A 115,343-nucleotide genomic window follows, 5' to 3' on the forward strand; every position below is an offset into this window, starting at 1 on the left:
CCGGCAGGTACGCCTGCAGCACGATGCCGGCCTCGAGCTTCTCGAACTCGGACTGGCCGAGGATCTGCGTGAAGACGGCCATCGTGAGGTCGAGGTCGCGGTACTCCTCCATGTCCAGGTTGATGAACTTGGGGGTCGGCGACGACGCCGCGAGGCGGAACAGCGGGGTCAGGCGCTCGACGATCGCCTCGACGGCCTCGTCGAAGCCCCACGCCGAGTGCGGGCCCACCATGGCCGACACCTTGACCGAGACGTAGTCGACGTCGTCCCGTCCGAGCAGCCGTGCGGTGCCCTCGAGCCGGCGCTGGGCCTCGCCCGCGCCGAGCACGGCCTCGCCCAGCAGGTTGATGTTCAGGCGCACGCCGTCGCGCTTGAGGGCGTGGATCGCCTTGCCGAGCTTCTCGTCGCGCGCGTCGGCGATGAGGTGGCCCACCATGCGGCGCAGAACGGTGCGGGCGATCGGCACGACGACGCCCGGCGCGACGGGAGCCATGACACCACCCAGGCGGACGGCTCCGCGCAGCGGGGCGGGCAGGAACCCGGGGACGAGAGGCGCGACGCGGTTCAGCGCACCCGCGGCGACACGCGTGTCCTCGGGGCGGACGACGCCGTCCACGAATCCCGTCGTGAACTCGAGGCCCGCAGGGTCGCTCAGGACCCCCGCGAGGCGCTGCGCTGCGACGCTCGCGGGGATGGTCGACGCCTCCTCGAGCCACCGATGGACGAGCGCGATCGTCTCGTCGGCGAGGTGCGGAGCGCTCTCGGGCGCGATGTCGGGAAGGACGGGCGTCGTCACAGGTCTCCTCCGGAAAAGGTCACACAGGTGTGCTTCCAGTGTCCGCTCGACATCCGTGAAAGAAAAGCGACGCTTTCTTCCGTATTCTCTTCACAATCACTTAATGATCGGCGGTTCCGGATGCTGGACCTCAAGAAGCTGCGCCTCCTGCGCGAGCTGCACCTGCGCGGGACGATCGCCGCCGTCGCGGAGGCGGCGTCGTACAGCCCGTCCGCCGTGTCGCAGCACCTCGCGCAGCTCGAGCGCGAGGCGGGCGTCGAGCTGCTGCGCAAGTCGGGGCGCGGCCTTCGCCTGACCCCAGCCGCAGAGCGCCTCGCCGCCCGCACCGCCGACCTCCTCGACGTCATGGAGCTCGCCGAGACCGAGCTGCGGACGTCGGGCGAGGACGTCGTGGGAACGGTGCGCGCGGCGGTCTTCCAATCCGCGATGCTCGCGCTCATGCCGGCGGCCCTCGAGGCGATGCGGACCGTCGCACCGGAGGTCCGCGTCGAGCTCGTCCAGCGCGAGCCCGAGACGGCGCTGCACGAGACGTGGCTGCGCGACTTCGACCTCGTCGTCGCGGAGCACTACCCCGCCCACGATGCGCCGCACCACCCCGGGCTGGACCGGCAGTCGCTCACGACCGACGCCATCCGCCTCGCCGTCTCGGCGCGGGAGCACGGCGCGATCACCTCCGTCGCCGGTGCCCGAGACCTCCCCTGGGTCATGGAGCCGAGGGGAGCGGCATCCCGCCACTACGCCGAACAGCAGTGCCGTGTCGCGGGGTTCGAGCCCGATGTGCGCTTCGAGACGGCCGACCTGCAGGCGCACGTGCGGCTCGTCGAGACGGGCAACGCCGTCGCGTTCCTTCCGGACCTCATCTGGTGGGGCGCCGAGCCGACGGGATGCCGCCTCATCGATCTGCCGGCAAGCCCCCGCCGCACGGTCTTCACATCGGCGCGGGAGGCCGGGAGCGAGTTCCCCGCCGTCGCGGTGTTCCGCCGGGTCCTTTCCCAGGTCGCCGCCGAGCTCACCGCCCGCTGAGGCCCGGCCGCCGCTGTCGCTGCCGCTCTCGCGCGTCTCGGTGAACCCCGTGCCGGGGCATCCCGTTCTTCGTGTTCGTCTCCGTCGAACGTCGGGTCTGGCGCGCGGAAGGGCGCGTTGCACGGAGACGAACCGCAGGCACAGGCCTCGACGGGCCCGAGCCTCTCGTCTCGCTTCGCTCCCTCAACGCCCGGGGATGGAGCCCAGCCCGACCCGGCCAGGTCGTTGAGCGAGGAGCGAAGCGACCGAGACGAAACGCCCGAGCGGCCCGACGACCGAGGGTCAGTCCGTGACGCGGGCCGCGATGTCGGTGCGGTACTGGCCGCCCTCGAGGCCGATCTCGGCGAGGGCGCGGTAGGCGCGGTCGCGCGCCTCCGTGAAGGTCGTGCCGAGCCCGACCACATTGAGCACGCGCCCGCCCGTTGCGACCAGCCCGTCACCCGCGACAGCCGTGGCCGCGTGCGCGAGGTGCACGCCGTCGACGGCGGACGCGGCATCCAGTCCCGAGAGCGGGCGCCCAGTGACGGGAGCCTCCGGATACCCCTCGGACGCAAGGACCACCGTCACCGCAGCGGCACCTGCGAAGGCGGGGCGGGCGTGGTCCTCGAGGTGACCGGACGCCGCTGCCAGCAGCAGCTCCGACAGCGGGTCGATGAGCCGCGGGAGCACGACCTGCGTCTCGGGGTCGCCGAACCGGGCGTTGAACTCGATGACCTTGACGCCCTGCGGCGTGAGGATCAGGCCCGCGTAGAGGAGGCCGATGAAGGGGGTTCCCTCGGAGTCGAGCTGATGGATGACGGGCTCCGCGATCTCGCGCGTCACGAGGTCGACGAACGCGTCCTCGGGATCGGCCGACTCGCCCTCGACCGCCTGCGCCGGCACGTGCTCGCCGAGCCAGGGGAGAGGGGAGTACGCGCCCATGCCGCCCGTATTGGGCCCCGCGTCGCCGTCGCGGAGGCGCTTGAAGTCCTGCGCGGGGCTGAGCGGCAGCACGTGGTCGCCGTCGCTCAGGAAGAAGAGCGACACCTCGGGGCCGGAGAGGAACTCCTCCACGAGCACGGGGCCTGCGGGCAGGTACGCGTCGGCGTGGGCGAGGGCCGCCTCGCGGTCCTCCGTCACGATGACGCCCTTGCCCGCAGCGAGCCCGTCGGCCTTCACGACGTGCGGGGCTCCGAACTCGTCGATCGCGGCCTCGACCTCGGCGCGCGTGTACGCGTGGACGGCGCGACCGGTCGGAACGCCCGCCGCCTCCATGATCCGCTTCGCGAAGGCCTTGGACCCCTCGAGCTGCGCCGCCGCCTTGCCGGGGCCGAAGACGGGGATGCCGCGCTCGCGCAGGGCGTCCGCGACGCCCGCGACGAGCGGAGCCTCTGGGCCGATCACGACGAGGTCGATCGCGTGCTCGTTGGCGTGGTCGGTGACGGCGCCCGGGCTGTTCGCGTCGAGGTCGACGATGGTCGCGTCGCGCGCGATGCCGGCGTTGCCGGGGGCCGCGAAGATCTCGTGGCCGGCCTCCTCCGACTGCAGAGCGAGGATGATGGCGTGCTCGCGAGCACCGGAGCCGAGGACCAGGATTCGCACCCGCCCAGCCTACCGACGCCTCGATCCCCGACCTTCGTCCGGAATTCAGGCTGGATGCGGGCAACGCCCCCGCAGGGCCCCGCGATTCCGGCGATCGGCGGCTCGCGCGACGCAACGAGCCTGAGTTGCGAACGGACCTGCGGCCGAGACGGACGTACCGTGGAGGCGTGGCCAAGAAGATCGACGTCGCCGAGGGCCGCGCGGCGCTGGACGCGGTGCGCGCGGCGGGAGCAGCATCCGCCCGCCCATCCCGCACGGATCACGCGACGGCCGTCCGCTACCTGCTCCAGCTGCTCGCCGAGAAGGCACCCGGCAACTCCGTCGAGATGCGGGTGCCGCCGTTCGGCGCGGTCCAGGTCGTCGAGGGCCCCCGGCACACGCGCGGCACACCCCCCAACGTCGTCGAGACCGACGCCGACACGTGGATCGCGCTCGCGACGGGAGCCGAGCACTGGGCGGATGCTGCCGCCGCCGGCCGCATCCGCGCTTCGGGCGTCCGGTCCGACCTGTCGGCGCTCCTTCCGCTGCGCCCCTGACCGGAGCCATTCGAGCCCGACGGGCGGACAATGGGTGCATGGGACGTGAGCCCATCACCGCCTACGACGACGACCTGCCGGAGAACGAGCATGTCGTCAACGAGGAGTGGGAGACCGGCGCGGTGCGGCGCGCCCCTCGCTATGGGCGCATCCTCTTCCTGAGCGTCGTGGCGGGGCTCGTCGCGGCTGCGGTCCACACCGCGGCGTCGACCGTCGTCGCAACGACCGACGATCCGTTCTCGTCCCAGCTCTCGGGAGTCGTCTGGATCTTCGGAGTCCTCGCGGTCGTATGGGTCGCGATCACGCTCCTGCTGGCCGCGACGGCCATCATCGTGATGGATCGCCTGCTGTCGCGCCGCAGCCGCCCCGTCATCACAGAGCATTCGACGGTCATCGTCGACGACCTGGTCTCACCGATGACGGACGAGATCCCGACCTGGGTGCGGCAGGCGGACGCCGAACGCGGCGACGCTCGCGACGAACCGCCCGAGCGACAGCCTGAGGGATGATGGAGAGATGTCCGACGCAGCCACCCCTCCGACGCCCGAGGCCGGCACCCGCACCGAGCGGGTCCGCGTGCGCCGAGCGCCGAAGTTCTCGGTCTTCCTCATCCTGGGGGCAGCCCTCGGCCTGCTCGTCGCCATGATCCTGACGTTCGCCTACGACGGCACGGCGAACCAGAGTCCCAACACCGGCCTCGTCTACTCGACGGGTCAGGTGTTCGGCTTCCTCTCGCTGATCTGCGTCGCGATCGGGCTCGCCGTGTTCGGCACCGTCGCGCTTCTCCTCGACCGTGCGAGCCGTCGGAAGGCGCGCGAGGTGACGGTGGACCGCGAAACGATCCAGGGTCCCCCCGAAGCCTGAAGCGCGGCCGGTCAGGCCAGCTCGGCGATGATCGGGTGGATCGCGGCGTCGAAGGCCGCGACATCCCCCCGCAGTCCGTCCGTGACGGCGATCGTGAGCGATCCGATCCACCACACACCGCGCTGCGACAGCGGCAGCACCTGCACGTTCAGCTCGAACGAGTGCGCGCGCCTGCCCACCTGCCGCTCGTGCTCGGCGATCGCGCTCGCGTAGGCGCGATACGAGACCCCGGGCTTGGCGGCAGCGTCCTTGCGGTAGCGCTCCTTCGCCGACTGCGAGTACGCGAGCGCTTCGGCGGCCCACGGCGTGATCGCCTCGCGCAGGTCGTCGCAGCCCTCGAGCGGAAGCGCGACGAGCGTGTCGAACCCGTCGACGAGATCCAGCGGGACCGGCGACGGGTGCGCCTGCGGCTCGACCGTCATCGCCCAGTACTCGCGCCACTGCCGTTCCAGTCGCGCCTGGGCGTCATCGTCCCGCTGGTTCTCGCGGGGCGGGATGCCGCGCAGCTGCGGCAGCTCATCGGGGGAGCGGATGCCGAGCACTTGGCGCAGATAGAGCGCGAGCAGCACAGGCTGGCTCGCGTCCTCGCGAATCACCCATTCAGGCGTGGCGCCGCTGCTCATGCGGATCATTCTAAATCTCGACTCCCCCTCCGGCGCGTGTCGCGACAACGCCGTTGTGTCCTCATCCGGCCCCCTTCGGAGGACATACGGGCGCTCTCGCGGAAGGACCGCGGGGGAAGGGGCGGGGAACGGGGGCCCCGTCATCCGGCATCCGCCCAGCGAACCCGCCGGTACTCTTGACAGGTGGCCTCTCCCACCGACGACGCGCCCGTGACGGGCGCCCCCGCCGCCCCTTCCAACCCCTACGCCGCAGCCGGTGTCGACACCGCTGCCGGCGACCTCGCCGTCGAGCTGATGAAGTCGGCCGTCCGGCGCACGCACGGTCCCGAGGTCCTCGGCGGCGTCGGCGGCTTCGCCGGCCTGTACGACGCCTCGTTCCTGCACTCGTACCGCCGGCCGCTCCTGGCGACCAGCACCGACGGCGTCGGCACGAAGGTCGCGATCGCGCAGGCGATCGACAAGCACGACACGATCGGGCTCGACCTGGTCGGCATGGTCGTCGACGACATCGTCGTGGTCGGGGCCAAGCCCCTCTTCATGACCGACTACATCGCGTGCGGCAAGGTCTTCCCGCAGCGCATCGCCGACATCGTCCGCGGCATCGCCGAGGGCTGCGCCGCGACCGGAACGGCCCTCGTCGGCGGCGAGACGGCCGAGCACCCCGGCCTCCTCGGACCGGGCGACTACGACGTCGCGGGCGCCGCGACCGGCGTCGTCGAGGCGGATCGGATGCTGGGCGCCGATCGCGTGCGCGACGGCGACGTCGTCCTGGCCCTCGCCTCCAGCGGCCTGCACTCCAACGGCTACTCGCTCGTCCGCCACATCGTCGCGCGCGCCGGCATCCAGTACGGCGACAACGCCGCCGACTTCGGCACGACGTGGGGCGAGGCCCTGCTCGAGCCCACTCGGCTCTACACCTCGCCGCTCCTGCGCCTCGTCGAGGCGACGGGCGACGGCGTCCACGCGCTCAGCCACGTCACGGGCGGAGGCATCGCGGCGAACCTCGCCCGCGTCCTCCCGCAGGGCACGTGGGTGGAGGTCGACCGCTCGACGTGGTCGCCTTCCCCCGTCTTCCGGGTTCTGGCGGACCTCGGCGACCTGTCGCTCGAGCAGACCGAAGGCACGTGGAACCTCGGCATCGGGTTCCTCGCCGTCGTGGCGCCCGAGACGGCCGATGCCGCGGCATCCGCCCTCACCGCGGCGGGGATCGCGACCTGGCGCGCAGGGCTCGTCCAGTCGGGCGCGCATCCCGAGGGCGAATTCGAGCAGGGCGCGAAGGGCGTCGACGGCGGGGCCGTCCGCCTCGTCGGCACGTACGGCGACCACGACGTCGCAACCCACTGACAAACGGAGCGAAGCAACAACACATGTGCGGAATCGTCGGGATGGTCGGGCGCGGGCCCGTCAACCAGGAGATCTACGACTCCCTGCTCCTCCTGCAGCACCGCGGTCAGGACTCGACCGGCATCGCGACCGCCGAGCACAACGGCGTCGTGCACATGGCCAAGGCCAAGGGCCAGGTGCGCGAGGCGTTCCGCACGCGCGACATGCGCGCGCTCCTCGGCGACCTCGGACTCGGCCACGTGCGCTACGCGACCAAGGGCACGGCCTCCAGCGAGGAGGAGGCGCAGCCGTTCTACGTCAACGCCCCGTACGGCATCGTGCTCGTGCACAACGGCAACCTCACCAACACCCGCGAGCTGACCGACGAGCTCTTCCACAAGGACCGCCGGCACCTCAACACGTCCAGCGACACCGAGCTGCTCGTCAACGTGCTCGCCAACGAGCTGCAGGGCTCGATCAAGGGGCTCCAGCTCGACCCCGAGCAGGTCTTCGAGGCGGTCACGCGGGTCCACGAGCGGGTCGAGGGCTCGTACGCGACGATCGCCCTCATCGCCGGATACGGACTGCTCGCGTTCCGCGATCCGTTCGGCATCCGCCCCCTCATCCTCGGCACGCGCAAGCACGAGGACGGCCACTACGAGTGGGTCGTCACGAGCGAGTCGCTCGTGCTCGAGAACGGCGAGTTCGAGGTCGTCCGCGATGTCGACCCGGGTGAGGCCGTGTTCATCGACCTCGAGGGGCGCCTGCACACCAAGCAGTGCGCCGCGCAGACGCAGCTCGCGCCGTGCTCGTTCGAGTACGTGTACCTCGCGCGTCCCGACTCGATCATGAACGGCATCTCGGTCTACGAGGCGCGGCTGCGCATGGGCGACCGCCTCGCCGACACGATCGCCAAGTACACGCCCAAGGGTGCGATCGACGTCGTCATGCCCATCCCGGACTCGTCGCGCCCCGCCGCGATGCAGGTCGCCCGCAAGCTCGGCATCGAGTACCGCGAGGGGTTCTACAAGAACCGCTACGTCGGCCGGACCTTCATCATGCCGGGGCAGGCGGTGCGCAAGAAGAGCGTGCGACAGAAGCTCAACGCGATGTCGAGCGAGTTCAAGGGCAAGAACGTCCTGCTCATCGACGACTCGATCGTGCGCGGGACCACCTCGAAAGAGATCATCCAGATGGCGCGGGATGCCGGCGCCAAGAGCGTCACGTTCGCCTCGGCCGCCCCGCCCGTCCGCTACCCGCACGTCTACGGCATCAACATGCCTTCGCGGCACGAGCTCGTCGCCCACGGTCGCACGATCCCCGAGATCGCCGAGGAGCTCGGCGCGGACTACATCGTGTACCAGGAGGTCGAGGACCTCAAGGCGGCGATCCTCGAGGGCTCCGACCTGGACGACCTCGACATGAGCTGCTTCGACGGCCGGTACGTCACGGGCACCGTCTCGGACGAGTACCTCGCGTGGGTCGAGGGCTCCCAGGAGTCCTGACGCCGTCCGCACGCGCCGCACAGGTCAACCACGGATCTGCAGGACGAATCCGTGATTTCCCCCCTCCGGATGCGTGGTTGACCTGTCGATCCGGTGGCGAAGGAACGGTCGGGTACTGCGTAGGCTCGAACGGTGAGCCACCACTCCCGTCCGCTGTGGCGTGGGCGGGCCCTCGCCCTGATCGGGATCGTCCTGCTGGCGTTCTCGCTCCGCTCGGGCGTCGCGTCGCTCTCGCCGATCCTCGATCACATCGCGGCGGACTTTCCGCTCCCGGAATGGGTCGTGGGGCTCATCGGGACGGCGCCGCCCGTGTGCTTCGCCGTGCTCGGCATCCTGACCCCGCAGTTCGAGCGCCGGGTCGGCCTCGAGCGGCTCGTCGTCGTCGCCCTCACCGTCGCGACGCTCGCGATGGCCGGCCGGGCGTTCGCCGTCGACTCGATCACGCTCCTCATCGGCACGACGGTCCTGTTCGCCGCCGTGGGCGTCGGCAACGTGCTGCTGCCGCCGCTCGTGAAGAAGTACTTCCCCGACCGCATCGGGCTGCTCACGGCCGTGTTCTCGACGACGATGGCGGTCGCGACGTTCCTGCCGCCGCTCGTCGCCGTGCCGGTCGCGGATGCCGCGGGCTGGCGTGTCTCGCTCGGGATGTGGGCGGTGTTCGCGGTGGCGGCGCTCGTGCCGTGGCTCGCGCTGCTCGTCCGCACGCGGCGAGATCCGGACGACGACTTCGAGGTCTCGCGTCACGGCGTGTTCGCTCGCCTGTGGCGATTGCCGGTCGCGTGGGGGCTCACCGTGAGCTTCGCGAGCTCCGCGGTCCTGGCCTACACGGCCTTCGCATGGCTGCCGACGCTCCTCGTCGACGTCGCCGGCGTCACGCCCGCAGTCCGCCGGAGCGATGCTGTCGCTCTTCGCCGCGATGGGCCTGCCCGCATCGCTGCTCGTGCCGCTGCTCGTCGCCCGCTTCCGGATCGTGCGGTCGCTCTACGCCGTCGCGGTCGTGACGGGGCTCCTCGCGGTCGCCGGACTCCTCGTGGCGCCGGCGGCGGCGCCGTGGCTGTGGGTCGCGCTCCTCGGCATCGCGCCGCTGCTCTTCCCGGTCGTCCTCGTGCTGCTCGGATTGCGCGCGCGCACGCACGAAGGGTCGGTCGCGCTCAGCGGGTTCGTGCAGAGCGTCGGCTACGGGATCGCGGCCGGCTTCCCTCTCGCGTTCGGTGTCATCTACGAGCGGACCGGATCCTGGGTCGGCTCGCTGTGGCTCCTCGCCGTCGTCATCGCCGCCGCGATCCCGGCCGGTGTCCTCGCCGCCCGCCCGCACACCGTCGAGGACGAGTGGGAGCATCGCCACGGTGCCTGGTCGGAGCCCGATCAGGACGAGTGAGTGCGCCTCTCAGAGACCCGGGCGGACGTCCGCCGAACCGCTTTCAGGCACGACGAACCCACGTCGGGCACGCACCACGATGCGAACCGCGGCATCCGTGTCCTGACGATTCAGCGATCGAGTCGCGTCAGGCCCGCTCGTCCTCGTACTCGTCGGAGTACTGGTCGGCCCACTTGTCCACGTACTCGCCTTCGTGGTGACCGAGTTCGCGTTCGAGTGCCGCGTAGTTGACGGTCGGGCTGAAGGACTTGAGTTCACGGGCGATCTTGGTGTTCTTCGCCTTCTGACGGCCACGCCCCATATGCGAGACCCCCTCATTTCCGAGTCGCGGGCTTCAAAGCGGGCGTCCCGCTGTCCGTAGCCCGGGCAATCACATCCGGCTGCTCAGGCCGGTAAGAGTAGCATTCAGAATAACACGGAGCGTCGGGGCACCGGCGGCGCACGCGCATGCGGAAGGGGCGATGTACCAATGGCGGACGAGGCATCCGAGCTCGCGAACGACGAGGCGGCCCACACAGAACTCCACGGAGCCGTCATCGCGGGGATCGTCCCCGGTGAGCCCGCCCGAGTCGTGAAAGAGGCGGCTCGCTACGCGAAGGTGCTCGGCGCACCGCTCCTGGTCGTCCACGTCGACGTCACGCGGTTCGTGACGTACGAGGACCCGGACGGCTACGTCCACTCGGCGCCCATCGACATGAACATCGGCGGTGGCGAAGGCGATCTCGAGATCGTGAAGGCCGAGACCACGAAGGCGCTGGAAAGCCACGACGTGTCGTGGACGGCCCGGCAGCTCGTCGGGGACCCGGCGATCGCCATCAAGCATCTCGCCGACGAGGTGGACGCCCGTCTCATCGTGGTCGGCACGCGCAAGCACGGCATCGGCGAGTCCATCCGCGAGTTCTTCACGGGCTCCGTCGCGGCGCGACTCGCGCACCGCCAGCATCGGCCGATCCTCGTCGTCCCGCTGGGCGAGCCCGTCGCGGACGACGAGGAGATCTGGCCGGCCTAGGTCAGGCGCTCGCGGCCTCGGCGTGCGCCGGGGCCTTCGCCCAGTTCGTCGAGCCGTACCAGTCGACGACGATGACGGGCTCGTCGCCGACGACCCACGCGTCGTGGCCCTGGGGCAGGCTCGTGACGTCACCCGGTCCGGCGACGAACTCCGTGCCGTCGTCCATCCGGACGCCGAGCCTGCCCTGCACGTGGTACTGGAAGTGGGGGGCGAGGCACGACTCGGTGCCGGCGATCGGCCCGACGTCGTTCGACCAGCGCCATCCCGGCTCGAGGATGAGCCGTCCGATCGTGCTGTCGCCGACCTCGAGGATCTCGGCCTTGCCGTGCGGGAAGGTCCGGACCTCGGAGGGGCTCGAGAAGGTCTCGTGCTCTGTGGTCTGCATCTCGTCCTCCTTGACGCAGTGTCTACCTACTAGTAGACAGATTGTCTCCCTACCAGAAGGTAGGCGCAAGAGCGGGATCGGATTACGATGAGCGACATGTCGAGCACCACGACCGCGACGACGGCCGACCGCATCCTGGACATCGCCGAGGAGCTCGTCCAGACGCGAGGTGTCAACGGCATGTCGTACGCCGACATCGCGGCCCGTCTCGGCATCCGGAAGGCGTCGCTGCATTACCACTTCCCGTCGAAAGCGGATCTCGTCCACGCGCTCATCGAGCGGTACGCGCGCCGCTTCTTCGCGCAGCTCGATCGGATCGACGACGGCGAGACGGATGCCGCAGCCCGCCTGCGCGGGTACGCCGAGGTCTACGGGGGAGTGCTCGCGCGAGGGCGCATGTGCCTGTGCGGCATGCTCGCGTCGGACTATGCGACGCTGTCGCCCGACGCGCAGACCGAGGTCGCGCGGTTCTTCGACAAGAACACCGAGTGGCTGTCGCGCGTCATCGCGGACGGCGTGCGCGACGGTCAGCTGACCGGGGCCGCCGAGCCTCGCGACGCGGCCGAGACGCTGCTGGCCGGCCTCGAAGGCGCGATGCTCGTCTCCCGCCCCTACCAAGGCTCTCAGCGGTTCGACGCGATCGCCGCCTCGCTGCTCGCGGCGCTCGGCGCAGCACCCCGCGCGGGCGCCTGACGCGGAACGGCCCCGGACTCTCGCGAACCCGGGGCCGTCGAACAGTCGGATCAGCCGCGCAGCGATCGGGTGACTGAGCGGGCGGCCTCCTCGAGAGCGGACTCGAGGTCGTCGATGGTCCACTCCGCGATGGCACCGCCGCGCGCGACGTGCGTGCGCAGGTCGCTGCGGACTCGTGCCCGGAACTCGGCCACGAGCGCCTCGGCACGGTGCAGCTGCTCGCGGCTCGCGGTGCGCACGTCGTCGACGGGGGACGGGGCGTAGGTCGTCGTTCCTCCGCCGCCCCGGTCGTCCTGCGCCGCGGCGGCGAGGTCGGCGCGCAGGCTCTTCATGGCCTCGCGCACGCTGCCGCGCACTTCGTCGGCGATGAGCCGGACCGAGTCGGCGAGACCCGCCTCGATCCCCTCGAGCTCGCCGGCGCGCGCCTGGACCTCTGCGTGCCCCGCCTCGGTGATCTGGTACACCGTCTTGCGGCCGTCGACCGTCTTGGTGACCAGGCCCTCCTCCTCGAGCTTCGCCAGGCGCGGATAGATCGTGCCGGCGCTCGGCGTGTACGTCCCGCCGGTGCGGTCGGAGAGCGCCTGCATGATGTCGTAGCCGTGCCGCGGCCCCTCGTCGAGGAGGTTCAGGAGGTACAGCCGAAGGTCGCCGTGCGAGAAGACGGGGGCCATCACCACTCCTCTCCTGATTCGTGGGGCTCGGATGCCGGCACGCTCGCGCGGCGCAGCACCGTCACGTCCCCCGACACGGTGTTCGCGCGCACGTCGGCGAAGCTGCCGCTGAGCTCGCCGATCGAGCCGGTGTAGTTCGTCGTGATGCCGCCCTGGCCCGAGCGGACGACGCCGTCGACCTGGACGCGGCCGCCGACGCTGCGGATCGCGTAGTTGGCGGGCAGGTCCTGGTCGAGGCGGATCGTCGCGTTGCCGCTCACGCCGTTGATCGTGACGGAGTGGACATCGCCCGTCGAGTCGACGAGCACGCCGCCCGAGACCGTGTCGACGGTCGTCTTGCGGAGCGAACCGGTTGCGGCGATGTCGCCCGACACCGTGTTGGCGTTGAGCGTGCCCGTCAGGTCGCGGATGTTGACGTCGCCCGACACGGCGTTGACCGAGACGTCGCCCTGGATCGAGTCGGCCATGATGTCGCCCGACACGGTGTTGAGCTTGGCGTCGTTGCGCACACCCGAGATGAGGGCGCTCGCCGACACGACACCGAGGTTGAGCGCGATCGAGCGGGGGACGGCGACGCTGATCTCGGCCTTGGGGCCGCTGGAGCCGAAGTTGCGGAACACCTCGAGGAAGTTGTCCCAGCGCAGCTGCGGGTGGTCGATCTCGACGACGTCGCCGGTCGCCTCGATGCGGAGGTCCTTGATGGTGACCGCGTGGACTTCGATGCGGACGCCCGGGTCGTCGTGGGCGACGACGTCGACCTGGCCTCCGATGAGGCCGATCTTGAGCTTGCGGACGTCCTCGATGTCGATGACGCGCGTCTCGCCCGGGTGGATGATCCACTTCTCGAGGGTCATGGTGTGTCTCCTGTGGTCTGAGTGACTCGCGATATATCGCGTGCGATCACGATAACACGATATATCGCGTTCACGCCAGGCGACAGCATCCATCCGCCGGAAGATGCGGCTTGACCTTGACGCAGCGTCAACCTCTAGCGTGGAACGCGAAGAGAGGAGGGCGCCATGGAATGGTCGATCCAGCAGATCGCCAAGCTCGCCGGCACCACCAGCCGGACGCTGCGGCACTACGACGACATCGGGCTGCTGAGACCGTCGAGCATCGCGCACAACGGTTACCGGCACTACGACCAGGCCGCGCTCGTGCGCCTGCAGCGGATCCTGCTGCTGCGCGAGCTCGGACTCGGGCTCCCGCAGATCGCGGACGTGCTGACGCGCGAGACCTCGGAGGAGAGCGCCCTCGAGAGCCACCTCGCGTGGCTCCGCCAGGAGCAGGACCGGCTCGGCCGTCAGGTCGCGTCGGTCGAGGAGACCATCAGAGCACTGAGAGGAGGTGAACGACTCATGGCAGAGAACATGTTCGACGGCTTCGACCACACGCAGTACAAGGACGAGGTCGAGGAGCGCTGGGGCAAGGAGGCGTACGCGCGCTCCGACGCCTGGTGGCGCGGAATGGATGCCGACGCCAAGGCGGCATGGAAGGCTCGGAGCGAGGCGCTCGGCGCCGACTGGATCGCGGCGGCCGAAGCGGGCATCGCGCCCGACAGCGCCGAGGCGCAGGATCTCGCCCGCCGTCACGTGGAGTGGCTCACGGGCATCCCGGGCACGCCGGCTGCGGCCCCGGGAGGGGACGTCAAGGGCTACGTCATCGGCCTGGGCGAGATGTACGTCGCCGACCCGCGGTTCGCGAAGAACTACGGCGGACAGGACGGGGCGGCCTTCGTGCGGGACACGCTGCGCGTCTACGCCGACGCCAACCTGTAGCCGCCCGCGGATGAATAAGAGCGGATGCCTCGGAATCGAGGCATCCGCTCTCTCGTTCTGCGCGGGACCGGCCCCCCGGGGGTCCGGCGCAGAAAGGACGAGTCCCGCACGCCCGATGTGCGGGACTCATCGTCCGGAGTCGTCAGACGCGGTTGCGGCCGCTGATCAGTCGGAACAGGAACACGATCAGGGCGATGATGCCGACGATGATCGCGACCCACAGCAGCCAGTTGAGGGCGGAATTCAAGCCACCGACGATCGCGAGGATGATCGCGACGACGACGATGATGATGAGGGCGAGGTTCATGGGGTGCTCCTTCTCGCATGATGGACCGCTGGGTGAGCGGATGCCCGGTGGGGCATACGCAAACCTCCCATCGGCCCCCGCCACCTGGGAGGGGCTTGACGGCCCTCGATGGGCGGTGCTACTCGCGGGGGCAGCGCCGCACCACGCCGCACAGGGTCTCTCGATCCGGGCGTAGGCCCGAGCCCGGATGCTGTCAATCCCCCCGATGCAGGCCCGCCGCGCCGGTAGTGTCGCGCCCACCGAGAGGAGGCAGTGCCATGCCGAAGGGAAGGGGCTCGAACAGCCTGAAGGACCCCGAGCTCTACGAGGAGCTGCGCGACGAGGGCAACTCGAAGGAGAAGGCGGCGCGCATCTCGAACGCCGCGGCGCGGGACGGCCGCTCGAACGTCGGCCGGCGCGGCGGCAAGTCCGGCGACTACGACGACTGGACCGTCGAGCGCCTCCGCAAGCGCGCGAAGGAGCTGGGTCTTTCGGGCTACTCGGGCAAGCGGAAGGCAGAGCTCATCGGCATGCTGCGCGGCCACTGACGTGGCGCGACTGGTCCGGGTGAGGCCGGGAGAGGATGCCGGCATCCGGCGCGTCCGCGCGGGCTCGGGCTTCCGCTATCTGACGGGGGACGGGGCGGCCGCCGCGGAGGCCGATCGCGAGCGGATCCACCGCCTCGTCATCCCGCCGGCATGGGAGGACGTCTGGATCTCGGCCGACCCGCTCGGCCACATCCAGGCCGTCGGCACGGATGACGCGGGCCGGCGTCAGTACCTGTACCACCCGCGCTGGCGCGAGCGCCGCGATCGCGGCAAGTTCGCCCGCGCGCTCCTGCTCGCCGAGGCCCTGCCGGGCGCGCGCCGGCGCGTCACATCGTCGCTGCGCGGCGAGGGGCTGGGCCGGGAGCGCGTGCTGGCCGCCTCGTTCCGGCTGCTCGACGAGGGGGCGCCCCGCATCGGATCCGCGCGGTACCTCGAGCGGCACGGCAGTCGCGGCCTCACGACGCTGCACCGCCGGGACGCCTCGGTGGAGGCATCCGTCGTCACGCTCTCGTTCCCAGCCAAGAGCGGGCAGAGAGCGTACATCGAGCTCGACGACGCCGAGCTCGCCGAGGTCGTCGCCGAACTCGTCGCGGGCAGCCCGCGGGCTCCGCTGCTCGCGTACCGGCGCGGGAGGCGGCGCGTCGCACTGACCCCCTCCGAGGTCAACGACTACATCCGCGAGATCGCCGGCAGCCGCTTCACGGCGAAGGACTTCCGGACGCTGCGCGGAACGACGCTCGCCGCACAGGCGCTCGCTCGCATCGGCACGGTCGACACCGAGCGCGACCGCAAGCGCGCGGAGCTGCTCGCCGTGCGCGCGACGGCGGAGGCGCTCGGCAACACGCCGGCGGTGGCGCGGTCGAGCTACATCGACCCGCGGGTGTTCGCGGCGTACGGCCGGGGCCGCGTCCTGGACCTCGGTCGCTCTCCCGAGGCGGCGATCAGGGACCTCCTGCGACCCTGACACGGCCGCTCGCGGCGCGCGCGCCGTGGTGCCGGCGTGTGCCGCTTCTACAGTGTGGCTATGGTGCGGCGCCGTGCGTTCACGCCGGCCGCGTTCGTGGCGGTCGTGCTCGGCGGCGCGCTCGGCGTCGCCGGCCGTGCCGCCATCACGCTGCCGTTCCAGGACGCGCAGGATTCGCTCGTCGTCCCTGCCGTGACGCTCGCCGTGAATCTCGTGGGGTCGTTCCTGCTCGGCGTGCTCGTCGGCTGGGTGGACGACCGCCGCCCCCTGCTGCGCGCCTTCGTCGGCACGGGCATCCTCGGCGGCTTCACGACCTACAGCGCGTTCGCCGTCCAGGTCGCCGAGACGGGCGGGACGGCTCCCGTCGTGAGCCTGATCCTCGCGGCCATGTCGATCTTCACCGGCGTGCTCGCCGCGGCGCTCGGCCTGCGCGTGGGACACGCGGGCGCGCACGTGCCGGCGAGCAGGGTCGAGCCTCCGGAGGCGGCCGAATGACCCCGTGGAGCGGATGGATGCTGTTCCTCGTCGTCGCGGGAGCAGGCGGACTCGGCGCGGGTCTGCGCTATGCGATCGATGCGATCGTCATGCGGGGCCGCCGCGGCGTCTTCCCGCTCGGCATCCTGATCGTCAACGTCACGGGCTCCCTCGCGCTCGGCGTGCTCACGGGGCTCGGCTCGGCGATCGAGGACGGCTGGGCGACGGCCATCGGCGTGGGACTCCTCGGCGGGTACACGACCTTCAGCACCGTGTCGGTCGAGACGGTCCTCCTCGGCCGCGGCGGCCGGCGGGACTGGGCCTGGGTGAACCTCCTGGGAACACTCGGGCTCGCGGTCGCGGCCGCAGCTCTGGGCATCGGCGCCGGACGGCTGATCGCGGGCTGGCTCCCGGCCTGAGCGGCATCCGCCGCCGGACCTGAACGCGGCGGAGCGCTCCCGGCGGCGTGCGATACTGAATTTCGATACATCCGCGTATCGGCCGCGTCCCTCGGCTTCCGAGCGGCGCGGGGCCGCAGCATCCGGCGATCCCACTCTCTTTGCGAAGGCACCCGTGTCGAACCTCGCCATCCTGAGCCTGAAGAACCGCGCGCTCATCGCGCTCGTCACGATCGTCGCCGCGATCTTCGGCGGCATCGCCCTGACGAGCCTCAAGCAGGAGCTCATCCCGTCGATCGAGTTCCCGCAGCTGTCGATCGTGACGACGTATCCGGGCGCGTCGCCCGAGGTCGTCAGCAACGACGTCTCCGCGCCCATCGAGGCGGCGATCCAGGGCATTCCCGGCCTCGAATCGACGACGGCGACCAGCTCGACGAACGCGTCGATCATCCAGGCCGCGTTCACCTACGGCACGGACCTCGCGACGGCCGAGCAGAAGATCACGCAGGCGATCAACCGCATCAAGAGCGACCTGCCCGAGAACGTCGAGCCGAACGTCGTGTCGTTCTCGTTCGACGACCTGCCGGTCATCCAGCTCGCCGTGACGGGGTACGACGACGAGGCGACGATCCAGTCGCAGCTCGAGTCATCGGTCATCCCGGATCTCGAGGACATCGATGGCGTGAGCGCCGCAGGCATCGTCGGCGGCCGGGGCGAGCGCGTCACGATCACCCCGGATGCCGAGGAGCTCGCGCAAGCGGGCTACACGCAGCAGGCGATCACCGACGCCCTGCAGCAGAACGGCGTCCTGTTCCCCGGCGGGACGGTCGACGAAGGGGATCAGACCCTCACGGTCCAGACGGGCGCCAAGCTCACCTCCGCCGACGAGATCGCCGCGCTGCCGCTCGTGCCGTCGACGCCCGCGCAGGCTCAGGCGGGCGAGGTCACGATCGAGGACGTCGCCTCCGTCTCGCAGGAGCAGGACCCCGTGACGTCGATCTCGCGCGTCAACGGCGAGCCCGCCCTGACCATCGCGGTCACGAAGCTGCCCGCCGCGAACACCGTCGACGTCTCGAAGGCCGTCACCGCGGCGATCCCCGCGATGCAGGACGCGATCGGAGAGGATGCCGAGTTCACGGTCGTCTTCGATCAGGCCCCGTACATCCAGCAATCGATCGACTCGCTCGCGCAGGAGGGCCTCCTCGGCCTCGTCTTCGCGGTGCTCGTCATCCTCGTCTTCCTGCTCTCGGTCCGCGCGACGCTCGTGACGGCGATCTCGATCCCCACGAGCGTGCTGCTGACCTTCATCGGCATCCAGGCGTTCGGGTACTCGCTCAACATCCTGACCCTCGGCGCCCTCACGATCGCGATCGGCCGCGTCGTCGACGACGCCATCGTCGTCATCGAGAACATCAAGCGCCACTACGTCGGCGACGCCGAGAAGCTGCCGTCGATCATCCGCGCCGTGCGCGAGGTGGCGACGGCCATCACGGCATCGACGATCACGACCGTCGCGGTGTTCCTGCCGATCGCGTTCGTCGGCGACGTGACGGGCGAGCTCTTCCGCCCGTTCGCGCTCACCGTGACGCTCGCGATGGCGGCGTCGCTGCTCGTCGCGCTCACGATCGTGCCGGTGCTCGCGTACTGGTTCCTCAAGCCCGGCAAGCCGATCCTCGACGAGTCCGGCCGCCAGATCGATCCGGAGGCCCCGGACGCCCCGCCCACGCGCCTGCAGAAGTCGTACCTGCCGGTCCTCCGCTGGACGCTGCGGCACTCGTGGGTGACTCTGGGCCTCGCCGTGCTCGTCCTCGTCGGCACGATCGCCGCAGCCCCGCTCATGAAGACGAACTTCCTCGGCGACTCCGGGCAGAACACCTTCACGGTCACGCAGGAGGTGGGTCCTGCCGCGAGCCTCGAGGCCGAGGACGAGGCTGCGCAGAAGGTCGAGGACGCGATCCTCGAAGTCGACGGAATCGAGACCGTCCAGACCTCGATCGGCTCGAGCGGCTCCGCGCTCCGCGACGCGTTCACGGGCGGTGGCGGCGGCATCACGTACTCCATCACGACCGATCCCGACGCCGACCAGGTGCAGGTGCGCGAGGACGTCCAGGAGGCGGTCGCCGACCTCGACGACGTCGGCACCGTGACCGTCTCCAGCGGCGGCGGAGGCTTCGGGTCGAGCGACATCGAGATCGACGTCACGGCGCCCGACCAGGGGACGCTGCAGGAGGCGACCGACGACGTCGTCGCCGCGATGGAGGACGCCGACGGGATCGGCCAGGTCACGAGCAACCTCGCGGCATCCCTTCCCTACGTCGCCGTCACGGTCGACCGTGACGCGGCTGCCGAGCTCGGGCTGTCTGAGGTCGCCGTCGGCGCGCTCGTCTCGAACACGATGCAGCCGCGCTCGATCGGCTCGGTCGAGATCGACGAGACGGCGCTCACGGTCTACCTCGCCGTCCCCGAGCCGCCGACGACGATCGAGGAGCTCCGCGAGCTCGAGGTGCCGAGCGCCGCCGGGCTCATCCCGCTCGAGGACATCGCGACGGTCGAGGAGACGGAGGGACCGACGTCCATCACGACGCAGCGCGGTCAGCGCACCTCGACCGTGACGGTCACGCCGTCGACCGACGACCTCAATGCCGCGTCCGCCGCGGTCAATGAGGCTCTCGCCGACACCGACCTGCCGACGGGGGCGGATGCCGAGCTCGGCGGTGTCGTGACGCAGCAGCAGGACGCCTTCTCGCAGCTGGGCCTCGCGCTCCTCGCGGCGATCCTGATCGTCTACATCGTCATGGTCGCGACGTTCAAGTCGCTGCGCCAGCCGCTGCTGCTGCTCGTGTCGGTGCCGTTCGCGGCGACAGGCGCGATCCTGCTTCAGATCATCACAGGCGTGCCGCTCGGCGTCGCGTCGCTCATCGGCGTCCTCATGCTCATCGGCATCGTTGTCACGAACGCGATCGTCCTCGTCGACCTCGTGAACCAGTACCGCGAGAAGGGGCTCTCGGCGCACGAGGCGACGATCGCCGGGGGCTCACGTCGTCTGCGCCCGATCCTCATGACGGCGCTCGCGACCATCTTCGCCCTCACGCCCATGGCGCTCGGCATCACGGGCCACGGCGGCTTCATCTCGCAGCCGCTCGCGATCGTCGTGATCGGCGGCCTCATCTCCTCGACAGTGCTGACGCTGCTCGTGCTGCCGACCCTCTACAACCTCGTGGAAGGGGCGCGCGAGCGCCGAGCGGCGCGGAAGTCGGGCGGGACGGATGCCGCGACACCTCGAGGCGACGGAGGCGACGGGTCGCCGGCGCCGGCCGCCGCTGCAGCAGAGCCGGGCCTGATCGCCTCGGGACTGACCCCTGCCGCACCCGTGAAGCAGACACTCCGTTCGCGGCGGGACCACTCGCACGAGTGATCGCGAGGCGCCGGATGCGTCCGGCGCCTCGCAGACGCCGTCCTCGCGGGACGACGTGCCGGCGCGACCGGAGGGTGACGGCATCCCGCCCCTGCGGCCGAGCCGCAGGACGCTGCGCCTGCGGCTGGGCGGCGCGGCGCAGGGCAGAGCTGAACGCCACGAGCCACACGAAGATCAGCGAGAAGCCCACCACCTCGAGCCCGGCCAGGCTGATGGCGCCGATGACGAACAGGACGATCGACGGCACCAGGATCGCGGCGATCCCCGCCGAGATGAGCCGCAGGCGCCGAGGGGTCCAGGGGCTCGCGAGCATGATGACGAGGATGCCGAGGAAGGACAGCATCGTCCCGGACGCGCCGCGCTCGTGCAGCGGTGTGTTGATGTCGAGCGGGACGAGCCCGACGAGGGCGAGGTGGAATCCGAACGAGGCGATGAGCCCGACGAGGATCCGCGAGACGTGGTGGCGCGCGTGCACGACGTCCTCGAGCCGGACGCGCACGTCGCGGAACTCGCGCCGCACGCGGGCGGCGAAGGCGAGCATCATGGTTCCCGCCGACATCGCGCCCAGGTTGAACGCCGTCCCGGAGAAGTCGCGGTGCGTGCCGAGTTCGCTGAAGTGCAGGCGCCACCAGCCGTAGTCGGTCGTCGTGGCTGCCGCGAGGGCGGTTCCGAACACGAGCAGCGCGACGGACATGATCGCGAGCCGTCGCGCATCCAGTCTTGCAGCGGCCTCAGCGACGCGACCCCCCGGTCGCGTCAAAAGGATCGTCGTGGACACTCCCACCCCATAGCGTCAAGGCGATCCAACCTCCGGCAATCGCCCCACTCGACGGGCAGCCCGGATCGCCTCGGGCAGCCCACGTGATCCTGGGGAGACGGCACGCCGTCCGGACTACCGTAACCCGCAGGCCCCTGCGGATTTACCGGGTGGGCGTCACGGAAGACCGCACAGGGATGCTCTCCATCCGGTCCTGCGAGTTCCTCAGGCGGGCGCGGCCTGCTGCGCCGCGAGCCCCAGGAACCGGATGAAGACGGCGATCCAGGCGAACACGAGCGCGAAGACGATGATCTCGAAGGCCGTCAGCAGGAAGTACTGCGTGACGAACAGGATGATCGACACGACGAGCGCCGCAAGGAATCCCCACGTCACGACGAAGAAGGTGCGCGGCATCCCGGCCAGCACGCGGGGCGCCGACACGAGGAGTCCCATGAAGACGATGGCCATTCCCGTCGCCGAGAGATTGTGGACGACGAGATTGACATCGACGGGGACGAGCCCGACGCCGGCGAGCATGATGCCCATCACGACGAAGACGACCGACACGATGCGCGGGCTGTTCGCACGCTTCAGGATGCCGCGGTCGGCGAGGGCGTGCATGTCATGCGCGACGTACACCGCGAACGTCGTGACGAGCAGACCGCCCGCGATGAGCGTGCCGTTGAAGATCCAGCTCGAGACGGAGCTCTCGAAGGTGCCGAGGTGCGAGAAGTGCAGGTGCCACCATTCCGGGTCGGGCGTCGTCACCATCGCGGTGAGCGCGCCGACCAGGATGAAGGCCATCAGGAGCGACGACATGCGCTGCGTCGTCATGCGCGACGCCGACACGTACGTGAAGTGCGCGACGAACCCGAGGTTGATCGCCATGAGCACGGCTGCCCAGAAGGGCACCATCGTCAGGCCGAGGAACGCCTCGCTCAGGATGAAGTAGCCGGCGATCGTCGCGAGCATCGCGATGATCGTGTGGACGATGACGACGGAGACCGCGTTGACCGCGAACTTCCACGGCGCCAGCGACAGCCGCCATTCCTGACCCGCGGAGTGCCGGGAGCGCCAGTACCCCGTGCTCGTCGAGGCGATGGCGACGGCGCCCGCGAGGATCGACGAGATGTCACCGAAGGAGCCGGTGCCGGAGAGCGGGAGATCGGGCCAGAGCCACGTGACGAGCAGGCCCAGGATCGCGCCGAGGACACCGGCCGAGACGCCGGCGCTGAGGCCTTCGTTGACGACGCGCAGACTGGGTGCCGGAGCGGCCGTGTGCGGCTGCGATGCCGTACCGGCGGGGGCGACGATGTCGGGCATAGCGCACAGTGTAGGCGCGCCGGGAACCGCCGGACTCATCCGCCGAGGGTGGTGGCGCAATCGTTGCGATCGGCCCTCGCTGTCCGGTTCAGGATGCCTCGGCGGCCCGGTCCGAGAAGCTCGCCGTCGCGGTTCAGGGCGTCTGGTAGACGACTCCCCAGCGCAGCACCCATGTCTCGCCCGGCGCGAGCCAGCGCAGACCCTGCCCCGAGTTGAGGGTGTCCGGCGGGGCGGTCATGGGCTCGATGGCGACCGCGACGGGCTGGCCCGGATAGCGGTCGGTCGTGAAGATCTGCACGTAGTCGAACCCTTCGCCCTGCCACATCGTCAGGGTCCGGCCGTCCGGTGCCGCGAGGGTCGTCCGCACAGTGCCGTCGGCGTCACGCGCGAGCGTGCCGTATCCGGTGTCGAGGCTCAGCTCGCCGAGCGCGCGTCCGTCGCGGAGGTCGGTCGCAGCATCCACCCGCTCCTCGGCGATGGGAAGCTTGCGGTCGTCGAGCACGAACCGCGTCGCCCCGGGAGAGGTGAGGACGAGATCGACGGTGTCGACGTCGCCGATGCAGAAATACGGATGCGCGCCGAGGGCCACGGGAGCGTCGTCGGGGCCGACGTTGGTGAGCGAGTGGGTGACATCCAGGCCCATGCCGTTGAGGGCATAGGTGACGCTCGTCTCGAGATGGAAGGGATACCCCGTCTGCGGGACGACGGGCGCAGAGAGCGTCACGGATGACTCGGCCTCGGCCTCGGCCTGGTACGAGGCGAAGCGCAGCAGGCCGTGCGACGCGCTGCCCGTCGGGCGATCCGTGATCGCGAGCTCACGCGTCTGGCCGCGCTGCGTCCATCGTCCGTCGCGCACGCGGCCGGCCCACGGCACGAGGACCGTGCCCGATCCGGCCGGAGCGGCTGATTCGAGGGGATAGCGCGGCACGAGGTCGACGCCGTCGACCGCGAACGCGCGGAGCGAGGCGCCCACCTGGGCGATCTCGGCCGTCACGCGCCCGTCGGCCGAGCGGAGGACGTGCTGCGTGCCGGTGGGGTACCGGGTCTGGGGCATGGTCAGCCTTTCTGGAGCCAGGGTCGCAGGGTGCGGGTCACCCACGGGAGGACGAGGTACGTCATGACGGGGGTCAGCAGGACCGTCGCGAGGAGGACGCGCGCGACGAGCGGCCACTCGGTGAAGCCCGGAATGAAGCCCAGGAGCCAGGACGCGAGGAGGTTGGTCGGGAAGAAGCCGAGCCAGATCGTGACGGCCTGCTTCCACCGGGGCGGCGCTGGGGGGATCGGCTGCTGGATCGGACCGGTCGCCGACCGCTCCGTCGGATGCCGCGTCTCGACGTGCGTCGCGAACGGGGCGTCGAACCAGCCCTCGATGCCCGTCCGCCGCTCGACGCGGACCTCGCTCGCGAAGGCCCTTCCCGAATCGAGCCACCACGAGCGCTGCGTCGAACGCTCCCACGCGTCGAGCGTCGGCCTGTCGCGGAACCGGTAGAGCATGTACCAGAGGTCGCTGCTCTCGCCGGCGCGCACCCACCCCGATCCGAGGAAGCCGTCGAATCCGGTCGCGAGATCAGTGCCGGCCTGCATCCAGCTCGTCGCCTCGATCGTCCGCGCCGGGTCGATGCGGCGCTCGATCGCGACCGTGATGGGGTGGGGCTCGGGCTCGACCATGCCACCATTCTCTGTGCGCGGCGTGCCGGGCGCATCGATGACCGAGCGGAGGTCAGGGAGCGCGGGTCGGGCGAGCCCGGGTCGGAGGAGCACGGGTCAGGGGAGCGCGGGCGTGAACTCCAGGTCGACGGCGACGCCGTGCTCTTCGATGAGATCGTCCGGGTAGGTCGCCTCGGCGACATAGGTCTCGCCGTCGAGCTCGAGCACGACGCGGTACTCGAAGGGGAAATCGCCGAGCTCCGCCGCGGCCTTTGCTTCGGCATCCGGTTCGTCGAAGTACAGGGCTCCCTCGCCTGCGCAGTGCTCGGCCGGCTGGGCGTCGAAGGTCAGCGACCGGGCGTTGGACGCCGTCGTGCTGATCGTCGCCGAGTACTCCTCGGGCGTGGCCGAGAGGTTCGCGACGGAGAGCTCGAGCCCGTACGAGTCGGGTTCGCCGTCGTGGTCGACGACGAGGGCGAGGGATGCTGTCGGCTCGGGCAGGGGTCGGTCCTCGGTCGTGGTCCAGCGGAACGAGGCCGCCATGTCGCCGTCCCCGGAGGCGAAGAGGTCGATGAGGTAGTCGTCGGCGGGACCCCGGGGCTCGATCGACCACCAGCCGCCGCCGAGGTCCTCGACGACGGCCTCGAGCAGGCGGCTGTCGCAGGCCCAGCGCTCGCCGCTGGTCTGCGAGACAGAGAGCTCATCGAAGCTCGTCACGGGGACGAAGACGAGCACCTCTGAGGGCGAGCCGATCGATGGCGGGTTCTCGTCCATGCCGTCGGCGCAGCCATTCCCGTAGCACCAGCTCGTCGCGGCGAGCTGCAGCTCGGTCTGGTCGTAGCGGACGACGAACGGAGGCGGCCCGCCTTCCGCCGAGCCGTGCACGAGCGTCTCGGTCGGTGCGGGTGCTCCGCCGGGGGAGCCGCCTGGGCCGCGAGGGGTCGCGCACGCGCTCGGAATCGATGCCAGCGCGATGATCGCGGCGGCAGTGAGGGCGATGCGACGGCGCATGCGGCATCCTTCCGTCCTTGTATGCCCAGTGTCGCGGACGGCGTGATCGTCTCGCACGCAGGCGTTCTCCCAGGTGCGTCCGCTACCCTGAAGGGTCGGCTCTGGACACCGCGCTTCGTCGCGGATGGGTTTGTGAGTCCAAGGGGCCGATGGTGGGAGCAAATCTGCTCCGACGACCATCACTGTGAATGGCCCCCGGCCGGCGATAGTCCGGGTTACTCCACGCCGCTGTGCGGCAGCGCCTGCGTGCGCCTCGAGGAGTGCTGTTCTCGTGCGAGAGAACCCAGAAGGACACGACCATGCCCAAGAACAAGAAGGCCGCCGGCGGCCGACCCGCCAAGAACTTCGAGCCCCGCTACGGCGCCAAGACGAGCTACCAGGACCGCAAGCGCCGGCCGGATGCCGGAGCCCCGGCCCGCTCCGCCGACTCGCGCCCCGGCAGCAAGAGCCCGAACCACCGCGGGTACCGCCCCGATCAGGTCGAGGCTCCCGCGAAGCGGCGCTGGACCGCGCAGGAGAAGGCGGGCCGCGACGAGGCCCGCGACATCCGCACCCGCAACGGCGCCTCTGCCAAGGGTCACGGGGACCGCCGCTACGACCGTGACGACCGTCCGGCTCGCTCGTACGACGACCGCCCCCGCCGCGACTACGGCGACCGTCCGGCTCGCTCGTACGACGACCGCCCCCGCCGCGACTACGGCGACCGTCCGGCTCGCTCGTACGACGACCGTCCGCGTCGCGACGACGACCGCCGCTCGCGTCCCGCGCACCTCGACCGCGTCGATCGGGATGACCGCCGCAGCTTCGGCGACGGCCGCCCGTCCTATCGCAGCGACGACCGTCCGCGCCGCGACGACAACGACCGTCCGGCTCGCTCGTACGACGACCGCCCCCGCCGCGACTACGCCGACCGTGCGCCTCGCACGGGCGATGCGTCGCGCCGCGACGATCGTCCGGCTCGTTCGTACGACGACCGTCCGCGTCGCGACTTCGGCGACCGCCCGGCTCGTTCGTACGACGACCGTCCGCGTCGCGACTATGGCGACCGTGCGCCTCGCTCGTACGACGACCGCCCGCGTCGCGACTATGGCGACCGTCCGGCTCGTTCGTACGACGACCGTCCGCGTCGCGACTTCGGCGACCGCCCCCGCCGCAACGACGGACCCGGCCGCTCGGACTGGAACGCGAAGCCGGTCCGCGACAAGGCTCACGAGGAGCACGTCGACGTCGTCCACGAGCGCCTCCAGGCCGAGGCGATCCAGGCCGAGAACGTCGCGGACACGGGCTTCGGCGACCTCGGTCTCGGCCAGAACATCGTGAAGTCGCTCGCCGAGCTCGGCGCGGCTTCGCCGTTCCCCATCCAGGCCGCGACGATCCCGCCGATCCTCGAGGGCAAGGACGTGCTGGCCCGCGGTCGCACCGGATCGGGCAAGACGATCGCATTCGGCGCTCCGCTCGTCGAGAGCGTGCTGCGTGCGCAGGCCGGCCAGCGCCGCGAGTTCGGGCGCTCCCCGAAGGCGCTCATCCTCGCGCCGACGCGCGAGCTCGCGCTGCAGATCGACCGGACGATCCAGCCGATCGCCCGCTCGGTCGGACTCTTCACGACGCAGATCTACGGCGGCGTGCCGCAGGCCCGCCAGGTCGGCGCGCTCAAGAAGGGCGTCGACATCATCATCGGCACGCCCGGTCGCATCGAGGACCTCGTGGAGCAGGGCAAGCTCGACCTCTCGGAGATCGCCATCGCAGTGCTCGACGAGGCCGACCACATGTGCGAGCTCGGCTTCTTCGAGCCGGTGCAGCGCATCCTCCGCCTCACCGCCGACGGCTCGCAGAAGCTGCTGTTCTCGGCGACGCTCGACCGCGAGGTCGCAGGTCTCGTCGACGAGTTCCTCGTCGAGCCCGCCGTCTACGAGGTCGCCGGGGAGGACCAGGACTCGGGCACGATCGACCACCGCGTCCTCGTCATCGACCACCGCGACAAGGCCGAGATCCTCGGATCGCTCGTCGACCGCGAGGGCAAGACGCTCGTCTTCGCCCGCACCCGCGCCTACGCCGAGATGCTCGCCGAGCAGTTCGACGACGCCGGCATCCACGCCGTGGCGCTCCACGGCGACCTCAACCAGGCCAAGCGCACGCGCAATCTGGAGCGCCTCACGTCGGGCCGGGTCAACGTGCTCGTGGCGACCGACGTCGCCGCGCGCGGCATCCACGTCGACGACATCGATCTCGTCATCCAGGCCGACGCGCCCGACGAGTACAAGACGTACCTGCACCGCTCGGGCCGCACGGGCCGCGCGGGCCGCTCGGGCACGGTCGTGACGCTCGTGACGCGCCAGCGCCGCCGTCGCATGACGGAGCTCCTGGACCGCGCCGAGATCGAGGCCCCCTTCGAAGAGGTTCGCCTCGGCGACGACCTCCTCGAGGAGCTCGCCGGCCGCCAGGCGGCGGTCTGAGTAGGCGGCGACGCCGTCGTATCGAAGCCTCGACCCGGTCGGCTGAGTCGTCCCGGGGTTCATGGCCCAACCTGAATACAGGTCAACCACGCGATCACAGGTCCGGTTCTGCGGAATCGGCCTGCGGCCGCGTGGTTGACCTGTTCCACGTCACCGTCGGCGCCGTCCTGACCGGGAGCCGAATCGCCCGATTTCGCGCCCGGAGAGAAGTCCGGATCGCCTGACTTCGTCACGGGGCAGACCGCGGGGTACAGGATGCCTCGGGCTGCGTCGGCTGAGCTGGATGCAGTCGCGCCGAGGTGGTCAGCCGTGCGCGGCCGCGCACGCCCCGATCAGAAGAGCATGGCCGGCGCCGCCGCGGCCGCCCGCCCGCGCGAGGTCGTGACGACCTGGCTGCGCGCCGCGAGGCCCGGGACGGGACCTCGGGGAGGGGAGTCGTCCTCCGCCTGCCCGCCCAGCCCGTGCACGCGCAGGAGCGGACGGACGCGCTTGGCGAGCCACGACCGATAGCCCTTCGGGGCGTACGCGGATGCGCCGGGATACAGGCCGAGGTACGACGAGACGAGTTCGGGATGCTCGCGCTCGAGCCATCGCATGAACCACGGCTTCACACCCGGTCTCAGGTGGAGCGCGCCGTACACGACCCGTGCCGCGCCCGCTTCCTTGATCCGCCGGAGGGCGTCATCGATGGCCGGGATCGAGTCGGTCAGGTGCGGGAGGATCGGCATGAGGAACACCGTGACGCGGAAGCCCGCCTCGGTCGCCGCGCGCACCGTCTCGAGACGGGCTGCCGTCGTCGGCGTGCCGGGTTCGACGAGCTTCTGCAGCGTCTCGTCGAAGACGGCGATCGACATCGCGATCGTGACGGGGACGGATGCCGAGGCCTCCTGCAGCAGCGGGAGATCGCGGCGCAGCAGCGTCCCCTTCGTGAGGATCGAGAGCGGCGTCCCCGAGTCCGCCAGGGCCGACACGATCCCGGGCATGAGCCGATAGCGTCCCTCCGCGCGCTGGTAGGGGTCGGTGTTGGTGCCCAGGGCGACGGGCTGGCGCTCCCACGATCCCCGCGCCAGCTCCTTGCGCAGCACCTCGGCGACGTTGATCTTGACGACGATCTGCGAATCGAAGTCGCGCCCCGTGTCGAACTCCAGGTACTCGTGCGTTCCCCGGGCGAAGCAGTTGTGGCTGATGACGCCGTTCGCGATGAAGTCCTGCGTGCCGGTCGTGATGTCGACCATGTCGATCTCGACGCCGAGGTCTTCGACCGATACGACCCGGAGATCGGCGACGGTCTTCACCGCCGTTCCCTCGATCGAGAGCTTGCGGGTGATCGCCGGCTCGGTGAGGCCGAAGAAGCGCTGGCGCTCGGGGAGACCGCCCGTGACTCGCACCGAGCGCACTCCGTTCGCGTGAGGCGGCTCGGTCACGTGCGGGATGCCGTGAACGGTGAGGGCCTCTTCGACGAGCTGCAGGACCTCCGGGTCCTTGTTGCTGATCCGGAGGATGCCACGCGAGCACGACCCCTCGGCGTCGAAGATGCCGGCGAGGAACCCTGTGTGCCACGACCGTGTGCGAAGCGAAGGGACGGTGATCAGCCGTTCGATCGTCTCGATATCCGTACGGCGGTCGGAATGGATCGCGGTCATCGCGCGGCGCGCGTCGGTCGCAGGTGTGAACGGACGCGTGCGGGTGGAGATGCCCTCGTCGGCGAGGAGTGCTCGCGTACGGTCCAGTGCCTCGGAATCCGCGAGAGCGAGGCGGAAGCGGTGTATCGCCCGGCGACGCGACCCATCGTCGTAGGTCCCGTGGAACAGCATCCCATCGCCCCGGATCATCCCGGCGAGGTATCCGCGTCGGTACTCACCTGTGCGGCTGGAGCTCAGAGCGGGCCGTCCGCCGAGGCCGAAGCCCTGCAGCCGGTTGTTCGTCGTGAGGAAGGGCCTTTGCCCAAGGCCGCTCATCGTGCCGCTGACGTGCTTCCAGCCACGATCTGTGAGGAACCGGTGGTCGCCGCTGGCCGTCAGTTCGGTGCCGTCCGCGAGCGTGATCCGGAAGGCCCGCTTTCGCGTCGACCACTTCGCGAGCACTCGGGTGCGGACGTAACGCCGATAGTCGCCTTTCTGCTGCGTCCCGATGATCTCCTGCCCGATGCTCAGCTCGTCGATGCGCCGCTGTCGCCCGTCGGCACAAAGTACAAGAGTGTCCGGACTCACGCAGTAGACACATGCATGCTGGCATCCCCGGTAGGGGTTCACGGTCCAGTCGAACGGCATGGCCGACGCGCTCGGAACGTGGTTCAGCGCGCTCTTGGCCATGACCTCGTGGAAGGTCACACCGGCGAACTCGGGCGTCGTCACGGAGCGGACCAGACCGTTGAGATGCTCGAGACCTGGGAGGGCCGCGGCATCCGGAACTCCGAGTTCTTGTCCCTGCCAGCGCATACGATCATTCGAACAGAAATACGAGACTGCGTCAAGGTGGGTCGAACACATGAGCGATGGCGTGCATCTGAGATTCTCCTCGGGTTCCGCATGGATGCCTCCGAGAGCGGGACAATGGCGGTGTGACGCCCCCGGCGACGCGCCGCGAAGCCCGCGCGGCCCACCTCCTCGCAACCGCCCCCGTGCCGGTGCGACACGCTCGCGCGCGCCGTGCCGCCCGCATCCGGGTCGGTTTCGCGGCTGTCGCGGCCGCGGCGCTGGGCATCGGCGGCGCCGCGGCGATCACGGCCGCGGTCATCGCACCGGAGCTCTCGGCATCCGCGGGTCTCGTGGCGGAGGCGACGCCGACGGCATCGCCCGTGCCGCTTCCCCAGGCCGTGTCGGAGCTCCCCGCCCCGAAGGTCGAGGCGGCGGCGGCGATCGCCGATCTGTGTGCGGACCCGGCCTTCGTCGCGGCACTCGAGTCCGGCGACGACGAGGCCACCTTGGCGGCCGCGGGCGGCGCGGAGCCCTTCCGCGCGGCGGTGGCCTCCGGCACGGCGGAGTGCGTCTCGCTCGCGGACCCCGCGCGCCTGTGGGTCGTCGTCAACAAGGCGCGCGCGTCCGATCCCATCGACTACCGGCCGGGCGGGCTTGCGGCTCCGGCCGGCGTGCGCGACATCGCGGGCGGCTCGCTCCGCGGTGAGGCCGCCGGTGCGCTCGCCGACATGATCGCGGCGGCGCGGGCCGCGGGCGCAGGCGAGATCGCGCTCGAGAGCGGATTCCGGTCGTACGCGACGCAGCAGTCGACCTACGGACGTCAGGTGTCGTCGCGGGGCGCCGCGGGGGCCGATCTCGTCAGTGCGCGCCCGGGCTACAGCGAGCACCAGACGGGGCTCGCCGCAGACGTCACGGCATGCACCTATGGCTGCGACGACATGGGGACGTTCGGCGGCACCGCGCAGCAGGAATGGGTCGCGGCGCACTCGTGGGAGTTCGGCTGGATCGTGAGGTACGTCGAGGGTCGCACCGAGATCACGGGCTATTCGCCCGAGCCGTGGCACCTCCGCTACATCGGGCCCGAGCTCGCGAGCGTCTATCACGAGGGCGGATGGCAGAGTCTCGAGGAGTTCTTCGGCCTGCCCGCGGCTCCCGATTACGGCGACTGATCAGGCCCTCCGCGCTTCACGCAGGCCGGGTGGAGGCATCCCACAACTCCGGTACTGAGTCCCATCACTCCTGACATGCGATCTCACAGCGACGGGCCGAACGCACCCTCGTTGACATAGAATCGGGCCCGGCGGCGCGGCCGATCGACACCCCGACGGAGGGGTCGGCCGGCGCCCAGGGACCGTGAGAAAGGGGCTCGCTCACATGGAGCGCGACATCTACGACGAAGACCACGAGGCGTTCCGCGACGTCGTCAAGGAGTTCTGCAAGCGCTACGTGACCAACGAGGCGCGCGAACGATGGGATGCCGCCGGCGAGGTCGACCGCGAGACGATGCTCGCCGCAGGACAGGCCGGCATCATCGGACTCTCGGTCCCCGAGGAGTTCGGCGGCGCCGGGATGCTGCAGGACTACCGCTTCCGCGCGATCGTCAACGAGGAGGTGATCGGCGCGGGCTCGGGCTCGCTCGCCGGCGCCTTCGGCATCCAGGACGACCTCGCCGTGCCCTACATCGTGCACATGGGCACGCAGGAGCAGAAGGAGAAGTGGCTCCCCGGCATGGCGACGGGTGAGATCATCGGCGCCCTCGCGATGACCGAGCCGGGTGCCGGCTCGGACCTCCGCGGCATCAAGACGACTGCGAAGAAGGTCGACGGCGGGTATATCGTCAACGGCGCGAAGACCTTCATCTCCAGCGGCAAGACCGCCGACATGGTCGTGACGTTCGTCAAGACGGGTGAGGGCAACCGGCCCGACGCCTTCAGCCTGCTCATCATCGAGAACGGCATGGAGGGCTTCGACCACGGCAAGAAGCTGCACAAGATGGGCTTTCACGGCCACGACACCGCCGAGCTCTCGTTCAGCGACGTCTTCGTCCCCGAAGCGAACCTCATCAGCGGCAACGAGGGCATGGGCTTCGTGCAGCTCATGATGAACCTGCCGCTCGAGCGCCTCTCGATCGCCGTCGCCGGCGCGGCGGCGGCCGAAGCCGCGCTGAAGTGGACCGTCGACTACACGAAGAGCCGCGAGGCGTTCGGCGAGCGGATCATCGACCTCCAGAACACGCGCTTCAAGCTCGCGGATGTCGCGACCACGGTCGACGCGCTGTGGGCGTACATCGACCGGGCGCTCCTGGCGTACAAGGACGGCAAGCTCAGCGCGGAGGAGGCCGCCAAGATCAAGTTCTGGGCGACCGAGCGCGAGTGGGACGTCCTCGACGTGTGCGTCCAGCTGCACGGAGGCTACGGCTACATCACGGAGTACCCCATCGCCCGCGCGTTCCTCGACGCCCGCGTCCACCGCATCTACGGCGGCACGAACGAGATCATGCGCGAGATCGTCGGACGCCAGATCGCCGGCAAGCGCTAGGCGCACGCAGCGCTGCGATCCGGGATGCCGCGGTCCTCCCTGGGGTGAGAATCGCGGCATCCGTCGTTCCTGGCGAGGGCGCGCTGCGTTCGACGGAGGGGTGCGCCGCGCGGGGCGCTACCGGACGTTGCCGGCGCTGCAGGTCTCCTGCGCGGCCGTGGATCCCGTGATGCTGCGAGGCAGCTCCGCGACGTCCGTCGGAGAGGCGGCCGGCGTGGGCGACGCGCTGGGCGTCGGCCCTGGCGTGGGCTCGTCGGTCGGCGCCTCGACCACACCGCCGTTGGCGCCCACGTCGCCCGTCAGGACGAGGGGCTTGTTGCTCGCGAGGGCGGCCCACAGCTGATCGGCCGCCTCCTCGTTCGGGACGACCCGGTTGGCATCCGTCGGCGATTCGAGAGTCGGGTACTGCACGAACACGATCTCGTCGAAGGGCACGTCCTTCGCGGCGAGCGCGATCTGGACGACCGTGAACGGGTTCGCGAGCGCCCGGGTCGGCGTGACGTTGTCGAGCGCCACCGCGGCCAGCCGGTAGAGGCGCGCGGGGTCGGACAGCACGTCCTCGCTCACGAGCTTCCGAGCGAGCCGCGACATGTACTGCTGCTGGTTCGAGATCCGGCTGAGATCGCTGCCGTCGCCGACGCCGTAGCGCGTACGGAGGAACTGCAGCGCCGTGACGCCCGAGACGGTGTGGGTTCCGGCGCTCAGATCGAGCCCCGTATTGCGATCCCGGATGCCGCGGGCCAGGCACACCTCGACCCCGCCGATCGCGTCGGTCACCTTGATGACCCCGCCGAAGGTGACGACCGCGCCGAACGGGATGTTGAGCCCGCTCAACGCGGACACCGTGTTCACGACGCAGCCCAGCCCGCCGTACATGTACGCCGTGTTGATCTGGTCGACGCCGCCGCCGAACGAGCTGCCGTCGGCTCTCGTGCACGGCGGGAGGGTCACGATCAGGTCGCGCGGGAACGATACGACCGTGACGCGGCGCGGGTTGGACGAGATGTGCACGAGCAGGTTGACGTCGTTGAGCCGGCTCGAGCGGTCCGCGCCCGTGCACCGCGCGCCGAAGAGGTGCGCGAACTCCTTCTCGCACTCGTCGATGCCCGTGACGAGGATGTTCACGCCGCCCTCGATCGCCCCGATGTCGGGCGGGACGGAACCCTGCTCGGGCACATCGACGACCTCGTCCGTGAAGCTCGCCGCGAGGTCGTACGTCGCGTAGGTGGCGACTCCGCCCGAGCTCACCAGGACGACGGCGACCGCCACGGCGAGGATCTTGGCGAACTGCGCAAGCGGATGCGGCGACCGAAGTCGCGCATGCCGTGCCACCGTGCGTCGTCGCCGAGCCACTCCGTTTGCCCCCATGCCGTCGGAATGGCTGGATTCTAGCGGGGCGGGGGCGACAGCATCCGTCTCCTGGCGGGATGCTGTCCGCCGAGCCGTCAGGCGGCCGTGCCGGAGGTCGCCTTCGCCGGCGTCCGCGGCCGGCGGCGCGCGAGTCGCGCGACGCCCGCCCGCTGGAGCCGGTCCGCGACGAGGATGCCGAGCGCCGTGCCCGCAAGCGCGCTCGCCGTGACGACCGCGAAGAAGCCGATCTGCGCCGGCAGCGCCATCGTGCCGAGGTCGAACGACGCCCACGCGAGCACGGGGTAGACGACGCCCACGACGAGAGCGCCCGCGTAGTGCTGCCACGTCCGCCAGAAGCGGTAGAGCACGATCAGGAAGGGCAGCTCCGCGAAGAACGCCCACCACAGGTTCGTCCCGATGCTCGCGAAGCCGTACCCCGAGAACGGGACGATGACCAGGCCCGAGATGAGGCCGACGAGGAGGCCCGCGAGCGGGCGCTGCAGCAGGCGCAGGGCGACGACCGCGGGCAGCAGCCAGAGCCCCGCGATCGCGACCGAGAAGAACGGCACGGCGGCGAACAGTGCCGTCGAGACCCAGTTCGCGAAGACGAGGAGCGCGCCGCCCGCGACACCGATCGCGGCGCAGGTCAGCAGGGAGGCGGTCGTGACGCGGCTCATGCGGCGGCCTCCGTCGCGTGCTGCTGGGCCTTCGGGGTCGGGGAGGCCGCTCCGACGCGCCAGTAGCCGCAGAAGCTCACACGGTCCTTGTCGACGCCGCGCTCGTTCACGAGATGGCGGCGGGCGCCGGTCGGCAGCGCCTGCTCGCCCACGATGTACGCGTGGAACGGGCCGGCGGGAAGCTCGGCATCCGAGAGGTCCGTGAGCGATTCGAGCGCGGGCACGCCCGGCTGCACCTCGTGCTCCCGCACGATCCACCGGACCTCGATCCCGGCGGGGCGCGCGAACTCCAGCGCGTCCGCCGCATCGGGCACCTCGATGATCGCGAGGCCCGTCGCGTGCGCGGGCAGGCTCGCGCAGATCCCCGCGACGGCGGGAAGGCCCGTCTCATCGGCGACGAGCACGACGCGCTCGGTGCCCCGCTCGGGGTTGAAGGCGAGGCCCTCGTCGATCAGCACGACGCTCTCACCGGCGACGCACGTCTCGGCCCATCGCGACGCGGGACCGGCCGTGCCGTCGGCGGCCGAGCCGTGCAGGACGAAGTCGACGTCGAGCTCGGCGCCACGATCCGCCGTCGCGGGACGGAAAGCCCGCACGGAGTAGTTGCGCATGACGGGCCGCACGCCGTCCGGGATCCGCAGGTAGCGGAGGTAGCCGAACAGCTTGTTCGCCTTCGCGGGCAGGCGGTCCAGGCCCTCGTCGCCGCCGAGCGGGAGGAACAGGCGGAACCACTGGTCGAAACCCATGGGCCGGAAGCGCTCGATCTCGCCTCCGCCCAGCGTCACGCGCATCCAGTGCGCCGAGAGGCGCTCCGTCCTGAGCACCTCGAGGTGCACGAGCTCCTGCGTCTCAGGCTTGACGAGTCGGCTGCTGATTGCCATGGGGCCTCCGGTCAGGTGCGCGAGACTTCACGAATGTGCGCGCTGCGCGGCGTGTCGCGGCACATTCGTGAAGTCTCGCGAGGGGTGGGCGGGGTCATGAGAGGCCCCAGGGGAAGAGGAGCCAGAAGAGGGCGGTCGAGGCGGCGAGGAAGAGGATGACGAACACCGTGTCGCGGGGGCGCCAGGGGACGAGGTGGCGCTCGGTGCGGTCGGGGTGGGCGCCGAAGGCGCGCGCGTCCATCGCGAGCGCGACGCGCTCGGCGTGCCGGATGGCGCCCGCCAGCAGCGGCACGAGGTACCCGGACCACCGCGCGATCGCGGATAAGGGACCGCGTCCGCCGTGCGCGCCGCGCACGCGGTGGGCCTGGCGGATGACGTCGAGCTCGTGCCCGAAGCGCGGCACGAAGCGGAATGCGGCCAGCGCCGTGTAGCCGATCCGGTACGGCACGCGCAGCTGCTGCACCATCGACCGCGCGAGGTCGGGCCCCGTCGTCGAGAGCCCCGGGATGAGCGACAGCGCCACGATCGCGCCGAGCCGCAGCGCGGTCGCGAAGCCGATCTGCAGCATCCCGCTGTAGAGCGTCCACGAGCCGACCTGCACCACGACCGCTCCCGGCTCGATTCGCGTGGGGTCGGTCCACACCGAGAAGCCGACGCCGATCGCGGCGACGGCGACGGGGAGCGCGACGAAGAGCACGAGCGCGAGCCGCTTCGTCATGCGCACACCGACCAGGAGGATCGCGTACGCGAGAGCGAGGAAGGCCAGCGGAGTCACAGCATCCCGGACGAACACGAGCAGCACCATCGCCGGCGCGGGGCCCGCGAGCTTGGCGAGCGGGTTGAGCCGGTACAGGAAGCGGACGGCCGACGCCGAGGGCGCCTCCGCATAGGGATCGAAGGATGCTGCGCTCCGCGCGTCGCGGAGTTCGGTCATTCGGCACCTCCGCCGGGGAGGTCCGCGAGCCGGGCGATGCGGGAGAGCTCGGGATGCCGGGTCAGGCCCTGCAGTGCGCGGCTGAGCGGTGGCAGCCGCAGTCCCGCGCGCTCGATGAGGGAGGCGTCGGTGAAGACCTCGGGCGTCGGTCCCTGAGCTGCGACACGTCCGGCTTCCAGCACGATCGTGCGGTCGGCATGCTCCGTCACGAGCTGCATGTCGTGCGTCACGACGAGGATCGTCGTGCCATCGCGGTTGAGCTCGCGCAGGAGGCGGAGGAGCTCGTCGGCGCGCGCCCGGTCCTGCCCGAACGTCGGCTCATCGAGGGCGAGGACGGGCGCGCCGGCGACGAGCGCGGTGCCCACGGAGAGGCGGCGCTTCTGCCCGCCGGACAGGAGGAAGGGGTGCGTCGAGGCCTTCGCGGTGAGCCCGAACCGCTCGAGCATGTGCTCGGTGCGCTCGCGGACCTCGGCGTCGGGGAGGTGCCGGAGCCGGAGGCCGTGGGCGAGCTCGTCGTACACGGTGTGCGCGATGAACTGGTGCTCGGGGTTCTGGAAGACGAAGCCGATGCGCGAGGACAGCGTCCGCGAGTCGCTGCGCCCGACGTCGAGTGAGCCGACCCGCACACTGCCGCGCGGAGGCGGGATGACGCCCGCGATGGCCTGGATGAGGCTCGTCTTGCCTGCGCCGTTCGCACCGACGATCGCGACGAACTCGCCCTCGCGCACATCGAGGTCGACACCATCGAGCACGCGCGTGCGGCCGCGGTGGAGCGTGAGGTTCCGGACCGTGATGAGGGGTGCGGAACCGCGTCCGGGGCGTTTCGTCTCGTCGCTCCGCTCCTGGCTCAACGACCGATCACTCCCGGTCGTTGAGCGCCCTTCGACAGGCTCAGGAACCGCGATCCAGCGAGACGAAACGCCCGAGCCTACGGGCAGCGCCGGGGCCGGCTCGGCCTCAAGCGCGTCGTGCAGCTCGGCGGGCGTGAGGGGGAGGGGATCGAGCCGGTACCCGGCCGAGCGCAGGCGCAGGGCAGCGAGCGCCGAGGTCGGCAGCCACACGCCGAGGCCGTGCAGCTCTTCGGCGCGATGGCGCAGCACCTCGTCGGTCGGCCCGTCGGCGACGAGGCGGCCGTCGTGGTCGAGCACGACGACGCGGTCGACGAACCCGACGGCGGCGTCGAGGTTGTGCTCGACGAGCAGGATCGCGCGGTCGCCCGCCGCGACGAGGTCGGCCAGCGCCGCGTACACCTCGTCGATCCCCTGCGGGTCGAGGTTCGCGGTGGGCTCGTCGAGGACGAGGAGCGGGGATCCCATCGCGAGGGCGCATGCGATGGCCAGCCGCTGACGCCCTCCGCCGGAGAGCCGGTCGGGATTCTCGCGCCGGCGTTCCCACAGTCCCACGCGGCGCAGGGCGGCCTCGGCGCGCTCGAGCACCTCGGGCACCGGAATCCTGAGGTTCTCGGGGCCGAAGGCGACTTCGTCGAGAACGGTTCCGGTGACGAGCTGCGCGTCGGGATCCTGGAAGACCATCCCGACGCGGGTGGAGAGCGTCGCGACGGTCGCCTCGGCCGTGTCGATGCCGTCGACGAGCACGCGGCCGTCGAGGGTCGCCGGCACGGCGTGGGGGATCAGGCCGTCGAGGGCGAGGGCGAGCGTCGACTTGCCCGAGCCGCTCGGCCCGAGGACGAGCACCACCTCGCCGGCGCGCACGTCGAACGTCACCGAGGCCGGGGTGGCGGCATCCGCACCCTCGTGCGTGATCCCGAGACCCTGGACCGACAGCAGCGGTCGGGATGCCGTGTCCGTCGACAGCGCGACGGAAGCGTCGCGGCGCGGAACGGTCACGGGACTTCCCAGGGGTAGGCGTATTAGTCCTACCTAACTTAGCCTGCCCTAACCTGGTCGACGAAAGCGGTCAGCGGCGCGAGCCGCGCGCGACGCCCGCGCGACGCAGCGAGGTCCCGATGCCGAGGCCCACGGCCGTCCAGGCGACGGGGCCGAGGACGGCGACGGCGAGGTAGGTGATCTGCGCCCACAGCGCGAGCGTCGACAGGTGCGCGGCGAAGGCGACGACGACGGCGACGAGGATGCCGATCACGATCGCCGACATGAAGAACCTCCACGCACTCCACACGCGATAGCGGGTGAGCGCCGCGACGATCTCCTGGATGCCGCCGAACAGGATCGCCGTCCCGAGGAACCGGAACGCCCACTGCGGAGCCATCGCGCTGGCCACGAGGGCCGCCACGACGTGCGAGATGAGCGCGACCCACGGCAGCCGGATGAGCTCCTGCGCGATGATGCCCGGCAGCACGTGGGCGCCGAGGATGACGCCGTACAGGATCGGCACGGTCGCGAGGACGACGGGGGTCAGCCAGCCGGCGATGCCGCCGAGCACGCCCGTCGCGACGCCGATCGCCGCGCACGTGAGCAGGACGCTCGTCGAGAGTCGGGTCGTGGGGGGCACCCGCCCAGCGTAACGGCCAGCCTCATGCGTTTCTCATCTGAGGCGATTCCCCCGGCCCGATGCCGCGCGCTATGGTGAACCCGTTGCGCGCCAACGATGCCGCGCAACGTCCTAACGTCCGGCCCCGAGGCGGGCGCATCAGACCCGTCTTCTCCGGCGCGTCAGCCGCACAGCGGGCAGCGGCGGTGCCGGAACCCTCTCGTCGCCGTGATCGACGACGTGTCCGAAGCGCTCGGTCCCCGCCTCCCAGGCGTCGCGTGCCTCGACGATCTCCTCGTGCGAGCGCCCCACGAAGTTCCACCACATGACGATGTCGTCCTCGAACGGCTCGCCGCCCAGGAGGAACAGCGTCGCCCCGTCCGGTGCCGACACCTCCACGGATTCGCGATGGATGCCGAGATAGAGGAGGTGCCGGCGGTCGAGATCGACGGCGGTCTCCGTGTGCGCCGTCGCGACGCCCTCGACCCCGACGAGCGCGTGCTCCCAGGCGGGGTCGAGCGGGATGCGGACGCGCGAGCCGGCCGGGATGCGCAGCTCGGCGCCCACGATCGGCGTGTACGCCGTCGCGGGGGACGTGACGTCGCCGAGCGAGCCCATGACGACGATCGCCTCGCCCGCCTCGCCCGCGGCGGCGGGCAGCTCGAGGCGGGGAAGCGGCTCGTGGCGCTCGAAGGCGGGGCGGCCGTGGCGACGGGACTCCGGGAGCGCGACCCACAGCTGCAGCGCGTCGAGAGGGATGTCGGCCTCGCCGACGGAGTACTCGGAGTGCGAGATGCCGGCACCGCTCGTCATGAGGTTGAGCGCGCCCCGCGTCACGACGACGTCGCTGCCGACCGAGTCGCGGTGCCGCACATCGCCGACGAGGGGCCACGTGACGGTCTGCAGGCCGATGTGCGGATGCGGCTCGACGCGCATGGTCGTGACCTGGGGTCCGAAGCGGTCGAGGAAGCACCAGGCCCCGACGAGCGGGAGGTCGCGCTGGGGGAGCGTCCGGTGGACCTCCATCGCGCGGATCCCGCCGAGGGGCACCTCGCGCGACTCGAGGAGGAGCGCACGCGGCCCGTCGCACGCGGCCGGGGCCTGCGCCTCTTCCGCCGCCTCGAGATCGAGCCTCGTCATCCGCCGACCCTCACTCCGGGTGCGGCACGTCGGGCCACTCGATCGTGAGCCCCGGGACCTCGTGCTTGCGCAGGTATCCCGCCACGACGGGGCAGTGCGGCACGACCGTCTCGCCCCGGCGCGCGACATCCGCCATCGCCTCGGCCACGACCGCCTGCGCGAGCCCCCGACCGCGGAAGGCGGGGTCGACCTCGGTGTGCGGGAAGTGCAGGCGACCCTGCGGATCGATGCGGAACATCGTGAAGCCGGCGAGCACATCCCCGACGCGCAGCTCATAGCGATGCGTGACGTCGTTGCGGGTCACGGTGAGTTGATCGAGGTCGCTCACGGGTGTCCTTCCGTCGTGGGTCGTCTCCTTCAACGTAGGCGGGATGCTGTCGATTCCGCCACGGCGACACCTCTGGAAAGCGCGTCCGGTCGGGTCTATCGTCGGCCTCAACCCGCGTGCCGTGCTCTGCCCGACGCGCATCGCGTGGTCGCGGGCCGCAACCTGGGGAGCGGACCGCGGGTCCGCGCGATTCAAAGGGGAATCATGAAACGACGCATCCTGGCCGCGCTCGCGGCCCTCGCACTGGGGATCGGGGTGGTCGCCGCAGGGCCGGCGAACCCGGCCTCGGCCTCGCCGCTGTCCGTGGCGAAATACGTCGCGCTCGGCGACTCCATCGCGGCAGGGCAGGGCGGCGGACCTGCTCTGGACGCCTGTCAGCGCACGGACGGGGGCTACGCGGCGCAGCTCGACGACGCGCCCAAGATCAACCTCCTCCGCAACGCCGCGTGCACGGGTGCGACGATCGCCGGGACGCACCCGCAGCTGTCGCAGGTGAACCGCGGCACCACCGTCGTGACGCTCACCGTCGGCGCGAACGACCTCGGTCTGGATGGGATCTATGCCGCCTGCGCGAGCGTCGCCGCAGGGGCTGACCCGGTCGCGTGCTTCGCCGCGATCCAGGCCGCGATCGGCGCGGCGCCGGGGACCGTCGGACCGCTCACCTCGCTCATCGGCGCGATCGCGCAGCGCTCGCCGAACGCGACGATCGTCGTGACCGGCTACGCGCACCTGTTCGAATCGCCGCCGCCGCTGCCGGAGTTCGCCGGGCTCGCCGCGCTCGTCGCCGGCGTGAACGGCGCGATCGACGCGCTCAACGGAGCCATCCAGGCCGCCGTGGGCGCTGCCGCCGCCGGCGGAGCGAACGTGCACTACGCGGACGTCGTCGACGCGTTCGCGGGCCACGGCGTGCAGCTCGCGCCGGGCGTGCCCAGCGATCCGTGGTTCGGAATCGACCCGGTCGGCGACCCGGCCGGCTTCCTGCACCCGACATACGCGGGCTACACCGCGTACACGAACGTCATCCGCCAGACTCTGGGGCGCTGAGCACCGCGCTCCTCGCCGCGCGCTGAGTCGCGGCATCCCGTGATCTTCGTGGTCTGCCGGGGTCGGACCGGTCCTCCGGCCCTGGCAGACTCGGATGATGCCGCTCACCCTGCTCGACGTCGTGCCGACCGGTGCGGATCCGGACTCCGCGTACGCGGGCTTCGTCGACTGGGCGGCCGACCGCGGGTTCGCCCTGTACCCCGCGCAGGACGAGGCGGTCATCGAGATCGTGTCGGGCGCGAACGTCATCCTGTCGACGCCGACCGGCACCGGGAAGTCTCTCGTGGCGATCGCGGCCCACGCCTTCGCGCTGTCGCAGGGCGGCCGCACGTACTACACCGCGCCCATCAAGGCCCTCGTGAGCGAGAAGTTCTTCGCGCTCGTCGACATCTTCGGCGCCGCGAACGTCGGCATGGTGACGGGCGACTCCTCGGTGAATCCCGATGCGCCCATCGTGTGCTGCACCGCCGAGATCCTCGCGAACCTCGCGCTGCGCCAGGGCCCGGATGCCGCCGTGGACCAGGTCGTGATGGACGAGTTCCACTACTACGGCGATCCCGACCGCGGGTGGGCGTGGCAGGTGCCCCTGCTCCTGCTCCCGCGGGCGCAGTTCATCCTCATGTCGGCGACGCTCGGCGATGTGACGTCGATCGCCGAGGATCTCGAGCGGCGCACCGGCCGGCCGGTCGCGCGGATCACGGGCGTCGAGCGCCCCGTGCCGCTGCACTTCTCGTACGAGCGCCGTCCCGTCCAGGACGTCCTCACGAGGCTCCTCGACGAGCGCGAGGCTCCCGTGTACATCGTGCACTTCTCGCAGGCGGCTGCGATGGAGCGGGCTCAGGCGCTCGCGTCGGTGCGGGTGGCCTCGCGCGAGCAGCGCGACGCGATCGCCGAGGCCATCGGCGGGTTCCGGTTCACGACGGGGTTCGGCAAGACGCTGTCGCGCCTCGTCCGCGCGGGCATCGGCGTGCACCACGCCGGGATGCTGCCGCGCTACCGCCGTCTCGTCGAGACGCTCGCGCAGAAGGGCCTGCTCAAGGTCATCTGCGGCACCGACACGCTCGGGGTCGGCATCAACGTGCCCATCCGCACCGTCGTCATCACGGCGCTGTCGAAATACGACGGGACCCGGATGCGGCAGCTCAGCGCCCGCGAGTTCCACCAGGTCTCCGGCCGCGCAGGACGTGCGGGCTTCGACACGTACGGCAACGTCGTCGTGATGGCGCCCGAGTGGGAGATCGAGAACGCCGTCGCCCTCGCGAAGGCGGGCGACGACCCCGCCAAGCGCAAGAAGATCGTGCGCAAGAAGGCGCCGACGGGTGTCGTCAACTGGGGTGAGGGGTCGTACGAGCGGCTCATCGCGGCGGAGCCCGAGGCGCTCGCGCCGCACCTCCAGCTGACGGCCGCGATGCTCATCAATGTCATCGCGCGCGGCGGGGACGTCTTCGGCAACGTGCGCTCGCTCGTCTTCGACAACCACGAGTCGCGGGGCCGCCGGTACGAGCTGGCGCGGCGGGCGATCGCGATCTTCCGCACCCTCGTGACCGCCGGGATCGTCGAAGCGGATGGCGACCGGATCCGTCTCACCGTCGACCTGCAGCCGAACTTCGCCCTGAACCAGCCGCTGTCGCCCTTCGCACTCGCGGCCATCGGCCTGCTCGACCCCGAGGAGGCGCCGGGGGCGGCGGGCACCGGGCACTACGCCCTCGACGTCGTGAGCGTCATCGAGTCGACGCTCGACGACCCGCGCGCGATCCTCTCCCAGCAGGAGTTCAAGGCTCGCGGAGAAGCCGTCGCCGCCATGAAGCGCGACGGCATCGAGTACGACGAGCGGATGGAGCTGCTCGAGGCGATCACCTACCCCAAGCCGCTCGAGGAGCTGCTGGCGCAGGCTTACGAGGTGTTCGCGTCGAGCCAGCCGTGGATCCGCGACTTCGAGCTGTCGCCCAAGTCGGTCGTCCGCGACATGTTCGAGCGCGCGTTGTCGTTCTCGGAGCTCGTGTCGCTCTATCAGCTCGGCCGCAGCGAGGGCCTCGTCCTTCGCTACCTGAGCGACGCCTATCGTGCGATCCGGCAGACCGTGCCGGCCGAGGCGCAGACAGAGTCGCTCCACGACCTCGTCGCGTGGCTCGGCGAGCTCGTCCGGCAGGTCGACTCGAGCCTCGTCGACGAGTGGGAGGCGCTCGTGAATCCGGCGCTCGACCCGGAGGCGCCGGTCGTCCCGCCTGCGCCGCCGTCGGTGCTCGCGAACCGCCGCGCGTTCCTCGTCCTCGTGCGCAACGAGCTGTTCCGCCGCGTGCAGCTCGCAGCTCTGCAGAAGGACGACGAGCTGGAGGTCCTCGACCCGGATGTCGACTGGCCCGCCGCCCTCGACGCCTACTTCGAGGACCACGACGAGATCCTGACGGGTGGGGCGGCCCGGTCGCCGCGGCTCGTCGCGATCGACGAGGCGGATTCGACAGCATCCGGAGTCTGGAAGGTCGAGCAGACGATCGACGACCCCGCGGGCGACCACGACTGGCGCATCCGCGGCGAGGTGGACCTCGAGGCGTCGGAGGAGGCCGGCACGGCCGTCGTGCGGATCACCGAGGTCGTCCGGCTGTAGCCCGCTCCGAGACGCCGCGGTCGCCGAGCTCGTCGAGGCGTCCTCTCGTTGCGCGAAGCCGGGCTCGAGTTCGACCCCCGACAAGCTCGGGGACCGAGCTCCGGTGCCGGCTCCTCCCCAGGGGTGGGCCGCCCGGCGGGGTCGGACGGCGCGGCTACCCTGGGACGGGTGACCAACCCGCAGGGCGACCCGTACGCCGATCTCGCGTGGGATCCCGACGCGTACGCGCCCGACGACGCGTGGGCTCCGCCGGAGGACGGATGGATGCCGCCTCCCGACCCGCAGCTCGAGCGCACCGCGTTCGCCGCGGACCCTGCCCCGCGCGGTCGCGACTTCACCGGCGCCGCGCCGCACACGATCCTCCGCGAGGTCTTCGGGTACGACGACTTCCGCGGCGACCAGGGCCGGATCGTCGAGCACGTGATCGGCGGCGGGGATGCTGTCGTGCTCATGCCGACCGGCGGCGGCAAGAGCATCACGTACCAGGTGCCGGCCCTCGCGCGGCCGGGCACAGGGCTCGTCGTGAGCCCGCTCATCGCCCTCATGCACGACCAGGTCGACGCGCTCGTCGCCAACGGCGTGCGCGCCGCGTATCTCAACTCCACGCAGGCGCCGGCCGAGCGTCAGGCGGTCGAGCAGGCCTACCTCGCAGGCGAGCTCGACCTGCTCTACGTCGCCCCTGAGCGCCTCTCGGCACCGTCGACGACGGCGCTCCTGCAGCGCGGCCGGCTCAGCGTCATCGCGATCGACGAGGCGCACTGCGTGTCGCAGTGGGGCCACGACTTCCGTCCCGACTACCTCGCACTCGGCGATCTTGGGACGCGCTTCCCGGGCGTTCCGCGTATGGCGCTCACCGCGACGGCGACGCGCGAGACGCACCGCGAGCTCACGCAGCGGCTCGACCTGCCCCGCGCGGAGCACTTCGTCGCGAGCTTCGACCGCCCGAACATCCAGTACCGCATCGAGCCCAAGAACGAGCCGCGCCGCCAGCTCGTCGCGTTCATCCGCAGCGTCGGCGTCGACACGGGTGCCGGCATCGTCTACGCGCTGAGCCGCAAGTCCGTCGAGCAGACGGCCGAGTACCTCCGCATGCAGGGCATCGACGCGCTGCCGTACCACGCGGGGCTCGACGCCTCGGTCCGCGCCGCCAACCAGTCCCGCTTCCTGCGCGAGGACGGCGTCGTCATGGTCGCGACGATCGCCTTCGGCATGGGGATCGACAAGCCCGACGTCCGGTTCGTCGCCCACATCGACCTGCCCAAGTCGGTCGAGGGGTACTACCAGGAGACGGGTCGCGCCGGCCGCGACGGCGAGCCCGCGATCGCGTGGATGGCGTACGGACTCGGCGACGTCGTGCAGCAGCGCAGGCTCATCGAGCAGAGCCCCGGCGATCGGGGATTCAAGACACGCCTCGGGCAGCACCTCGACGCGATGCTCGCCCTGTGCGAGACGGTGGGATGCCGCCGCCAGAACCTGCTCGGCTACTTCGGGCAGCCGTCCGAGGCGTGCGGCAACTGCGACACGTGCCTCCAGCCGCCCGAGACCTTCGACGGCACCGTCGCGGCGCAGAAGCTCATGTCGACGATCGTCCGGCTGCAGCGCGAGCGCGGACAGGCGTTCGGCGCCGGTCAGCTCATCGACATCCTCCGCGGCAACACGACCGACCGCGTCCGCCAGCAGCGGCATGACGAGCTTGCGACGTTCGGGATCGGTGCCGAGCTGTCCGAGCAGGACTGGCGGGGCGTCGTGCGGCAGCTGCTCGCGACGGGACTGCTGGTGTCGCGCGGCGAGTACGGGACGCTGGCACTCGGCGAGACGGCCGGCGACGTGCTGCGCGGCGAGCGGCAGGTGCTCCTGCGCCGCGATGTCATGGGACGTCGCGGCTCGACGTCCGTCCGCCGCACGACCGTGTCCGAGACGATCGAGCCCGAGGACCGCGGGCTCTTCGAGGCGCTGCGCGCCTGGCGGTCCGACGTCGCGCGCGAGCAGGGCGTGCCTGCGTACGTCGTCTTCAACGACGCGACGCTGCGGGCGCTCGCGGCGGCCAGGCCCGGCTCTTCCGCCGAGCTCGACGGCATCTCGGGCATCGGCGCGAAGAAACGCGACACCTACGGCGAGGCGGTGCTCGCGGTCATCGCCGCGGCCTGACCCCGGCTCGCTCGACCTCACACTCCGGTCCCGACCCAGCGAGCCTCGGGGGATCGGGGGCGGCGCGGGGTCGCGGCATCCGCCGACCACAATGCCGCAGATCGCCGCAATGTCGCACGGTGCGGGGTGGATGCGTGCGACGGTGTGGTTTTCTGCGACGTTGTGGCGGGCGAACGCCGGGTGCGCGCGCGGCTACCCCGGGAGCAGATCCTCGAGGTGGCTCGCGAGGTGCGCGGCGACGTCGACCCCGTCGCGGTCGTACAGCCACTGGTACTGCAGGCCGTCCCACAGCGCGACGAGCCAGACGGCCTCGAAGGCGGGGTCGCGATGCCGCGGCAGGTCGCCGTCCGCCTGCGCCGCGCGCAGCAGCGCCGTCAAGAGGTCGAGGGCCCCGGCGAACCGCTCCGCGAAGTAGCCGTGCGCGGGATGAGACGTCGGCACCGCCTCGCACGAGAGCACGGCGTAGACCTCGATGAGTCCCGGCGCCTGCTCCGCGTTGAGGCGCGCGCCCGCCGGCATCCCGCGCAGCACGTCGGCCGCGCGCGCGGGAGCCGGCAGCGGCCGCGGGATGCCCCGGTCCCGCTCGGCGAGGACGGCGCTCAGCAGCGTCTCCTTCGTCGGGTAGTGGTGCAGCAGCGTCGACTTCGAGACGCCGACCGCGGCGGCGATGTCCTGAAGGCTCGTGTCGCCGTATCCGTCGCGGGCGAAGAGGGCCATCGCGTCCGCGACGATCCGGGCGCGGCGATCGCGGCCCACGCGGTATCCGAGCATCGGCACGCCTTCATCTGCGCCGACCTCCGCGACGCGTGGAAAGGATGCCGGGGGCACCGCCCGGCGCGAGTCACCCTGCTCCCGCCACCCGCGCGGGAGAGCCAGCGCCTCCTGGTAGACCTCGAGGGATGTCGCCACATCGACGCGACCCGGCAGGTACTGCGACAGCAGCTGCAGCCCGTCCCACGCCGCCGCGATGCGGATCGCCTCCGCGTGCGGGTCGCGGTCGGAGGCGACGACGCCGTGGTCCATCGCGTCCCGGAGGAGCTGGGTCGAGAGCTCGACGAGTCGCGCGTACCGCTCGCGCATGAGGCCGTGCGCGGGGTGGTGCGACGTGGACGCCTCGCCCGTGAGCGCCGCGAAGAGGGGGAGATAGCCGGGGACCGCGGCGTTGCGGCGCGCGATCGCGCCGAAGTCCAGCATCCCCCCGTCGTCATGTGCGAGATGCTCGAGGACGAGCTCCTCGTTGTCGAGTTGGAGGGTCGCCATGACGGCGGCGAGCAGCTCGCCCTTCGTCGCGAAGTGGCGGAGGAGCCCGGGATGACTCACGCCCGCGGCAGCGGAGATCTCCCGCAGCGACGTGGCCCGGTATCCGCGCGAGACGAAGGCATCGTGGGCGGCCGTCACGATCGCGGACCGCGTGCGCTCAGCGCGGACGCTGCGCATCGTGCCCCTCGTCGTGTCCACGATTCCTCCGCGGCGATCCTATCCGCGGAGTGACCAATCGGCCGACTTTCAGTTACCACTCGGTCGGGTTCCGGTATCCTCATCGGTCAGGCGCGCCGTCCCGAGGCCGTCGAGGGAGTGATCATGACCGATACGACGATCGTCGCGGACGCCGCGCCCACCGTCTCCGACCGCCCGTGGCTCGACTCCGAGCTGCCCGTGGCCGAGCGCGTCGAACTGCTGCTCAGCGCGATGACGCTGGAGGAGAAGGCCGGTCTCTTCTTCCACACCATGATCGCGATCGGCGACCTCGACGAGGCGAACCCGATGTTCGGCACGCCGTCCGCGCGCGACTTCATCGACGTCAAGCGCATGACGCACTTCAACCTGCTCGGGGCCGCTCCGACCGGCCGCGAGATCGCAGCGTGGCACAACGCGCTGCAGGAGCTGGCGGCATCCACTCGTCTCGGCATCCCCGTGACGCTCTCGACCGACCCGCGCCATTCGTTCAGCGACAACCCGGGCGCCGCGATCATGGCCGGCCCGTTCTCGCAGTGGCCCGAGACGCTGGGGCTCGCCGCGATCGGCGACGAGGCGCTCGTCGAGACGTTCGCCGATATCGCCCGCCAGGAGTACACCGCGGTCGGACTGCGCGTCGCGCTGCACCCGCAGGTCGACCTCGCGACCGAGCCGCGCTGGTCCCGCCAGGTCGCGACCTTCGGCGAGGACGCGGAGCTCTCGGGGCGCCTCGGCGCCGCGTACATCCGGGGCTTCCAGGGCTCGTCGTTCGGACCCGGCTCGGTCTCGACCATGACGAAGCACTTCCCCGGCGGCGGCCCGCAGAAGGACGGCGAGGACCCGCACTTCGCCTACGGCCGCGAGCAGGTCTACCCCGGCGGTCGGTTCGACCTGCACCTCGAGCCCTTCGAAGCCGCGTTCGTCGCCGGCACGCGCCAGATCATGCCGTACTACGGCATGCCCGTCGGCACCGAGCACGAAGAGGTCGGGTTCGGCTTCAACAAGTCCGTCATCACGGGCCTCCTGCGCGAGAAGTACGGCTTCGACGGCCTCGTCTGCACCGACTGGGGTCTCGTGAGCGACGCCGAGATCTTCGGCCAGCCCTTCCCGGCGCGCGCGTGGGGCGTCGAGCACCTGTCGCCGCGCGAGCGCCTGAAGAAGATCCTGGATGCCGGAGCCGACCAGTTCGGCGGCGAGGCGTGCCCCGAGCTCCTTCTCGAGCTCGTCGCCGACGGCGAGATCTCCGAGGAGCGCCTCGACGTCTCGGCCCGCCGCATCCTGCGCGAGAAGTTCGAGCTCGGCCTCTTCGAGAACCCCTTCGTCGACGAGGACGCGGCGGAGGCCGTCGTCGGACGCGCCGACTTCCGCGCCGCCGGCGAGGCTGCGCAGCGCGCCGCGATCACCCTCCTGACCAACCGCCCGATCCGGTCGGGCTGGGCCGACTCGGGCGTCCCCGCGCTCCCGCTCGCCCGCGGCCTCAAGCTCTACGTCGAGGGCATCGATCCCACCGTCGCGGCGGCCTACGGCGAGCTCGTCGAGACGCCGGAGGAGGCGGATGCCGCCATCCTGCGCCTGCAGGCGCCCTACGAGCAGCGCGGGTCGATGTTCGAGAACTTCTTCCACGCGGGCTCGCTCGACTACCCCGAGGACGTCATCGCGCACGTCGGCGCCGTCGCGGCCGCGGTGCCGACGATCGTCGACGTCTTCGCGGACCGTCCGGCGATCCTCGAGCCGTTCGTGGAGGTCTCGGCCGGTGTCACGGTCAACTGGGGTGCGAGTGCGGCGGCGCTCCTGGACGTCCTGACGGGCGCGGCCGAGCCCAAGGGCCGGCTGCCGTTCGACCTGCCGCGCTCGATGGCGGCGGTCGAGGCATCCCGCCCCGACGTCCCCTTCGACACGGTCGACCCGCTGTTCCGGTTCGGGCACGGTCTGAGCCTGTAGGCCGCGCCGGGCTTCGACCCCTCGGCAGGCTCGGGGACCGTACCCGGGGCTCCGGTTCGGCGCCTCGAGAGGCTCGGGGACCGTACCCGGGCTCCGGGACGGGGGAACCCGTGTGAAAGCGCGGGCGGGACAGCATCCGTCCCCCTAGGCTGGCGCTGTCGACGGCGACGAACCGGGGGGATCAGTGGGGCTCAGCAACATCGAGATCGCCCAGGCCGCGCAGCTGCTGCCCATCACGCAGATCGCCGAGCGGCTCGGCATCCCCGAGGAGAGCCTCGAGCCGTACGGACGGCACAAGGCGAAGGTCTCGCTCCGGCACCTCGACTCGATCGCCGACCGTCCTCGCGGGAAGCTCGTGCTCGTGACGGCGGTCTCTCCCACACCCGCAGGCGAGGGCAAGACGACGACCACCGTCGGCCTCGGCGACGCCCTCATGCGCGTCGGCGAGCGCGCGATCGTGTGCCTCCGGGAGCCGGCGCTCGGCCCGGTGTTCGGAATGAAGGGCGGAGCGGCAGGCGGCGGCTACGCCCAGATCGTGCCCATGGAGGACATCAACCTCCACTTCACGGGGGACTTCTCGGCGATCGCCGTCGCGACGAACCTGCTCGCGTCGCTCATCGACAACCACATCCACCAGGGCAATGCGCTGGGCATCGACGTGCGCCGCATCACGTGGCGGCGCGTCCTCGACGTCAACGACCGCGTCCTGCGGCACGTCGTCGTGGGCCTCGGCGGGCCGGGCAACGGGTATCCGCGCGAGTCCGGCTTCGACATCGTCGTGGCGAGCGAGGTCATGGCGGTGTTCTGCCTCGCGACGGGCATCGCGGACCTCAAGGAGCGGCTCGGGGACATCGTGATCGGCTACACGCGGGAACGACGGCCGGTGCTCGCGCGAGACCTCGAGGCGCACGGCGCCATGACCGCGATCCTCCGCGACGCCCTGGCCCCGAACCTCGTCCAGACGCTCGAGCACACGCCGGCCTTCGTGCACGGCGGGCCGTTCGCCAACATCGCGCACGGCTGCAACTCCGCCATCGCGACGCAGTCGGCGCTGCGGCTCGCGGACTACGTCGTGACCGAGGCCGGGTTCGGCGCCGACCTCGGGGCCGAGAAGTTCATCGACATCCTGTGCCGATCGACGGGGCTGCGCCCTTCGGCCGCCGTCATCGTGGCGACCGTGCGCGCCATGAAGTATCACGGAGGGGTCGACGTCGCCGACCTGCCGACCGAGAACGTACCGGCGCTCGAGCGCGGCACCGTGAACCTGCTCCGCCACCTCGCGACGGTGCGCGGGACCTGGGGTCTGCCGGCCGTCGTCGCGATCAACCACCGGGCGGAGGACACGGATGCCGAGGTCTCGGCCCTCGTCGCGGCCGTCGAGCGCGCGGGGGCCAAGGCCGTCGTCGCCCGTCACTTCGCGGAGGGCGGGGCAGGCGCGGAGGAGCTCGCCCGCGAGGTCGTGCGGCTGTCCGCGGAACCGGCCGAGCTGAGCTTCACGTATCCCGACGACGCGACGCTGTGGGAGAAGATGCGGACGATCGCGACGCGCATCTACGGCGCGTCCGACATCACGGCCTCGACCGCCGTGCGGACCGAGATCCGGCGGCTGCAGAACGAGGGTTACGGAGACTATCCCGTCTGCGTCGCCAAGACGCAGTACTCGTTCTCGACCGACCCCAAGCTGCGCGGCGCGCCGTCGGGGCACGTCGTGGACATCCGCGAGGTGCGACTTGCCGCCGGAGCGCGGTTCGTCGTCATGATCTGCGGCGACATCATGACGATGCCGGGACTGCCCGCGTCTCCCGCGGCCAACGCGATCGACGTCGACGACGAGGGCCGGATCGTCGGCCTGTTCTGACAGCATCCGCACCCGGCGAGCGGGGCTTTGCCGAGGAGTTGTCCTCGTGCGGAGGAGGGATGCTGCTCCCCGTGCCTCCGCAGGGCCACAACACCTCCGCACGGGGACGGTCAGCGGCATCCCACATCCCCGCCTGCCCCTCGATCCCCGAGCTTGTCGAGGGGTCGGACCCGCGCGCGTCGACCGGGGCTTGCCGAGGAGTTGTCCTCGTGCGGAGGAGGGATGCCGCTCCCCGCGCCTCCGCAGGGCCACAACACCTCCGCACGGGGACGGTCAGCGAGCGGGCGGCGGCGGATAGCTCCGCACCCACGCGACGCGGAACCGGTGCGGCAGGGCCGCGGCATCCCGTTCGCCGCCTTCGGGCGGGAACTCGTACACGTCGAGCATGATCTGGACGGGGTAGTCGATCGTCTGGGCGACGGTCTTCACCCACCGGTGGTCGATGAAGAAGCGCAGCCTCTCGGGCGTCCACTCGACGGCGAAGTCGTGGAACTCGGTCAGGTCGCCCTCGACCCGCACCTTCTCGAAGTCGGCTCGCAGTCGAGGGTCGTTCTGCGGCTTGACGCCGACGCCCACCCAGCCGCCGGTGTCGTCGAGCTCCGATCCGAAGATCTCGGCGATGCAGATCTCGCCGCAGTCGTCCGGGCGCTCTTCGAAGCCGATCGGCCAGAGCGCAACCATCGCCGATGGATGCCGGATCGCTGCGAGCCGCGCCTCGATGACCCCGAACCGCGGCAGCCACAGGAGTCGGTCGGGCTGCTCCTCGCGAACGACCAGGCCGGGCCTGAACCGGTGCTGTCCGTCGCCGGAGCCGCGTGACCCCGAGAGCTGCCCCGTCTGCAGGTGCGACACCCTGAGGTCGCCGTCGAGGTCGGGAGCCCAGGGCGGCGTGTCGGCTTCGATCCTCAGCTCGAGCCCTGGTGCCCCGACCGTGTAGCGAGCGGCCGTGCGCTCACGGGAGGACCATTGCGGGGTGTAGAACGGCCACCAGAGCTTCTCATCGAGGACGCCCTCGTCGAACCGCTCGTCGACATCCGGCTCGCGGCCCGTCAGGTCGAGCGGCGACATGTCGAGCACCCAGATATTGAAGGTGAGCTCGGCGCCGCGCCACGGCATCGTGTTCGACCCGGTCAGCGCGAACCCCGCGCGGCGGCACAGGGCGTTCGATCCCGGATTGTCGACGCCCGGATACGCGACGAGCAGGTCGCGCTCGCCGTCCGCGCGGACGTCCGCGATGAGCTGCCGGAGCGCCTCGGACGCGACGCCGTGCCCCTGCCAGCGCGGCTCGACGCCCCACCCCGTCTCGTACGCCGGCCGTCCGTCGTGCTCGACGTGCCACCACCCGATCGCGCCCGCCGGCTCGCCGTCGACGTCGATGCGGAACATGTGCGCGTCGCCCGCCTCCCACAGCCGCAGGTACCTCGCGTGCCGGGCGACGACCTGCTCGGCCGTCTCGGGGCCGCCCAGGTGCTTGGTCATCTCGGGGGTGTTCGCGCGCTCGAGGACCGGCAGATCCTCGGTGCTCCAGCGCCGCAGCGTCACGCGCACGTCAGCCTCCGATCACCCAGATGTCGACCTCGACGTCGCCGTCGTCCCCGGGGAAGATCCCCGTGCCGCGATGCTCGAATCCGACGCGGAGGCAGAGGGCGCGGGATGCCGCGTTCCCCACGGCCCCGTAGCCGACGACGGGCCTCGGCTCGGTCTCGCGCGCGAGCGCGACGACGCGGCGCAGCGCCTCGGTAGCGACGCCGCGCCCCTGCCACTCCGGCTGGACGGCGCAGCCGATCTCGAACACCGGCTCGCCTTCGTGCACTTCGCTCCACCACCCCGCGTAGCCGGCGGTCTCGCCGTCGACCTCGACGCGGAACATCGCGCCCCCGCCGGTCTCGGCGAACCCGAGGTACTGCCGGTGCCGCTCGGCGAGATCGTCGGCGGACTCGACGCCTCCGAGGAAGCGGGTCATGGCGGGGGAGTTCGCGCGCTCGAGGACGGCGATGTCGGCATCCGTCCACGGAACCAAGGTCAGATCCAGTCGGGGCGGCGAGCTCACGCCGCGAGTCTAGGGCGCCTCGCCGACACCCCTCAGGCGGGCGGGTGTCGGGACCGCACAACCCCGGTGCGCCGGGTCCCGCGACCTCTTTGTGAGGAATCCTCAACAGGCTTGGGCTTGCGTTGTGGGAGACCTACCGTGAATAAGAACCTCCCCGCACCATCACTGACGAAAGGTGATGCCATGGCCGACGCCGCCGTCCGTCCCAACAAGCCCGCCATCAACTCCCGCACGCCCGCCGGCGGAGCCCCGACCGCCGCGCACAGCGCCGCCGAGGCATCCGAACCCAGCATCGATGTCGCGCACGTGACCCGGATGCTCCTCGGCACGTGGGCCGACACGCGCCTCGAGGCGCGCGAGATGATCAAGGACCCCGCCTTCTGGCGCGTCGAAGGGCAGCCGATGCCCGAGCACCGCGAGCGCGTCCTCGCGCAGCTGCACGCGCTCGTCGACGCGGGCGGCTCGCGCCGCGCCTTCCCCGAGGAGTACGGCGGCAAGAACGACAATGGCGCGAACCTCGCGGGCTTCCAGGAGCTCGTCCTGGCCGACCCCAGCCTGCAGATCAAGTCCGGCGTGCAGTGGGGCCTCTTCGGCTCCGCGATCCACCAGCTCGGCACCAAGGAGCACCACGACAAGTGGCTGCCCGGCGTCATCGACCTGAGCCTTCCGGGCGCCTTCGCGATGACCGAGACGGGACATGGATCGGATGTCGCGGCCATCGGCACGACGGCCACCTACGATCCCGAGACCGAGGAGTTCGTCATCCACACGCCGTTCCGCGGCGCGTGGAAGGACTACCTCGGCAACGCCGCGCTGCACGGCAAGGCCGCGACGGTCTTCGCGCAGCTCATCACGGGCGGCGTGAACTACGGCGTGCACTGCTTCTTCGTGCCGCTCCGCGACGACGAGGGCGCGTTCCTCCCCGGGGTCGGCGGCGAGGACGACGGTCCGAAGGGCGGGCTCAACGGCATCGACAACGGGCGCCTGCACTTCGACAGCGTCCGCGTCCCGCGCGAGAACCTCCTCAACCGCTACGGCGACGTCGCTCCCGACGGCACGTACAGCTCCGACATCCCCAGCCCCGGCCGGCGCTTCTTCACGATGCTCGGCGCACTCGTGCAGGGACGCGTCTCGCTCGACGGCGCAGCGACGACGGGTGCCGCGCTCGCCGAGTACATCGCGATCACCTACGCGAACCAGCGCCGCCAGTTCGACTCCGGTGTCGGCACGCCCGAGGTCGTGCTGCTGGACTACGGCAAGCACCAGCGCCGGCTGCTCCCGCGCCTCGCCCGGACCTACGCGCAGTTCTTCGCGCACGACGAGCTGCTCAAGAAGTTCGACGGCGTCTTCGGCGGCCGCACCGACACTCCCGAGGAGCGCGAGGACCTCGAGACCCTCGCGGCGGCGCTCAAGCCGCTGTCGACGTGGAACGCCCTCGACACGATCCAGGAGAGCCGCGAGGCGTGCGGCGGTGCGGGCTTCCTCGCCGAGAACCGGCTCGTGGGCCTGCACCAGGACCTCGACGTCTACGTGACCTTCGAGGGCGACAACAACATCCTGCTGCAGCTGGTCGGCAAGCGACTGCTGGCGGACTATGCGCGCCAGTTCAAGCGGAAGGATGCCGCGGCCCTCGCCCGCATCGTCGTCGGTCAGACCGCCGGCAAGGTCTTCCACGGCGCGGGCCTGCGGCAGTTCGGGCAGACCGTCGCCGACTTCGGCTCGACGGCCCGCTCGGTCGAGCTGGGGCTGCGCGCCGACCAGCAGCACGAGCTCCTCGCGGGCCGCGTGCGCCAGATGATCTCGGACATCGCGACGCGGCTGCGCCCTGCGGCGAAGCTGTCGAAGGCGGAGGCCGCGGCTCTCTTCAACGCGAGCCAGTCCGAGCTCATCGAAGCCGCGCGCGCACACGGCGAGCTGCTGCAGTGGGAGGCCTTCACGGATGCCGTCAACGCCGTGGAGGACGAGAGCACGAAGCACGTCCTCGTGTGGCTGCGGGACCTGTTCGGCCTGAGCCTCATCGAGCAGCACCTCGCGTGGTACCTCATCAACGGCCGGCTCTCGACGCAGCGCGCAGCATCCGTCGCCCGCTACATCGATCGGCTCTGCGCGCGGCTCCGGCCGCACGCGCAGGATCTCGTCGACGCGTTCGGCTTCGCGCCCGAGCACGTTCGCGCGCCCATCGCGTCGGGCGCCGAGCTCGAGCGGCAGGAGGAGGCGGCCGCGCACTACGCGGCGGTCAAGGCAGCCGGGGCTTCGCCCGTCTCGGAGAAGTCGCTCAAGAAGTAGTCCACGCGGGCCGGCATCATCGTCGTCGAGGCGACGGGATGCCGGCCCTCGGTCCGTCCCGGGGCGTCCGGCGCGCAGCCGGGGAGCCCCCTTGCGGCGGGTTAGCCTTGTCGGACGCCCCGCCGGGGGCAGACGTCCGAGGAGGTGCCGCGCTGTACGCCGTCCGCCGTGCCCGCGAGGGCATCGCGTCGCTCGCGGCACTCGCCCTCGTCACGGCGATCGCGGCGGCATCCCTCTCCATCGTCGGCGCCCTCGCTGCGCGCGCGTTCGACCGCGGCGTCGACGGGATGCTCGGCCTCGCCGATCCCCGCGACGGCATGGTCGTCGTCGAGCTGCCGCTCGGCGCCGATCCCGCCGCGGAGGCGGACGCGATGGCAGCGGCGCTCGAGGATGCCCTCGCAGGCATGCCGGCCGACATCCGCCGCACGAGCGTCGCGACGGGGTCGGCCCAGGTCGGCGGCTCGGAGCACCCGCTCGCGCTGCTCGCCGACGCGACGCTCGCCGATCGCGCCGAGCTCGTCTCGGGCGCCTGGCCCGCGGGCGCCGGCGAAGTTGCCGTCGCGGAGGCGGCGGCCGACCGTCTCGACCTCGCGACGGGCGACCTGCTGACGATCGACGACAGCGAGGTGCGGGTCGCCGGCGTCTGGCGTGCGGCGGACCCGACCGATCTCGCGTGGTCGGGCGACCCCTCCGTCGCGTCGGGCGAGGTGGACGGTGCGATCGGGCCCGTCGTGGTCTCGGCCGACTCCGTGCTCGCCGACGCCCCGCGGCTGCGGGCGCGCTGGACCGTGACGCCGCGGGAGCTCACCGCCGGGACCGCCGCCGAGCTGATCGGCGCGCTCGATCGCATCGGGGATGCTGCGAGCGGCCCCGCGGGGACCTCGAGCGCGGGGCCCGCGAACGTCGAAGACGGACTGAAGGGCACCCTCGCGCGCATTCTCTCGGCCGTCTCCGGCGCGCGCAGCGCTCTCGCCGTGCCCATCGTCGCGCTCGGAGTCATCGCGGCGGTCATCGTCGGGGTCATCGTCTTCGCGCTGGGGCGTGCGCGCGAGCAGCAGGTCGCGCTCGTGATCGCGCGCGGTGCGACGCGCCCGCGCGTATGGGCGGGCATCCTCGGCGAGGTCGCCGTCGCAGCCTCGGCCGGAGCGCTCGTGGGAGCCGTGGTCGCGATGACGGTCGCACCCCCCTCGACCGCGCTCTGGCCCGCTGCCGCGTGCGCGATCGGGGCGACCGCCGTGGGAGCCCTGCTCGCGGCATCGACGGTCGTGCGCGCATCAGGGTCACGCGGAGGCAGGGCGCGTCCCGTGACCGTCGCGCTCCTGCTCGTGCTGCTCGGCCTCGCGGTGGTCGCGGGCCTCGCCGTCGCACAGGCGTACGCGCGCGGCGGCATCGTGGACGCGGGCGGCGGCATCGACCCGCTCGCGCTGGCCGCTCCCTGGCTCGTGCTCCTGACGCTCTGCCTGCTCGCGACCCAGCTCGCCGGGCCCGCGGCGACGGCGGCCGAGCGGGCGACGCGCCGCGGGCGGGGCCTCGCGACGCGTCTGGGCGTGCTCCAGCTCGCGCGGAGGCCGCAGTCGATGCTGGCGGGAGTCCTGTGCCTCGCCCTCGCCGGTGGAGTGCTGGCGCTCTCGGCCACGCTCGCGGTCGGGGCCGGCGGTCGCGAAGCCGCCGCGGCGGCAGCTGTCGGCGCCGACGTGCGGGCCGACCTCGACGGGTCGCGGACGGTCGACGAGAACAACCCGGCGCCGGTCATCGCCGAACTTCGCACGGCGGAGGGCATCGGGGATGCCGAGCCCGCCGTGCGCACGTCCGCCGGACTCGGCGACGCCACGGTGCGGCTGCTCGCGGCGACCCCGGACGCGTTCGCGGATATGCGCGCCGACGAAGAGGTCGCCGCCGCGCTCGCTGCCCTCCCCGCGGGCGAACCGCCTGTGCTCACCGGCGACGTCACGGCCGAAGTGACGGGATTCTTCACCCAGGGGCCGAACCCGCCGGAGCGACAGGCCGAGGTGACCGTCGGCGCGTGGGTGCTCGATGAGGCGGGCGCACCTGCGTGGATCGAGTTCGGCACGGCCCCGGCCGACGGGCAGCCGCACGCTCTGACGACCGAGCTCGGAGACCCGGTGCGGCTCCTCGCGGTGGACGTCGAGGGTCGCGCGCTCGAGGGCGGGAGCGTGAGCGTCCGGCTCGAGCTCTCCGACGCGGGCGGCGCCGTCGAGCTGGCGGCGCCGGGCGCGCCGGTCACCGGGACCCGAGCGCTGCGACTCCCGGCCGGCGGGGAGCGCCCTGCCGAGATCCCCGCGGTCGTGACGTCCGCGCTCGCCGGACTCGCGGATGCGCCGGCGGGCAGCATCCTTCATCTCGACGTCGACGGCACGACGCGCAGCCTCGCCGTCCGCGTGGCGGCTGTCGCCGACTTCGTGCCGGGCATCGGCTCGGCCCCGGGCGTCGCGCTGGACCTCGCGAGCATGACCGCCTCGCTCGTCGATGCGCGCGACGCCGTGCTGAGCCCCATGACCGTGCTCGTCACGGCCGACGATGCGTCGACGGCGACGGAATCCGTGCGGGCGTGGGCGACGCATCCGGTGCGCGTGAAGGTCGCACAGGATGCTGCAGCCGCGCCGGTGACGCGGCCTGCGCTCGCCCTGTTCACGGCGGTCGCGCTCGCCGGTGCCGTGCTCGGCGCCCTCGGGTTCGCCGTCGTGATGGCCGCGACCGCGCGGGATCGACGCGCGGAGGCTGTTCCGCTGCGTTCGTTCGGCTTCGACTTCCACGCGCAGCGACGGGCACGGATCGCCGAGACGGCGACGGCCGCGGGATTCGCGCTCGCCGCCGGCGCGCTCGCGGGATGGGCGACGGCCCTCGTCGTCGGCCCCGTCCTCCTGATGCCGCTCACGGGGATGGCGTCGTGACCGCGCGATCGTGGGGACTCGGCCTCAAGGCGGCGGTCACGGCCCCCGTCGTCTCGGCGTTCGTGGTGGCCTTCATCGCACTCATCTCCTTCGCGGGGGCCGCAGCGCCCGCCTTGCTGCATTCGGCGCGGACCGCGACGGTCGCAGCGGCGCTCGATACGCTCCCGCCGTCGACGCGCGACGTGTCGGGTGCGACGCGTGGCGTGCCTCGAGCGCTCGTGGGCGGCAGCGAGGCCGCTCAGGCGCTCCCGGAGGACGAGCAGATGCAGTGGGGGAGCGCGTTCGATGCCCTCGACGAGACGCGCAGCGCCTTCCCCGCCTCGCTGCGCGGCGTGCTGGGCGACCCTCGCGTCGTCGTCGTGAGCGATCCGGTGGTGAGCGTCGCCGACGAGCCCAAGCCGCTGAACCGCGTCACCGTCACGTTCGAGCCCGGCTATCTGGATCGCGTCGAGATCGTGGACGGCCGCGCGCCCGCGCCGAGCGACGACGAGGTCATCGAGGTGACGCTCTCGCGCGAGGCCGCGGAGACGCTCGACTGGCCGATCGGCGAGGCCCGCGACATCGCGTTCACGAGCGAGGCGCCGGCTCGGCTGCTCCTGGTGGGCCTGTATGAGGCGATCGACGAGTCCGACCCGCAGTGGACGCACATCCCGACGGGGATCCGCGCGGCGCCGGTCATCGGCCCGCTCGGAGACGTGACGCTCTACGCGACCGCCTACGGCGCGCCGGCCGCCCTGGGGGCGGCTCGGGACATGCCCGACTTCTTCATGACGCAGACGTGGCTGCCTCTCGAAGTCGAGCGCGTCGACGGCGCGACGGCCGGCGAGCTCGCTCGGCAGCTGCGCGCGGCGAGCGGGGTCGAGGTGCCGCTGACGGTCGTGCTCGAGAGCCGGTGGCCGCTCGGCCTCGCGCTCAGCAGCCTCTCGCCGGGCGTGCTCGAAGGCGCTGTCGAGCGGGCTGATGCCATGGCCGCGATCGTCGCGTTCGTGGCGGTGGGGCCGTTCGCCGTCGCGATCGTCGTCCTCGCCCTCGCCGCACGTCTCGTCGCGACGCGCCGTGTGCGCACCGCGCGGCTCGCCGCCGCGCGCGGGGCCTCTGATCGGCTGCTGACCGCGGCACTGGCGCTGGAGGGGGTGCTCCTCGGACTCGCCGGTGCCGGCATCGGCGTCGTCGCGGCCGCGATCCTCGTCGGCTTCGAGGGCGCGGCATCCCTCCTCGTTCCGATGGCCGTCGCGCTCACGCCCGTCGTCGCCCTTCCCTGGATCACGCTGTCGCTCGCGCGTCGGCACGCGCGGCGCGACCTCGGCATCGTCCCGCGCGGCCGAGCGGTGCGGCGCGGCGCGATCGAGATCGTCATCCTCGTCACCGCGGCGCTGCTCACGGTCATCGCGGTCACGGGCAGCACGGGGGTCGATCCCGCACTCCTCGTGCTGCCGCTGGTCCTCTCGGCGGCGGCGTGCGTCCTCGCGCTGCGCTGCGTGCCCCTCCTCCTCTCCGTGGTCGAGTCGCGCGTCCCGCGCACGAGGGCGCTCGTGCCCTTGGTCGGGCCCGCACGCGGGCGGCGGGATCCGTCCGTGCGGACGGCCCCGGTCTTGGCGGTCGTGCTCGGCGTCGCCGTCGTGCTGTTCTCTGTCGCGTTCTGGTCGACGATGACCGAGGGCGTCGCGGCGGCGGCGCGCGTCGACGCCGGCGCGGACGTGCGGGTCGAGGCGCCCTACGTCTCCGAGCGGCAGCTCGAGGACCTCCGCGCAGTCCCCGGTGTCGCGCATGTCGCCGCGCTGTCGGCAGGCACGAAGGTCGACCTCGACGCGGGCGATCGGACCGTGCGCGCGACCGTCTACATCGCGGACGCGGACGCGCTCGCCGCCGTGCAGGAGGCGTCTGGCGCGGGCGCGATCCCCGTCCCCGCGGGCCTCGCGGACGATGGGGGTGACAGCATCCCGGCGGTCGTCTCAGCGGCGCTCGCCGAGGCGCTGAAGGGGGATGAGGCGAGCCTGGGCGGGCACCCCGTCGAGGTGGTCGCGACGGCACCCTCCACAGCCCGGCCGGGTCCGGCCGAGACGTGGCTGCTCGTGGATCCCTCGAGCACCGACCGGCTCGGCGCCGTGGCGACGAGCACCGGCATGGCCCTGCTGGCCCTCGATCCCGATGCCGGCGTCCCCGAAGCGGTCGATGCCGTGCGCGCGATCGCGGGTCCGTCGGCGCGAGTCACGACCCCCGCGGGCAACGCCGCCTCGATCGCCGCGGACCCCGCTCTGCGCGCTGTCTACCTGTCGCTGGCGGCAGCCGGGGTCCTCGTCGCGGTCCTCCTCGTGCTCGCCATCGGGATGTCGCTCGTGCTCGGAGCTCCGGCCCGCGGGCGGCTCATGGCGCTCCTCGCCGCGCTCGGCTACCCGCGCCGCCGCGACGTGCCGCTCGTGCTGTGGGAGGTGGGTCCCGCCCTCCTCGTCGCGCTGCCGTTCGGCGTCGCCGTCGGCTACGCGCTGTCGTACCTCGCCCTTCCGCAGCTGGGCGCCTCGGCGTTCCTCGGCGGCTCGATCGAGCCCGCCGTCGAGACGGGCGGATGGATGCCGCTCGCCGTCGTCGCGGGATTCGCGGTCTTCTCCCTGCTCGCCGTGCTCGTCGCCGCGGGCGCGGCCTCGCGCATGACGGCGTCATCGGCCATCAGATCCTCGGACGAGGAAGGATGAGAACATGACCGAGCTCGCGATCGACTGCGAGGGACTCGTGCGCATCTTCACCGCGCAGGGGGTCGAGGTGCAGGCCCTGCAGGGGCTCGAGCTGCGCGTGCGGCCGGGCGAGCTCGTCGCCCTCGTGGGGGCATCCGGGTCGGGCAAGTCGACGCTCCTCGGCATCCTCGGCGGCCTCGACCAGCCGACCGCGGGCCGTGCCGTCGTGGCCGGACACGACCTCGTCACGATGCGCGGCCGCGAGAAGCTCGACTACCGGCGCCGCACGGTCGGCTTCGTGTGGCAGCAGTCGGCGCAGAACCTGCTCCCGTACCTCGACGCGCGCGAGAACGTCGCGATGGCCCATGCCGTCGCGGGCGTCGTGCCGCGTGGCCGGCGCGCGGCGCTCGCCGACGAGCTGCTCGACCACCTGGGCGTCGCGGATGTCGCCGACCACCGCCCCGCGGAGCTGTCGGGCGGTCAGCGCCAGCGCGTCGCGATCGCCGTCGCGCTCGCCAACGAGCCGTCGGTGCTCCTCGCGGACGAGCCGACGGGCGAGCTCGACGAGGCGACGAGCGCCGAGGTGCTCGCGGTCATGGAGTCCGTCAACAAGCAGCGTGGAGTCACCACGCTCATCGTGACCCACGACCCGGCCGTCTCGGAGCACGTCGATCGCACGGTGCGCATCCGCGACGGCCGCACATCGGCCGAGACGCTCCGCACGACCAGCACCGACGCCGAGGGCCGCAGCATCCGCACGGCGGAGGAGTACGCCGTCCTCGACCGAGCAGGCCGGATGCAGCTGCCCGCCGAGTTCGTGTCGGCGCTGGCGCTGCGCGAGCGCGTGCGGCTGTCGCTCGAGCCGGACCACATCATGGTGCGGCCGGACCAGCCGACGAGCGGGCGGGGCGCGGCGCCGGTCGAGACCGGTGCGTCCGCTGGGCTGGAGGCCGCGGCGCCCGAGCCCGGGGCAGCGCCTGCGGAGCCCGGCGCGGCGCCCGCGCAGCCCGGCCCGGCGCCGGCTGCCGAGGTGGGTCACGAGCCCGGCGCCGCGCCCGCGGAGCCCGGCCCGGCGCGGGCGGCCGACGTGGGTCACGAGCCCGGCGCCGCGCCCGCGGAGCCCGGCCCGGCGCCGGCCGGCGGGGAGGACGGGCGATGAGCGTCGTGCTGCGGGCCGAGGGCCTCACGCGCATCTACCCCGCGCACGCCGGCGATGTCGTCGCCGTGCGGGACGTCGACCTCGAGGTCTCCAGCGGCGAGCTCGTCGTGCTGAAGGGCCGGTCGGGGTCGGGGAAGACCACGCTCCTCACGATGCTCGGCGGGCTGGACCGTCCGACGGCGGGCCGCGTCGAGGTCGACGGACGCGATCTCGCGTCACCGGGAGCCGAGGAGCTGCTCGGCACGCGCATCGCCTCGATCTTCCAGGGCTTCGGGCTCCTGCCGATCCTGTCGGCGGCCGAGAACGTCGAGGTGCCGCTGCGCATCCGGCGCATCGACCCGGCCGAGCGCGACGCCCGGGTCGCTGCGGCGCTCGAGGCCGTGGGCCTGGCCGACCATCGCAATCAGCGTCCTGGCGAGCTGTCCGGCGGTCAGCAGCAGCGGGTCGGCATCGCGCGAGCGCTCGTCGCCGATCCTGCGATCCTGCTCGCGGACGAGCCGACCGGCCAGCTCGACGCCGAGACGGGCGTGCAGATCATGGATCTCATCGCCGGCATCGTGCATCAGCGCGGCACGGCCGCGATCGTCGCGACCCACGATCCCGTCATGCTCGCGCGCGCCGACCGGGTCCTGGAGCTGCACGACGGCCGGCTCACCGTCCACCGCGACTGACCCGCGGGACGCGGCATCCGCAGTCGCGGCTCCGCAAGAGCCGTCGAGAATGCGCGAACGACGGCCCCGTGCGTCCCGGGTGGTCGTTCGCGCGACCTCGACCCCCGCCGAGCCGGGCGTCGGAGGTCCGCCGTAGGCTTGCTCGGTGAGCGTCCTCATCGGTCCCGACGGCGTCGCGCGGTGCGCGTGGGTCGGCGACGACCCCGAGTACCGCCGCTACCACGACGAGGAGTGGGGCACGCCGCTGCACGGCGACCGCGCGCTCTTCGAGAAGCTGAGCCTCGAGGGGTTCCAGGCGGGACTCTCCTGGATCACGATCCTGCGCAAGCGCCCGCGCTTCCGCGAGGTCTTCGAGGGCTTCCGGCCCGAGGTGGTCGCGACGTTCGGCGAGCCCGACGTCGAGCGGCTCATGGGCGATGCGGGCATCGTCCGCAATCGCGCCAAGATCGAGGCGACGATCTCGAACGCCCGGCTCGTGACCGAGATGGACGAAGGCGAGCTCGACGGGATGCTGTGGTCCTTCGCGCCGGACTCTCCGAGGCCGCGACCGCAGACGTTCGCCGACATCCCCGCCGTGACAGCGGAGTCGGCGGCGGCCTCGAAGGCGCTGCGCAAGCGCGGATTCCGGTTCGTCGGACCGACGACGATCTACGCCCTCATGCAGTCCGCGGGCATGGTCGACGACCACGTCGCCGGCTGCCACCGCGCCTCGAACTGACCCCTGAGCTCAGGTCCTCCTCCCGGTCGTCGAGCCCGCAGACGCGTCGGCCGCGGGCGCTGAGCTCGCAGACACATCGGACCGGAGCCTTCCCGGGGCGTCGGGAGCGACCCTCGGGCTTCGGTGTCGAAAATGCCTCTGGAACGCGCGCAAATCCGAGGAGATGGGCACAAACGAGGAGATCCTGGGGCGGATCGGCCCTCGATCAAGTCCATCTCCTCGTTTCCGACCGCGCCAGGCTCAGGAGCCGACGACCTCGAGCTCGGCGTTCACGGGGAGGTCCCACGCCGAGGGGCCGGCCGCGAGGACGTACGTGCCGGGCTGCACGCGGAGCGCGCCGGCGTGCAGCCAGTCCTCCGGGGCGCCCTCGAGCCGGACGGAGTCGTCCCACACCGCGAGGCGCGAAGTCCCGAAGGACAGCTCGACGTCCCGTGCCTCGCCCGGGGCGAGCCGCACGCGGCGGTACGCGACGAGCACCCGCTTCGGGGTCGGGATCGGGAGGTCGCCGCTCGGCACGGCGTAGAGCTGCACGAGCTCCTCGGCATCCCGTTCCCCGGCGTTGCGCACCCGCACGATCGCGCGTACGACCTGCTCGCCGTCGCGGGGCTCGAAGGAGGCATGCCGGTGCGTGGGGTTCCCGGCGGCCGCGAGCGCATCTGCCGTGACCGACTCGTACTCGACGCGCGAGTACGTGAGCCCGTGCCCGAACGCGAACGCGGGCGGCTCCGCCTGGTGGCGATAGGTCGCCCCTTGCCGTGCAGTGTCGTAGTCGAAGAGGTCGCCCGCCTGCTCCGGGGTCGCGGGCCAGCTCTGCGCGAGGCGGCCGTACGGCTCCTGGTCGCCGGACAGCACGTCGACGAGCCCGTGCCCGAGCTCCTGGCCGCCGTGGCTCGACCACACGACGGTCTCGGCATCCACCCCTTCGAGGATGTAGGGATAGCTCGAGACGATCGCGAGGACCGTGCGCGGGTTGGCGTCGCGGGCCGTGCGCCACAGCTCGGCGAAGGTCTCCGGAAGGTACAGGTGCGGACGGTCCTCCGTCTCGCGGCCCGCGAGGTGCGGGTCGTTGCCGACGGCCACGACGACGGCGTCCGCACGCGCGGCGGCCTCGGCGATCGCCTGCTGGCCCGACCGGATCGTCCGCACGACGAAGCGCTCGGCCGTCTCGAGGGTCGTCGCCTCGGCGGCCAGCAGGCCCGAGTCGCGGAAGGTCTGCAGCCACCGGCCCGAGCCGAGGTGCAGCAGCGACCACGTGCCGTCGGCGTGCACGTGGCGGCGGAAGCTCTCCTGAACGACCCAGCCGCCGACGCGGGCGGCGTCGGCGCGCAGCGGCCAATGCGCCCCCGTCAGGAGGCCTCCGCTGGCCCGCGAGTGGAAGGTGAGGATGCCGTCGCCCCAGTCGGTCACGTCGAACCATGCCGCGCCGCGGGCGGAGTCAGCGGCGGCTTCGACGACGACGCCGGCCCCGTCCGAGACGACGTACCTCCCGTTCGAGACGGCGCGGAGGGCGACGATGTCGGACCCCGTCACGACTTCGACCTCGGCATCCGGATAGCGCTGGTCGATGGCCTGCCCGATCCCCACGGCGTAGGGCGGCGTGCCGGAATACCAGTCCGTGAGGACCGCCTGGGCGAGTGGGCCCACGACCGCGATGCGTGCGTGCGCCGCGAGCGGCAGCACGCCGGCGTCGTTGCGCAGCACGACGACCGACCGGGCGACCGCCTCGCGCGCGAGGGTGCGGGATGCCGGAAGGTCGATGTCGTCGGCCGTGATCCCGCGGTAGGGGTCGGCGTCGCCGTCGAACTCTCCCGTGCGCAGGCGCAGCTCGAGCAGCCGCGTCACGGCCCGGTCGATGTCTTCGGTCGTCAATCGCCCGAACTCCAGCGCCCGGCGGAGGTAGCCGATCGTGGGCTCGGCGTTCGCGTCGTTGTCGGTGAACGAGTCCAGGCCCGAGCGCAGCAGCGCGACGGTCGCGCTGACGTGGTCGGGCTGCGCACGCTGCGTCGTCACGAGGAACGTGGGGGCGCCGGCATCCGACACCACCGCGATCGACTCATCCGACCAAGAGCGGGCCTCGGCCACGAGCTCGGGCTGCGTGTGGGCGGGCGCGCCGTTGACGCGGTTGTACGAGAGCATCATGCTCCCCGCGACGCCGGCCTCGATGGCCCCGCGGAACGCCGGGAGCTCCTCCTCGTGCAGCGTCCGCAGCGACAGCTCGGAGTCGGTGGTCGATCGCGCGGTCTCGTTGCTGTAGCCGAGGAAGTGCTTGAGCGACGGCACCGTCCGCCACACGCGCTCGTGGCGACCACGCAGTCCCTGCGAGTAGGCCGTCCCGAAGTGCGCCGTGAGGTGCGGATCCTCCGCGTAGCCCTCCTCGTTGCGCCCCCACGCGGGGTGGCGCAGCGTGTTGACGACGGGCGCCCACGCGTTGAGGCTCACGAGCGGGTTCTCGGCGCGCTTGGCGCGCACCTCGGTCGAGGCGACCTCGCCGACCCGCTCGATGAGGTCGACGTCCCACGTCGCGGCGAGCCCCACGGGCTGCGGGAAGACCGTGGCGGTGCCGAGCCACGCGACGCCGTGGAGCGCCTCGCAGCCCGTGCGGAACTCCGCGACGCCGAGCCGATCGATCGCGGGCGCCGCCTGGTGCAGCATCGCGAGCCGCTCGTCCAGCGTGAGCTGCGCGAGCAGGTCGCGGGCGCGGTCCGGGATCGGCCGGTCGACCTGCCGGAACACCGGCGTCGCCTGTACCTGGCGGAACGTCTCGGTCGTCATCGAACGGTCTCCTTCTGAAGCTGAGCGGCGGGAACGTCGACGAGCACGGCGGTGGCGCCGGGTGCGAGTGCGAGCCGGCCCTCGGCATCGGCCCCCGAGAGCAGATCACGCCCCGTCACCTCGACGTGCCGCGTCTCGGCGCCGTGGTTGAGCAGGAAGAGCGCCGGGCCGCGGCGCACGGCCTCGACGTCGTCGGGGAGGTCCTCGACGACGCCGACGACCCCGGCCGCATCGAGGGCTTCGCCGAGGACGGACTCGAGCGCGTCGTCCGACACGACGGCGCCGAGGTGCCACGCGGTCCCGAGGCCCGAGCCGTGGCGGGTCACGGCGGGCGCGCCGGTGAGGTGTCCCGCGGCGAAGCGCGCGAGCACACCGGCGCCCTCGGCGCGCAGCCGCTCACCGAGGACCGTCGCCGAGAACTCCCCGTCCGCCGAGCCGAAGCCGGGCGACACGGCGAGCGGCGTCGGCTCGTCCGGAAGGCCCACCCACTCCTCGCCGCTCGCGCCCAGCACGTCGCGCAGCAGCACGGGGGACCGGCCCTGCAGGATCGCGGCGTTCGCGTCGGCGACGCCCGAGAACGGGCCCACGACGAGGCTCGCGCCGCCCTGCACGGAGGAGCGGAGGGATGCCGCGGCATCCGGCTCGAGGATGTAGCTGTGCGGGGCGAGCACGACGCGGTAGCCGGACACGTCGGCGCCGGGCGCCACGAGGTCCGCCGCGATGCCGCGCCGCCACAGGACCCGATGCCAGCGCCGGACCTGCTCGAGGGTGTCGAGCCGTTCGGTCGGGCGGCCGGGCTCTTCGCCCGCCCACCACGAGGCCCAGTCGAAGAGGATCGCGACGGATGCCTCGACACGCTGCCCCGAGACCTCCCGGAGGCGGCGCAGCTCGTCGCCGAGCTCGCACACGGAGCGGAAGACCTCGGTGTCCGCGCCGGCGTGAGGCAGCATCGCGGAGTGGAAGCGCTCCGCGCCCGTGCGGGCCTGCCGCCACTGGAAGAAGCACACGGCGTCGGCGCCGCGGGCGACCGCCTGCACCGAGTCGAGCTTCGTCTGCTGCGGCGCCTTGGGCAGGTTGTGCGGGCGCCACGACGTCGCGCTGACGGCCTGCTCCATGAGCACCCACGGGCGGCCGCCGCCGAGCGAGCGCATGAGGTCGTGCACGAGCGCGGCGTCGGAAGCGGCGGTGGGGGACGAGTGGTCGATGTAGTGGTCGTTCGCGATGACGTCGACCTCGCCGGCCCAGGACCAGTAGTCGACGTGGCGGAAGAACTCCATGAAGTTCGTCGTGATCGGCTGCGTCGCGCCGGCCGCGCGGATCGCGTCCCGCTGCTCGGCGAACACGGCCAGCAGTTGATCCGACGTGTAGCGGCGGAAGTCGAGCGACTGCGCCGGATTCACGACGTAGGGCATGCGGCGCGGCGGCAGCACTTCGTCGAAGTCGCGGTACCGCTGCGCCCACACCGTCGTGCCCCACGCGTCGTTGAGCGCGTCGATCGTGCCGTGCTTCGCCCGCAGCCACGAGCGGAACTCGCGCGCGGCCTCGTCGCCGAAGTCGAGCTGCCCGTACTCGTTGCCGACGTGCCACATGCGTACAGCGGGATGCCGCGCATAGCGCGCCGCGAGGTCCCGCGTGATCGACAGGGCATGCTCGCGGTACACGCGCGACGCGGGCGTGAACTGATTGCGCGATCCCGCCGCGAGCCGGACGCCGTCGGGGTCGACGGGCAGTGTCTCGGGGTGCAGGAGCCCGAGCCACGGCGGAGGCGAGGCGGTCGGCGATGCGAGATCGACCGCGATTCCGTGGTCGTGCAGGATGCCGAGCACGTCGTCGAGCCACGCGAAGTCGCGCGCGCCCGGCTCGGGCTCGATGCGCGCCCAGCTGAACACGCCGACCGTGACGAGGTTCACCCCGGCCTGCACCATGAGCGCAGCATCCTCGAGCCATACGTCACGGCCCCACTGCTCAGGGTTGTAGTCGCCGCCGAAGCAGATGCCGAGGTCGTCGACGAGCGCGCTGAAGGCCTCGGTGCGGCGGACGTGCTGAATGTGTGTCATCGACTCTGGGACCTCTTCGCAACATCTTCGAAGCGCTTCAACACGGAGACCATATACTACGGGTTGTGTCGAAGTCCACGCAGAGTCGCGCGGCGCTCCATGAGCTGCGATCGAGCCGTCCCGCGGGGCGGTGGCTGGAGGCGTTCCCCGTCGGGAACGGCCTCCGCGGTGCCATGTGCGCCGGGCTCTCGGGTGGAGAGCGGCTGTGGCTCAACGACATCACCGCCTGGTCGGGCTCTGCCGACTCCGATCCGCTCGCGGGCGTCCGGACGCGCGGCGCCCAGGCCCTCCGCGAGATCCGCGCGGCGATCGCCGCCGGCGATCACGACACGGCGGAGCGGATGCTGCAGGGGATGCAGGCGCCGTGGGTCCAGGCGTATCTTCCGCTCGGCTGGCTGGACCTCGAAGTGCTGACGCCGGACGGTGAGCGCGCACGGACGGGCCACGATTCCGCGCATCGGCGCGTGCTCGACCTCGCGACGGGCACCGCGATCCACGAGTATTCCGCCGGCGGCATGGAGGTCCGGCATCGCACCTGGGCCGACCTCGCGACTGGCGCCATCACGCACGAGATCAGCGCCGACGGGCCGATCGGCGTCTCCGTCGCGACCGGGAGCCTCCTGCGCCCCCGCGGCGAGGCCCGCGTCGAAGGCGACGCCCTCGTGACGGACTGGTGGCTGCCGGTCGACGTCGCGCCGGGGCATGAGCATCCGGCCGAGCCCGTCCGCTACGACGACGCGACCGGGCGCCACGGGGCGGTCGCCATCCGCAGCGCCGGGCCGTGGACGATCTTCGACGGGCGCCTCGAGACGCAGGCGGCGACGACGCATCTCCTCACGATCGCGACCGCGACGGCTCCGTCCGTCCCCGGGATGCCGCCGGAGGCAGGGGATGCTGTCGCCCGCGCGATCGCGCTGCTCGACAGCATCCCGACCGCCGACGACGCCGCCGAGCTCGGGGCGCGGCTGCACGCGGCCCACGCCGCCGCCCACGGCGCGCTCTACGAGCGGAGCGCGCTCGAGCTCCCGTCCGCCGACGGCGCCGACGAGCTGGACAGCGACGAGCGCGTGCGCCTCGCGCAGGATCGCGAGGACGCGGGCCTCGCAGCGCTCGCCTACCACTACGGCCGCTACGTGCTCATCGCGTCGTCGCAGCCCGGCGGGCTCCCGGTGACGCTGCAGGGCATGTGGAATGCGGAGCTGCCGGGCCCGTGGTCGAGCGCCTACACGATCAACATCAACACGCAGATGGCGTACTGGCCCGCCGAGACGACGAACCTCGCGGAGTGCCACGAGCCGCTCCTCTCGTTCACCCGCCGGCTCGCGGAGGGCAGCGGCGCGATGGTCGCGCGCGAGCTCTACGGTGCGGACGGCTGGGTCGCCCACCACAATTCGGATGCCTGGGGCTTCGCGGCTCCCGTCGGCGCGGGGCACGGCGACCCGTCGTGGGCGAGCTGGCCGATGGGCGGCGTGTGGCTCGCACTGCACCTGTGGGACCACTGGGCCTTCGGGACCGACGAGGCGTACCTGCGCGACGAGGCCTGGCCCGTCCTGGAGTCGACGGCGCGCTTCGCGCTGTCGTGGATCAGCGTCGACGGCGACGGCGCGACGACGAGCCCCGCGACCTCGCCCGAGAACCGCTGGCTCGACGACGGCGGACGTGAGCGCGCGCTCGCCGCGACGACCGGGATGGACGTCGCACTGTTCCGCGAGCTCGCGGACGTGTGTCGCCGCGCGGCGGCCGAGCTCGGCATCCGCCCCGACTGGCTCGACCGGCTCTCGGCCGCGACGGCGGCCCTGCCCGATCCGGCCGTGACGGCTCGCGGCGGCCTCGTCGAATGGGACGAGGACCGGCCCGAGGCCGAGCCGCTGCACCGGCACGTGTCGCACCTCGTCGGGGTCTTCCCGTACGCGCAGATCACGCCGGACTCGACCCCCGAGCTCGCCCGGGCCGCGGCGCGGACGCTCGAGCTGCGCGGACCCGAGTCGACCGGCTGGTCGCTCGCGTGGCGCGCCGCGCTGTGGGCCCGGCTCGGCGAGGGGCGGCGCGTCCACGAGCAGCTCCAGCGGGCGCTGCGTCCCGCCGAGTCCGACGGGCACGGCGAGCATCGCGGCGGGCTGTACCCCAACCTGTTCAGCGCGCATCCGCCGTTCCAGCTCGACGGCAACCTCGGCTTCACGGCCGCCGTCGCCGAAGCGCTCGTGCAGTCGCACGACGGACGGCTGCGGCTGCTGCCGGCGCTGCCGCCGCAGTGGCAGACCGGATCGGTGCGGGGCCTGCGGGCGCGGGGCGGGGTCGTCGTCGATCTCGACTGGCACGACGGACGGCTCGTGCAGGCGAGACTGCACGCCGGCCCGCGCGCCGTGACAATAGGAGTGTCCGACCCGAACGGGCCGCTGGGCACGCACGATCTCGTGCCCGGCTCCGTCGTCGTGGTCGACGGAGGGGAGCGGGGCAGCTCATGGTGACCATCGCGGACGTCGCTCAGGCGGCGGGGGTGTCGATCTCGACGGTGTCGTACGTCATGAGCGGCAAGCGATCGATCTCGCAGGAGACTCGGGACCGCGTCGAGAGCGCGATCTCGACGCTCGGGTTCAGCCCGCACGCGGGCGCCAGGTCGCTCGCGTCGCGGTCCACGAACGTCATCGGACTGCAGGCGCCGCTGCGGACGGGCGTGGACGTCCACGTCATCATGCAGATCGTCACGGGGATCGTGACGCAGGCCCGCAAGCGCGGGTACGACATCCTGCTGCTGGCGAGCGACGACTCCAAGGCACTCGACCGCGCCGCTCGCGGCTCGATGGTCGACGCGCTGCTGGTCATGGACGTCGAGTCCGACGACCCGCGCATCGACACCCTCGTCGGGCTGCGGCATCCCAGCGTCCTCATTGGACTTCCCGCCGGGCGCCAGACGATCGCGTGCGTGGACTTCGACTTCGAGGCTGCCGGCTGGCTCGCCGTCGACCGACTCGTCGGCCTGGGCCACCGCCGGCTAGCGCTCATCGGGTCGCCACCCGAGGTCATGAAGCGCCACACGTCCTACGCCGACCGGCTCGCCCGCGGCTTCCTCGCGGCCTGCGAATCGGCGGGAGTCGTCGGCAGCGTGCACCCCTGCCCGAGCAGCCCCAAGGCCGTGGGGGTCGTGGATGCTGTCGCCGCCGACGATCCCGGGATCACGGGCTTCCTCGTCCACAACGAAGCCGCGCTCCCGCACGTCGCGGCGCGGCTCGGCGACATCGGCGCGGACCGCGGCGAGGAGTTCTCGATCGTCGCACTGTGCCCCGAGGACGTCGCCCGCGCCGTGCCCGGGCTCGCCGACAGCATCGCCGTGCCGGCCGAGGCCATCGGCATCGCCGCGACGGACATGCTGTGCGAATACCTCGCGACGGACGCCCGGCCCGGCGTGCTCCTGCTTCCCCCCTCGCTCGCGGGTGCGACCGCGCCGTCACGGTGATCGCCGCATGCGCATCGACCCTGAGAACCGCAGCCTCAACGGGCTCAGCACGTTCCTGTCGTTCGTCGCGCTGAACGTCGTCTACGTCGTGGCGTGCCTGCCCGTCGTGACGATCGGTGCCGCGACGGCCGCACTGTACGAGGTCATGATCCGGTTCGCCGACGAGGAGAGCGGCCGCCCGCTCAAGGACTGGTTCCCCGCCTTCCGGGCGAACTTCGTGCGCGCGACGCTCGTCTCGCTGTGGCTGCTCCCGCCCGTCGTGCTGCTCGCCTTCGCAGGGGTCTTCTGGATGTCGAACACGAGCATGATCTCGGGTGCCGCCGCGATCGTGGCCCTGATCGGCGCCGCGTACTTCCTCGCCGCGTTCCTCTACGGCATGGCCCAGGTCGCGTACTTCCGCAACACCGTCCGCCAGACGGTCAAGAACGCGCTGCTCCTGCCGGCGGCCGAGCCCGTGCGGACCCTCGGCGTCGTCGCGATCCCCGTCGCGGCCGTATGCCTCGCGGTCCTCTTCCCGCCCGTCGTGATCCTCCTCCTCACGATCGGGTTCACGATCGGCGCCTACGCGACGGCGCTGATCTTCCGCAGCGTCTTCGCCCGCCACCAGCCCCAGTAGCCCCGGACTCCGCGTCGGCGTGGGGCTCGGCATCCGCACCCCCGCTCGCCACAGCGTCGCAGATAACCACAGCGCAGCACCGACCCGCCGTCCGGGCGTGTGACATTGCGGCGATCTGCGACATTGCGGCGCGGCCGCCCGGCGCCCACCCGCGGTCGTTGAGCGAGCGCAGCGAGACGGAACGCCCGCACCCGGCGCCGGCACGGGGCGCAGCATCCGCCCCCTGCGCGCGGTTGAGCAGCGCCTCGAACCCCGCCACAACGTCGCCGATCACCACAAGGCAGGACCGACACGCCGCGCGGGCGTGTGACCTGGCGCAGATCTGCGACATTGCGGCGCGCGCCGGCAGTCCCCGCGGGCACGAAGAAGGGGCTCGGGATGCCGCACCCATCCCGAGCCCCTGGTTCACCCTTCGCGGGTCAGCTGGCGAACTCCTCCGTGACCGCGATGCGGGCGTCGTTCTGCGACTTGGCGTTGGCCATGTCGACCTCGAGCACCTGCTCGTAGCCGAGTCCGTTGGCGGTCTCGATGAGCTCGTCGAGGAGAGACTCGAACTGCGCGTCGTTCTCGGCGAAGACCATCTGCCACGAGTACTGCTTGATGATCTCCTTGACCTGGTTGCGCAGCGTCTCGGTCTCGGAGCTGTCGGCGGGAGCCGCGTAGCTCGCACCCGGCGCCACGAGGACCTGGTCGTTGGCCTGCAGGTACTCCATCGTCGAGGTGGCGTCGCCCATCTTGGCGGACCAGTCCTCCGTCAGCGGGTTCGAGATCGACGCCTGGTACGACGGCCAGAACGTGTAGCTGTACGGAAGCCCGGTCGCGGGGTCGGTGTCGATCGGGAGCACCGAGTTGATGTTCAGCGCCGAGACGCCGTCGGCGTACTCGCCGCCGCCCCACTCCTCGGGAACCGTCGCGCCGCCCTGGAGGAAGACCTCGTTGCCGAAGTCGGTGAGCTCGGGCTCACCGGCGTCGTTGAGGTCCCACGTGAGTCCCTGCGGACCCGCGGAGCCGCCCGTCTGAGCGCTGTTGGCGTACGCCCCCTCGGGCGAGTAGAGCCAGTCGATGAAGGCGGCGACACGCTCGGGGTCCTCGGCCTTGGAGCCGATCGCGAAGACCTGCTTGCCGCCGTACGCCTCGGCGCCGTACGAGAAGATCGTCTGATCCTTCAGCGGCACCATCTCGAAGCCCTTGCCCGCGGCCATGTTGTCCTCGGTGTTGTACGCGGACTGCCCGAGCCACGGCCACCAGGAGAAGAGCACCTGGCCGTTCTGGAACTTCGAGAAGAGCGTGTCGTAGTTCTGCGTCGTCGACTCGGGGTCCACCAGGCCGAGCTGGTTCGCCTCGTAGTAGAGGCGCAGGTTGCGGATGTACTCGCTGTCGGGGTCGAGGATGCTCTGGTAGTCCGAGCCGTCGGCCTTCGCGAAGACGAAGCCGATCTCGTCGTAGCCGTAGAAGCAGGCGGGCTGCTTCGCGGTGACCATCATGTTGCCGTCCCAGTCCTTGAAGAGCGAGAAGGCGTAGGTGGGCTGGCCGTTGTCGGCCGTCGGGTTGAGCTCCTGCATGTCCGCGAGGACGGGGAGGAGGTCCTCGAGGGTGTCGATCTCGGGGTAGCCGAGCTGCTGGTATAGGTCCCAGCGGACGTAGGGCCCGAACGTCGGGTTGAGGCCCTCGGACGGCTCGGTGGGAAGCAGCGACGACACCGAGGTGGGGAAGCCGTAGAGGCCGCCGCTCTCCTCGTTGAGGTGCTGGACCGAGGTGTCGAACTTCGAGAGGTTCTCCATCGCGGGGTAGTAGTCGGCCGCGTCGAGGACGAGCCCGCCGGCGATGAGCTCATCGAGCTTCTCGCCCTTGTCGGTGATGATGAGGTCGCCGAGCTCGCCCGCGGCGACGCGCGTGTTGTAGAGCGTGTCACCGCCGCCCGCGACGTTCGGGGCGATGATGTTCAGCTTCATGTTGAACTTGTCTTCGACGATCTTGGCGAACCAGCCCTGCTGGATGCCCATGTAGTTGGCGAGGCCGTCGAACACGTCGATGGTGATCTCTTCGTCCCAGGACGAGGGGAACGTGCCGGTCGCCGCCTTCTCTTCGCCGCCGCCGGCTGCGCAGGACGCCAGCGAACCCACGGCCAGGAGGGCCACGAGCGCCAGCGACGCCTTTCTCTTCAGCTTCATTGCTTTCCTTTCTTGGTGGTGGGGGTGGGTCAGCCCTTGACCGCGCCGAGCATGATGCCCTTGACGAAGAAGCGCTGGAACAGGGGGTAGATGAAGATGATCGGCAGCACGACGAGCACCGAGACCGTCATCCGGATGCTGGTGGGTGTCTGTTCGGTCGCCAGACCCGCGATCTGCCCGACGTTGCCGCCGGCGTTCTGCGCGGCCTGAGCGAGGCTGGATGCCTGGTTGATGAACATGTAGAGCAGGTACTGCAGCGTGTACAGCGACTGGTCGGTGATGTAGATCAGGGTGTCCTGGAAGCTGTTCCACTGCGTGACGGCGCTGAAGATCGCGATCGTCGCGAGGATCGGCGTCATGTTCGGCAGGTAGACGCGGAAGAACACCTGCAGGATGTTGGCGCCGTCCATCTCGGCGGCTTCCTGCAGCTCCCGCGGCATCGACTCGACGTAGGTCTTGGCGAGGATGACGTTGAACGGCTGCACGACGAACGGGAGCACGTAGACCCAGAAGTTGTTGGTCAGGCCGAGCGTCTTCATGATGATGAAGATCGGGATCAGGCCCGCCGAGAAGTACATCGTGATGATCAGGAAGCGGTACCAGAACTTCCGCCCCCACATCCGGGTCTGGGTGAACATGAACCCGAGGAACGCGGAGGCCAGCACTGTCAGGACCGTGCCGATGATGGTGCGGCCGAAGCTCACGATCGTCGCCATGGGCAGGCCCGGCAGCTGGAAGACCTGGGCGTAGTTGGACAGGTGGAACCCGGTCGGGAAAAGCCGTACGTCGCCGAGCGCGGAGATGTCGTTGGCGCTGACGGAGTTGATGATCAGGTAGTAGAACGGGTAGGCGCAGATCAGCGCGAAGAGCACGAACAGCGCGTAGTTGCCGATCCGGAACAGGACGTCGCCGATTGTGGCGCCGTGCCGCGCGGGCGGGATGGCGGCACCGGGCGCGGTGAGCGTCTGCGTCGCCGTCGGGGTCTGGGTGTGAGTCATCGCAGGGTTCCCCTCAGACGATCGATTCGCCGCGGACGCGCTTGGAGATGGCGTTGACGGTGAGCAGGAGGGCGACCGAGATGAGGCTCTTGAGCATGCCGATCGCGGTGGCCAGGGACAGGCTGTTGCCGGTCATGCCGATGTTGTAGACGTACAGGTCCAGCACCTGGATCCACTGCTTGTTGAACGCGTTCTGGAACACGTAGTACTGCTCCATGCCGTTGTTCAGGATGTTCGCGATGGACAGCAGCAGCAGCACGAGGTAGGTCGGCATCAGCTGCGGCAGGGTGATGTGCCACATGGTCTGGAATCGGCCGGCGCCGTCGATCTTGGCCGACTCGTACAGCGACTGGTCCACGCCGGCGATCGCGGCGAGGTAGATGATCGCGCCCCAGCCCAGGCCCTTCCAGATCGACCAGAGCGTCATGGTGAGCCACACGTTCTCCGCCGAGTCGAGGAACTTCAGCGGCGCCGTGATGAGGCCCGCGTCCATCAGCACGTCGTTGACCAGCCCCGAGGAGGAGAACAGGCTGAACGCGATCATGTAGACGAGGACCCAGGAGATGAAGTTCGGCAGCGCGGTGAGCGTCTGTACCGACCCGCGGAACCAGGACGCCCGGATCTCGTTGAGGAAGATCGCGAAACCCAGCGGCAGGATCGACGTCAGGATGCCGAGGAAGCTGATCGCGAGGGTGTTCAGCAGCACCTGCCCGATCTGCGCCATCTGCGTCGGCGAGGACACGAGCATCTGGAACCACTGCAGCCCGACGAACTCGCTTCCCTCCAGGCCCAGCGCGGGCTTGTAGTCGTACAGCGAGTACACCCACCCGTACAGCGGCAGGTAGGAGAACAGGAACGCCAGGATCAGGAACGGCAGGATGCACAGGAACAGCCGGAACGACGTCCTGCTTCCCGCGGGCTTCAGTCGCGAACCCCGCCGACGCCGGCGCGTGTTCTTCTCCAGGTTGCGCATCGCCGCTTCCTGATTGACCAGCTGATACTGCGCCTGGGTCGTCATCGGCTCGCCGTCCGATCGGAGGCACTCGCAGGGGATGCTGCCGGGTGGGGCTGACGTCGCTCCATGTCACTCCCTCGTGTACGTGGCGTTCGAGCCTCCGCCCGCGGGCGGATCCCTCGAAGTGGATCGAAGCGCTTCGATTTCGAACCGCTTCGATAGGAAGATTAGGCGGGTCTGGACGACCGCGTCAAACATCCGATGTAACGGGGAGGTAACGATTGGGAGCGCTCCCGCGCGTTTCCGCCGCGGATTCCGGCCTCCGAGCGCGCTTCCCGCACTGTGCGAAAGAAGTCATGCGCACGTAACAGAGCCGTTCCCCGCGCGCTGTTACGCTCCCGGCAGCGAGCAACACAGCTGGGCGGGGCTGCCATCGGACCGCCTGGTCCCGTTCCTTGCCGCCCCCGCTGAAATCCATGTTCGAGTTCACTGAGGGGGCACTCGTGAAGAAGCATGCACTGGGTCTGGCGGCGACGGCGGTCGTCGCGGGACTCGTCATGTCGGTCGGCGTCGCCGGGGCGGCGAATGCGGCCGACGAGATCATCGGTCAGGGGTCGGTCACGCTCGACTTCTCCTCGACGCCGGGCTCGGTCGAGGTCGACGTCTGGACCAAGAACCTGTCCACCGTCGAGGCGTGGGGGAGCGCCGTCGTGCAGGATGCCGGCGGCACGCTGTATCCGTTCGGTCCGCGCCTGTACGCACCGGGCGAGGAATGGACCTTCTCCCAGACTCTCGCCGGGTACACGTGCGCCGATCTCGGCGGTGCGAGCGCCGTCGCGTTCGGATTCGGGGCGCAGGACGCGGTCGAGGCGGCCTGGAGCTCGGGCCTCGTGCGCTACCCCGATCCACGCGTGACCGTGATCGGATGCCCGACTCCGAATCCGACCGCGGAGGAGCCGGAGGAGCCGGAGGAGCCGGAGGAGGAGCCCGGCGTCACGCCGACGGACGGCGGCACGACGACCCCGGCGGTGCCGACAGCCTCGGGGGTCAACACGCTCCCGGCGGCGAAGACGGATGGGGCGCTCCTCGCGCACGACTCCTCGACTTCACCTCTGTTCGGGATGCTGTCCACTCTGGGCGCCCTCGTCGCCACGGGCGCAGGCGCCGTCATCGCGGGAGCGCGTCGGCGCCGATGACCCGCACCGCTCCGTCGCCGCGAGGGGTGCTCTCCGTCGCGGCGGCCGCCCTCTGCCTCGTCCTGTCGGGATGCGCCGTGCCCGGGCAGGACGAGGCAGGGGTGCTCGCGGCGCCCGGCTTGACGGTCGCCGCGCCGTCGGCGTCGGCGGAGCTCGCCTCGCCGCGCCTGGACCACGTCCCCGTCGCGCCGCCCGAGCGCCTCGTCTTCCCCGCGGCCGGCATCGACGGTCCCGTCGAGGAGTACACGGCGGCCGAAGCCGAAGCCGAGGGCGGCATCAACCCCGCGACCCTCGACACGATCTCCTGGTACTCCGGCATCCGGGACCCCATGCCGGGGTCGGATGCCGCCAACACGGTCTATCTCTTCGGGCACTCGTGGGTCGAGCCCGCCGTCTTCAACGGGCTCACCGGCGTGCATGCGGGCGATCGCGCGACCGTGACGACCGCCACAGGCGATCTCGTGTACGAGGTCGACGAGATCATCACGATGGCCAAGCCCGATTTCACACAGGACCCGCGCGTCGTCGCCGTCGTGCCGGGCCGCCTCGCGCTCGTGACCTGCCACCGTCCGGACGGCTGGGATCCCTCCGCCAGCGCTCCCGACAACACGGTCGTCTTCCTCCACCTCGTCGAGGCGCGCTCCGCCGATTGAGGCCACCCCGCGTCCGCGATCTGGGGCAGACTGGCGGAGGTTCAGCCGAGGAGGGCACGCGTGGCACACAGTCAGCAGTCGGGCGAGGCGCACGTCGCGGATTCGCACGAGGTCATCCGGGTGGTGGGGGCCCGCGAGAACAACCTGAAAGGCGTCGATGTCGACATCCCGAAACGCCGCCTCACGGTCTTCACGGGTGTCAGCGGCTCGGGCAAGTCGTCGCTCGTCTTCGGCACGATCGCGAACGAGTCGCAGCGCCTCATCAACGAGACCTACCCGACGTTCGTGCAGCAGTTCATGGGGCAGCTGAGCCGGCCCGACGTCGACGCGCTCGAGAACGTCAGCCCCGCGATCATCGTCGACCAGGAGCGCATGGGCGCGAACGCCCGCTCGACGGTCGGCACCGCGACCGACGCGCACGCGATGCTGCGGCTCCTCTTCAGCCGCATCGGGCAGCCGCACGTCGGCTCGCCGCAGGCGTTCTCGTTCAACATCCCGTCGGTCTCCGGGGCGGGAGCCGTCACGTTCGAGAAGGGCGGCAAGACCGTCAAGGAGCGCCGGTCGTTCGAGATCACGGGCGGGATGTGCTCGCGCTGCGAGGGCCTGGGCGAAGTGAGCGACATCGATCTCGACGAACTCTTCGACCGGTCGAAGTCGCTCTCCGAAGGCGCGATCACCGTCCCCGGGTACAATGTCGACGGCTGGATGGTGCGGCAGTTCTCCGAGTCCGGCTTCATCGATCCCGACAAGGCGATCGAGGACTACACGGAGCAGGAGCTCGCCGACTTCCTCTACAAGGAGCCCACGAAGGTCAAGATCCAGGGGATCAACATGACCTACGAGGGCCTCGTGCCCAAGCTGACGAAGTCGATGCTGCAGAAGGATCGCGAGTCACTGCAGGCGCACATCCGGGCGTTCGTCGAGCGCGCGGTCAAGTTCATGCCCTGCCCCGACTGCGGCGGCACGCGGCTCAACGAAGGCGCGAGGTCGTCGAAGATCAAGGGCATCAGCATCGCGGATGCCGCGGCGATGCAGATCACCGACCTCGCGGTCTGGCTCGACACGATCGACGACCCCGAGGTCGCCCCGCTCATGGCGGGCCTGCGCCAGACGATCGCGTCGTTCATCGACATCGGTCTCGGCTACCTCTCGCTGGACCGCTCGTCGGGCACGCTCTCCGGCGGCGAGGCGCAGCGCGCGAAGATGATCCGCCACCTCGGTTCCGCCCTCACCGACATCTCCTACGTCTTCGACGAGCCCACGGCGGGCCTGCATCCGCACGACATCCAGCGGATGAACCGGCTCCTGCGGCTCCTGCGCGACAAGGGCAACACGGTCCTCGTCGTCGAGCACAAGCCCGAGGTCATCGAGATCGCCGACCATGTCGTCGACCTGGGTCCGGGTGCCGGGCGCGCGGGCGGCGAGATCCAGTACGAAGGGGATGTCGCGGGCCTCCGCGCCTCGGGCACCATCACGGGCCGCCACCTCGACGATCGCGCGCGCCTGAAGCCCTCGACGCGCTCACCTAAGAGGGCGCTCGAACTCCGCGGCGCGACGCAGCACAACCTGCAGAACGTCGACGTCGACGTCCCCCTCGGCATCCTCACGGTCGTGACGGGTGTCGCAGGGTCGGGCAAGTCGTCGCTCATCCACGGCAACGTGCCGGCGTTCGACGACGTCGTCGTCGTCGACCAGTCGCCGATCAAGGGCAACCGGCGGTCGAGCCCCGCGACCTACACGGGCATCCTCGACACGATCCGCTCGGCCTTCGCCAAGGCGAACGGGGTCAAGCCCGCGCTCTTCAGCGCGAACTCCGAGGGGGCCTGCCCCGCGTGCCGGGGCCTGGGCGTCATCATCACGAACCTGGGGTTCACGCAGACCGTCGAGACGCTGTGCGAGCTGTGCGAAGGATCGGGCTTCAGCGACGAGGTCCTCGAGTACCGGCTCGACGGCAAGAACATCGCCGAAGTGCTCGCGATGTCGGCGGGGGAGGCCGCGGAGTTCTTCGCGAAGGGACCCGCGCACACGATCCTCGTGCGGATGGTCGACGTCGGACTCGGCTACATCACGCTGGGCCAGGCGCTCAACACTCTGTCGGGCGGCGAGCGTCAGCGGCTCAAGCTCGCGATCTCGATGGCGAAGAAGGGCGCGATCTACGTGCTCGACGAGCCGACGACGGGACTGCACCTCGCCGACGTCGCGAACATGCTCGCGATGCTGGACCGCCTCGTCGAGGCGGGCAACAGCGTCATCGTCATCGAGCACCACCAGGCCGTCATGGCCCACGCCGACTGGATCATCGATCTCGGTCCCGGCGCGGGCCACGACGGCGGCCGGATCGTGTTCGAGGGCACGCCGGCGGATCTCGTCGCGACGGGCGAGACCCTCACCGCTCAGCACCTCCGCGAGTACGTCGGCGCCTAGCGCCGCCCGTCGGTCCGGGGCGTTCCGTCTCGCTTCGCTCGCTCAACGACCGAAACTCCGGGCGTTGAGCGAGGGAGCGCAGCGACCGAGACGAAACGCGCGAGCGCTCGACAGGCACCTCGCAGGCATCAGGCGATCGCGGCGTCGCGGAGATGGCGCTCGCCGTGGCGCAGGACCTTGACGACGATGCCGCGCCGCGCGAGCTCCGCGATCGTGCGCGTCTCCTCGTCGGTGTTGCGTCCCAGGGCGTGCACGTCGGTCACGACGACGACGTCGCCGCGGACGAGGCGGCCGAAGAGCCGCACGAGACGCTCCTCCCACGACTCGAGGGTCTCGGGAGCGGGGTGGCGGAAGCCCTCGATCGGCACGCCGAAGCGCGTGAGCTCGTCGCGCTGCTCGACGATCGACGGCATGTCCTCGCGCGCGATGACGAGCCCGACGAGCCGCGAGCCCGCGGGCCGCGCCTGCCACCAGTCGCGGTCGCGCTGCAGCTCGGTGAAGCACTTCGGGCACTCCGTCGCCTCGTGCGTCGTCGTCGGCGAGCCCGTGTCCGCGACCGGCTCGACAGCATCCTGAGCGTGCGTCGTCTCTGACATGGCCCACCTCCCCGTCTATTGTGCACCGCGCCGGGACCTGCTGCGGTGCGCGTGCACCCGGGCCGACGCGACGTCAGTCGCCGCCCTCGAGCCGCAGCTCGAGGCTCAGCTGATCCGCGTCGAGCTCGGCGAGCGCGTGCCGCAGCACGGGGGTGCTGTACAGGCCACCCGACGACAGCTCCGTGAGCCGCTCGCGCATGGCGTCGATGAGCGCGAGCCGCAGCTCGAGGCCTTCTCGCAGCGCCGCCGTCGCATCTTCGTCGGGCGGCTCGATCATGCGCGAGCCGACGCGGTCCACGAGCTCCGCGTCGAAGGCGGACCCGTCGCGCTTGGCGAGCGATCCGTCGGAGAGGGCGGATGCCGCGGCCTGCCGCAGCTCGTCGTCGAGGCGCACCTGCTCGGCCCGGTTGACCTCGTCGGCGGCCGAGTCGTCGATGCGCAGCATCCGGACGACCCACGGCAGCGTGAGCCCCTGCAGCATGAGGCTTCCGACCGCGACGAGGAACGCGACCAGGACGAGGAGCGGGCGTTCGGGCGCCTCGCGCGGGAGGGTCTGGGCCGCGGCGAGCGTCACGACCCCGCGCATGCCCGCCCACACGATGACGGTCCCGTGCTTCCAGCCGAGCGGCGAAGCCTGGTAGTAGTCCAGGTCGGCGAGGAGGCGCGCGACGCGGTTCCGTCCCATCGTGAGGCGGCGCTCCCGCTGCGCCGGATCGGCGGACTGCCACGAACGGCGCGCGCTGCGGCCCGCACGGCGCGGCCGCGGCGGCGGAGGTGCATCGGGGTTCGCCGCGATCGCCTCGAGTCGATCGTTGAACTCCTCGACCCGCGCGCGCCCCGCGAGCTTGCGGCGGGCGCGCCGGCTCTGCAGCCACACGAGCAGCGAGACGTACGCCGCGCGCACGAGCATGATGATCGCGAAGGCGGCCAGGGCGAGTTCGACGGCGTGCCCGAGCCCCTGGTCGTCCGCGGCGTTCTGCTCGAGCAGCTCCTTGAGCTCGAGTCCCATGAGGAGGAAGACCCCGCCCTCGAGGACGAGCTCGACGGTACGCCAGTTGAGCTCGTCCGACAGTCGCTGCTCGGGAGTGAACCACCGCGCCGCGCCCTGCCCCGTCACGATGCCCGCGACGACGGCTGCCACGAGGCCCGAGCCCTCGAGCTGCTCGGTCGGCAGGTACGCGATGAACGGCACCACGAACCCGATCGCGGTGTTGGCAGCGGAGTTGCGGATGAGATGGCGCAGGCGCAGATTGAGCCAGCCAACGAGCGCGCCGATCACGACGGCGATGAAGACGCCCCACGCGAAGGCGCCCAGGACGCCGCCCTCGGGAACGCTGCCGGTCACGAAGATCGCGACCGCGACGCGCAGGACCACGAGCGAGGTCGCGTCGTTGAGGAGGCTCTCGCCCTCCAGGAGCGTCACGACGCGTCGTGAGATGCCGAGCTTCTTGACGATCGCCGTGGCGACAGCATCCGTCGGGCTCAGGATCGCGCCGAGCGCGAGGGCGAGGTAGAACCCGAGCCCCGGGATCATCGCGTTGAAGAAGAACGCGAGGGCGATCGAGCTGAACACCACGAGGAGCACCGAGAGCCCTGCGACGGCGCCGAAGTCGCGCCGGAACTCGATGGCGGGCAGGCGCACGGCCGCCGCGTAGAGCAGGGGCGGGAGGATCCCGACCAGGATGATCTCGGGATCGACGTCGACGCCGGGGACGAACGGCAGGAGGCTCACGCCGAGCCCGATCGCGACGAGCAGCAGAGGCCCCGCGATCCCCACCCGCGGCGCCACCGACGTCGTCACGGCGACGACGAGGATGGCGACGATCGCGAGGACGAGCGGGTCCATCGACTAGAGCACGCCCAGCTGTCGCACGGCCTCGCGCTCGGCCTCCAGCTCGGCGACCGATGCGTCGAAGCGGGTGCGAGCGCGCTCGTCCAGGTCGAGCCCCTCCACGACGCGGTAGCCGGAGCCGTCGGATCTCACGGGGAAGGAGCACACGAGTCCCTCGGGGACGCCGTACTCGCCCTGCGACACGACGGCGGCCGAGGTCCAGACCTCGCCCGTCCCGCCCTGTTCGTCGCGGACGTGCTCGATCGCGGCGTTCGCGGCCGAGGCGACCGACGACGAGCCGCGCACTTCGATGATCTCGGCGCCGCGCTTGGCGACGCGGGGGATGAAGACGTCGTCGAGCCAGGCCGTCGCCGCCTCGAGCCCGCCGAGCCTGTCGGCGAGGGCGTCGATCACCATCCGGTCGCCCCCGCCGACGACCGCGTGGGCCACATCGGGGAACTGCGACGCCGAGTGGTTGCCCCAGATCGCGACGCCCTCGATCTCGTCGGGCCGCACGTCGAGCGCCTCGGCGAGCTGGCCGACGGCGCGGTTGTGGTCGAGGCGTGTGAGCGCGGTGAAGCGGTCGGACGGGATTTCGGGCGCGGATGCCGCGGCGATGAGCGCGTTCGTGTTCGCCGGGTTGCCCACCACGACGACGCGGAGGTCGTCCGCCGCACCGGCGCCCAGGGCCGCGCCCTGCGGGCCGAAGATGCCGGCGTTGGCGGCGAGGAGATCCGCGCGCTCCATGCCGGGACCGCGCGGGCGTGCCCCGACCAGCAGCGCGATACTGCACCCGTCGAACGCGGACTCGGCGCTGTCGGTCACGTCGACGGAGTCCAGGAGCGGGAAGGCGCAGTCCTGCAGCTCCAGGGCCGCCCCCTCGGCGGCGCGCATGCCCTGCGGGATCTCGAGAAGCCGGAGACGCACGCGGCGATCGGGTCCCAGCATCCCTCCCGCGGCGATGCGGAAGAGCAGCGCGTAGCCGATCTGTCCGCCCGCGCCGGTGATCGTGACGGTCGTGGAAGTCGTCGACATGCCCTGAGCCTATTGCGGCCTCGAATGCAAGGGGGGTGCGATATCCGGGCTCTTCCGGGGACCGCAGAGTACCGTGAATGCATGACGTTCAACGAGAACGCCAACGTCGGGGGGAATACGGCGAGGCGTCGCGGTGGAGGCATCGCCCTCGCGGGAGGCGGGATCACGGGCATCGGCGCGCTCGCCGTGCTGCTGCTCGGGCTCTTCACGGGCGGCGACTTCTCGGGCCTGCTCGGACCGCTCGCGGGCGGCGGCGGAGGCGGCGAGGAGTCCGAGGTCGCGAACTGCGAGACGGGCGCGGACGCGAACGCCCGCGACGACTGCCGCCTCGCGGCCGCATCGCTGAACCTCGATCAGTACTGGGCGAACAACATCGAGGGCTACCGCCAGCCGCAGCTCATCATCGTCGACGGCCAGGCATCGACTGCGTGCGGCACGGCATCCAACCAGACGGGGCCCTTCTACTGCCCGCCGGAAGAGACGGTGTACGTCGACCCGACGTTCTTCGCCCTCCTCCGCGAGCGCTTCGACGCGACGGCGGGACCGCTCGCGCAGCTCTACGTCCTCGCGCACGAGTACGGGCACCACGTGCAGCAGATCAGCGGCATCATGGACGCCTACCCCGACAACGGCTCAGGACCCGACAGCAACGGCGTGCGCACCGAGCTGCAGGCCGACTGCCTCGCGGGGGCGTGGGTCGCCGACGCGGGCGAGCAGGTCGACGAGGAGGGCGTGCCGTTCCTCCAGCCGCCGACGCAGGCGCAGGTGCGCGATGCGCTCAACGCCGCGGCGAGCGTCGGCGACGACCACATCCAGCGCGAATCCGGGGCTCCCGTCAACCCCGAGGCGTGGACGCACGGATCGAGCGAGCAGCGACAGCATTGGTTCCAGGTGGGCTACGAAGGCGGCTATCAGGCGTGCGACACCTTCGGCGTGCCGGGGGACCAGCTGTGAGCGCGCCGGCCCACCTCGACAGCATCCTCTATCCCCCCATCGACCCCTACGAGACCGGCGAGCTCATCGTCGGCGACGGCCACCGCGTGTACTGGGAGCAGTGCGGCAACCCCGAGGGCAAGCCCGTCGTCTTCCTGCACGGCGGTCCCGGGGCCGGCACGTCGGCCTGGCACCGGAGGTTCTTCGACCCCGAGCGCTACCGGATCGTGCTGCTCGACCAGCGCGGCTGCGGCCGGAGCACTCCGCACGCGAGCACGCCCGGGGCCGACCTGCGGCACAACACGACGTGGCACCTCGTCGCCGACATCGAGCTGCTGCGCCGCAATCTCGGGATCGAGAGATGGCAGGTCTTCGGCGGCTCGTGGGGGAGCGCCCTCGCCCTCGCATACGCCCAGGCGCACCCCGCGTCCGTGACCGAGATCGTGCTGCGCGGGATCTTCACGCTGCGCCGCCACGAGCTCGAATGGTTCTACGAGGGCGGCGCGTCGGTGGTCTTCCCCGACCTGTGGGAGGACTTCATCGCGCCGATCCCCGTCCTCGAGCGCTCGCGCATGATCGAGGCCTACGCGCGCCGGCTCACCGACCCCGATCCGGCCGTGCACCGGCCGGCGGGCATCGCCTGGACGCGGTGGGAGGCGGCGACCCTGACGCTCCTGCCCGACCCGGAGCTCGTCGCGACGATGACGGATGCCGATGCCGCCGTCGCCTTCGCGCGCATCGAGAACCACTACTTCATGCACGGCGGGTTCTTCCAGGAGGGCCAGCTCATCGCGGGGGTCGACGCCATCCGCGACATCCCCGCCGTCATCGTGCAGGGGCGGTACGACGTGTGCACGCCCGCCATGACCGCGTGGGACCTGCATCGCGCGTGGCCCGAGGCCGAGTTCGTCATGATTCCGGATGCCGCGCACGCGGCCTCCGAGCCGGGCATCGCGCGGGCCCTGCGCGCCGCGACGGACCGCTTCGCGGAGGGCGTGGCACCGCGCGCCGCCGTTGTCGCGCAGTCCGACGACGTCGCGGACTCGGACGGCGGCGACTACGTCGAGATCTACGGCCCCTGACCCGGGGTCGTCCAGCTTCGCTCGCTCAACGACCGGGGGAGTCGCCTCGGATGAGGTCCGCCGCCCGCTCACCGATGACGATCGCGGGAGCGTTCGTGTGGCCGCGGATGATCGTCGGGATGACGGAGGCGTCGGCCACCCGCAGGCCGTCGACCCCGCGCACGCGCAGCTCGGGATCGACGACGGACGCGGTATCCGTCCCCATCCGCGCCGTGCCGACCGGGTGGTACAGCGTGTGCGAGTAACGGCGCAGCGACAGCTCGGCGCGCTCGCCGGCGCTCATTCGCTCGCCGTTCTCGGGCAGCACCCAGCCGCCCGTCATGACGGCGCCGAGCGCCGCGGTCGCGATGAGCCGCTCGCACTCGGCGATGCCCGCGCGAAGCGTCGCCGCGTCGAGGCCGTCGGGGTCGGTGAGGTACCCCGGGTCGATGACGGCCTTCTCCGTCGGATCGGCCGACGCGAGGCGGATCGTGCCGCGGCTGTGCGGCCGCAGCAGGATCGCGGCGACCGTGAGGCCTTCGGCGGGCAGCGGCACGAGGCCTTCTCCGACGTACGGGCCCGGTGCGAACAGGATCTCGATGTCGGGGAGCCCCCCGGGCACGCCCGTCCGATCGGCGACGGCGGTCCGGACGAAGCCGTGCGCCTCGCCGACGTTCGAGGTCAGCATGCCCTTGCGCGTCGCGAGGTAGCGTGCGAGCTCGCCGATCCGCTCGGCCCCGTAGAGGGTCCCGCCCTTGGCGGCCGGTGCGAGTCCCGCGACGAGGTGGTCCTGCAGGTTGGAGCCGACGTCGGGACTGTCGACGAGGATCGGGATGCTGTGCGCCGCGAGATGCTCCGCGGGCCCGATGCCGCTGAGCATGAGCAGCTGCGGCGTGTTGACGGCACCGCCGGCGAGGATGACCTCGCGGCGTGCGATCGCCTGACGCGGGATGCCGTCGATCTCGACGTAGACGCCCGTCGCGCGCGGAGCCGCACCTGACCCGCGGGCGGCCGAAGCCGAACGCTCGAACGTCACGCGTCGCACGAGCGCGTTCGTCACGACGCGCAGATTCCTGCGCGACGACGCCGGACGCAGATACGCATCGGCCGTCGACGCGCGCGCCCCGCGCTTCTGCGACACCATCGTCTGCGCGAAGCCCCCGCCGCTCGGCAGATTCGGCGGTGTGAGCGCGTGCCCCAGCTCCCTCGCGGCGTCGAGGAAGGCCTGCGTGTGCGGGCGCGGATCCCTCTGATGCTCGACGCTCTGCGGCCCGTCGACGCCCTGCGTCGGATCGGCGGGATCGGTCGTGCGCTCCACGCGCAGGAAGTACGGCACGAGGGCGTCCCACGACCACTCCGGGCCGGCAGCATCCGCCCATTCGTCGTAGTCCGCCGCGAAGCCGCGGATCCACATCATGGCGTTGAGCGACGACGACCCGCCGAGGGTCTTGCCGCGCGGCCAGTAGATCGTCCGGCCCTCGAGCTCGGGCTGTGGAACCGTGTCGTACGACCAGTCGTACTCGCCGCGGAAGAGCGCCTTGAAGGCCGCGGGGATGTGCAGCTGCGGCGCCTTGTCGGGACCGCCCGCCTCGAGGAGCAGCACCGAGACCGACGGGTCCTCGCTCAGCCGGGCCGCGAGGGCGGCACCGGCGGACCCTGCGCCCACGACGATGTAATCGGCGTCGAGGCCGCCGGTGCGGCGCGTCATGCCCGCAGCGCCTGCAGGAGCGTCTTGCCGAGGCCCGCGTAGTCGTGGTGCATCTGGAAGCGCGTGAACCCCTCGCACACGGCGGCCCCCGTGCGGGCGCCGACGAACCACGGCGGCTTCGGCAGGACGGAGAAGATCCCGGGACGCCCGATCGCGCTCGCCGATCGCGGGAAAGGCCGGAAGGGTCCGCGTGCGACCGACCGCTCCACGCGGTCGAGGAGAAGGGCGTTGTGGACGACGCCCAGCCCGCTGCCCACCTCTGCGAGGGTCGCACCGGGGAATCCGCCCCACGTGAGCGTGGGCTGCATGTACACGAACGCGGTCCACGTGTTGATCGCGACCGCGCCGTAGCGGAGGTCTGCGATCGCGCGCTCGAAGCCGTCGCCGAGCGCCTCCTGCGTCACGGGGTCGATCAGGACGTTGGCGCCGAGCGTTCCGGTGAGCCGGTCGTTGGCGTGCGCGACGGCGCCGTCGAGGAACTCCTGGCCGAGCCCCGGCACCTCGACGACGCCGAGCACGGGGGAGAAGTACTCCGTCCGCTCGAGCGCCGTCGCGTCGGCATCCGCGCCGAGCTCGACGAGCGCGCGGGTTCCATCGGCGAACCACAGCGCAGAGGGATAGTCGGATGCTGCCGCCGCGAGCTTCTCGTCACTTCGCGGGTACCACACGGGGCGCGCGGGGGCTGCCGAGTACGCCGCCTCGAGCGCGGCCGTGAACTGCTCGCGCTGCGGCCAGTCCGAGCTGAGGACCACCACCTGGCCGGCGATGCAGTTCGACCCGCTGTTCTGAAGGCGCATCGTCGCGATGTGCTCCGCGTGGTACGCGATGTCGGCGTCGGTCCACCGGCCGGGGACGACGATGATCGGGGAGACCCCGCCGAGCTCGGCGGTGATGGGCTTCTTCAGCCGTGGACGGTCCTCGCGGCGGCGCCGCTCGGTCTGGGCCGCTCCGGCTCCGCGCGAGGGCCCCCAGACGATCGTGTCGAAGGTCGCCGCGGCGCCCGTGATGTGCACGTTGTCGATCCCGGGGTGCTCGGTGAGGTACGCGCCGACGTCGCCGCCGCCCGTCACGATGCGGACGAAGCCCAGTTCGAGGAGGGGCGCCAGGGCCCGCTCGAAGACGGGCACGAGGGGGTCCTGCGTCGGGTTGACCTTGAGGATCGAGACGCGGTTGTGTGCGATGAGCTCGTACAGCACGTCGAGGACGGGGATCGAGGTCACGTTTCCCGCGCCGAGGACGAGGCCGACGCCCCCAGAGGCCCCGGGGGAGAGCTGGGCGAGACCCGCGGCGCGGGTGGCCTCCGCCTCGGTGACGCCCGGCTCGAGCCACACCTCGCCCGTGTGCCCCGACAGCAGGAGCCCGTCCATGGCGTCGAGCGGGAAGGCGTGGACGCGCACGCGACCTCCGGGAGCGGCATCCGTCTTCACTCCGTCGAGAGGGCTCCCGCCCTTCTCGAGCTTCAGCAGCGCGCGACGGTACGCGTCGAGCGCCGTGAGCATCGCGTACGGACCGCCCAGCCATTCCTCCCCGCGGAGCGGATGATCAGGCGTGAGGCCCTTCGACGCGACGGCCGTCTCGGCCCACTCCTCGGCGACGGCGACGACGGTCGCGCGGACCCGCTCGAGGAGCCGCGCGCGCTGCCCGAGCGTCACGTGCGACCACGTGGTCGCACCCGCCTTGAGGTCCGAGATCGCGGCCTCGAGGACGGGCGCGGACTCGGGGGCGGCGGCAGGACGGGCCGGGGCGGAAGTCTTGGCGGTGGGCGGCACGGACGCTCTCCTTCGGGCGGGGTGGCTCAAGCCTACGTCTCGAGCCTGGGTGCGGCGTGGGACTCCGTTCCGGAGTCGGCGCTACTGCGTCGCACGGTTCACGCAGGTCTGCGCTACCCGGTCGCGGCGTCGATGTCGGCGCGGCGCAGGCGGTAGCGGGCGAGGGTCACCAGGCTCAGGACGATGAGGGCCGCCGGCGCGACGCTGAAGCTCACGACGATGCCGGCGATCGCGGCATCCGGCTGCTCGACGAGCTGACCCGCCGTCGACGAGACGTACCCCGTCACGGCGAGGATGAGTGCGAGTGCGGTCGCGCCGAGCGCGAAGCCGACGGTTTCGCCGGCCGTCCACACGCCGCTGAACGAGCCGGCCTGGCCCGGGCCGTTCGTCCGCTCGTCGTGCGAGATGACGTCGGGGAGCATCGCCATCGGCAGCGACTGCATGCCCGCGTACGCGATGCCCGCGAGCCCGACCGGGACGTAGATCCACTCGCCGGGTGCCCACAGGACGCCGACGATCGAGACCGCGGCGATCGCGAAGACGCTGCTCGCGATAGCGAAGGCGCGCTCCTTGCCCAGGCGACGCGCGATGACGCCCCACGCGGGCGCGGCGAACAGTGCGGGGGCGATGAGCGCGACGAAGAGGAGCTCGACGGCCGCCTCGGAGTGCAGCACCCAGGTCGCGACGTACTGCGCGCCGGCGAGCATGAGCCCCGTCGCGAGGGCCTGCAGGACGAACGTGCCGAGCAGGGCGCGGAACGGTGCGCTCCGGCGGAGGGCACGGATGCCGGCCGAGAAGTGCTCGCGGATGCCGCCCCGCGGCGCCGGCTCGGCGAGGGCCTCGAGCCCGTCCCGGACCTCCGCCTCGTCCTCGCCTCGGATCCCCGGGCCTTCGGATCCGGTCCCCGAGCTTGTCGAGGGGTCGAACGCGAGCCCGTCGCGGCCGCTGCGTGCGGCATCCCCGGCTCGGCCCCTCTTCGCGACGGTGGTCGCGATGAGCATGCCGATCGCGATCACGACGCCCGCGACCACGCCCATCACGAGGTAGCCCAGGACCGGGTCGTCGGTCGTGCGGCGCAGCGCCGGCCCGCCGGCGCCGAACAGCAGGATCGCGAGCGTCAGGACGACGACCCGCCACGTGAGCAGGCGCGTGCGCTCGTCGTAGCTGGGCGTGAGCTCGGCCGGCAGCGCGATGTACGGGACCTGGAAGAGGCTGAAGGCAGTCGCGGTGAGCGTGAACGCGAGGAGCACCCACAGCGCCCCGACGACGGGGCCCAGAGCGGGCGGCACGGCGAACGTCAGCGCGAACAGCACCGGAAGGCTGAGGGCGCCCACGAGCATGAGCCGGCGTCGCGAGCCGTGACGCGCCAGGTCGCGGTCGGTCAGCGCGCCGATGACGGGGTCGATCACGACATCCCACACCTTGGCCACTGTGATGACGGCGCCCGCCGCGAGGGCCGCGACACCGAGGGAATCGGTCAGGTAGTAGGTCAGCACGAGGCCGGGCAGCGTCGCGAAGCCGCCGGTTCCGAGCGAGCCGATGGCGTACCGCCCGATGACTCCGGATTTCAGGCGGGCGGGTGACGAGGTGGGAGCGTCGATGCTCATCGCGTCAGTGTAAGCGGACGCCGAGTTCCGGTCGGTCGGGGTGTGGATCGCGTTTCGTCTCGCTTCGCTCACTCAACGACCGGAAGTCCTCGGTCGTTGAGCGAGGGAGCGAAGCGACCGAGACGAAACGCCCTGGACCCGACGCACACTTCAGCGGTCGTCAGGAGTCTGCGGCGAGTTCCCGCAGCACACGCTCGACGGCCAGCATTCCCTCGAGCACCTCGGCGAAGTTCGTCGACAGCGGCGACAGCCCGATCCGCAGGCCGTGCGGGTCGCGGTAGTCCGGGATGACGTCCTGCGCCCACAGTCGCGCCGTCGCCTCGCGCATCGCTGGATGCGACAGCGTCACATGCCCGCCGCGCTCGGCCGGATCGCGCGGCGAGGCGACCTCCACGCCGAGCGGCGCGAGGAGGTCATCGGCGCATCGCACCGCGAACTCGGTGAGCTGGATCGACTTGTCGCGGATCGCCCGGATGCCGGCATCCTCGATCATCGCGATCGTGTCCTGCATCGCGAGCATCCCGAGCACGGGCGGCGTCCCGGACAGGAACCGCCGCATCCCCTCCGCCGGCCGGTATTCGGGGCCCATCGCGAAGACGTCGGCGGCGCCCATCCACCCCTGGATCGGCTGCGCGAGCGCGTCCTGATGCCGCGCTGCGACGTACGCGAACGCCGGGGAGCCCGGGCCGCCGTTGAGGTACTTGTACGTGCAGCCGACGGCGAGGTCGAAGCCCCACGCGTCGGTCTCGACGGGCACCGACCCGGCGGAGTGGCACAGGTCCCACAGCATGAGCGCCCCCGCGTCGTGCGCGACGCGGGTGAGGGATTCGGCATCCGCCAGATAGCCCGAGCGGTAGGCGACGTGGCTCAGCACGACGACGGCGGTCTGCGGCCCCACCGCCTCGGAGAGGGAAGCGGCGTCGACGCCTCGACTGAGGTCGACGTCGATCCAGCGCACGCGACCGCCCCGCTCGGCGGCGATGCCCTCGACGAGGTAGCGGTCGGTGGGGAAGTTGTCGCGGTCGACGACGATCTCGACCCGGGCGGGGTCGGCCGCGTGCTGCGCGTCGAAGGCGGCGCGCACGAGCTTGTAGAGGAGGACCGTCGTCGAGTCGCCGATCACCGTCTGCCCCGGCGCGGCGCCGATGACGGCGCGGCCGATCGTGTCGCCGATCGCGAAGGGCAGGTCCATCCACGCCTCGTCCCACGCGCGGATGAGGCGCCCGCCCCATTCCTCGCGGACGAAGGACTCCAGCCGCGCCGCGGCGGCGCGGGGCGGCCGTCCGAGGGAGTTGCCGTCGAAGTAGACGAGCGGCGTGTCCGAGCCGACGAACTCGTCGCGACGGCCGCGCAGCGCATCTGCGGCATCGAGACGGGATGCCTCGGCCGCGAGCGCCTCGCGGGCGAGCGCCGCCGCGTCAGTGCTCATCGCGCGCGATCTCGTCGGCAGGAACGACGGTCGCGCCGCCGAGCCAGGCCGGCACGTCGTCGAGCGCCGCAGGCGGATCGCCCGGCACGAACGTCGCGACGGCGTGGGTCGCGGCATCCATCGGCCACGGGTCGGCGAGCGCGTCGATCAGAGCGGGCCCTCGGACACCCGCGGCGTCGAGTGCCGCGAGCTCGGGCACCTGGATGCCGACGGGGCGGTCGCCGTTGCCGAGGTCGGTGCCGTACAGGACGCGTCCGCCCGCCCGCGCGAAGGTCGCGAGATTGATCTCGGCGCGCTCGCGGTCGACGCCGTCGTGGATCGCGAGCGTCGAGATCCACCGCTGCCCGAGCGCGACGGCACGTGCGATCGAGGCGCCGTCGAGCCATTCGCTGAACGGCGTGTGCGACAGGACGTCGAGCTCGGCGTCGAGCGCTCGCCGCGTCATCCCCTCGCCCTCGACGTGCGCGACGACGGGCAGCCCGCGCTCCCGCGCGCAGGCGACGACGGCCCCGAGCGTCTCGGGATCGAGGACGGGTCCCGTCGCGGCGTTGAGGCTGACCTTGATGACGGATGCTCCGCACGCCGCCTGCTCGTCGACCGCCGTTGCGACACCGCCCGGGACGCCCGGGTGGATCGAGGGATCCGAGATCTCGCGGCTGATGGCGTCGGGTGCCCACGGACGCCCGACCGGGTAGCCGCCGGGTGCCGTGAGGAACGCGCCGGCGTGCGAGACGTGCGGGAAGCCTTCGCGGGACCGGCGCGCGAGGGCGACGGGGTCGCCGCCCAGGTCGACGACCCCCGCGATCCCGCGCGATGCCAGGCTGTCCTCCTCGAGGAGGTGCAGGTGCACGTGGTGGTCGGTGAAGGCGGGGAGGACGATCCCGTGCTCACCCGTGATGGCGCGTCGGCCGGGCGCCGCGTCGGGCCCGAGGAGCTCGCGGATGGCGAAGGGGTCGGCGTTCAGCATCCGTCATCTCCCGATCTCTGTGCGCACTGCAAACAGTTCGGGGAAGAACGTCAGCTCGAGCGCCCGCTGGAGGAAGGGGACCCCGCTGGAGCCACCCGTCCCGGTCTTGAATCCGATGATGCGCTCGACGGTCTTCAGGTGACGGAAGCGCCACAGCTGGAAGTTGTCCTCGAGGTCGACGAGCTCTTCGCAGGTCTCGTACGCGGCCCAGTGCGCGCCCGGATCCGCATAGATGTCCGCGAAGATCGGCACGAGCTCGGAGGTGAAGGTCCATGCCTTCGTGACGTCCCGCTCGAGCACCGCGTGCGGGATCGGGTAGCCCGACCGGGCGAGCAGGCGCAGGAACTCGTCGTAGAGGCTCGGCGCCTCCAGGGCCGCAGTGACGAGCGCGTGCGCGGTGGGGTCCGACTCGAAGACCCGCAGCATGCCGGCGTGCTTGTTGCCGAGCGTGAACTCGACCGCACGGTACTGCGCCGACTGGAAGCCGCTGGCGTTGCCGAGCACTCCGCGGAACTGGGCGTACTCGGCGGGCGTCAGCGTCGCGAGCACCGACCACTGCTCCGTGAGCGTGCGCTGGATGTGCTTGACGCGGGCGATGCACTTGAGGGCCGGTGCCAGCTGATCCTCGCGCAGCAGCCGGCAGGCGGCCGAGAGCTCGTGCAGGACGAGCTTGAGCCAGAGCTCGGTCGTCTGGTGCTGGACGATGAAGAGGAGCTCGTCGTGGTGCTCGGGCGAGCTGAGGGGCCGCTGCGCCGACAGGAGCGTCTCGAGGTCGAGGTACCCGCCGTACGTCATGCGATCGGCGAAGTCCGTGACGACCGATCCCTCGATGGCCCGGGTGTTGCCTTGGACGCCGTCGCTCACGGCTTCAGCCTAGTGAGCGGGTCCCGGCCTGCGTCAGGCCGGGTACTCCGGGAGCAGCTCAGATGATGGCGAGCTCGCGCAGCTTCGACTCGACGTCGGCGTTCGACGGCTCGACGTGGTGAGTCGAGTCCGGGTACACGACGACCGGGATGCTGGTGCGGCCGGAGATCTCGCGCGCGACGTCGGCGGCCTTCGGGTCGAGCATGAGATCGACGTACTGGTACGCGACGCCGAGCTCGTCGAGCTGGCTCTTGGTGCGACGGCAGTCGCGGCACCAGTCGGCGCCGAACATCGTGATGGTCGAGGTCGAAGTCATCCTTCCATTCTCCCGCATGCATCCTGGACGAAGACCGGATGCCGGCATCCTGGGCGGGTCACGGTGCTCCCTGTGCGATCGCCCAGCATGTCGCAAGGGGCTTCGTCCGCTCGCGGCCGCATGCGACGATGGTCGGCAGTGCAACTCTCGATCATCGTCCCGACCTACAACGAGGCTCCCAATGTCGGAGAGCTCGTTCGCCGCATCGCGGCTGCCGCCGAGGGCATCGAGGCCGAGATCGTCTTCGTCGACGACAGCACCGACACGACTCCCGACGAGGTGCGCCGGATCGCCGCATCCGCCCCTCTCCCCGTGCGCCTCATCCACCGTGCGCGCCGGCGCGGCGGGCTGGGCGGCGCCGTCCTGGAGGGCATGGACGCCGCCGAGGCGGATGCGTGCCTCGTGATGGACGGCGACCTGCAGCACCCCCCGGAGGAGATCCCGGCGCTCTGGCGGCGCTTCCGGCAGGGCGACGTCGACCTCGTCGTGGCTTCGAGGTATGCCGGCGGCGGAACGTCCGGCGGACTCGCCGACAGCACGCGGGTCATGGTGTCCAAGGCGTCGACCGGCCTCACCCGCGCGATGTTCCCGATCCGCCTCAAGGACGTCTCCGACCCCATGACGGGGTTCTTCCTCGTCGACCGGCGCGCGATCGACACCGCGACCCTTCAGCCGCGCGGCTTCAAGATCCTGCTCGAGATCCTCGCCCGCAGGACCCTCCGCGTCGCCGAGGTGCCCTTCGACTTCGCGACCCGTCACGCGGGGGAGTCGAAGGCCTCCGTGCGACAGGGGTTCCACTTCCTGACGCAGCTGACCGCCCTGCGGTTCGGCAAGATGTCGCTCTTCGCCGTCATCGGCGCCTTCGGCGCGGTCGTCAACCTCGCCATCATGTGGGCGCTGACGCATGCGGGCGTCGACTACATCGTCGCCGCCGTCGTCGCGGCCGAGACGACGATCATCGGGAACTTCCTTCTGCAGGAGCGCTTCGTCTTCCAGGACATGACGGCGGACGCGTCCGGCGTCTGGTCGCGCTTCGCCAAGTCGTTCGCCTTCAACAACGCCGAGGCGCTCATCCGGATCCCCGTGCTCGCGCTCATGGTCGAGTCGTGGCACCTGTCGGCCGTACTCGCCGCTGCGATCACGCTCGTCGCCGCGTTCGTCGTCCGCTTCGTGTTCCACTCGCTCGTCGTCTACGCGCCCCGTCGGGCGGGGCAGCCGAGCGGAGTCCGCAGCTTCCTCGAGGAGCTCGACGCCGAGGCGATGTCGCCCGGCGAGCTCTGACGCCGCCCAGTGCAGCCGGACCCGGATCAGCCGGTCAGCGAGATCATCTCGACCTCGTCGGTGGCGAAGCCGGAGACCCACAGAGTGTCGCCGACCTGCTGGACGTCTCCTCCGGCACCTGCTGCGACGGCGATGCGCCGGAGCACGGCGTCTTCACGCGTGTCGACGAGCCACACCTCGTCGTCGCCGCTGCGCACCCAGAGCCGACCGGGATCGCCGGGCGCTGTCGAGGCGGCGATCCCCCAGTACTCGCTCGGCTGCTCGGTCCGGACCTCGAGCGTGCGCGTCTCGCCCGAGTCGGGATCGATCCGCACGAAGAGGCCGTGTGCGGGGTCGGTGTACCAGACGGCGTCGTCATGCGAGATCAGGTAGCCGGAATCCGGCTCGGCGGGCATCGGCACGGCCTTGACGACGGATCCGTCGACCGGATCGATGCGGTAGGCGATCGCGCCGTTCTTGTCCGCCGTCCAGAGGGCTCCCGCGGCCACGGCCACGCCGCCTTCCGTGTCGAGCATCCCGGGAACGGGCACCGCCGTGAGCTCCGCGGCCGGCGTCGAGGACCCGAAGGAGCGGACGTTGACCGTCCCCGATATCCAGTCGCCGATCCAGAGCTCGCCGTCCCGCTCGGCAGGCCCGAGGCCGTCGACGTCGACCGTCTCCACGACGGTCGATGACGCGGGATCGATGCGGACAAGGCCTGGTGTGATCTCGCAGCCCGTGAGCCACACCGACCCGGCAGCATCCGTCAGATCCCCGCATCCGAGATGCCCGCCCGTGTCGATGACCGCCGTGATCGCGCCGGTCGCAGCATCGATCCGCGTGATCTCTGATGCGCGGTGCGCCTGCACCCAGACCGCGCCCCGCGTCGCCACGAGCGCCGCCGGTGCCGAGTGCGCCGTCAGTGCGATCGCCCGGGTCGGGAGCGTCTCGAGGTCGGGCAGCGGGACCGACGACGTCCATGTCGGAGTCTCCTCCTGCCGCGGCGTGGGCGCGGGAGGCGTCTCGGGTGCCGCGCTCGGAGAGGCGGCGCAGGCCGGAAGCGCCCAGGCGACGGCCGCCAAGACGGCCGTCGCGACGACTGCACGCGCGTGCAACTCAGGCCCCCAGCGCCGTGCAGAGCTCGCGCAGGAACCGGTCGCCGGTCGCCTTGAACTCGTTGCCCTCGGCTCGGACGCCGGCGCCCACGAGCGTGCCGCCGCTCGGAACGTCGACGCGGAACTGCCCGCCCGTGATGCGCTGCTCGCCCGTCACGAGGTCCTGGTCGCGATTCCAGACTCCGGTGTACGTCGTGGTGACCTCTCCGCGTGTGAGCGTGCCGTCGAAAGTGATGTGCCGATGCTCTCGCACGGGCACGCCGTCGCGAAACCACGTCGTGTAGTCACGGTGGGAGAGCGACGCGTAGGCGATGGGGCTGCCGTCCGCGCAGACGTGGAAGACGCCTGAGCCCGGCACCTCCCGGTAGGCGCGCACGACGTCGACCTCGCCCGCTGAGGCCGCGACGGGGATCGAGGCGAGCGCGAGTGCGAGGGCGGATGCGACGGACACGAGACGGATGCCGCGTCGGCGGGTGCAAGTGGACATGGGGGGCTCCTCTGGACGGGCCGTCGCCGGTCGACGGCGATTCGAGGCTCGCGCCACCGCCTCCAGTCGCCCTTCAGAAGCGCTATAACCTGCATGGAGGAGCGCGAAGGCGGGGGAGAGATGGCGACGGAGCCGATCATCACCCTGTTCGGCGGCGTCGCCTGCACGGTCGACGGCCGCGACGCGCCGCTCCCGTCGGGCAAGCCCGCGGTGCTCCTCGCGGTCCTCGCTGTCGAGGCGGATCGAGCCGTGTCGGTGACCGCCATCGTGGACGCCCTCTGGGAGGACGACCCGCCCTCGTCCGCGAGACCCCTCGTCCACACGTACATGTCGGCTCTGCGCCGGGCGCTCGCCGAGGTGGGCGGTCCGTCCATCTCGACGGTGCGGCAGGGGTACCGCCTGCACTGCGCCCCGTCGGAGGTCGACCTCCTCCGCTTCTTCGCCGCGACGTCGGGAGACGACGTGGATGCGTGGCGCTGGGCTCTGCACGCGTCGAGCCTGCCCCTCCTCGGCGCGGAAGGCCACGCCTTCCTGGAGCCGCTCCGAGCGCGTGCCGCCGCGGCGCGAAGGGCGACGCAGGACCGGCTGTGGGCTCGCCTGATCGACGAGGGCCGCGCGGGCGAGACCGTGCCGGCCCTGCGAGAGGCCGTCGCCGAGGATCCGCTCGACGAGGAGCGGGCCGTGCTCCTCGCTCTCGCGCTCGCCGGCCTGGGCCGCGGCGCCGACGGCGCCGCCGTGCTGGACGCCTTCCGGCAGCGACTGGGCGTCGAGCTCGGCATGGATCCGTCGCCGCGCGTCGCAGCCGCGCGGCAGCGCGTGCTGGCGAATGCGGCCGAAGGCGAGAGTGCCGGCCGCCCCGAGGACATCGCGACGGTCCCGCCAGCCGAGGAGTCGCTGCGCCCCGGGAGGAGGCACCGGAGGCGCGCCCTCACGTGGGGGCTGGCCGCGGCGGCAGTCGTGATCGCGGCCGGCGCCGCGGTGTGGACGGCGGGCCCCGGTCGGACCGGAACGGCCACCGCGCCGATCACGGAGCGCGGGCTGCTCGTCCTCGACTCATCGACGGGCGAGATCACGGACTCGCGGACGCTGTCGAGCTCGCCGGCGCAGCTCGAGACCTCGGCGGGGCGGATCTGGGTGCGGTCGGAAGCGGACCGGACTGTCGCCTTCGTCGATCTCGACACCCCGGAGGCGGGACGAGCAGCGGGACTGCCGGTCGCGCCGACGTCGCTCGCCGCGCAGGGCGACGTCGCCTATGTCGCGCTCGGATTCACCGGTGAGGTCGCGACGGTGGCCGATGGCCGAGTCGAGCCGCCGCGCGCAGCGGCCGAGGATGCCGAGGGCCGGGTGACACTCGCCGCGGATGACAGCGGGCTGTGGGTCGCGACGATCGGCGGAGTCGTGCACGCGCCGTCCGGTGCGGGATGGAACGAGCCGGCATCCGTCGAGGGACTTCCCGTGCGGCTCGCCGTGGACGGGGGTGAGGCGTGGGTGCTCACGCGCTCGCCCGACACCCTTGTGCGTCTGGACGGCTCCCTTGCTCCCGCGGCGTCCGAGCTGCGAGGCACTCCGGTCGACCTCGCCGTCGCGGACGGCATCGCGTGGGCCGTGACGGAGGGCGATGACCGGCTGTGGGGGACGTCGGCGGACGGTGATCGCGTCGTCGCGACGGTCGTGCTCCCCGGCACCCCCGTCGCCGTGGCGGCCTCCGCGGACCGCGTCTGGGTGGCGACCGCGCGTCCCGCTGCAGTCCTCGCGTTCGACCGGACGACTCTCGAGCGACGCTCGCTCACGGCGCTGCCCGGCGAGCCCGCGGACCTCGTCCTCGAGGATCAGCGGATCATCGTGGCGCTGCGCTGACGTCCGCATCGCGAGGCTCGACGCCGCACGTCGAGCTCGGACCCGCTCGGCTGCGCGTCAGCCACCCGTGGCGGCGTAGCCTTCTTCGGCCACGTCGGTGCGATGCTGCGACGCGGCCATGATCTCGAGGGCGTGCCGGAGAGCCGAGCTGGACGTGTGCACCGTGTAGGGGAAGTAGACGACTTCGACGCCCACCTCGCCGAACTCGCGCTCGAGCCTCGCGCCCTTCTCGGTGCCACGCCAGTCGTCGCCCTTGAAGAAGTGCGTGAAGCGGAGTTCGCGCCATGTCTCGAGCTTGTCCGGCACCGTCTCGACATGGACCCGGTCGACATACGTGATGCTCCGGACGATCTCGACGCGCTCAGACGTCGGAATGATCGGCTCGACGCCCTTCACGAGCCGCAGCATCTCGTCGCTGACGACGCCCGCGATCAGGAAGTCGCAGTTCTCCTTTGCGTGTCGAAGGATGTTCAGGTGCCCGACGTGGAACAGGTCGAAGGCCCCCGCGGCATAGCCGATGCGCACAGTCATGATTCCCCCCAAGCGAATCCCGCGGCGTCCCAAGCACCGCGTCTGTAGCGGTCAGGATACCTCGGTCTCGGCCCGAAAGGGAGGGCGGATCGTCCGGGCGCTCAAGGCGTGACCGCCGTGAGCCGGATGTCGTCGAACGACGTCGTCACGGGCGCCGTGGCGCTGCCCGACATGTAGGCCCACAGGAGCATCGAGCCGGCGGACTGCAGCGCGGCCGTGCTGTCCGTCGCCGTGGCCTGCCATGTGACGGGCTCCAGCGTCCCCTTCGGCCACAGCTTGGCGGACAGGGTCGTCACGCCGTTCGTCGTCGTCGCCCTCACCGCCACGCTGTACCAGGTGCCGGGGGTCGTCATGCGAATGCTGAGAGCGGTCCGGCTGATGAGGGTCTCGACTCCGCCCGTCCGGCGGATGAGGTCGAGATACGGGACCGTCGCGCTCGTGTAGATCTTGAGGCGATAGTCCGCCGTCGAGCTCACCGCGCGCGGCGAGATGACGGTGTACTGGGCTCCCGCGGCCGACGTGCGATCCCACGCCACGTTGAGCCGCACGTCGGACGACAGGTTCTGGGCGGCCGCAGCCTGCACCTGGGCCGAGGTGCCGGCCGTCGTCAGGCGCAGCTCGCCCACTCCGTTGCCGACGGCGAAACGGGATGCTGTCCCCGTCGCCGTCCACGCACCTCCGACGTCGGCAGTGCCCCAGCCGTTCGCGACCGTCCGGCCGAAGTCGTCGGCGACGAGCGCGGAGGGCGGCGGGGTGGCCGCGACGGTGACGCTGCGGGTGGTGGTGTTGGTGGCGCCCTTGTCGTCGGTGACGGTGAGCGTGATCGTGTAGGTGCCGTCGGCGGTGTACGTGCGGGTCGCGCTCGCGCCTGTCGCGGTGGTGCCGTCGCCGAACTGCCAGGCCCAGGACGCGATCGTGCCGTCGGTGTCGGTGGAGCCCGAGCCGCTGACGGTGACGGTGCGGCCGCTGATCGTGGGCGTGCCGATGACGGCGGTGGGCGGCTGGTTCACGGGCGCGGCGACGGTGACGCTGCGGGTGGTGGTGTTGGTTGCGCCCTTGTCGTCGGTGACGGTGAGGGTGATGGTGTAGGTGCCGTCGGCGGTGTACGTGCGCGTCGCGCTCGCGCCTGTCGCAGTGGTGCCGTCGCCGAACTGCCAGGCCCAGGACGCGATCGTGCCGTCGGTGTCGGTGGAGCCCGAGCCGCTGACGGTGACGGTGCGGCCGCTGATCGTGGGCGTGCCGATGACGGCGGTGGGCGGCTGGTTCACGGGCGCGGCGACGGTGACGCTGCGGGTGGTGGTGTTGGTTGCGCCCTTGTCGTCGGTGACGGTGAGGGTGATCGTGTAGGTGCCGTCGGCGGTGTACGTGCGCGTCGCGCTCGCGCCTGTCGCGGTGGTGCCGTCGCCGAACTGCCAGGCCCAGGACGCGATCGTGCCGTCGGTGTCGGTGGAGCCCGAGCCGCTGACGGTGACGGTGCGGCCGCTGATCGTGGGCGTGCCGATGACGGCGGTGGGCGGCTGGTTCACGGGCGGCGGCGTGCCGATCGCGCCGACCGCGAGGTACGACGGGAACGACATCGTGACGTTCGCACCGGCGCTGCCCGAGAGGTACACGTAGGCGCCGACGCTGCCCGAGGCCTGGAGCGCCGCGGTGCTGTCGGTGGTGCTGAGCGACCACGCGGAGGGCTCGGTCGCACCCGTCCAGACCTTCGTGCGCAACGTCGTCGGCGCCGTTCCGCTCAGCTCGAAGCGCACCTTGATCGGCGTGCCCGCGACGACGCCGTTGCCGACCCGCTGCGTGCCGAGGACCGTCTCGGTCCCGTTGACGACGCGGCGCAGCGTGACGACCGTGGCCGTCGAGGAGAGCTGGAGGGTCGCGCGATAGTCGCTGGCGCCGAGGTCCCTGCCGACCAAGGACACATACGCGCCGGAGCCGCCAGGCACGACGGAGGGAGAGACCTCCGTCGTCACGGAGAGGTCGGTCGAACGGAAGATCGTCGCATCCACGGTGCGTCCCGCACCCGGCGACGTCGTCACGCGTGCGTTCGCGCCGTCGACCGAGAAGGATGACGCGCTCGAGGACGGCACCCAGGCCTGCCCCGTGTCGGCGGTCCCCCAGCCGGAGGTCGTCGTCCGCGTGAAGGTGTCGGAGAGCGTCGGCACGGCCGGGGCGGTCCGCAGCGAGTAGGTGGGGGAGGTGACGGTATCCGGCCCGGCCTGCACCACGGCGCGCCATTCGTACGTCGAATCGGGGACGAGGCTGTTCCACCTGACTGTCGCGACACCGCCGGTGGCGGGCCCCGTGCCGATCGTCTGGAAGGGCGCGGGCACCGGCGGCGTCAGCTCGAACGGCAGCACGAACGACGAGTTCGCGTCCGTCTCGTAGCGGTCGAGCTTCGGCGAGTAGGTCGTCGCCGTCATCGTGTTGGCCGCAGGATCGAACGTGTAGTACCTCAGCCAGCCGTCGCCCCCGTTGGCGCGGTCCTGGTAATCGGTCATGAGCTGGTGCACGGGATCGCCGCACATGTTCGGGTCGGTGCGCGCCGCCTCGCCGTCGTCGCCGTTGTGCTCATGCCCCGCGATCACGACGCGGATCTGGCAGTGGGTGCGGACGAAGTCGTTCCACAGCGACGCCTGCGACGTGCCGCCCGGGCGCTGCGTCCCGGTCCAGCGACTGCCCGACACGGTCAGGAAGCTGTGGGTCACCATGATGACTGTGCGGTCCGGGTGCGCATCGAGGACGCGGTCGGCCCAATCGAGCGCGTAGCTCGGCGCCTCCCACTCGAGGTTGAGCACGAGGAAGTCGGTGCCTCCCGCCGTGAAGAGGGAGTAGTTGTCGAAGTTCTTGCGGTCGATCGGATCGGGGCCGAACTGGTTCTGCCCGAGGTACCCGCCGTACTTCGTGGTCGCGGTGTTCCAGCCCGCCTGGGCGTAGCGGGACACCGGGAAGTACGTGTCGTACGGGCCGACCGCACCTGTCGCGTTGTTGAAGTCGTGATTGCCCGGCACGACGGAGTTCGGCTGATTGGCGTCATCCAGGATGTCGAGGGCGGCCGACGTGAGCGCCCACTGCGCGGGGTTGGTGTACTCGCTCACGAGGTCGCCGACGTGGACCGTGAAGGCGATGCCCAGTCGATCGCTGTTGTCGACGATCCACTGCGACTGCTGATTCATCGTCGGCCAGCGGTTGTTGTAGGTGTAGTTCTGCGTGTCGGGCAGGACGACGAGGGTGAACGGGTCCTCGTCCGTCTCACTGGGAACCGTGAGCCCCTGCCGGCGACCCTCGAAGGTCACCGCGGCGGCGTCTCCGTCCGCGTCGGACACCGCGACGGACAGGTCGGGGCTCGTCCCGACGGTCGCTCCGTCCTGCGGTGAGACGAGCGAGACGACGGGCTCGGCGGCGTCAGCCGCACCCGGCAAGGCGATCGAGAGGGATCCGACGATCACTCCCCAGGTGACGGCGACCGCCAGGTCTCTGCTGCGATGGGTTTTTCGGGTAGGTGTGCGCATGGCAACTCCCCCAGTCGCATGATTGGCGGGATTATCCCACCGCGGCGAGCCTGGCGGCAAGCAAGTGGGCCGAGTCTTATCGGCGGCGCTCGATCGCCTGGCAGGATGGGCCGGGGATTCCGGGGAAGGCGTCACGATGAGAAGCAAGGCCGTCGGGGCCATCGCGGCGCAGTCGGTGCAGGCCCTGATCAGCCTCGTCCTGCAGATCATGGTGTCGCGGATCCTCGGGATCGAGGAGTTCGGCCAGTTCGCCATCCTCTACGGCGTCATCGTGCTCGCGACGGCGGTCATCACCGGTCTCGTGGGCGACACCCTGATCGTCCTCGACCGGGCGGGGCGCAGCATCCGTGCCGGTCTCGAAGGCACTCTCATCGCCGTCACCCTCACGACGGCCGTCGCCGCGGGGGTCATCGCGTGGGCGACGGGATTCCTGTCGGGAGTGGAGTCGATGCTGTTCGCCGCGGCGCTGGCGGCGTTCGCGGTCGAGGAGATCATCCGGCGCCTGCTCATGGCGGGGATGTCGTTCCTGCGGGTCGTCGTGACGGATCTCGTGGGGTTCGTCGTCGCCCTGCTCATCCTCGGAGCGGTCTGGCTCGTCCAGCCGCTGACACTCGGCGCCTTCCTCGGCGCCATCGCGGCGGGGCAGGTCGTGGCGCTGATCGGTGGGTGGTTCCTCGTGGCGCGGGACGACCGCTTCCTCGTCGGGCTGCGCGGTGCGGATTACCGCGCCGTGTGGAAGTACGGCTCATGGCGCGGGCTGCAGCAGACGCTGCGGCCGGCGATGTTCACGGCGACCCGCCTCCTCGTGCTCGCGTTCGCGGGCCTGACCGCCGTCGGCCAGCTCGAGGCCGCGCGCACGTACACGTCGCCCCTCATCCTGGTCGTCGGAGGCTTCTCGTCGTTCCTCTTCGTGCGCTTCGCCGCGAAGCACCGCGAGGGGGAGGGCGGGTCGCTGCGCGAAGCGGATCTCGTCGTCTTCGTGCTCCTCGGCCTCACGGTCGTCATGGGCGCGATCGCGGTCGCCCTGGCTCCGTGGATGGGGCCGCTCCTGTTCGGCGTTCCGCTCGACATCCTTGCCGTCATCGGCTGGATCGCGTACGGCACGTCCGTCGCGATGGTCACGCCCTACGGCGCGCTGAGCGCCGTGTCGGGCAAGCAGACGGCGGTCTTCCTGATCCGGCTCGGCGACACGATCCTGGGCCTGCTCGCTGCGACCGTCATGCTCTCGTCGGGGCTGTCCGCTTCGACTGTTCCGTTCGCCCTCGCGGTCGCCTCGCTTCTCGGCGGCATCGGTCTGCGGTGGCTCGCGACCGCGCGGGGGGAGCCGCCTTCCCCACAGGCTGAAAGCGCTCCATCCTCCGGGTGATACCATTCGGATTCACCTCGGCTGTCGAGATAGGGGATAGACGGTGGAGGACGTTCCTTACGGACGCATTCTGCGCGAGGGCTGGCTGATCATCCTGATCGCCGCCCTCCTCGGCGGCGCCGCCGCCTATGGGGTGGCGAAGCTGCTGCCCGAGACCTATACCGCGACCTCGACGCTGCTGCTGCAGGTCGAGTCGAAAGAGGCGTCGCTGTTCGAGCGAAGTCAGTTCAGCCTCGCGCGCATCAAGACGTACCCCGCGCTGGTCGACAGCCCGGACGTCATCGACGGCGTGCGCGCGGATCTCGACCTGAGCGTCGAGGAGTACAGCGACCGCGACATCAGACGGATGCTGTCGGGCGAGAACACGACGGACACCGTGCTGCTGACCGTCCGCGCGGATGCGCCGACCGCGTTCCTCGCGGCGGGCATGGCCAACTCTGCGGCGCGCAACCTCTCGGAGCTGATCGAAGACACCGAGAACGCAGCCAACGACGACCGGTACGACGTGACCCTCGACCAGGTCATCCCTGCCGTCGAACCCGTCTCGCCGTCCTCGCCGCAGGTTCTGGCCATCACGGGCCTCGGGCTGATCGCGGGCTTCGCGCTGGGGGCCATCGTCGCGGTGTACCGCACCACGACGAACCGGCGGCTGCGGACCATCTCGGACGTCCGCCGCGCGGCGGGCCTGCCGGTCGTCGGGCGCATCCCGCGTCGAGCGCGGCTCTCGCAGTCGCGACCGCACAATCAGCCGGATGTCGCGGAGGAGGCCGCCTACGAGGATGCGATCAACAGCCTGTTCGCGCTCGGCGGGCCGGAGGTCTCGCGCTTCGTCCTGATCCCGGTGACGGGCCCGAGCGTCGACGAGACGGTGCTGCAGGGGTTCCTGAGCGCCTTCGCGGCCTCCGGCCGGCGCGCCTGCGTCCTCGATCTGCGCCCCGACGCCAAGCACGCCGCCGACGTGCGCTCGCTCTCGGACGTGCTCGGCCACGTCTCGCCGGAGGACCACCCGGTGTCATCGCGCCGCCCGCCGGCGGTGTCGATCTACGCCATGACGACGCGCATCCCGATGTCGACGCTGGAGAGCGAGATCCCCGCCGCCGTCGTCCGTCTCGGGCTGGACTTCGACATCGTCATGGTCGTGATGCCCGCCACGGCCTCGGCGCTCATCGAGTCGACGGTGGAGACGGGCGCGGGCGTCGTCCTCGCCGTCCGCCACAACTCCACGTCCGCCACCGACCTCGTCGCGATCGCGACGCGGCTGCGCGTGATGAACGTCCGGCCGCTCGGCGTGCTCATGACCCACGCGGGCCCGCGCGCCGTGGGCGTGGCAGCCGAGAGCTGGCGGGAGTCGGACCGGAACGAGATCGTCTCGGGTGAGGCACCGGTCGCCGACGCGACGGCGGAGGCCGTCGAGGACGTCCCGGCGGCGACAGCGACGGCGGACGACATCCCGGCCTCGGCGGAGACCTCCGACGACGTGCCGGAGACGCAGCACGTCGAGGACGCCCCAGCCGCGCAGGACGATGACGATGCGCCGGTCGGCGAGTACGAGGCGGATGACGAGTCCACCGTCGTCGACGCGGACGCGGTGCACACACCCGACGCGCCGTATCCCGGAGGACGCGAAAGCCGTGGCTCGGACTGACCGCGCCCCCGCCGACCACGGTGACGCACGTCACCCGACGCGGCACCGTGTCGTCATCGTCGGGCTGCTGTTCCTGCTCGTCATCCTGAGCGTCATCCCCTGGCGAAGTGACACGATCTACCAGGGTGGGGTCGACGCCGTCGTCATCGCCAAAGCCGTCGTCGCCTTGATCACCCTCGCCGGCGCCCTGACCCTCGCCGTCAACACGAAGGTCAGGATCCCGATCGGGCTCGGGCCCGCGGGAGTCCTCAGCGCGGTCGTGTTCCTCTCGCTCCTGGGCGCGGTGGTCGCCGGCAACGGTCTTTCCACCGTGGTCCTCGTGGTGCGCCTCTACATCGCGATGGCGACGGTCCTGCTCGTGCTGACGTCGATCCGGTGGGAGTTCGCCCTCGGCGGGCTCATGGGCGCGATGGCGACCTGGGCGATCATCGCCGCGGCGACCGGCGTCCCCTCCTTCACCGAGAAGGGGCGCCTGGGAGGCAACGTGCCGGAGATCCACCCGAACGAGGTCGCGGGCCTGGCCGGAGCCCCGCTGGTCGCCCTCGTGGTCTGGATGCTGCGCACGCGAGCGCGCCCGTGGCGTGTCCTGCTCGCGGTGGTGCTTCTGGCCATCGTGATCGCGAGCGGCTCGCGGACCGCGCTGCTCGGCGTCATCATCGCGATCCTCGTCGCCCTCGCGGCGAACGGCATCCACAGTCGAGGAGTCGTCTATCTCCTCCTGGTGAGCCTGCCGGTCATATACAGCATCGCCTTCTTCACAGGGATCATCGACGGCCTCGTGACCCGCGGCGGCTCGACGGACGCCACCTCTGCGATCGACGCCCGATTCGATGCCTGGCGCGTCGTCCTGGCGTGGGACTGGCAGTCCTGGCAGAAGTGGATCGGACTCGGCCTGTCCGTCAAGAAGGTCGCGGTCGACATCCGCTGGCGCGACGAACAGGTGCTCGACAGCAGTTGGGCATCGCTGCTCGCTCAAGCGGGCATCCTGGGGACTGCCCTCGTCGCGGGCCTCCTGGTCTGGTGCCTCGTCTCGGCGCTCACGTCATCGTCGCGCCGCGGCGCCCTCCTTCCGCTCCTTGTCCTCCTCGTGCTGCGCTCGACGACCGAGAGCGGACTGGTCGACAGCGCCGTTCCCTTCATCCTGCTCGTCGTGATCGCCACGCTCCTCACCCGCAGGTCCCGGCATCCCGAGGAGTTCTCGCCGCCGATCGACCTGCCGGTGGACTCTCAGCGACCGGCGCCCGTGCATGTTTTAGGATGACCGTGATCGCGCCGCTTGGGGAGGCGCGACGACTCGGTGCGAGGATGCACAAATGTCTGACACAGGCGATTCGCCAACTCGACGCAACAGCTGGATGAGGTGGCTCAGCCTCGGGATCGCGGTGGCTCTGGCCGCCGTCGTCGTCTCGTGGGCCGTGATGAGCTTCCGTCCCGCGGCAGGATCAGGATCGGGGGCACTGGATCCTTCGGCGAGCGCACCTGCCGCATCCGCCTCCACATCTGCGTCCACGCCTACGGCAAGTCCGTCACCGCAGCCGACCGAGTTCGAGACGCCTGAGCCGGGGGCCACGGACGAGGTGGCGAAGCCCGAGGAGGCTGACGAGGTGCCGCTGGACGAGCCCGCCACGGCTGCGGACGACATCGTCGTGGAGGTCACCTCGATCAAGGCCGTCACAGCGGGGCGCGAGGTGCCGGGCGAGCAGAGCGGTCCGGCGCTCGCCGTCTCGGTGCGCATCACCAACAACAGCGACGAGCCCGTCGACACTTCGGGGGCCAATGTGAACCTCACGTTCGGTGGAGACGAGCGGGTCCCGGGCGTCACCGTGACGAGCGAGGATGCCACGGTGTGGCCGGGCTCCGTACCTCCCGGCGACAGCGCGACGGCCGTTTTCGTGTTCTCGAAAATCGGGGTTCCATCTGGGGACATCCGTGTTATCGTCGACCTGCTGGCCACGGAGCCAGACGTCGTTTTCATAGGGCCCGAACCCTGAGGATCCGGCGAAATTTGGGGAAAGTAGTCGCGGGGCTACACGGACGTGGTCCAGCGACACCGCATCTTGGGGAGATGTAGCGTGGGCGCTTTGACCACGACGCGCTTCGGCCGTACCCGCTCGGCGATCACCGCCGTTGCCACGACCTTGGCAGTCATCATCGGTTCTTTCGTAAGCCTGGCTCCGGCGCACGCCGATGTCAGCCCGCCGGAGGGTGATCCGGCGACCGTGACAGCCGATGCGCTGCCAACAGTGCAGATCAACGGCATCGTGTGGGACCAGGCGATCGTGGGCAACACCGTCTACGCCGCCGGATCCTTCTCGAGTGCGCGTCCTGCGGGCTCAGCGGCCGGGACGAACGAGACACCGCGGCAGAACCTCCTCGCGTACAACCTCACGACGGGCGCTCTGATCACGACGTTCGCACCGACGATCAACGGCCAGGTGCGCCAGGTCGAGGCGTCCCCCGACGGCACGCGGCTCTACATCGTCGGCGACTTCACGGTCGTCAACACCGCCACGCGCAACCGCGTCGCCGCGTTCGACCTCACGAACGGCGGGGCGACCGCGACGTTCTCGACCACCTTCAACCCCAACTCCAACGGCGCGACCCTGGGCATCGACGCCACGGACAGCACCGTCTACATCACGGGCACGTTCGGCCGGATGAGCAACCAGGACCGCTTCGGCGCGGCCGCCGTCACCCGTGCCGGCGCGCTGCTCTCCTGGGCGCCCGTGCTCGAGGGACGGCAGGGACGCGTCGTCGTGGTCTCGCCCGACGGCACCAAGGTGGTCCTGGGCGGCAACTTCCAGACGCTCAACAACAGCAGCAACCCCGGCTACGGCTTGGCGATGGTCGACGCGACGAGCGCCGCGCTGCTGCCGTTCTCGGCCAACAACGTCATCCGCAACGCCGGCAACGACGCCGCGATCCTCTCACTCAAGTCCGACGGCGATGACATCTACGGCACGGGCTACGTCTTCGGCACGGGCGGCAACCTCGAGGGCAGCTTCCGCGCGTCGTGGAGCACCGGGGAGCTCATCTGGGTCAACGACTGCCACGGCGATCTCTACGACGTCCAGCCGTTCGGCGATGCCGTCTATCAGGCCGGTCACCCGCACTACTGCGGCAGCCTCGTCGGAGGCTTCCCGCAGAGCGACCCGTGGACGTTCTACCGCGGCACCGCGGTGTCGAAGGAGGTCGAGCGGATCACGCCCTTCGGCCTCAACCTCGGCTACCACGACTTCGGCGGCAACCCTGCTCCGAAGCTCCTCCACTGGCTCCCGACGTTCAACGCGGCCAACGTGAGCGGAGCATGGCAGGGGCCGTGGACCGTTTCGGCCAGCGGTGACTACGTCGTCTTCGGCGGTGAGTTCACTCGCGTCAACAACACCGGCCAGCAGGGCCTGGTGCGCTTCGCGATCCCGTCGAAGTCCACCAACGCGCAGGGTCCCATCCTGTGGAACACCGCATGGCCCGCGACGGCGCTGGCACTGAGCGGCGGGTCCGTCCGTGTCAGCTGGCCTCTCAACTGGGATCGAGACAGCGAGTTCCTCAAGTACGAGGTGCTGCGCGACAACGTCGTGATCAAGACCTTCGAGAACGTGCGGTCGAAGTCGGCCGACTGGGGTCTTCCGCCCATGGCGTACGTGGACACCACCGTGACGAACGGCACGTCGTACACATACCGCATCCGCGCGACGGACGCGCAGAACCACTCGATCGTCAGTGGAACCGCGACCGTGACGGCGTCGGGCACGGCTTCGGCCAGCGCCTACCGGGACTCGGTTCTCGCCGACACTCCGCTCAACTACTGGCCCCTTGACGACTCTTCGTCGACGGTCTCGTACGACTGGGCAGGGGCGTCCGACCTCACCGTCAACCCGGGAGTGACGCGCGGCACGACGGGTGCCATGCTCAACGACGTACGGTCCGCCTCCGGCTTCAATGGCAACGGCGACGGCTTCGCCTCGACGACGAACGCGATCGCGGGACCGGACACCTTCGGTCTCGAGGCCTGGTTCAAGACGACCACGACCTCCGGTGGCAAGATCCTCGGCTTCGGCAACAGCTCGACAGGCACCTCGTCGAACTACGACCGCCACGTCTACATGGAGCCTGACGGGCGGATCACGTTCGGCGTGTGGATCGGGTCCTCGGCGACCGTCACCTCGCCGAGCGCGTACAACGACGGCCAGTGGCACCACGTCACGGCGGGTGAGAGCGAGGACGGGCTCATCCTCTACGTGGACGGCGTGCGCGTCGGTCAGCGCACCGATGTGACCACGGCGCAGCCTTACAACGGGTACTGGCGAGTGGGCGGCGACAGCCCGTGGTCGGGCAACGCGTTCTTCGCAGGCGACATCGACGACGTGGCCATCTACGCCGCACCGCTGACGAAGCAGCAGACCCAGGCACACTACATCGCCTCGGGCCGCACGATCGCCGGCTCCACGCCTCCGGCCGACGCCTACGGCCAGGCCGTCTACGCCCTCGAGCCGGCGCTGTACTGGCGCCTCAACGAGACGACGGGGACGATCGCGGCGGATGCCTCGGGATCGAACCAGAAGGGCACGTACTTCGGGTCGATCAGCCAGGGCGCGAACGGTGCGCTGGCCGGTGTCGCCGACACGGCAGCGACGTTCACCAACGGTCAGGTGATCAGCCAGGGCTCGTTCACGAACCCGCGCTCGTACTCGCTCGAGGCGTGGTTCAAGACGAGCACCACGACCGGCGGCAAGATCATCGGCTTCGGCAACAGCCCGGACGGCAACTCCTCCGGCTACGACCGGCACATCTACATGACGCCGGACGGCCAGCTGATCTACGGCGTGTGGGTCGGATTCACCGACACGCTGCAGACCCCGGGCTCGTACAACGACGGTCAGTGGCACCACGTCGTGGCGACCCAGGGAGCGCAGGGCATGCGCCTCTACGTCGACGGCGTGCTGCGCGGCTCGAACGACCACACGGACGCCCAGGACTACACGGGCTACTGGCACGTGGGCGGCGACATCACGTGGGGACCGGGCGACTGGGAGTTCGACGGCACGATCGACGAGGTCGCGGTCTACATGAACCCGATCTCGGCGTCGGACGTCGCATCGCACTACACGCTGGGCACCAACGCCCCGCCGGCGAACGCGGACCCGACGGCGGACTTCACGTCCTCGACGGCGAAGATGAAGGTGAGTGTGGACGCGTCGGCGTCGGCCGACACCGACGGCACGATCGCGGGCTACACCTGGAACTGGGGTGACGGCACAGCGAACGGCACGGGCAAGACGGCCAGCCACACCTACGCGGCGGAAGGCGATTACACGGTGACGCTGACGGTCACCGACGACGACGGGGCGACGGATGCGAAGAGTGCCACTGTCAGCCCGGTGGCCAACAAGGCTCCGATCGCGTCCTTCACCGCGCCGGTCACGGTCCGGACCGTCAATGTCAACGCCTCCGGCTCGAGCGACCCGGACGGAACGATCGCGGGCTACAGCTGGAACTGGGGTGACGGCACGCCGAACGGCACCGGTGTCACCGCGAGCCACACGTACGCCACCCCGGGCGACTACACCGTGTCCCTCACCGTCACCGACGACGAGGGTCTGACGGGGACGAACAGCGTGCTCGTCACGGCCGCCGCCAACAAGCCTCCGACCGCGTCGTTCACGGCCACGCCGACGAACCTCACGGTTGCGCTGAACGCGGGCGGATCCAGCGACCCGGATGGCAGCATCGCGTCGTACGCGTGGACGTTCGGCGATGGCACGACAGGCACCGGTGCGACCACGTCCAAGACGTATGCCGCTGGCGGTACGTACACGGTCGGGCTGACGGTGACGGACAACGAGGGCGCGACGAACACCACGTCCCAGTCGGTCATGGTCACGGCTCCGCCGGTCGGCACTCCGTTCGCACTCGATGACTTCGGGCGCGCGAACGGCACGCTGGGTGCCGCGCAGACCGGCGGCAACTGGACGCAGACGGCCGGCGCGGCCAACGTCGGGATCGACGCCAACAGGGCGCGGTTCACGACGACCGCCGCAGGCCAGACGCGCAGCGCGACGCTCAACACCGCGACGGCGACGAGCACCGACCTGACCTTCTCGTTCACCGTTCAGGCTCTGCCCACGGGGGCCCGGATGTACATCTCCGCCCTCGGGCGTGTGGTCGGCGCGAACGATTACCGGGCTCGGTGGCTCATCGCAGCCAACGGCGCCGTCCAGGCACAGCTGTCGCGCGGCGGCACCGTCATGGTGTGGCAGGACCTGCCGGCCGCGAACAACGTCACGGCGAACACGAAGTACAACGTCCGCCTGCAGGTGTTCGGCACCGGTACCACGACGATCCGGAGCAAGATCTGGGCGAACGGCACCACTGAGCCGGCGGCGTGGCAGCTCACGACGACCGACACGACGGCGGCCCTGCAGGTCGCCGGCTACACCGGGATCACGACGTACGCGGGCGGCGGCTTCTCGAGCCTTCCGTACAACGTGTACTTCGACGACTATCGCGCGGCAGGAGTGACGCCCTGACTTTCACGGACTCGTACCAGCGCCTCGCCGCGGCCCAGAAGGGCCGCGCGCGGGGCGCGCCCGCGTACTCCGTCTACGTCAATCGGCCGGTGGGGCGCATCTTCGCCGCGGCGTCCCACTCGGTCGGGCTCACGCCCAATCAGGTCTCGCTCATCAGCGCAGGATTCACGTTCACGGGGATCGCGCTTCTGGCGCTCGCGCCGGCGTCCGTAGGTCTCGGCGTCCTCGTATGGCTCCTGCTGGCGGTGGGCTACGCGTGGGACAGCGCCGACGGCCAGGTCGCGCGACTGCGCGGCGGAGGCTCACTCGCCGGCGAGTGGCTCGATCACATCCTCGACTCGGGGAAGCTCGTCTCGCTGCACATCGCGGTCGCGATCGGGTGGTACCGATTCTTCGATCTGCCCGATCCGATGTGGGTGCTCGTTCCGCTCGGATTCGCCATCGTCTCGACCGTGACGTTCTTCGGCATGATCCTCAACGACCTGCTCCGCGGAAAGCGCGGGATTCCCCAGGCGGCCGAGACCGGTGGGTCATCCCCGCTGCGGTCCCTGCTCGGTCTGCCCATGGACTACGGCGTCTGGTGCATGTCGTTCGTCCTCTGGGGAATGCACGCCTGGTTCATGGTCGTGTACACGCTTCTGGCGATCGTCGCGCTGGTACATCTCTGCGCTGCTGTAGCGGTGTGGTTCCGGAAGATGAAGGCACTCGGGTAGCACGGTTTCTGTGCCCATCCCTTAGCAGGTAACAGGCGTCGGCCGTGAGAACCTTCTCATTCTCGCCAGGCTATGACTCGCCGGCTGTTATCGTTTTGCAACATTACTTCCCGAGTATGCCTCGCCTCTGGCGCGCCCTGCCGATGCTGCATACGGGATGCCCGATCCCGGAGTTCAATCTGTTGCGTTTCACCCTGCCCACAATCGCCGCTGCCCTCACCGTCGCCCTCGCGCTGCCCACCGCCGCCGTCCTCTCGTCCGAGTCGGCGTCTGCGGTCGCCAGCTCGGCGTTCACTTCGACGGAGGTCTTCTCCGACGACATGAGCCGGACCGTATCGGTCGGTCTCGGAACCCCGAGCGAGGCCGCCTACGTCCTGTCCGACCCTTCCTCCTTCTCCGTGGCCAACGGTGCCGCTCGCGCGAACGTCGCGACGCCCGGCACCTCTGCCTCGCTTGACGTCGCGGGCATCTCGCTCGCCGACGCCTCGGCCTCGGCCGAGTTCACGCTCGACGCGCTCCCGAAGTCGGGCGGTGGCATCTACCTGAGCCTCCAGGCCCGCCAGACCAGCGCCGGCTACTACCACGTCCAGGTCCGCGTCGACCCGCAGGGGCGCGTGCTCCTCGAGACGCTGCGGATCAACGGCGCCCAGCAGACGTCGCTCGGACGCCTGTACGTCCCGAACTTCACCGCCGTGCCAGGCGTCGCCTTCCGACTCGACACGCAGATCACGGGCAGCTCGCCGGTCGCGATCGACGCGCGGGTCTCCGCCGTCGGCTCCGTCCGCTCGACCTGGGACCTCTCGGTGCAGGACTCCAGCTCGTCTCGAGTCATCGCTGCGGGAACCCTCGGCCTGGGCTCGTACGTCTCGGCGAGCTCGCCGGCTCAGCCGGCTCGATTCGACGACCTGACGCTCGCGAAGCTGACGTCCGCCGCCACCACCGAGCCCGCGCCCACCCCCACGCCGACCCCGACCCCGACGCCGACGACCCCCGTCCCGCCGCAGCCCGACACCTCCACGGGGATCGGCGCGGCTCCGGTGTGGAGTGAGGCCGGTGCGCGCACCAACGCCGGATCGGCGACCGTCGGATCGACGAACTACGCGGTGCCGTCCGGCGCCGTCTACGTCGACGCCGACGCGGCGGCCGGCGGCAACGGCAGCGTGACCGCGCCGTACAACTCGATCCAGACCGCGATCGATCGGTCGGCGACCGGCTCGGTCCTCGTCCTCCGTGCCGGCACCTACCACCAGA

At 71.2% G+C, this 115,343-nt stretch carries 88 protein-coding genes and 2 pseudogenes (2 of these 90 running past the window's edge); 46 read left to right on the forward strand and 44 right to left on the reverse strand.

Annotated elements, in window-relative coordinates; translation table 11 throughout:
* Nucleotides 1–796, reverse strand: the beginning of a protein-coding gene (locus ABZ477_RS09375; RefSeq protein ID WP_360131382.1) for a bifunctional proline dehydrogenase/L-glutamate gamma-semialdehyde dehydrogenase. It extends 2,663 nt beyond the left edge of the window; the window shows 796 of its 3,459 coding nt (coding positions 1–796); the start codon lies at nucleotides 794–796; its stop codon lies off the left edge, out of view.
* A 120-nt stretch (nucleotides 797–916) separates the two neighbouring features.
* Here ABZ477_RS09375 and ABZ477_RS09380 point away from each other — a divergent pair, with 120 nt between their 5' ends.
* On the forward strand, nucleotides 917–1,819 hold the full coding sequence (locus ABZ477_RS09380; protein ID WP_360131385.1) for a LysR family transcriptional regulator: 903 nt from the start codon (nucleotides 917–919) through the stop codon (nucleotides 1,817–1,819).
* Nucleotides 1,820–2,101: 282 nt separating this feature from the next.
* On the opposite strand, the gene purD is transcribed toward ABZ477_RS09380, so the two are convergent.
* A complete protein-coding gene (gene purD, locus ABZ477_RS09385) occupies nucleotides 2,102–3,400 on the reverse strand; it encodes a phosphoribosylamine--glycine ligase (protein ID WP_360131388.1) in 1,299 nt (432 codons plus the stop codon).
* A gap of 167 nt (nucleotides 3,401–3,567) precedes the next feature.
* Here purD and ABZ477_RS09390 point away from each other — a divergent pair, with 167 nt between their 5' ends.
* The 3 genes from ABZ477_RS09390 to ABZ477_RS09400 are packed head-to-tail and all read left to right on the forward strand — an operon-like array spanning nucleotide 3,568 to nucleotide 4,800.
* Nucleotides 3,568–3,936 carry a sterol carrier family protein gene (locus ABZ477_RS09390; protein WP_360131391.1) on the forward strand — a complete coding sequence of 123 codons (369 nt, stop codon included), beginning with the start codon at nucleotides 3,568–3,570 and terminating at the stop codon, nucleotides 3,934–3,936.
* A 38-nt stretch (nucleotides 3,937–3,974) separates the two neighbouring features.
* Complete coding sequence (locus tag ABZ477_RS09395; RefSeq protein ID WP_360131394.1) at nucleotides 3,975–4,445, forward strand: hypothetical protein; 471 nt, start codon at nucleotides 3,975–3,977, stop codon at nucleotides 4,443–4,445.
* 7 nt (nucleotides 4,446–4,452) lie between these two features.
* Nucleotides 4,453–4,800, forward strand: coding sequence for a potassium transporter Trk (locus ABZ477_RS09400; protein ID WP_360131397.1), 348 nt, complete (start codon nucleotides 4,453–4,455; stop codon nucleotides 4,798–4,800).
* 11 nt (nucleotides 4,801–4,811) lie between these two features.
* On the opposite strand, the gene ABZ477_RS09405 is transcribed toward ABZ477_RS09400, so the two are convergent.
* Nucleotides 4,812–5,423 (reverse strand): zinc-binding alcohol dehydrogenase, encoded by a 612-nt coding sequence (locus ABZ477_RS09405; protein WP_360131400.1) that lies wholly within the window; start codon nucleotides 5,421–5,423, stop codon nucleotides 4,812–4,814.
* A 210-nt stretch (nucleotides 5,424–5,633) separates the two neighbouring features.
* Here ABZ477_RS09405 and purM point away from each other — a divergent pair, with 210 nt between their 5' ends.
* The 3 genes and pseudogenes from purM (at nucleotide 5,634) to ABZ477_RS09420 (ending at nucleotide 9,629) form a co-directional block, all read left to right on the forward strand.
* On the forward strand, nucleotides 5,634–6,767 hold the full coding sequence (gene purM, locus ABZ477_RS09410) for a phosphoribosylformylglycinamidine cyclo-ligase (RefSeq protein ID WP_360131976.1): 1,134 nt from the start codon (nucleotides 5,634–5,636) through the stop codon (nucleotides 6,765–6,767).
* 23 nt (nucleotides 6,768–6,790) lie between these two features.
* Nucleotides 6,791–8,251 carry an amidophosphoribosyltransferase gene (purF, locus tag ABZ477_RS09415; RefSeq protein ID WP_360131403.1) on the forward strand — a complete coding sequence of 487 codons (1,461 nt, stop codon included), beginning with the start codon at nucleotides 6,791–6,793 and terminating at the stop codon, nucleotides 8,249–8,251.
* A gap of 132 nt (nucleotides 8,252–8,383) precedes the next feature.
* Nucleotides 8,384–9,629 (forward strand): annotated as a pseudogene (locus ABZ477_RS09420) (MFS transporter).
* Between the two features lie 127 nt (nucleotides 9,630–9,756).
* On the opposite strand, the gene ABZ477_RS09425 reads toward ABZ477_RS09420, so the two are convergent.
* Complete coding sequence (locus ABZ477_RS09425) at nucleotides 9,757–9,930, reverse strand: DUF3073 domain-containing protein (RefSeq protein WP_360131406.1); 174 nt, start codon at nucleotides 9,928–9,930, stop codon at nucleotides 9,757–9,759.
* Between the two features lie 168 nt (nucleotides 9,931–10,098).
* Here ABZ477_RS09425 and ABZ477_RS09430 point away from each other — a divergent pair, with 168 nt between their 5' ends.
* The gene (locus tag ABZ477_RS09430; RefSeq protein WP_360131409.1) at nucleotides 10,099–10,638 is read left to right on the forward strand and encodes a universal stress protein; all 540 of its coding nucleotides are present in this window, start codon (nucleotides 10,099–10,101) and stop codon (nucleotides 10,636–10,638) included.
* A 1-nt stretch (nucleotide 10,639) separates the two neighbouring features.
* On the opposite strand, the gene ABZ477_RS09435 is transcribed toward ABZ477_RS09430, so the two are convergent.
* Nucleotides 10,640–11,023, reverse strand: coding sequence for a cupin domain-containing protein (locus ABZ477_RS09435; protein ID WP_360131412.1), 384 nt, complete (start codon nucleotides 11,021–11,023; stop codon nucleotides 10,640–10,642).
* Between the two features lie 96 nt (nucleotides 11,024–11,119).
* Between ABZ477_RS09435 and ABZ477_RS09440 the strand changes: the two genes are divergently transcribed.
* Nucleotides 11,120–11,716, forward strand: a complete 597-nt coding sequence (locus ABZ477_RS09440; RefSeq protein WP_360131415.1) for a TetR/AcrR family transcriptional regulator — start codon at nucleotides 11,120–11,122, stop codon at nucleotides 11,714–11,716.
* Nucleotides 11,717–11,766: 50 nt separating this feature from the next.
* Here the strand turns inward: ABZ477_RS09440 and ABZ477_RS09445 are convergent, their stop codons facing one another.
* Both ABZ477_RS09445 and ABZ477_RS09450 read right to left on the reverse strand, forming a co-directional pair.
* Complete coding sequence (locus tag ABZ477_RS09445; RefSeq protein WP_360131418.1) at nucleotides 11,767–12,387, reverse strand: PadR family transcriptional regulator; 621 nt, start codon at nucleotides 12,385–12,387, stop codon at nucleotides 11,767–11,769.
* Nucleotides 12,387–13,241, reverse strand: a complete 855-nt coding sequence (locus ABZ477_RS09450) for a DUF4097 family beta strand repeat-containing protein (protein ID WP_360131421.1) — start codon at nucleotides 13,239–13,241, stop codon at nucleotides 12,387–12,389. Before ABZ477_RS09450 ends, ABZ477_RS09445 begins: the two co-directional genes overlap by 1 nt.
* Nucleotides 13,242–13,406: 165 nt before the next feature.
* Here ABZ477_RS09450 and ABZ477_RS09455 point away from each other — a divergent pair, with 165 nt between their 5' ends.
* Nucleotides 13,407–14,165: a MerR family transcriptional regulator gene (locus tag ABZ477_RS09455; RefSeq protein ID WP_360131424.1), complete on the forward strand. Its 759-nt coding sequence runs from the start codon at nucleotides 13,407–13,409 to the stop codon at nucleotides 14,163–14,165.
* 142 nt (nucleotides 14,166–14,307) lie between these two features.
* Here the strand turns inward: ABZ477_RS09455 and ABZ477_RS09460 are convergent, their stop codons facing one another.
* Nucleotides 14,308–14,472 carry a hypothetical protein gene (locus tag ABZ477_RS09460; protein WP_360131427.1) on the reverse strand — a complete coding sequence of 55 codons (165 nt, stop codon included), beginning with the start codon at nucleotides 14,470–14,472 and terminating at the stop codon, nucleotides 14,308–14,310.
* Between the two features lie 257 nt (nucleotides 14,473–14,729).
* Between ABZ477_RS09460 and ABZ477_RS09465 the strand changes: the two genes are divergently transcribed.
* The 5 genes from ABZ477_RS09465 (at nucleotide 14,730) to ABZ477_RS09485 (ending at nucleotide 20,250) form a co-directional block, all read left to right on the forward strand.
* Nucleotides 14,730–14,999, forward strand: a complete 270-nt coding sequence (locus ABZ477_RS09465) for a Rho termination factor N-terminal domain-containing protein (RefSeq protein WP_360131430.1) — start codon at nucleotides 14,730–14,732, stop codon at nucleotides 14,997–14,999.
* A gap of 1 nt (nucleotide 15,000) precedes the next feature.
* Complete coding sequence (locus ABZ477_RS09470; RefSeq protein ID WP_360131433.1) at nucleotides 15,001–15,963, forward strand: DNA topoisomerase IB; 963 nt, start codon at nucleotides 15,001–15,003, stop codon at nucleotides 15,961–15,963.
* Nucleotides 15,964–16,023: 60 nt separating this feature from the next.
* Nucleotides 16,024–16,458 carry a CrcB family protein gene (locus ABZ477_RS09475; RefSeq protein WP_360131436.1) on the forward strand — a complete coding sequence of 145 codons (435 nt, stop codon included), beginning with the start codon at nucleotides 16,024–16,026 and terminating at the stop codon, nucleotides 16,456–16,458.
* Nucleotides 16,455–16,856, forward strand: a complete 402-nt coding sequence (locus ABZ477_RS09480; RefSeq protein ID WP_360131439.1) for a CrcB family protein — start codon at nucleotides 16,455–16,457, stop codon at nucleotides 16,854–16,856. The genes ABZ477_RS09475 and ABZ477_RS09480 overlap by 4 nt, the downstream gene beginning before the upstream one ends.
* 154 nt (nucleotides 16,857–17,010) lie before the next feature.
* Entirely contained in the window at nucleotides 17,011–20,250 is a 3,240-nt protein-coding gene (locus ABZ477_RS09485) for an efflux RND transporter permease subunit (RefSeq protein ID WP_360131442.1), read from the forward strand.
* A 160-nt stretch (nucleotides 20,251–20,410) separates the two neighbouring features.
* Here ABZ477_RS09485 and ABZ477_RS09490 read toward each other — a convergent pair.
* From ABZ477_RS09490 to ABZ477_RS09510, 5 genes and pseudogenes are all read right to left on the reverse strand, one after another.
* Nucleotides 20,411–20,944, reverse strand: a pseudogene (locus ABZ477_RS09490) (DUF998 domain-containing protein); the annotation flags it as partial.
* A gap of 288 nt (nucleotides 20,945–21,232) precedes the next feature.
* Nucleotides 21,233–22,330, reverse strand: coding sequence for a DUF998 domain-containing protein (locus tag ABZ477_RS09495; protein ID WP_360131445.1), 1,098 nt, complete (start codon nucleotides 22,328–22,330; stop codon nucleotides 21,233–21,235).
* Nucleotides 22,331–22,463: 133 nt separating this feature from the next.
* Complete coding sequence (locus tag ABZ477_RS09500) at nucleotides 22,464–23,384, reverse strand: aldose 1-epimerase family protein (RefSeq protein WP_360131448.1); 921 nt, start codon at nucleotides 23,382–23,384, stop codon at nucleotides 22,464–22,466.
* A gap of 2 nt (nucleotides 23,385–23,386) precedes the next feature.
* Complete coding sequence (locus ABZ477_RS09505; protein WP_360131451.1) at nucleotides 23,387–23,998, reverse strand: antibiotic biosynthesis monooxygenase; 612 nt, start codon at nucleotides 23,996–23,998, stop codon at nucleotides 23,387–23,389.
* Nucleotides 23,999–24,094: 96 nt separating this feature from the next.
* Entirely contained in the window at nucleotides 24,095–24,988 is an 894-nt protein-coding gene (locus ABZ477_RS09510; protein ID WP_360131453.1) for a hypothetical protein, read from the reverse strand.
* A gap of 299 nt (nucleotides 24,989–25,287) precedes the next feature.
* Here ABZ477_RS09510 and ABZ477_RS09515 point away from each other — a divergent pair, with 299 nt between their 5' ends.
* On the forward strand, nucleotides 25,288–27,441 hold the full coding sequence (locus tag ABZ477_RS09515; protein WP_360131456.1) for a DEAD/DEAH box helicase: 2,154 nt from the start codon (nucleotides 25,288–25,290) through the stop codon (nucleotides 27,439–27,441).
* A 332-nt stretch (nucleotides 27,442–27,773) separates the two neighbouring features.
* Here ABZ477_RS09515 and ABZ477_RS09520 read toward each other — a convergent pair whose 3' ends face one another.
* A complete protein-coding gene (locus ABZ477_RS09520; RefSeq protein WP_360131459.1) occupies nucleotides 27,774–29,879 on the reverse strand; it encodes an intein-containing Rv2578c family radical SAM protein in 2,106 nt (701 codons plus the stop codon).
* Between the two features lie 122 nt (nucleotides 29,880–30,001).
* On the opposite strand from ABZ477_RS09520, the gene ABZ477_RS09525 reads away from it, so the two are divergent.
* On the forward strand, nucleotides 30,002–31,027 hold the full coding sequence (locus ABZ477_RS09525; protein WP_360131462.1) for a M15 family metallopeptidase: 1,026 nt from the start codon (nucleotides 30,002–30,004) through the stop codon (nucleotides 31,025–31,027).
* 205 nt (nucleotides 31,028–31,232) lie between these two features.
* Nucleotides 31,233–32,396 (forward strand): acyl-CoA dehydrogenase family protein, encoded by a 1,164-nt coding sequence (locus ABZ477_RS09530; RefSeq protein WP_360131465.1) that lies wholly within the window; start codon nucleotides 31,233–31,235, stop codon nucleotides 32,394–32,396.
* A gap of 117 nt (nucleotides 32,397–32,513) precedes the next feature.
* Here ABZ477_RS09530 and ABZ477_RS09535 read toward each other — a convergent pair whose 3' ends face one another.
* From ABZ477_RS09535 to ABZ477_RS09570, 8 genes are all read right to left on the reverse strand, one after another.
* A complete protein-coding gene (locus ABZ477_RS09535) occupies nucleotides 32,514–33,665 on the reverse strand; it encodes an LCP family protein (RefSeq protein ID WP_360131468.1) in 1,152 nt (383 codons plus the stop codon).
* A 176-nt stretch (nucleotides 33,666–33,841) separates the two neighbouring features.
* On the reverse strand, nucleotides 33,842–34,423 hold the full coding sequence (locus ABZ477_RS09540; protein WP_360131471.1) for an ECF transporter S component: 582 nt from the start codon (nucleotides 34,421–34,423) through the stop codon (nucleotides 33,842–33,844).
* Nucleotides 34,420–35,304 (reverse strand): siderophore-interacting protein, encoded by an 885-nt coding sequence (locus tag ABZ477_RS09545; protein WP_360131474.1) that lies wholly within the window; start codon nucleotides 35,302–35,304, stop codon nucleotides 34,420–34,422. Before ABZ477_RS09545 ends, ABZ477_RS09540 begins: the two co-directional genes overlap by 4 nt.
* Nucleotides 35,305–35,398: 94 nt before the next feature.
* Complete coding sequence (locus ABZ477_RS09550; RefSeq protein ID WP_360131477.1) at nucleotides 35,399–36,238, reverse strand: energy-coupling factor transporter transmembrane component T; 840 nt, start codon at nucleotides 36,236–36,238, stop codon at nucleotides 35,399–35,401.
* Nucleotides 36,235–38,085 (reverse strand): energy-coupling factor transporter ATPase, encoded by a 1,851-nt coding sequence (locus tag ABZ477_RS09555; protein ID WP_360131480.1) that lies wholly within the window; start codon nucleotides 38,083–38,085, stop codon nucleotides 36,235–36,237. Before ABZ477_RS09555 ends, ABZ477_RS09550 begins: the two co-directional genes overlap by 4 nt.
* 70 nt (nucleotides 38,086–38,155) lie before the next feature.
* The gene (locus tag ABZ477_RS09560; protein ID WP_360131483.1) at nucleotides 38,156–38,707 is read right to left on the reverse strand and encodes an ECF transporter S component; all 552 of its coding nucleotides are present in this window, start codon (nucleotides 38,705–38,707) and stop codon (nucleotides 38,156–38,158) included.
* A 138-nt stretch (nucleotides 38,708–38,845) separates the two neighbouring features.
* Nucleotides 38,846–39,826 (reverse strand): pirin family protein, encoded by a 981-nt coding sequence (locus ABZ477_RS09565; RefSeq protein WP_360131487.1) that lies wholly within the window; start codon nucleotides 39,824–39,826, stop codon nucleotides 38,846–38,848.
* A gap of 10 nt (nucleotides 39,827–39,836) precedes the next feature.
* Nucleotides 39,837–40,154: a GNAT family N-acetyltransferase gene (locus ABZ477_RS09570; protein WP_360131490.1), complete on the reverse strand. Its 318-nt coding sequence runs from the start codon at nucleotides 40,152–40,154 to the stop codon at nucleotides 39,837–39,839.
* A 204-nt stretch (nucleotides 40,155–40,358) separates the two neighbouring features.
* Between ABZ477_RS09570 and ABZ477_RS09575 the strand changes: the two genes are divergently transcribed.
* The 3 genes from ABZ477_RS09575 (at nucleotide 40,359) to recQ (ending at nucleotide 45,951) form a co-directional block, all read left to right on the forward strand.
* Entirely contained in the window at nucleotides 40,359–41,198 is an 840-nt protein-coding gene (locus ABZ477_RS09575) for a GDSL-type esterase/lipase family protein (protein ID WP_360131493.1), read from the forward strand.
* Between the two features lie 97 nt (nucleotides 41,199–41,295).
* Entirely contained in the window at nucleotides 41,296–43,803 is a 2,508-nt protein-coding gene (locus ABZ477_RS09580) for a DUF3516 domain-containing protein (RefSeq protein ID WP_360131496.1), read from the forward strand.
* Between the two features lie 168 nt (nucleotides 43,804–43,971).
* Nucleotides 43,972–45,951, forward strand: coding sequence for a DNA helicase RecQ (recQ, locus tag ABZ477_RS09585; protein ID WP_360131499.1), 1,980 nt, complete (start codon nucleotides 43,972–43,974; stop codon nucleotides 45,949–45,951).
* A gap of 192 nt (nucleotides 45,952–46,143) precedes the next feature.
* On the opposite strand, the gene ABZ477_RS09590 is transcribed toward recQ, so the two are convergent.
* Complete coding sequence (locus tag ABZ477_RS09590; RefSeq protein WP_360131502.1) at nucleotides 46,144–47,409, reverse strand: TetR family transcriptional regulator; 1,266 nt, start codon at nucleotides 47,407–47,409, stop codon at nucleotides 46,144–46,146.
* A gap of 123 nt (nucleotides 47,410–47,532) precedes the next feature.
* Here ABZ477_RS09590 and ABZ477_RS09595 point away from each other — a divergent pair, with 123 nt between their 5' ends.
* Both ABZ477_RS09595 and ABZ477_RS09600 read left to right on the forward strand, forming a co-directional pair.
* Nucleotides 47,533–49,347, forward strand: a complete 1,815-nt coding sequence (locus tag ABZ477_RS09595) for a glycoside hydrolase family 3 N-terminal domain-containing protein (protein WP_360131505.1) — start codon at nucleotides 47,533–47,535, stop codon at nucleotides 49,345–49,347.
* Nucleotides 49,348–49,531: 184 nt separating this feature from the next.
* Nucleotides 49,532–51,205, forward strand: a complete 1,674-nt coding sequence (locus ABZ477_RS09600) for a formate--tetrahydrofolate ligase (RefSeq protein ID WP_360131507.1) — start codon at nucleotides 49,532–49,534, stop codon at nucleotides 51,203–51,205.
* A gap of 273 nt (nucleotides 51,206–51,478) precedes the next feature.
* On the opposite strand, the gene ABZ477_RS09605 is transcribed toward ABZ477_RS09600, so the two are convergent.
* A complete protein-coding gene (locus ABZ477_RS09605; protein WP_360131510.1) occupies nucleotides 51,479–52,753 on the reverse strand; it encodes a GNAT family N-acetyltransferase in 1,275 nt (424 codons plus the stop codon).
* A gap of 1 nt (nucleotide 52,754) precedes the next feature.
* The gene (locus ABZ477_RS09610) at nucleotides 52,755–53,255 is read right to left on the reverse strand and encodes a GNAT family N-acetyltransferase (RefSeq protein WP_360131513.1); all 501 of its coding nucleotides are present in this window, start codon (nucleotides 53,253–53,255) and stop codon (nucleotides 52,755–52,757) included.
* 183 nt (nucleotides 53,256–53,438) lie between these two features.
* Here ABZ477_RS09610 and ABZ477_RS09615 point away from each other — a divergent pair, with 183 nt between their 5' ends.
* From ABZ477_RS09615 to ABZ477_RS09640, 6 genes are all read left to right on the forward strand, one after another.
* Nucleotides 53,439–55,541 carry an acyl-CoA dehydrogenase gene (locus tag ABZ477_RS09615; RefSeq protein WP_360131516.1) on the forward strand — a complete coding sequence of 701 codons (2,103 nt, stop codon included), beginning with the start codon at nucleotides 53,439–53,441 and terminating at the stop codon, nucleotides 55,539–55,541.
* Between the two features lie 107 nt (nucleotides 55,542–55,648).
* Nucleotides 55,649–58,453 carry a hypothetical protein gene (locus tag ABZ477_RS09620; RefSeq protein ID WP_360131519.1) on the forward strand — a complete coding sequence of 935 codons (2,805 nt, stop codon included), beginning with the start codon at nucleotides 55,649–55,651 and terminating at the stop codon, nucleotides 58,451–58,453.
* Entirely contained in the window at nucleotides 58,450–61,143 is a 2,694-nt protein-coding gene (locus ABZ477_RS09625) for an FtsX-like permease family protein (protein WP_360131521.1), read from the forward strand. Before ABZ477_RS09620 ends, ABZ477_RS09625 begins: the two co-directional genes overlap by 4 nt.
* Before the next feature lie 4 nt (nucleotides 61,144–61,147).
* On the forward strand, nucleotides 61,148–62,281 hold the full coding sequence (locus ABZ477_RS09630) for an ABC transporter ATP-binding protein (RefSeq protein WP_360131524.1): 1,134 nt from the start codon (nucleotides 61,148–61,150) through the stop codon (nucleotides 62,279–62,281).
* A complete protein-coding gene (locus tag ABZ477_RS09635) occupies nucleotides 62,278–62,952 on the forward strand; it encodes an ABC transporter ATP-binding protein (protein ID WP_360131527.1) in 675 nt (224 codons plus the stop codon). The genes ABZ477_RS09630 and ABZ477_RS09635 overlap by 4 nt, the downstream gene beginning before the upstream one ends.
* Nucleotides 62,953–63,097: 145 nt before the next feature.
* Nucleotides 63,098–63,670, forward strand: coding sequence for a DNA-3-methyladenine glycosylase I (locus ABZ477_RS09640; RefSeq protein ID WP_360131530.1), 573 nt, complete (start codon nucleotides 63,098–63,100; stop codon nucleotides 63,668–63,670).
* Nucleotides 63,671–63,910: 240 nt separating this feature from the next.
* Here the strand turns inward: ABZ477_RS09640 and ABZ477_RS09645 are convergent, their stop codons facing one another.
* Nucleotides 63,911–66,442 carry a glycoside hydrolase family 3 C-terminal domain-containing protein gene (locus tag ABZ477_RS09645; RefSeq protein WP_360131533.1) on the reverse strand — a complete coding sequence of 844 codons (2,532 nt, stop codon included), beginning with the start codon at nucleotides 66,440–66,442 and terminating at the stop codon, nucleotides 63,911–63,913.
* Nucleotides 66,439–68,499, reverse strand: a complete 2,061-nt coding sequence (locus ABZ477_RS09650; protein ID WP_360131536.1) for a beta-galactosidase — start codon at nucleotides 68,497–68,499, stop codon at nucleotides 66,439–66,441. Before ABZ477_RS09650 ends, ABZ477_RS09645 begins: the two co-directional genes overlap by 4 nt.
* 65 nt (nucleotides 68,500–68,564) lie before the next feature.
* Here ABZ477_RS09650 and ABZ477_RS09655 point away from each other — a divergent pair, with 65 nt between their 5' ends.
* Genes ABZ477_RS09655 through ABZ477_RS09665 form a run of 3 tightly spaced genes read left to right on the forward strand, consistent with a single transcriptional unit; the run spans nucleotide 68,565 to nucleotide 72,569 of the window.
* Nucleotides 68,565–70,967 carry a glycoside hydrolase N-terminal domain-containing protein gene (locus ABZ477_RS09655; RefSeq protein WP_360131539.1) on the forward strand — a complete coding sequence of 801 codons (2,403 nt, stop codon included), beginning with the start codon at nucleotides 68,565–68,567 and terminating at the stop codon, nucleotides 70,965–70,967.
* Entirely contained in the window at nucleotides 70,961–71,953 is a 993-nt protein-coding gene (locus tag ABZ477_RS09660; RefSeq protein ID WP_360131542.1) for a LacI family DNA-binding transcriptional regulator, read from the forward strand. Before ABZ477_RS09655 ends, ABZ477_RS09660 begins: the two co-directional genes overlap by 7 nt.
* Nucleotides 71,954–71,960: 7 nt before the next feature.
* Nucleotides 71,961–72,569 (forward strand): YesL family protein, encoded by a 609-nt coding sequence (locus tag ABZ477_RS09665; RefSeq protein WP_360131545.1) that lies wholly within the window; start codon nucleotides 71,961–71,963, stop codon nucleotides 72,567–72,569.
* 419 nt (nucleotides 72,570–72,988) lie between these two features.
* Here the strand turns inward: ABZ477_RS09665 and ABZ477_RS09670 are convergent, their stop codons facing one another.
* The 3 genes from ABZ477_RS09670 to ABZ477_RS09680 are packed head-to-tail and all read right to left on the reverse strand — an operon-like array spanning nucleotide 72,989 to nucleotide 76,756.
* Nucleotides 72,989–74,740, reverse strand: coding sequence for an extracellular solute-binding protein (locus ABZ477_RS09670; RefSeq protein WP_360131548.1), 1,752 nt, complete (start codon nucleotides 74,738–74,740; stop codon nucleotides 72,989–72,991).
* Nucleotides 74,741–74,769: 29 nt separating this feature from the next.
* A complete protein-coding gene (locus tag ABZ477_RS09675) occupies nucleotides 74,770–75,738 on the reverse strand; it encodes a carbohydrate ABC transporter permease (protein ID WP_360131551.1) in 969 nt (322 codons plus the stop codon).
* Between the two features lie 13 nt (nucleotides 75,739–75,751).
* Nucleotides 75,752–76,756, reverse strand: coding sequence for an ABC transporter permease subunit (locus ABZ477_RS09680; RefSeq protein WP_360131554.1), 1,005 nt, complete (start codon nucleotides 76,754–76,756; stop codon nucleotides 75,752–75,754).
* A gap of 440 nt (nucleotides 76,757–77,196) precedes the next feature.
* Here ABZ477_RS09680 and ABZ477_RS09685 point away from each other — a divergent pair, with 440 nt between their 5' ends.
* From ABZ477_RS09685 to ABZ477_RS09695, 3 genes are read left to right on the forward strand one after another with little or no spacing between them, the layout of a single operon-like run.
* Complete coding sequence (locus tag ABZ477_RS09685; protein WP_360131557.1) at nucleotides 77,197–77,889, forward strand: hypothetical protein; 693 nt, start codon at nucleotides 77,197–77,199, stop codon at nucleotides 77,887–77,889.
* Entirely contained in the window at nucleotides 77,886–78,542 is a 657-nt protein-coding gene (locus tag ABZ477_RS09690) for a class F sortase (RefSeq protein ID WP_360131559.1), read from the forward strand. Before ABZ477_RS09685 ends, ABZ477_RS09690 begins: the two co-directional genes overlap by 4 nt.
* A gap of 60 nt (nucleotides 78,543–78,602) precedes the next feature.
* Nucleotides 78,603–80,966 carry an excinuclease ABC subunit UvrA gene (locus ABZ477_RS09695; protein WP_360131562.1) on the forward strand — a complete coding sequence of 788 codons (2,364 nt, stop codon included), beginning with the start codon at nucleotides 78,603–78,605 and terminating at the stop codon, nucleotides 80,964–80,966.
* Nucleotides 80,967–81,094: 128 nt separating this feature from the next.
* Here the strand turns inward: ABZ477_RS09695 and ABZ477_RS09700 are convergent, their stop codons facing one another.
* The 3 genes from ABZ477_RS09700 to ABZ477_RS09710 form a co-directional block, all read right to left on the reverse strand.
* Nucleotides 81,095–81,562 carry a recombinase family protein gene (locus tag ABZ477_RS09700; protein ID WP_360131565.1) on the reverse strand — a complete coding sequence of 156 codons (468 nt, stop codon included), beginning with the start codon at nucleotides 81,560–81,562 and terminating at the stop codon, nucleotides 81,095–81,097.
* A gap of 73 nt (nucleotides 81,563–81,635) precedes the next feature.
* Nucleotides 81,636–83,408, reverse strand: a complete 1,773-nt coding sequence (locus ABZ477_RS09705) for a cation:proton antiporter (protein ID WP_360131568.1) — start codon at nucleotides 83,406–83,408, stop codon at nucleotides 81,636–81,638.
* Nucleotides 83,409–83,411: 3 nt separating this feature from the next.
* A complete protein-coding gene (locus ABZ477_RS09710; protein WP_360131571.1) occupies nucleotides 83,412–84,428 on the reverse strand; it encodes a malate dehydrogenase in 1,017 nt (338 codons plus the stop codon).
* 81 nt (nucleotides 84,429–84,509) lie between these two features.
* Here ABZ477_RS09710 and ABZ477_RS09715 point away from each other — a divergent pair, with 81 nt between their 5' ends.
* A complete protein-coding gene (locus ABZ477_RS09715; protein WP_360131574.1) occupies nucleotides 84,510–85,382 on the forward strand; it encodes a neutral zinc metallopeptidase in 873 nt (290 codons plus the stop codon).
* Nucleotides 85,379–86,443 (forward strand): prolyl aminopeptidase, encoded by a 1,065-nt coding sequence (gene pip, locus ABZ477_RS09720; protein WP_360131577.1) that lies wholly within the window; start codon nucleotides 85,379–85,381, stop codon nucleotides 86,441–86,443. Before ABZ477_RS09715 ends, pip begins: the two co-directional genes overlap by 4 nt.
* A 25-nt stretch (nucleotides 86,444–86,468) precedes the next feature.
* On the opposite strand, the gene ABZ477_RS09725 is transcribed toward pip, so the two are convergent.
* The 7 genes from ABZ477_RS09725 to ABZ477_RS09755 form a co-directional block, all read right to left on the reverse strand.
* The gene (locus tag ABZ477_RS09725; protein WP_360131580.1) at nucleotides 86,469–88,130 is read right to left on the reverse strand and encodes a GMC family oxidoreductase N-terminal domain-containing protein; all 1,662 of its coding nucleotides are present in this window, start codon (nucleotides 88,128–88,130) and stop codon (nucleotides 86,469–86,471) included.
* On the reverse strand, nucleotides 88,127–89,899 hold the full coding sequence (locus tag ABZ477_RS09730) for an aldehyde dehydrogenase family protein (protein ID WP_360131583.1): 1,773 nt from the start codon (nucleotides 89,897–89,899) through the stop codon (nucleotides 88,127–88,129). The genes ABZ477_RS09725 and ABZ477_RS09730 overlap by 4 nt, the downstream gene beginning before the upstream one ends.
* Nucleotides 89,900–90,012: 113 nt before the next feature.
* On the reverse strand, nucleotides 90,013–91,506 hold the full coding sequence (locus ABZ477_RS09735; RefSeq protein ID WP_360131586.1) for an MFS transporter: 1,494 nt from the start codon (nucleotides 91,504–91,506) through the stop codon (nucleotides 90,013–90,015).
* A 160-nt stretch (nucleotides 91,507–91,666) separates the two neighbouring features.
* Nucleotides 91,667–92,935 carry an aminotransferase class V-fold PLP-dependent enzyme gene (locus tag ABZ477_RS09740; protein WP_360131589.1) on the reverse strand — a complete coding sequence of 423 codons (1,269 nt, stop codon included), beginning with the start codon at nucleotides 92,933–92,935 and terminating at the stop codon, nucleotides 91,667–91,669.
* Nucleotides 92,925–93,902 (reverse strand): hypothetical protein, encoded by a 978-nt coding sequence (locus ABZ477_RS09745; protein ID WP_360131592.1) that lies wholly within the window; start codon nucleotides 93,900–93,902, stop codon nucleotides 92,925–92,927. Before ABZ477_RS09745 ends, ABZ477_RS09740 begins: the two co-directional genes overlap by 11 nt.
* A 3-nt stretch (nucleotides 93,903–93,905) precedes the next feature.
* Complete coding sequence (kynA, locus tag ABZ477_RS09750; RefSeq protein ID WP_360131595.1) at nucleotides 93,906–94,766, reverse strand: tryptophan 2,3-dioxygenase; 861 nt, start codon at nucleotides 94,764–94,766, stop codon at nucleotides 93,906–93,908.
* A 58-nt stretch (nucleotides 94,767–94,824) separates the two neighbouring features.
* Entirely contained in the window at nucleotides 94,825–95,082 is a 258-nt protein-coding gene (locus ABZ477_RS09755; RefSeq protein ID WP_360131598.1) for a glutaredoxin domain-containing protein, read from the reverse strand.
* Nucleotides 95,083–95,220: 138 nt separating this feature from the next.
* Between ABZ477_RS09755 and ABZ477_RS09760 the strand changes: the two genes are divergently transcribed.
* A complete protein-coding gene (locus tag ABZ477_RS09760) occupies nucleotides 95,221–96,363 on the forward strand; it encodes a glycosyltransferase (RefSeq protein ID WP_360131601.1) in 1,143 nt (380 codons plus the stop codon).
* Nucleotides 96,364–96,389: 26 nt separating this feature from the next.
* Here ABZ477_RS09760 and ABZ477_RS09765 read toward each other — a convergent pair whose 3' ends face one another.
* Nucleotides 96,390–97,457 (reverse strand): hypothetical protein, encoded by a 1,068-nt coding sequence (locus ABZ477_RS09765; RefSeq protein ID WP_360131604.1) that lies wholly within the window; start codon nucleotides 97,455–97,457, stop codon nucleotides 96,390–96,392.
* 1 nt (nucleotide 97,458) lies between these two features.
* Complete coding sequence (locus tag ABZ477_RS09770; RefSeq protein ID WP_360131607.1) at nucleotides 97,459–97,944, reverse strand: hypothetical protein; 486 nt, start codon at nucleotides 97,942–97,944, stop codon at nucleotides 97,459–97,461.
* A gap of 120 nt (nucleotides 97,945–98,064) precedes the next feature.
* On the opposite strand from ABZ477_RS09770, the gene ABZ477_RS09775 reads away from it, so the two are divergent.
* Nucleotides 98,065–99,801, forward strand: a complete 1,737-nt coding sequence (locus tag ABZ477_RS09775) for a BTAD domain-containing putative transcriptional regulator (protein WP_360131610.1) — start codon at nucleotides 98,065–98,067, stop codon at nucleotides 99,799–99,801.
* Between the two features lie 57 nt (nucleotides 99,802–99,858).
* Here the strand turns inward: ABZ477_RS09775 and ABZ477_RS09780 are convergent, their stop codons facing one another.
* Both ABZ477_RS09780 and ABZ477_RS09785 read right to left on the reverse strand, forming a co-directional pair.
* A complete protein-coding gene (locus tag ABZ477_RS09780) occupies nucleotides 99,859–100,332 on the reverse strand; it encodes an adenylyltransferase/cytidyltransferase family protein (RefSeq protein WP_360131613.1) in 474 nt (157 codons plus the stop codon).
* A gap of 101 nt (nucleotides 100,333–100,433) precedes the next feature.
* Entirely contained in the window at nucleotides 100,434–103,841 is a 3,408-nt protein-coding gene (locus ABZ477_RS09785; protein ID WP_360131616.1) for a PKD domain-containing protein, read from the reverse strand.
* Nucleotides 103,842–103,977: 136 nt separating this feature from the next.
* On the opposite strand from ABZ477_RS09785, the gene ABZ477_RS09790 reads away from it, so the two are divergent.
* From ABZ477_RS09790 to ABZ477_RS09820, 7 genes are all read left to right on the forward strand, one after another.
* Nucleotides 103,978–105,207, forward strand: a complete 1,230-nt coding sequence (locus tag ABZ477_RS09790) for a hypothetical protein (RefSeq protein ID WP_360131618.1) — start codon at nucleotides 103,978–103,980, stop codon at nucleotides 105,205–105,207.
* Nucleotides 105,208–105,250: 43 nt separating this feature from the next.
* The gene (locus ABZ477_RS09795; RefSeq protein ID WP_360131621.1) at nucleotides 105,251–106,852 is read left to right on the forward strand and encodes a Wzz/FepE/Etk N-terminal domain-containing protein; all 1,602 of its coding nucleotides are present in this window, start codon (nucleotides 105,251–105,253) and stop codon (nucleotides 106,850–106,852) included.
* A complete protein-coding gene (locus ABZ477_RS09800) occupies nucleotides 106,839–108,113 on the forward strand; it encodes an O-antigen ligase family protein (protein ID WP_360131624.1) in 1,275 nt (424 codons plus the stop codon). Before ABZ477_RS09795 ends, ABZ477_RS09800 begins: the two co-directional genes overlap by 14 nt.
* A gap of 316 nt (nucleotides 108,114–108,429) precedes the next feature.
* Nucleotides 108,430–108,843 (forward strand): hypothetical protein, encoded by a 414-nt coding sequence (locus tag ABZ477_RS09805; RefSeq protein ID WP_360131627.1) that lies wholly within the window; start codon nucleotides 108,430–108,432, stop codon nucleotides 108,841–108,843.
* A gap of 90 nt (nucleotides 108,844–108,933) precedes the next feature.
* Nucleotides 108,934–113,379 carry a PKD domain-containing protein gene (locus ABZ477_RS09810; RefSeq protein WP_360131630.1) on the forward strand — a complete coding sequence of 1,482 codons (4,446 nt, stop codon included), beginning with the start codon at nucleotides 108,934–108,936 and terminating at the stop codon, nucleotides 113,377–113,379.
* Between the two features lie 89 nt (nucleotides 113,380–113,468).
* Nucleotides 113,469–114,092: a CDP-alcohol phosphatidyltransferase family protein gene (locus ABZ477_RS09815; protein ID WP_360131633.1), complete on the forward strand. Its 624-nt coding sequence runs from the start codon at nucleotides 113,469–113,471 to the stop codon at nucleotides 114,090–114,092.
* Nucleotides 114,093–114,208: 116 nt separating this feature from the next.
* On the forward strand, nucleotides 114,209–115,343 hold the 5' end (the start) of the coding sequence (locus ABZ477_RS09820) for a right-handed parallel beta-helix repeat-containing protein (RefSeq protein WP_360131636.1). The gene runs 1,478 nt beyond the window's last position; the window shows 1,135 of its 2,613 coding nt (coding positions 1–1,135); the start codon lies at nucleotides 114,209–114,211; the stop codon falls past the right edge of the window.

It is taken from the genome of Microbacterium sp. NPDC019599, from assembly GCF_040632175.1.
Taxonomy (GTDB): Bacteria; Actinomycetota; Actinomycetes; order Actinomycetales; family Microbacteriaceae; genus Microbacterium.

Excerpts from the sequence above, each read along its gene's own strand:
- ABZ477_RS09775 (WP_360131610.1), top strand. The coding sequence starts at position 98,065 with ATGGCGACGGAGCCGATCATCACCCTGTTCGGCGGCGTCGCCTGCACG.
- ABZ477_RS09540 (WP_360131471.1), bottom strand. The coding sequence starts at position 34,423 with ATGAGCCGCGTCACGACCGCCTCCCTGCTGACCTGCGCCGCGATCGGT.
- ABZ477_RS09650 (WP_360131536.1), bottom strand. The coding sequence starts at position 68,499 with ATGACACACATTCAGCACGTCCGCCGCACCGAGGCCTTCAGCGCGCTC.
- ABZ477_RS09510 (WP_360131453.1), bottom strand. The coding sequence starts at position 24,988 with ATGCGCCGTCGCATCGCCCTCACTGCCGCCGCGATCATCGCGCTGGCA.
- ABZ477_RS09710 (WP_360131571.1), bottom strand. The coding sequence starts at position 84,428 with ATGTCGACGACTTCCACGACCGTCACGATCACCGGCGCGGGCGGACAG.
- ABZ477_RS09520 (WP_360131459.1), bottom strand. The coding sequence starts at position 29,879 with ATGCGCTGGCAGGGACAAGAACTCGGAGTTCCGGATGCCGCGGCCCTC.
- ABZ477_RS09500 (WP_360131448.1), bottom strand. The coding sequence starts at position 23,384 with ATGCCCCAGACCCGGTACCCCACCGGCACGCAGCACGTCCTCCGCTCG.
- ABZ477_RS09725 (WP_360131580.1), bottom strand. The coding sequence starts at position 88,130 with ATGACGCGCCGCACCGGCGGCCTCGACGCCGATTACATCGTCGTGGGC.
- ABZ477_RS09430 (WP_360131409.1), top strand. The coding sequence starts at position 10,099 with ATGGCGGACGAGGCATCCGAGCTCGCGAACGACGAGGCGGCCCACACA.
- ABZ477_RS09445 (WP_360131418.1), bottom strand. The coding sequence starts at position 12,387 with ATGGCCCCCGTCTTCTCGCACGGCGACCTTCGGCTGTACCTCCTGAAC.
- ABZ477_RS09705 (WP_360131568.1), bottom strand. The coding sequence starts at position 83,408 with ATGGACCCGCTCGTCCTCGCGATCGTCGCCATCCTCGTCGTCGCCGTG.
- ABZ477_RS09755 (WP_360131598.1), bottom strand. The coding sequence starts at position 95,082 with ATGACTTCGACCTCGACCATCACGATGTTCGGCGCCGACTGGTGCCGC.
- ABZ477_RS09675 (WP_360131551.1), bottom strand. The coding sequence starts at position 75,738 with ATGACTCACACCCAGACCCCGACGGCGACGCAGACGCTCACCGCGCCC.
- ABZ477_RS09530 (WP_360131465.1), top strand. The coding sequence starts at position 31,233 with ATGGAGCGCGACATCTACGACGAAGACCACGAGGCGTTCCGCGACGTC.
- ABZ477_RS09700 (WP_360131565.1), bottom strand. The coding sequence starts at position 81,562 with ATGTCAGAGACGACGCACGCTCAGGATGCTGTCGAGCCGGTCGCGGAC.
- ABZ477_RS09455 (WP_360131424.1), top strand. The coding sequence starts at position 13,407 with ATGGAATGGTCGATCCAGCAGATCGCCAAGCTCGCCGGCACCACCAGC.
- ABZ477_RS09635 (WP_360131527.1), top strand. The coding sequence starts at position 62,278 with ATGAGCGTCGTGCTGCGGGCCGAGGGCCTCACGCGCATCTACCCCGCG.
- ABZ477_RS09515 (WP_360131456.1), top strand. The coding sequence starts at position 25,288 with ATGCCCAAGAACAAGAAGGCCGCCGGCGGCCGACCCGCCAAGAACTTC.
- ABZ477_RS09780 (WP_360131613.1), bottom strand. The coding sequence starts at position 100,332 with ATGACTGTGCGCATCGGCTATGCCGCGGGGGCCTTCGACCTGTTCCAC.
- ABZ477_RS09630 (WP_360131524.1), top strand. The coding sequence starts at position 61,148 with ATGACCGAGCTCGCGATCGACTGCGAGGGACTCGTGCGCATCTTCACC.
- ABZ477_RS09460 (WP_360131427.1), bottom strand. The coding sequence starts at position 14,472 with ATGAACCTCGCCCTCATCATCATCGTCGTCGTCGCGATCATCCTCGCG.
- ABZ477_RS09440 (WP_360131415.1), top strand. The coding sequence starts at position 11,120 with ATGTCGAGCACCACGACCGCGACGACGGCCGACCGCATCCTGGACATC.
- ABZ477_RS09715 (WP_360131574.1), top strand. The coding sequence starts at position 84,510 with ATGACGTTCAACGAGAACGCCAACGTCGGGGGGAATACGGCGAGGCGT.
- ABZ477_RS09690 (WP_360131559.1), top strand. The coding sequence starts at position 77,886 with ATGACCCGCACCGCTCCGTCGCCGCGAGGGGTGCTCTCCGTCGCGGCG.
- purF (WP_360131403.1), top strand. The coding sequence starts at position 6,791 with ATGTGCGGAATCGTCGGGATGGTCGGGCGCGGGCCCGTCAACCAGGAG.
- ABZ477_RS09770 (WP_360131607.1), bottom strand. The coding sequence starts at position 97,944 with ATGTCCACTTGCACCCGCCGACGCGGCATCCGTCTCGTGTCCGTCGCA.
- ABZ477_RS09495 (WP_360131445.1), bottom strand. The coding sequence starts at position 22,330 with ATGCCCGACATCGTCGCCCCCGCCGGTACGGCATCGCAGCCGCACACG.
- ABZ477_RS09735 (WP_360131586.1), bottom strand. The coding sequence starts at position 91,506 with ATGAGCATCGACGCTCCCACCTCGTCACCCGCCCGCCTGAAATCCGGA.
- ABZ477_RS09475 (WP_360131436.1), top strand. The coding sequence starts at position 16,024 with ATGGTGCGGCGCCGTGCGTTCACGCCGGCCGCGTTCGTGGCGGTCGTG.
- ABZ477_RS09670 (WP_360131548.1), bottom strand. The coding sequence starts at position 74,740 with ATGAAGCTGAAGAGAAAGGCGTCGCTGGCGCTCGTGGCCCTCCTGGCC.
- ABZ477_RS09400 (WP_360131397.1), top strand. The coding sequence starts at position 4,453 with ATGTCCGACGCAGCCACCCCTCCGACGCCCGAGGCCGGCACCCGCACC.
- ABZ477_RS09545 (WP_360131474.1), bottom strand. The coding sequence starts at position 35,304 with ATGGCAATCAGCAGCCGACTCGTCAAGCCTGAGACGCAGGAGCTCGTG.
- ABZ477_RS09580 (WP_360131496.1), top strand. The coding sequence starts at position 41,296 with ATGCCGCTCACCCTGCTCGACGTCGTGCCGACCGGTGCGGATCCGGAC.
- ABZ477_RS09380 (WP_360131385.1), top strand. The coding sequence starts at position 917 with ATGCTGGACCTCAAGAAGCTGCGCCTCCTGCGCGAGCTGCACCTGCGC.
- ABZ477_RS09595 (WP_360131505.1), top strand. The coding sequence starts at position 47,533 with ATGACCGATACGACGATCGTCGCGGACGCCGCGCCCACCGTCTCCGAC.
- ABZ477_RS09680 (WP_360131554.1), bottom strand. The coding sequence starts at position 76,756 with ATGACGACCCAGGCGCAGTATCAGCTGGTCAATCAGGAAGCGGCGATG.
- ABZ477_RS09660 (WP_360131542.1), top strand. The coding sequence starts at position 70,961 with ATGGTGACCATCGCGGACGTCGCTCAGGCGGCGGGGGTGTCGATCTCG.
- ABZ477_RS09785 (WP_360131616.1), bottom strand. The coding sequence starts at position 103,841 with ATGCGCACACCTACCCGAAAAACCCATCGCAGCAGAGACCTGGCGGTC.
- ABZ477_RS09405 (WP_360131400.1), bottom strand. The coding sequence starts at position 5,423 with ATGAGCAGCGGCGCCACGCCTGAATGGGTGATTCGCGAGGACGCGAGC.
- ABZ477_RS09665 (WP_360131545.1), top strand. The coding sequence starts at position 71,961 with ATGCGCATCGACCCTGAGAACCGCAGCCTCAACGGGCTCAGCACGTTC.
- ABZ477_RS09395 (WP_360131394.1), top strand. The coding sequence starts at position 3,975 with ATGGGACGTGAGCCCATCACCGCCTACGACGACGACCTGCCGGAGAAC.
- ABZ477_RS09615 (WP_360131516.1), top strand. The coding sequence starts at position 53,439 with ATGGCCGACGCCGCCGTCCGTCCCAACAAGCCCGCCATCAACTCCCGC.
- ABZ477_RS09465 (WP_360131430.1), top strand. The coding sequence starts at position 14,730 with ATGCCGAAGGGAAGGGGCTCGAACAGCCTGAAGGACCCCGAGCTCTAC.
- ABZ477_RS09435 (WP_360131412.1), bottom strand. The coding sequence starts at position 11,023 with ATGCAGACCACAGAGCACGAGACCTTCTCGAGCCCCTCCGAGGTCCGG.
- ABZ477_RS09645 (WP_360131533.1), bottom strand. The coding sequence starts at position 66,442 with ATGACGACCGAGACGTTCCGCCAGGTACAGGCGACGCCGGTGTTCCGG.
- ABZ477_RS09425 (WP_360131406.1), bottom strand. The coding sequence starts at position 9,930 with ATGGGGCGTGGCCGTCAGAAGGCGAAGAACACCAAGATCGCCCGTGAA.
- ABZ477_RS09745 (WP_360131592.1), bottom strand. The coding sequence starts at position 93,902 with ATGCTGAACGCCGACCCCTTCGCCATCCGCGAGCTCCTCGGGCCCGAC.
- ABZ477_RS09790 (WP_360131618.1), top strand. The coding sequence starts at position 103,978 with ATGAGAAGCAAGGCCGTCGGGGCCATCGCGGCGCAGTCGGTGCAGGCC.
- ABZ477_RS09480 (WP_360131439.1), top strand. The coding sequence starts at position 16,455 with ATGACCCCGTGGAGCGGATGGATGCTGTTCCTCGTCGTCGCGGGAGCA.
- ABZ477_RS09575 (WP_360131493.1), top strand. The coding sequence starts at position 40,359 with ATGAAACGACGCATCCTGGCCGCGCTCGCGGCCCTCGCACTGGGGATC.
- ABZ477_RS09505 (WP_360131451.1), bottom strand. The coding sequence starts at position 23,998 with ATGGTCGAGCCCGAGCCCCACCCCATCACGGTCGCGATCGAGCGCCGC.
- ABZ477_RS09550 (WP_360131477.1), bottom strand. The coding sequence starts at position 36,238 with ATGACCGAACTCCGCGACGCGCGGAGCGCAGCATCCTTCGATCCCTAT.
- ABZ477_RS09740 (WP_360131589.1), bottom strand. The coding sequence starts at position 92,935 with ATGAGCACTGACGCGGCGGCGCTCGCCCGCGAGGCGCTCGCGGCCGAG.
- ABZ477_RS09450 (WP_360131421.1), bottom strand. The coding sequence starts at position 13,241 with ATGACCCTCGAGAAGTGGATCATCCACCCGGGCGAGACGCGCGTCATC.
- ABZ477_RS09565 (WP_360131487.1), bottom strand. The coding sequence starts at position 39,826 with ATGACGAGGCTCGATCTCGAGGCGGCGGAAGAGGCGCAGGCCCCGGCC.